At 50.2% G+C, this 115,343-nt stretch carries 81 protein-coding genes; 56 read left to right on the forward strand and 25 right to left on the reverse strand.

Annotated features, from left to right (window positions below; genetic code table 11):
• Nucleotides 1–15 precede the first annotated feature (15 nt).
• On the reverse strand, nucleotides 16–1,191 hold the full coding sequence (locus tag CDA54_RS14600; protein WP_099035770.1) for a hypothetical protein: 1,176 nt from the start codon (nucleotides 1,189–1,191) through the stop codon (nucleotides 16–18).
• Between the two features lie 188 nt (nucleotides 1,192–1,379).
• Here CDA54_RS14600 and CDA54_RS14605 point away from each other — a divergent pair, with 188 nt between their 5' ends.
• A complete protein-coding gene (locus tag CDA54_RS14605; RefSeq protein ID WP_099035771.1) occupies nucleotides 1,380–1,703 on the forward strand; it encodes a hypothetical protein in 324 nt (107 codons plus the stop codon).
• 313 nt (nucleotides 1,704–2,016) lie between these two features.
• On the opposite strand, the gene CDA54_RS14610 is transcribed toward CDA54_RS14605, so the two are convergent.
• The 6 genes from CDA54_RS14610 to CDA54_RS14635 form a co-directional block, all read right to left on the reverse strand.
• Nucleotides 2,017–2,391: a hypothetical protein gene (locus CDA54_RS14610; RefSeq protein ID WP_099035772.1), complete on the reverse strand. Its 375-nt coding sequence runs from the start codon at nucleotides 2,389–2,391 to the stop codon at nucleotides 2,017–2,019.
• Nucleotides 2,392–2,444: 53 nt separating this feature from the next.
• The gene (locus tag CDA54_RS14615; RefSeq protein ID WP_099035773.1) at nucleotides 2,445–5,552 is read right to left on the reverse strand and encodes an efflux RND transporter permease subunit; all 3,108 of its coding nucleotides are present in this window, start codon (nucleotides 5,550–5,552) and stop codon (nucleotides 2,445–2,447) included.
• An 8-nt stretch (nucleotides 5,553–5,560) separates the two neighbouring features.
• A complete protein-coding gene (locus CDA54_RS14620; protein ID WP_099035774.1) occupies nucleotides 5,561–6,673 on the reverse strand; it encodes an efflux RND transporter periplasmic adaptor subunit in 1,113 nt (370 codons plus the stop codon).
• The gene (locus CDA54_RS14625; protein ID WP_143452305.1) at nucleotides 6,670–7,299 is read right to left on the reverse strand and encodes a hypothetical protein; all 630 of its coding nucleotides are present in this window, start codon (nucleotides 7,297–7,299) and stop codon (nucleotides 6,670–6,672) included. The genes CDA54_RS14620 and CDA54_RS14625 overlap by 4 nt, the downstream gene beginning before the upstream one ends.
• A 46-nt stretch (nucleotides 7,300–7,345) precedes the next feature.
• The gene (locus CDA54_RS14630) at nucleotides 7,346–7,696 is read right to left on the reverse strand and encodes a hypothetical protein (protein ID WP_099035776.1); all 351 of its coding nucleotides are present in this window, start codon (nucleotides 7,694–7,696) and stop codon (nucleotides 7,346–7,348) included.
• A 556-nt stretch (nucleotides 7,697–8,252) separates the two neighbouring features.
• The gene (locus CDA54_RS14635) at nucleotides 8,253–9,680 is read right to left on the reverse strand and encodes an aminotransferase-like domain-containing protein (protein WP_099035777.1); all 1,428 of its coding nucleotides are present in this window, start codon (nucleotides 9,678–9,680) and stop codon (nucleotides 8,253–8,255) included.
• A gap of 120 nt (nucleotides 9,681–9,800) precedes the next feature.
• Here CDA54_RS14635 and ccoG point away from each other — a divergent pair, with 120 nt between their 5' ends.
• On the forward strand, nucleotides 9,801–11,204 hold the full coding sequence (gene ccoG, locus CDA54_RS14640) for a cytochrome c oxidase accessory protein CcoG (RefSeq protein WP_099035778.1): 1,404 nt from the start codon (nucleotides 9,801–9,803) through the stop codon (nucleotides 11,202–11,204).
• 4 nt (nucleotides 11,205–11,208) lie between these two features.
• On the opposite strand, the gene CDA54_RS14645 is transcribed toward ccoG, so the two are convergent.
• From CDA54_RS14645 to CDA54_RS14655, 3 genes are all read right to left on the reverse strand, one after another.
• The gene (locus tag CDA54_RS14645) at nucleotides 11,209–11,466 is read right to left on the reverse strand and encodes an ATP-binding cassette domain-containing protein (protein ID WP_099035779.1); all 258 of its coding nucleotides are present in this window, start codon (nucleotides 11,464–11,466) and stop codon (nucleotides 11,209–11,211) included.
• Nucleotides 11,467–11,625: 159 nt separating this feature from the next.
• Entirely contained in the window at nucleotides 11,626–12,228 is a 603-nt protein-coding gene (locus tag CDA54_RS14650) for a hypothetical protein (RefSeq protein WP_099035780.1), read from the reverse strand.
• A 5-nt stretch (nucleotides 12,229–12,233) separates the two neighbouring features.
• A complete protein-coding gene (locus CDA54_RS14655; protein WP_099035781.1) occupies nucleotides 12,234–13,127 on the reverse strand; it encodes a dihydrodipicolinate synthase family protein in 894 nt (297 codons plus the stop codon).
• Nucleotides 13,128–13,220: 93 nt separating this feature from the next.
• On the opposite strand from CDA54_RS14655, the gene CDA54_RS14660 reads away from it, so the two are divergent.
• The 6 genes from CDA54_RS14660 (at nucleotide 13,221) to CDA54_RS14685 (ending at nucleotide 25,036) form a co-directional block, all read left to right on the forward strand.
• Nucleotides 13,221–14,522, forward strand: a complete 1,302-nt coding sequence (locus tag CDA54_RS14660; RefSeq protein WP_099035782.1) for an aminotransferase class I/II-fold pyridoxal phosphate-dependent enzyme — start codon at nucleotides 13,221–13,223, stop codon at nucleotides 14,520–14,522.
• A gap of 133 nt (nucleotides 14,523–14,655) precedes the next feature.
• The gene (locus CDA54_RS14665; protein ID WP_099035783.1) at nucleotides 14,656–15,369 is read left to right on the forward strand and encodes a response regulator transcription factor; all 714 of its coding nucleotides are present in this window, start codon (nucleotides 14,656–14,658) and stop codon (nucleotides 15,367–15,369) included.
• Entirely contained in the window at nucleotides 15,366–16,721 is a 1,356-nt protein-coding gene (locus CDA54_RS14670; RefSeq protein ID WP_099035784.1) for a histidine kinase sensor domain-containing protein, read from the forward strand. The genes CDA54_RS14665 and CDA54_RS14670 overlap by 4 nt, the downstream gene beginning before the upstream one ends.
• 235 nt (nucleotides 16,722–16,956) lie before the next feature.
• On the forward strand, nucleotides 16,957–19,008 hold the full coding sequence (locus tag CDA54_RS14675; RefSeq protein WP_099035785.1) for a TonB-dependent receptor domain-containing protein: 2,052 nt from the start codon (nucleotides 16,957–16,959) through the stop codon (nucleotides 19,006–19,008).
• A 19-nt stretch (nucleotides 19,009–19,027) separates the two neighbouring features.
• Nucleotides 19,028–20,158: a PepSY-associated TM helix domain-containing protein gene (locus CDA54_RS14680; RefSeq protein ID WP_099035786.1), complete on the forward strand. Its 1,131-nt coding sequence runs from the start codon at nucleotides 19,028–19,030 to the stop codon at nucleotides 20,156–20,158.
• Between the two features lie 390 nt (nucleotides 20,159–20,548).
• Nucleotides 20,549–25,036: a PAS domain-containing protein gene (locus CDA54_RS14685; protein WP_099035787.1), complete on the forward strand. Its 4,488-nt coding sequence runs from the start codon at nucleotides 20,549–20,551 to the stop codon at nucleotides 25,034–25,036.
• Between the two features lie 67 nt (nucleotides 25,037–25,103).
• On the opposite strand, the gene CDA54_RS14690 is transcribed toward CDA54_RS14685, so the two are convergent.
• Together CDA54_RS14690 and CDA54_RS14695 are read right to left on the reverse strand one after the other, a co-directional pair.
• A complete protein-coding gene (locus tag CDA54_RS14690; protein WP_099035788.1) occupies nucleotides 25,104–26,834 on the reverse strand; it encodes a transglycosylase SLT domain-containing protein in 1,731 nt (576 codons plus the stop codon).
• Between the two features lie 12 nt (nucleotides 26,835–26,846).
• The gene (locus CDA54_RS14695; protein WP_143452307.1) at nucleotides 26,847–28,181 is read right to left on the reverse strand and encodes a hypothetical protein; all 1,335 of its coding nucleotides are present in this window, start codon (nucleotides 28,179–28,181) and stop codon (nucleotides 26,847–26,849) included.
• Nucleotides 28,182–29,093: 912 nt separating this feature from the next.
• Between CDA54_RS14695 and CDA54_RS14700 the strand changes: the two genes are divergently transcribed.
• From CDA54_RS14700 to CDA54_RS14725, 7 genes are all read left to right on the forward strand, one after another.
• Nucleotides 29,094–32,387 carry a TonB-dependent receptor gene (locus CDA54_RS14700; protein WP_099035790.1) on the forward strand — a complete coding sequence of 1,098 codons (3,294 nt, stop codon included), beginning with the start codon at nucleotides 29,094–29,096 and terminating at the stop codon, nucleotides 32,385–32,387.
• A gap of 133 nt (nucleotides 32,388–32,520) precedes the next feature.
• Nucleotides 32,521–34,038: a tryptophan halogenase family protein gene (locus CDA54_RS14705; RefSeq protein ID WP_099035848.1), complete on the forward strand. Its 1,518-nt coding sequence runs from the start codon at nucleotides 32,521–32,523 to the stop codon at nucleotides 34,036–34,038.
• 38 nt (nucleotides 34,039–34,076) lie between these two features.
• Nucleotides 34,077–35,093, forward strand: a complete 1,017-nt coding sequence (locus tag CDA54_RS14710) for a cupin-like domain-containing protein (RefSeq protein WP_099035791.1) — start codon at nucleotides 34,077–34,079, stop codon at nucleotides 35,091–35,093.
• Nucleotides 35,094–35,117: 24 nt separating this feature from the next.
• Nucleotides 35,118–36,623: a tryptophan halogenase family protein gene (locus CDA54_RS14715; protein WP_099035792.1), complete on the forward strand. Its 1,506-nt coding sequence runs from the start codon at nucleotides 35,118–35,120 to the stop codon at nucleotides 36,621–36,623.
• 122 nt (nucleotides 36,624–36,745) lie between these two features.
• Complete coding sequence (locus tag CDA54_RS19965) at nucleotides 36,746–36,871, forward strand: hypothetical protein (protein WP_268235309.1); 126 nt, start codon at nucleotides 36,746–36,748, stop codon at nucleotides 36,869–36,871.
• Nucleotides 36,872–36,939: 68 nt separating this feature from the next.
• Complete coding sequence (locus CDA54_RS14720) at nucleotides 36,940–37,599, forward strand: NADPH-dependent FMN reductase (protein ID WP_099035793.1); 660 nt, start codon at nucleotides 36,940–36,942, stop codon at nucleotides 37,597–37,599.
• A 517-nt stretch (nucleotides 37,600–38,116) separates the two neighbouring features.
• Nucleotides 38,117–41,065 carry a zinc-binding metallopeptidase family protein gene (locus tag CDA54_RS14725; RefSeq protein WP_099035794.1) on the forward strand — a complete coding sequence of 983 codons (2,949 nt, stop codon included), beginning with the start codon at nucleotides 38,117–38,119 and terminating at the stop codon, nucleotides 41,063–41,065.
• Between the two features lie 212 nt (nucleotides 41,066–41,277).
• On the opposite strand, the gene CDA54_RS14730 is transcribed toward CDA54_RS14725, so the two are convergent.
• The 3 genes from CDA54_RS14730 to CDA54_RS14740 are packed head-to-tail and all read right to left on the reverse strand — an operon-like array spanning nucleotide 41,278 to nucleotide 45,451.
• Entirely contained in the window at nucleotides 41,278–42,954 is a 1,677-nt protein-coding gene (locus CDA54_RS14730) for a class I adenylate-forming enzyme family protein (protein ID WP_099035795.1), read from the reverse strand.
• A 13-nt stretch (nucleotides 42,955–42,967) separates the two neighbouring features.
• The gene (locus CDA54_RS14735; protein ID WP_099035796.1) at nucleotides 42,968–44,485 is read right to left on the reverse strand and encodes a carotenoid oxygenase family protein; all 1,518 of its coding nucleotides are present in this window, start codon (nucleotides 44,483–44,485) and stop codon (nucleotides 42,968–42,970) included.
• Nucleotides 44,486–44,491: 6 nt separating this feature from the next.
• Nucleotides 44,492–45,451, reverse strand: coding sequence for an NAD(P)H-dependent flavin oxidoreductase (locus tag CDA54_RS14740; protein ID WP_099035797.1), 960 nt, complete (start codon nucleotides 45,449–45,451; stop codon nucleotides 44,492–44,494).
• Nucleotides 45,452–45,751: 300 nt separating this feature from the next.
• Between CDA54_RS14740 and paaN the strand changes: the two genes are divergently transcribed.
• Genes paaN through CDA54_RS14790 form a run of 10 tightly spaced genes read left to right on the forward strand, consistent with a single transcriptional unit; the run spans nucleotide 45,752 to nucleotide 56,840 of the window.
• Nucleotides 45,752–47,443: a phenylacetic acid degradation protein PaaN gene (gene paaN / locus CDA54_RS14745; protein WP_229748089.1), complete on the forward strand. Its 1,692-nt coding sequence runs from the start codon at nucleotides 45,752–45,754 to the stop codon at nucleotides 47,441–47,443.
• Nucleotides 47,440–48,687: a thiolase family protein gene (locus CDA54_RS14750; protein WP_099035799.1), complete on the forward strand. Its 1,248-nt coding sequence runs from the start codon at nucleotides 47,440–47,442 to the stop codon at nucleotides 48,685–48,687. The genes paaN and CDA54_RS14750 overlap by 4 nt, the downstream gene beginning before the upstream one ends.
• Nucleotides 48,681–50,222 (forward strand): class I adenylate-forming enzyme family protein, encoded by a 1,542-nt coding sequence (locus CDA54_RS14755; RefSeq protein ID WP_099035800.1) that lies wholly within the window; start codon nucleotides 48,681–48,683, stop codon nucleotides 50,220–50,222. Before CDA54_RS14750 ends, CDA54_RS14755 begins: the two co-directional genes overlap by 7 nt.
• On the forward strand, nucleotides 50,215–50,664 hold the full coding sequence (locus tag CDA54_RS14760) for a PaaI family thioesterase (RefSeq protein WP_099035801.1): 450 nt from the start codon (nucleotides 50,215–50,217) through the stop codon (nucleotides 50,662–50,664). Before CDA54_RS14755 ends, CDA54_RS14760 begins: the two co-directional genes overlap by 8 nt.
• Before the next feature lie 27 nt (nucleotides 50,665–50,691).
• Entirely contained in the window at nucleotides 50,692–51,918 is a 1,227-nt protein-coding gene (locus CDA54_RS14765; RefSeq protein ID WP_099035802.1) for an acetyl-CoA acetyltransferase, read from the forward strand.
• A gap of 1 nt (nucleotide 51,919) precedes the next feature.
• Nucleotides 51,920–53,122 (forward strand): acetyl-CoA C-acyltransferase, encoded by a 1,203-nt coding sequence (locus tag CDA54_RS14770; RefSeq protein ID WP_099035803.1) that lies wholly within the window; start codon nucleotides 51,920–51,922, stop codon nucleotides 53,120–53,122.
• A gap of 8 nt (nucleotides 53,123–53,130) precedes the next feature.
• Nucleotides 53,131–53,802, forward strand: a complete 672-nt coding sequence (locus CDA54_RS14775) for a histidine phosphatase family protein (RefSeq protein WP_099035804.1) — start codon at nucleotides 53,131–53,133, stop codon at nucleotides 53,800–53,802.
• A gap of 13 nt (nucleotides 53,803–53,815) precedes the next feature.
• On the forward strand, nucleotides 53,816–55,048 hold the full coding sequence (locus tag CDA54_RS14780; RefSeq protein ID WP_099035805.1) for an acyl-CoA dehydrogenase family protein: 1,233 nt from the start codon (nucleotides 53,816–53,818) through the stop codon (nucleotides 55,046–55,048).
• Entirely contained in the window at nucleotides 55,045–56,067 is a 1,023-nt protein-coding gene (locus CDA54_RS14785; protein WP_099035806.1) for a phosphotransferase family protein, read from the forward strand. The genes CDA54_RS14780 and CDA54_RS14785 overlap by 4 nt, the downstream gene beginning before the upstream one ends.
• On the forward strand, nucleotides 56,064–56,840 hold the full coding sequence (locus CDA54_RS14790; protein WP_099035807.1) for an SDR family NAD(P)-dependent oxidoreductase: 777 nt from the start codon (nucleotides 56,064–56,066) through the stop codon (nucleotides 56,838–56,840). Before CDA54_RS14785 ends, CDA54_RS14790 begins: the two co-directional genes overlap by 4 nt.
• A gap of 48 nt (nucleotides 56,841–56,888) precedes the next feature.
• On the opposite strand, the gene CDA54_RS14795 is transcribed toward CDA54_RS14790, so the two are convergent.
• From CDA54_RS14795 to CDA54_RS14815, 4 genes are all read right to left on the reverse strand, one after another.
• Nucleotides 56,889–57,827, reverse strand: coding sequence for a winged helix-turn-helix transcriptional regulator (locus tag CDA54_RS14795; RefSeq protein ID WP_099035808.1), 939 nt, complete (start codon nucleotides 57,825–57,827; stop codon nucleotides 56,889–56,891).
• A 546-nt stretch (nucleotides 57,828–58,373) separates the two neighbouring features.
• Entirely contained in the window at nucleotides 58,374–60,725 is a 2,352-nt protein-coding gene (locus tag CDA54_RS14800) for a TonB-dependent receptor (RefSeq protein ID WP_099035809.1), read from the reverse strand.
• Between the two features lie 977 nt (nucleotides 60,726–61,702).
• Nucleotides 61,703–63,271, reverse strand: coding sequence for an AMP-binding protein (locus CDA54_RS14810; RefSeq protein ID WP_099035811.1), 1,569 nt, complete (start codon nucleotides 63,269–63,271; stop codon nucleotides 61,703–61,705).
• A 70-nt stretch (nucleotides 63,272–63,341) separates the two neighbouring features.
• Nucleotides 63,342–65,135 carry an acyl-CoA dehydrogenase C-terminal domain-containing protein gene (locus tag CDA54_RS14815; RefSeq protein ID WP_099035812.1) on the reverse strand — a complete coding sequence of 598 codons (1,794 nt, stop codon included), beginning with the start codon at nucleotides 65,133–65,135 and terminating at the stop codon, nucleotides 63,342–63,344.
• 311 nt (nucleotides 65,136–65,446) lie between these two features.
• On the opposite strand from CDA54_RS14815, the gene CDA54_RS14820 reads away from it, so the two are divergent.
• From CDA54_RS14820 to CDA54_RS14885, 14 genes are all read left to right on the forward strand, one after another.
• Nucleotides 65,447–65,905 (forward strand): hypothetical protein, encoded by a 459-nt coding sequence (locus CDA54_RS14820; RefSeq protein WP_099035813.1) that lies wholly within the window; start codon nucleotides 65,447–65,449, stop codon nucleotides 65,903–65,905.
• 247 nt (nucleotides 65,906–66,152) lie between these two features.
• Complete coding sequence (ndhC, locus tag CDA54_RS14825; RefSeq protein WP_099035814.1) at nucleotides 66,153–66,554, forward strand: NADH-quinone oxidoreductase subunit A; 402 nt, start codon at nucleotides 66,153–66,155, stop codon at nucleotides 66,552–66,554.
• Nucleotides 66,539–67,180 carry a NuoB/complex I 20 kDa subunit family protein gene (locus CDA54_RS14830; RefSeq protein WP_099035815.1) on the forward strand — a complete coding sequence of 214 codons (642 nt, stop codon included), beginning with the start codon at nucleotides 66,539–66,541 and terminating at the stop codon, nucleotides 67,178–67,180. The genes ndhC and CDA54_RS14830 overlap by 16 nt, the downstream gene beginning before the upstream one ends.
• 1 nt (nucleotide 67,181) lies before the next feature.
• Complete coding sequence (gene nuoC, locus CDA54_RS14835) at nucleotides 67,182–68,936, forward strand: NADH-quinone oxidoreductase subunit C/D (protein WP_099035816.1); 1,755 nt, start codon at nucleotides 67,182–67,184, stop codon at nucleotides 68,934–68,936.
• On the forward strand, nucleotides 68,933–69,451 hold the full coding sequence (gene nuoE, locus CDA54_RS14840) for an NADH-quinone oxidoreductase subunit NuoE (RefSeq protein ID WP_099035817.1): 519 nt from the start codon (nucleotides 68,933–68,935) through the stop codon (nucleotides 69,449–69,451). The genes nuoC and nuoE overlap by 4 nt, the downstream gene beginning before the upstream one ends.
• Nucleotides 69,444–70,712, forward strand: a complete 1,269-nt coding sequence (nuoF, locus tag CDA54_RS14845; protein ID WP_099035818.1) for an NADH-quinone oxidoreductase subunit NuoF — start codon at nucleotides 69,444–69,446, stop codon at nucleotides 70,710–70,712. Before nuoE ends, nuoF begins: the two co-directional genes overlap by 8 nt.
• 50 nt (nucleotides 70,713–70,762) lie before the next feature.
• Nucleotides 70,763–73,525, forward strand: coding sequence for an NADH-quinone oxidoreductase subunit NuoG (gene nuoG / locus CDA54_RS14850; RefSeq protein ID WP_099035819.1), 2,763 nt, complete (start codon nucleotides 70,763–70,765; stop codon nucleotides 73,523–73,525).
• Nucleotides 73,525–74,478, forward strand: coding sequence for an NADH-quinone oxidoreductase subunit NuoH (gene nuoH, locus CDA54_RS14855; RefSeq protein WP_099035820.1), 954 nt, complete (start codon nucleotides 73,525–73,527; stop codon nucleotides 74,476–74,478). Before nuoG ends, nuoH begins: the two co-directional genes overlap by 1 nt.
• A gap of 4 nt (nucleotides 74,479–74,482) precedes the next feature.
• Nucleotides 74,483–74,998 carry an NADH-quinone oxidoreductase subunit NuoI gene (gene nuoI / locus CDA54_RS14860; protein ID WP_099035821.1) on the forward strand — a complete coding sequence of 172 codons (516 nt, stop codon included), beginning with the start codon at nucleotides 74,483–74,485 and terminating at the stop codon, nucleotides 74,996–74,998.
• Complete coding sequence (gene nuoJ, locus CDA54_RS14865; RefSeq protein WP_099035822.1) at nucleotides 74,995–75,507, forward strand: NADH-quinone oxidoreductase subunit J; 513 nt, start codon at nucleotides 74,995–74,997, stop codon at nucleotides 75,505–75,507. The genes nuoI and nuoJ overlap by 4 nt, the downstream gene beginning before the upstream one ends.
• Complete coding sequence (nuoK, locus tag CDA54_RS14870; RefSeq protein ID WP_099035823.1) at nucleotides 75,504–75,809, forward strand: NADH-quinone oxidoreductase subunit NuoK; 306 nt, start codon at nucleotides 75,504–75,506, stop codon at nucleotides 75,807–75,809. Before nuoJ ends, nuoK begins: the two co-directional genes overlap by 4 nt.
• Before the next feature lie 3 nt (nucleotides 75,810–75,812).
• Complete coding sequence (nuoL, locus tag CDA54_RS14875) at nucleotides 75,813–77,615, forward strand: NADH-quinone oxidoreductase subunit L (protein ID WP_099035824.1); 1,803 nt, start codon at nucleotides 75,813–75,815, stop codon at nucleotides 77,613–77,615.
• Nucleotides 77,609–79,066, forward strand: a complete 1,458-nt coding sequence (locus CDA54_RS14880) for a complex I subunit 4 family protein (protein WP_099035825.1) — start codon at nucleotides 77,609–77,611, stop codon at nucleotides 79,064–79,066. The genes nuoL and CDA54_RS14880 overlap by 7 nt, the downstream gene beginning before the upstream one ends.
• On the forward strand, nucleotides 79,063–80,496 hold the full coding sequence (locus tag CDA54_RS14885; protein ID WP_099035826.1) for an NADH-quinone oxidoreductase subunit N: 1,434 nt from the start codon (nucleotides 79,063–79,065) through the stop codon (nucleotides 80,494–80,496). Before CDA54_RS14880 ends, CDA54_RS14885 begins: the two co-directional genes overlap by 4 nt.
• A 268-nt stretch (nucleotides 80,497–80,764) precedes the next feature.
• Here CDA54_RS14885 and CDA54_RS19970 read toward each other — a convergent pair whose 3' ends face one another.
• Nucleotides 80,765–81,169 carry a methyl-accepting chemotaxis protein gene (locus CDA54_RS19970; RefSeq protein ID WP_099035827.1) on the reverse strand — a complete coding sequence of 135 codons (405 nt, stop codon included), beginning with the start codon at nucleotides 81,167–81,169 and terminating at the stop codon, nucleotides 80,765–80,767.
• Between the two features lie 63 nt (nucleotides 81,170–81,232).
• Entirely contained in the window at nucleotides 81,233–81,976 is a 744-nt protein-coding gene (locus tag CDA54_RS14895; RefSeq protein WP_099035828.1) for a FadR/GntR family transcriptional regulator, read from the reverse strand.
• 167 nt (nucleotides 81,977–82,143) lie between these two features.
• Here CDA54_RS14895 and CDA54_RS14900 point away from each other — a divergent pair, with 167 nt between their 5' ends.
• Genes CDA54_RS14900 through CDA54_RS14910 form a run of 3 tightly spaced genes read left to right on the forward strand, consistent with a single transcriptional unit; the run spans nucleotide 82,144 to nucleotide 85,617 of the window.
• The gene (locus CDA54_RS14900) at nucleotides 82,144–83,094 is read left to right on the forward strand and encodes a sugar kinase (protein WP_099035829.1); all 951 of its coding nucleotides are present in this window, start codon (nucleotides 82,144–82,146) and stop codon (nucleotides 83,092–83,094) included.
• A 33-nt stretch (nucleotides 83,095–83,127) separates the two neighbouring features.
• Nucleotides 83,128–84,375, forward strand: coding sequence for a DUF4861 family protein (locus CDA54_RS14905; RefSeq protein ID WP_099035830.1), 1,248 nt, complete (start codon nucleotides 83,128–83,130; stop codon nucleotides 84,373–84,375).
• A 12-nt stretch (nucleotides 84,376–84,387) separates the two neighbouring features.
• The gene (locus tag CDA54_RS14910; protein WP_099035831.1) at nucleotides 84,388–85,617 is read left to right on the forward strand and encodes a DUF2264 domain-containing protein; all 1,230 of its coding nucleotides are present in this window, start codon (nucleotides 84,388–84,390) and stop codon (nucleotides 85,615–85,617) included.
• Nucleotides 85,618–85,775: 158 nt separating this feature from the next.
• On the opposite strand, the gene CDA54_RS14915 is transcribed toward CDA54_RS14910, so the two are convergent.
• A complete protein-coding gene (locus CDA54_RS14915; protein WP_180237236.1) occupies nucleotides 85,776–88,874 on the reverse strand; it encodes a polysaccharide lyase family 8 super-sandwich domain-containing protein in 3,099 nt (1,032 codons plus the stop codon).
• Nucleotides 88,875–89,154: 280 nt separating this feature from the next.
• Between CDA54_RS14915 and CDA54_RS14920 the strand changes: the two genes are divergently transcribed.
• From CDA54_RS14920 to CDA54_RS14985, 14 genes are all read left to right on the forward strand, one after another.
• Nucleotides 89,155–90,453 carry a glycoside hydrolase family 88/105 protein gene (locus tag CDA54_RS14920; protein WP_099035833.1) on the forward strand — a complete coding sequence of 433 codons (1,299 nt, stop codon included), beginning with the start codon at nucleotides 89,155–89,157 and terminating at the stop codon, nucleotides 90,451–90,453.
• Nucleotides 90,446–93,589: a beta-galactosidase, LacZ type gene (gene lacZ, locus CDA54_RS14925; protein WP_099035834.1), complete on the forward strand. Its 3,144-nt coding sequence runs from the start codon at nucleotides 90,446–90,448 to the stop codon at nucleotides 93,587–93,589. The genes CDA54_RS14920 and lacZ overlap by 8 nt, the downstream gene beginning before the upstream one ends.
• Nucleotides 93,590–93,701: 112 nt before the next feature.
• Nucleotides 93,702–95,261, forward strand: a complete 1,560-nt coding sequence (locus tag CDA54_RS14930) for a sodium/sugar symporter (protein WP_099035835.1) — start codon at nucleotides 93,702–93,704, stop codon at nucleotides 95,259–95,261.
• 2 nt (nucleotides 95,262–95,263) lie between these two features.
• On the forward strand, nucleotides 95,264–96,304 hold the full coding sequence (locus tag CDA54_RS14935; protein WP_099035836.1) for a UDP-glucose--hexose-1-phosphate uridylyltransferase: 1,041 nt from the start codon (nucleotides 95,264–95,266) through the stop codon (nucleotides 96,302–96,304).
• A complete protein-coding gene (galK, locus tag CDA54_RS14940; RefSeq protein ID WP_229748088.1) occupies nucleotides 96,294–97,460 on the forward strand; it encodes a galactokinase in 1,167 nt (388 codons plus the stop codon). Before CDA54_RS14935 ends, galK begins: the two co-directional genes overlap by 11 nt.
• Before the next feature lie 98 nt (nucleotides 97,461–97,558).
• Nucleotides 97,559–98,332 (forward strand): 2-dehydro-3-deoxy-D-gluconate 5-dehydrogenase KduD, encoded by a 774-nt coding sequence (gene kduD, locus CDA54_RS14945; protein ID WP_373286079.1) that lies wholly within the window; start codon nucleotides 97,559–97,561, stop codon nucleotides 98,330–98,332.
• Nucleotides 98,333–98,351: 19 nt separating this feature from the next.
• Nucleotides 98,352–99,194 (forward strand): 5-dehydro-4-deoxy-D-glucuronate isomerase, encoded by an 843-nt coding sequence (gene kduI, locus CDA54_RS14950; protein ID WP_373286080.1) that lies wholly within the window; start codon nucleotides 98,352–98,354, stop codon nucleotides 99,192–99,194.
• A 41-nt stretch (nucleotides 99,195–99,235) separates the two neighbouring features.
• Nucleotides 99,236–100,219: a TRAP transporter substrate-binding protein gene (locus CDA54_RS14955; protein WP_099035839.1), complete on the forward strand. Its 984-nt coding sequence runs from the start codon at nucleotides 99,236–99,238 to the stop codon at nucleotides 100,217–100,219.
• A complete protein-coding gene (locus CDA54_RS14960; RefSeq protein WP_099035840.1) occupies nucleotides 100,216–100,692 on the forward strand; it encodes a TRAP transporter small permease in 477 nt (158 codons plus the stop codon). Before CDA54_RS14955 ends, CDA54_RS14960 begins: the two co-directional genes overlap by 4 nt.
• Nucleotides 100,692–101,996, forward strand: coding sequence for a TRAP transporter large permease (locus CDA54_RS14965; RefSeq protein WP_099035841.1), 1,305 nt, complete (start codon nucleotides 100,692–100,694; stop codon nucleotides 101,994–101,996). Before CDA54_RS14960 ends, CDA54_RS14965 begins: the two co-directional genes overlap by 1 nt.
• 14 nt (nucleotides 101,997–102,010) lie before the next feature.
• Complete coding sequence (locus CDA54_RS14970; RefSeq protein WP_099035842.1) at nucleotides 102,011–103,606, forward strand: glycoside hydrolase family 88 protein; 1,596 nt, start codon at nucleotides 102,011–102,013, stop codon at nucleotides 103,604–103,606.
• A gap of 233 nt (nucleotides 103,607–103,839) precedes the next feature.
• Nucleotides 103,840–106,590 carry a TonB-dependent receptor gene (locus tag CDA54_RS14975; RefSeq protein WP_180237237.1) on the forward strand — a complete coding sequence of 917 codons (2,751 nt, stop codon included), beginning with the start codon at nucleotides 103,840–103,842 and terminating at the stop codon, nucleotides 106,588–106,590.
• A 120-nt stretch (nucleotides 106,591–106,710) separates the two neighbouring features.
• Nucleotides 106,711–107,676 carry an aldose epimerase family protein gene (locus CDA54_RS14980; RefSeq protein WP_143452308.1) on the forward strand — a complete coding sequence of 322 codons (966 nt, stop codon included), beginning with the start codon at nucleotides 106,711–106,713 and terminating at the stop codon, nucleotides 107,674–107,676.
• Between the two features lie 560 nt (nucleotides 107,677–108,236).
• Nucleotides 108,237–109,670 (forward strand): lytic polysaccharide monooxygenase, encoded by a 1,434-nt coding sequence (locus tag CDA54_RS14985; RefSeq protein ID WP_099035845.1) that lies wholly within the window; start codon nucleotides 108,237–108,239, stop codon nucleotides 109,668–109,670.
• 310 nt (nucleotides 109,671–109,980) lie between these two features.
• Here the strand turns inward: CDA54_RS14985 and CDA54_RS14990 are convergent, their stop codons facing one another.
• The 3 genes from CDA54_RS14990 to CDA54_RS15000 all read right to left on the reverse strand — a co-directional run bounded on the left by CDA54_RS14990 (nucleotide 109,981) and on the right by CDA54_RS15000 (nucleotide 115,230).
• Nucleotides 109,981–110,703, reverse strand: coding sequence for a flavodoxin family protein (locus CDA54_RS14990; protein ID WP_229748087.1), 723 nt, complete (start codon nucleotides 110,701–110,703; stop codon nucleotides 109,981–109,983).
• Nucleotides 110,704–110,807: 104 nt separating this feature from the next.
• The gene (locus tag CDA54_RS14995; protein ID WP_099035851.1) at nucleotides 110,808–113,981 is read right to left on the reverse strand and encodes an efflux RND transporter permease subunit; all 3,174 of its coding nucleotides are present in this window, start codon (nucleotides 113,979–113,981) and stop codon (nucleotides 110,808–110,810) included.
• Between the two features lies 1 nt (nucleotide 113,982).
• On the reverse strand, nucleotides 113,983–115,230 hold the full coding sequence (locus tag CDA54_RS15000) for an efflux RND transporter periplasmic adaptor subunit (RefSeq protein ID WP_099035846.1): 1,248 nt from the start codon (nucleotides 115,228–115,230) through the stop codon (nucleotides 113,983–113,985).
• Between the last annotated feature and the right edge of the window lie 113 nt (nucleotides 115,231–115,343).

Genomic DNA, 115,343 nt, shown 5'->3' on the forward strand with positions numbered 1-115,343 from the left:
GTTGCACTTAGCGGCTTAAGTCATTTCTATGTCGACACACTGGAAATGATGCCAGGGCAAATGTGCTAAATGATTCTTAATGACAAATAGTTCCCAGACTTTAAATCTATTTTTAAAGCTATTATTCATAGCTTCTGAGTACGCTTTGTATAGTGTCGAAGGGTGTATCGTTATTTTCTGATACTTAGAAATCACGTCAGATGATACATGAGCAATAGTGCATTCTTCATATGTTACGCTGCCGTAAAGAGGCAGGCTTTTGCTTTCATCGAGAGATTTAATTTCCAGCATTTTTTGTGCACACAAAATGCTTAATATCTTTCTGAACTTGTATTCCTTGCCTTCGGCACTTTTAAATAGACCTAAACCAGGCCAAGATGAGATTCTATCTATCTTCGTGATATCTCCATCGTCGGTAACGCTTTTCTCGTAGAAGTTGGTTGGTTTATTTATGGAGGATATTATTTCTCGTCCTATACGCGTATCGAGAACTGTTGTGCTGATTGTAAGAATTCTATCTATAATTTTCTCATCAAGATCATCGATTTTAATTATATTTCTTAAGCTGTCCTTATCATGTTCCATTTTATGTACGGAGTATGATTTTAACTCTTCTTTCCAAACGTTAGATGCAATTTCTGTGAACTCTTCCTGGAGTAACAACCTTAGCAGCACTTCCTTGCCTCTATCTTCATTTGTAACCGGCTTTATTAACTTTGAGTCTATCCAATCACGATGTCTGGCATAGCGAAGGAAATCAAAAATTAGTGAAGGTTTTTTTATTGAGAAACACATTAAAGAAAGATCATAAAAAAATGCAGGACTTGTTAGTTTTAAATTGATTTTGCCTTTAACTTTTTCTGTAAGATCAAATAAATCGATATCTATACTATGTTTATACATCAGGCGTTTCATCATAACAGTGAAAGCCAAAGTAATTCCACGTTCTTCGATATGATTTTTTGTGCGACTGTATTTTTCAGGTGATGATTTGTTTTTTACTAAAAATGACTCTTTCGTTTTGCTCAGGAACCTTTTCCTCGCATCGCATTCTTCATACAGCTTTATCTGAAGGCAGCATAAAACGGTGTGCTCCAACTCACTCCTCGCAGACCCAATTACATCAACACCACTAAGTGACAGACTCACAGCAGCATTTATTTCCTCCAGAAACTGTCTGTAACTTCCCATTTCAGGTCCATACGCTCTCAGTCTGGCATGAGAAAGTCTCTCAAGTATGCGGTAGCTGGCTTTGGTGGAACTCTTTAGTCGTGGCATAAAAATAGTTGCTAGTAAGGGAGTCTTAAATTGTACATTACTAGCAAAATTATCTCGATCTAGTATTCGAGTACATTCACAACGTGAGAGATGGAGAAAGTATGAGTAAGGTTAATAAATCAAGACTGGTTGCCACATCAGGTACAGCTTTAACAGTGGCTTCTGCTACCAGCACAGGAGCCGCAGTTGTTGGTGGCTCTGGGGCTACAATCATGTCTGCTACCGCAGGCACAACCGGTGCCACTATTGCATCTATGGCTGGAGCTTCCGGCACTGCCGGGGCAGCTGCCATTTCTTCCGGTATGGCAACTGTTGGCTCTGTCGTTGGCGGCGGAATGGCAGCCGGCGCGGTTATCACAGCCGCTTTACCTTTAGCTGCGATGACAGTGGTAGGTTTCGGAATCTTTAAGTGGTTTGAGGATTAAGCTTGTACCTTCATCGGCCCGCTAAATCACGGGTCGATGAGGGTAAACCAGTAAATGCTGCGCTTCAGTTGTCTGATATCTATAAAAAGTGTCTTAAGGTATTGTGACGTCTTGGTATGCAGCGAACAAAATGAGAGTACTCCATTTAGAATCCGTCGGTGGCAACACTGTGCCGGTTAAGGTATTCAGGCCATCCATGGCCTTCACCCTTCGGGCCAGCTAAAGCTGTTGACGATTGTTCCGGACAATCGTGCTCCGGCCATTATTCGCGGCTTCCCTTACGCTCCTCCTTCGGGCCAATGCGGTGCGTGCATCAAAAGCTGTATCTGACGGTTACAGCATGATGGTCGCCGGACTGCACTCTGAGCAAAACTTTTGCGCCATCTTCAATGACGACCGGGGCGGTCATCTTGTTGCCGCCGGCTGGACTCAAGACGCTTTCTTCTTTTTTGCCAGCCCCTAAAACGATGACACTGCCTGTCAAATCATCAGTGGCAAAGGCTTCACCGTGATCTTTAATATACAGACTGACGCCGTCTGACTCTCTCACTAGCTCGAATACTAATTCATGTTCGACTTTTACCACGCCGCCGTGCTCAGGCTCTGTGCTACCATGGCTAAGCGCAACCGGGGACACTGCACTAAGGCTAAATGCAAGACCTAACGCTATCAATAATGACTTCTTCATCTCTGACTCTCCAACAATTCGGCAGACTTGTTAAGGCGCTGCCGCTAAACCTTTTATACCAACTCTTCTGACTTATACCGCTGCCAGGCAGCGGACGCCTTTTCGCCCCATGCCCGGTAGAGCAACGGGGTGAGTAAAATATCTAAAATGGTTGAACTGATCAGGCCGGAAAAAATAACCACTGCTACAGGATGAAGTATTTCTTTACCGGGCTCATCTGCTGCTAACAATATCGGGATAAGGGCAAAGGCAGTGACCATGGACGTCATCAAGACCGGCGAAAGTCGCTCCTGTGCACCGCGTACAATCAGTGCGGTATTGAAGTGTTCGCCTTCAAAGCGAAGCAGGTTGAGATAATGACTCACCTTCAGAATGCCATTGCGCGAGGCGATACCGGTCAACGTAATGAAACCCACCACGGATGCCACCGACAAAGGCGTGCCGGTAAGCCACATGGCGAACACTGCTCCCACCAGGGCCATCGGCAGACTGCACATGATTATGCTCGCGAGAACCCAGGACTGATAGCGCACGTACAGGACAAGATATATCAGTGAAAATGATGCTAAAGACAGCCAGACGAGGAGTTGCATTGCTTGCTCCTGCGCCAGAAATTGCCCCTCAATGGTGACAAACCCCTCCTGGTTAAGCTCGACGTTACTGGTTACCTCTCTGACTTGCCTGAGAAGCTCTGCAACATCTACATTTTCGCTGTTGGCGTAGATAACCAGTCGTCGACGCCCGTTTTCTCTTAAAACCTGGTTTGGCCCGTCATCGAGGCTGATATCTGCAACTGCCGACAGGGGTACATTACCTGCCGGTGTGGTGAGAAGTGCATTCGCCAGTGATGCAGGCGTGCGAGCCGCATCGTTTAATCGCAACACCAGCGCATAACGTTTTACGCCATCGATGATATCGACCACTTCTTCACCATCTGTAAGCATGGCTAAATGGCGGAGCGCCTGGCCAGGCGTCAGGCCAAACTGGGATAACTTGTCCTGCTTTAAGCGCACACTTAACTGCGGGATCAGTACCTGCTTTTCGACATTGACGTCGACGAGACCCGGAATGCTTTCCAGCTGTTTGCGGATCTTCTCAGCAGTGATACGTAAGCCATCGAGATTGTTACCAAACACTTTAATGGCAAGTTGCGCCCTTACGCCGGACAGTAAATGATCTAATCGGTGTGAAATAGGCTGTCCTACGGCCACCTGTGCAGGTAACACACTGAGTTTTCCCCGGACTTCTTCGACTACCGTTTCGCGGTCTCGGTCTGATGTTGCCAGGTCAACGTCAATTTCTGATGAGTACACCCCCTGTGCGTGTTCGTCCAACCGGGCTCGTCCAGTGCGGCGTCCTACTCCTGCAACCTCTGGCACTGACAGTAATAGCGTCTCAGCCAATCGCCCCATCTGATCAGATTCTTCCAACGAGGTGCCGGGTTGGAAAATAACGCCGATTACCAATGAGCCTTCATTAAACGATGGGAGGAATGCACGCGGAAACTGAGTTGTGATAAGCGCACTGAACAGAGCCACTATGGCGGCGAGCGAGAGTAAGGTCCGGCGTTTCGGAAGCGCCCAGTGAAGCCAGTTTGCCTGCCATCTTTTCAGCGCAGCAACCAGCCTGCTGTCATCTTTTTTCAGTAACTTCATGCCAGGTAACAGGTAGTAGCAAAGTACCGGTGTGACCGTCATCGAGACGAGCAACGACGACAGAATGGCCACGATATAGGCAACCCCTAATGGCGAGAAAAGCCGCCCTTCAATACCCGGTAGTGCAAATAAGGGAACGAATACCAGCACCACAATCATCGTTGCGTAAACAATCCCAGAGCGTACTTCAACGCTGGCTTTCCAGACCACGTTAAAGACCGAGTCAGGCGAAGACGCACGGGCATTTTGTTTAAGTCGTCGCAATATGTTTTCAACGTCTACGACAGAGTCATCAACCAACTCACCGATGGCGATTGCCAGTCCACCCAGGGTCATGACATTAATTGTCTGGCCCAGCAGCGTAAACACTACAATAGTAATGGTCAGAGAAAGCGGGATCGCTATCAGCGAAATCAGCGTGGTTCGTGCAGAAAGCAGAAACAGGAATAGTATAATCACCACCAGAATTGCACCGTCGCGCAATGCTTCTGTAACGTTATCCACTGACGTTTGAATGAAGTCAGCCTGACGAAACAGGACCTCTGGAGCAGCAATTCCTTCAGGTAGACCTGAGCGTAACTCATTCAGTGCGGATTCAATTTCCTCAGTAAGGTGCACAGTATCTGTGCCGGGTTGTTTTTGAATATTAACGATAACCGCTGGTTTACCGTTGTATCCACCGTCACCACGCTTAACCGCCGGCGCAAAAGTTACCCTGGCCACCTGCTCTAATTGCGTGGGTACGCCCGCATTCCAGTCAATCGCGAGCATCCGTAAATCATCAAGATCTAACGTCCGTCCCTGATGCCGAATCAGATACTCCCGGTTATTTAAATTAACAAATCCACCGCCCCGGTTTGTTGCAAAGTCTTCCAGAGCGCTTGTTAGCTGATTAACAGTGACATCAAGCGCCTGCATCTTATTGATGTCAGGGGCTACACGTACCTGACGAACCTCACCACCTATCGGGATAACCTGCGAGATGCCTGATATCGATAGTAATCGGGGCCGCAACACAAAGTCTGCGTACTCTCTGGCTCGCATGGGGCCTGTGCCAGACGCCTCTTCGAGCGGCAATGCGATAAGCATGATCTCGCCCATAATAGAAGATACCGGGCCCATTACCGGCGTAACATCAGAAGGTAGCTGTGCTGCGGCCTGGTCAAGCCGCTCTGCCACCAGCTGCCGGTTTCGATAAATATCCGTATCCCAGTCAAACTCAACGTACACTATCGACAAACCAATCCCTGATGTGGAGCGGATACGACTGACGCCGGTTACACCATTAAGAATATTTTCAAGCGGAAAGGTAACAAGCTGTTCAACTTCTTCCGGAGCCATTCCTCCGGCTTCCGTCAAGATAGTTACAACAGGTTTATTCAGGTCAGGAAACACATCCACTGGCAGGGATTTGCTCTGCCAAATGCCATACAGCATTGTCATTAAGGCGATAACCAGAACCAGCAGGCGATGACGTAAACTGCTGCGTACAAGAAAATTAAACATAGCAGCCTCTATCGAACCTGGTTAAGCAGCGATGCACCACTGATAACCACCCTGTTATCAGCTCCCAACCCTGCAGTTATTACAATGCTTTGTTCACCCAGCATCTGGTAACGCACAATTTGTGGCATAAAGCGCTCAGCAGACACTTTGATCCAAACGACCGGCAAGTTGGCACTGTTTTTAACCAGCGCCTCGGCGGGCAACACTAAGCCTTCTATGCTGCTATCAACAGGAGCAATGACGGTAACTGGCTGACCTAGCAGTAAAGGCTCGGTGGCAGAAGCCGCAGCCCGATGTTCAAAGTGAACGCTGGCCAAACCGCCTGCGATGCGCGGGGAGTAGCCGATGTAGCTTAGCTTCGCAGCGCTGTTTTCAAGTAATCTGGCCTGAGTCAGTGACGCCAGATGCGATAGGTTAGATATGCTGGCGTCAATCACTCGTAAGTCGGGGGCAATAATTTCGAAAAGGTCTGTTCCGGCCTCAATCCACTGTCCACTTCTGATATCGTTGTTGATGATCGTACCGCTAATTGGCGCTACCAGAGTTTCCGGCTTTTCCAGGCCCTGTTGCAGTGCCTGCTCCTGCTCGGTGAGGTTTTTAAGCCTCGTTTGTAATTGATCCAGCTCCTGCTTTGACGCCAGTTCACCCAGTGACTCTAAACGGTTCACGTCTCGCTGAGTTTGTGCAATTTGGTTACGGACTACTTGCAGTTCACTATTTTGTGAGGCCAGTTCATAGGCGGTATCCTGATAACGAACATAGCCAAGAACTTGTCCTGCTGACACCTTTTTACCACTCGGTAAAACGCCTGACTCCGGCGCTTCAAATCGACCATCACTGCTGGGCTGCACAACCGCGTGACCTTCCGGGTGCGGTCTGACCACACCAGACATTTTAATGGTCTCGGACACTATTGATTGTGTAACTATATTGGTAGTGATGCCTAACATTGCCTGGTCAGGCATAGGCATGATGACCGAGCCATCGGCCTGACGCCCTGACTGGCCAGCGACCTGTTTATCGTTGGTAATGTGTTCACCATTTGGACCATGTGCGCCTGGAGCTGCTGATGCAGTTTGGGTAATTAAAATGAACGTAGTAAGTATCCAAAGCAACCTCATTTCCTTCTCCCCTGCACAAAATGAGCTAACGCCAATCCAGCTGCAAAAAACACCAGCGCGATTGCCACGGTCGTCCAGGGAAATGCGTGATGATGCTCTTCTTCATGTCCATGCTGCGGTGCAGAAGCGGCTTCTGGTGTAAGTAATGTAGATGCCAGAAGATCCCCATGTTCCTCGGTAAGAATAGTGACCACTATTTCATGCTCACCTGGCTGGTTCAGTTTTGATACGAACGCCTCATCGCGGATTACATAGTACTGGTGATCATCGCTAAAGCCTGCTTGTACACTCAGCGTGTCCGATTCCAGCTCAATGGACGCATTTGCTACCGGTTTATTGGTTGAGAAATCATGCAGGTACAACCGGACCTTGTCAGAAAATACCTCACCGAGAAGCTCAAAGGACTCTGTGAAGCTTTCAAATTTTGGGTTCTCTGTTTGTTGAACCTGAGTGTCCACATCAAGATGCTCGCCATTCGGCCCGTGAGCGCCTGGCGCAGAAAACGCGAGAGCAGAGAAAGTAATACCAGTAGCGCATACTGCGCCTCTCAATAGCTGAGAAAGCCCCGAAAAAGGGAACTTTGACTTGAACATAGTGTTTAAACCCAGATTTAAATAAAACAACACCAATCCCGCTTATAAATACAAGCGGGAGAAAATAAGAAAACTGAGTTTATGCTTTTGGTGGGGGTGGTATTTCGTAGAGGAAAGGCGGATCCCAGGCACTATTCAGGCGCCCAATGGGAGAGCCCGGCTGCGGATCAGGAAACGTGCTTATCGGCAAGTCGAAAACAAAAACGGTAGACCCGTCGTGGGATGGATTACTATGCTCAAATGCATCGTCGCTATAGCTAATCTCATACTCTTCACTATCATGTTCAGCGTGGCTATGAGGTTGCCCCACTTCATGGAAAAACTGATGAGCAGATTCCTCAACCCCGTGACTCGCCTCTGCGGACGAGATAAAGCCCAACATTTGCGTTGTCATAAACAGGATTAATAAAATTACTTTCAACTTAGCCACGGTTGCTCTACCAGATTAATGCAATTGGAGACTACCACCCACGCATTCAATAGACAAGAAGGTGCACCTGTTTGAGCTTGCCTGACTATTACGCTGAAACACTAACTAACCTGCAAAAAGAATTCGCAAAGCCCCCTTAAAAGCCTGTAAGCGATTAACTTACAAAGCTTAAAATAAGTGCAAACAGTTTAAAGTCAGTCTGTGGCAACACTGTGCCGGTTAAGGTATTCAGCCCATCCATGGCCTTCACCCTTCGGCTGTTATTTGCGACGCTGTCGACGAGCAAACGCGAGTGCTGCTGACCCTAACAATGCCAGGCTCTTGATGCATCCAGCGAATCTTCTGTTCCAGTCCAGTAAATATAATTCTGAACGTTCTCGAAGGCTTCGTTTAGCCCTGTATCAGCATCTGTAAATGCGACGTTTTTAGAATTCCAGCCTGGCTGATGAAAACCGTTTCCATTATGGGTTTTAATGTTCAAAGAGCGTTGCAAATATCCTGGTACTATTGCAGTTCACTATGCCGTTGTGTATTTCTGCGATCGGGCAAAGTCTTTTTAAGTACCTTTAAATTTCGATTGGTGAACTAACTTACTCACTTTAGCGATCGCTTCTCGCCGGCCTTTTGTCATGGGATGGCAAAAACTTAGTCGCAAGAAGTGATCGAAGTCATTGTGCGATGAAAACAATGCGCCAGGCGTGAGCACCGTATTGGATTGCAGTGCCTGATGATAAAGGCGGAGTGAGTCCATCTGCCCGGGTAATTCTAACCACAGTGATAATCCTCCCAGCGGGTAGGTAAATCTACAGCTTGTGCCAAAGGTGGAGTCCAGTGTATTGGCCAGCTCATCTCGCTGAAGTTCAAGTTGAGCGATTCGATACTTAAGCCAGCGGGCGTAATCACCTGAAGCCATAAATTCTGCCAGTCCTGCCTGAACCGCCTGACTACCGGCCAGCTGAGTCACCAGTTTCAGACGCTGAATCTTTTTCTGCCAGCGAGCTCCTGCTATCCATCCGGTTCTGAGGTCCCTGGACAATGATTTTGAGAACGAGCTACACAGAATAACGCGGTTGGTTTTGTCGAAATACTTAATCGGCCTGGGGCGAAACTGAAAACCAAGATCGCCGTATATATCGTCTTCAATCACTGCGAAATCATGTTTATCAGCAATCGCAAGTAATTGTGACTTTGCATCATCAGGCATGCAGGCGCCGGTGGGAGTAGAAAATGCCGGCGTTACCACGCAGGCCGTCACATTGTACTCAGCCGCGACCTTCGCCAGCAGCTCAACGTCCAGTCCTGAGACGCTATGACAGGGCACTTCAATGGCATTTAACCCTAGCTCATCTAACAACTGGATAGCGCCATAAAAACCAGGTGATTCAATCACCACATTGTCACCTGGCTGGCATGTCGCCATCAGTGAAAGCAACAATGCGTGCTGACATCCGGCGGTAATACAGAGATCAGTCTCAGGAAGAGTCAAACCAAGTCTCGCGTAGTGCCGCGAAATTTGTTCCCTTAACTGTTCATGCCCCATCGGTTCGTCATAGTAAAGCGTCTTGCGTGAACTCTGGGTTCGCATTGCCCGATTGATGTGCCTGTAGAGCCTGCTCATGAGGTTGTGCTCCGGCACATTAGGCTCATCGGGCTTAATGTCAAAGGCGGCGCCCCTGGCAATCACTTCGCGGAGTAAATCCGGTATCGAGATGCTTGTTGGTTGAATGCTGCCAAATACCGGTGAGGGCGGTGGGGTGTAGTTTGGTACTCGTTTTACAATAAACCCACTTTTGGGCCTGGCCTCGACCAGTGACCTTCTTTCAAGTTGTTGCAACGCATTGATCACCGTATTTTTGGCGACCTGCAATTCAGTGACCCAATGTCGTATTGAGGGCAGCTTGTCTCCGGCTCTGTAGACACCACTTCTAATGTCTGCCTCTATTTTCTTTGCGATAACCTGATACTTCAGTGGTTGTTCATTCATTACGGATTCTGTACCCATTTATAAAATCATTTCTGTACCTGTACCCAGGCAGAGTAAAGCATAGACTTGTCACGTTCAAAACTTATCCGGTTCCGGCTGGAAATGCCTGTGAGAAGTGTAATGCAAGGTAAGCCAATTCAGATTCGTAATATCACTCCTGGTGGGGCAGTTGAAATTCACCCTACATCGCGGAAAAAGATTTATATTCGCTCAGTTATGGGAAAAATTGAGCGCTTGCGTAGGGGTACGGGGCTACTTTTTCTGAGTGTGTTTCTGCTATTGCCCTGGCTCAGTTACGCAGGGCAACAAGCTATTTTACTGGATTTTACTGCACAGCGATTTCACCTGTTCGGGATGACGATGTGGCCCCAGGATTTGACACTTTTAGCCTGGCTTTTCATTGTATCTGCTTTCGCCCTGTTCTTCGTTACAGCGCTCTGGGGGCGTGTGTGGTGTGGATTTATGTGCCCACAAACCGTGTTTACCTTTTTATTTGTATGGATTGAAGAAAAAGTCGAAGGCGCAAGAAATAAACGCATTCATCTCGACCATCAACCGTTTTCATTACAAAAGGTGCTTAAAAAATCAGTGAAGCACTCGCTCTGGCTGGTGATTGCAACTATCACTGCGTTGACATTTGTTGGCTATTTTACCCCAATCAAAACGCTGGTGGCCGACTTTGCCACCTTTGAGCTGGGGTTCTGGCCGTTGTTTTTTATCGTCTTTTTTACGCTGTGCACCTACGGCAACGCAGGTTGGATGCGCGAGACCATGTGTACGCATATGTGCCCTTACTCACGCTTTCAATCTTCAATGTTTGATAATGACACCGTGACCGTCACCTATGACAGAGCGCGGGGTGAAAGCAGAGGGCCACGCCCCAAAAAGTTATCTGCTGAGCAGGTTAAAACTATGGGGCTTGGCGATTGTATCGACTGTAACCTGTGTGTTCAGGTATGTCCGACCGGCATTGATATCAGAAACGGGTTGCAATATGAGTGCATTAATTGCGGTGCCTGCGTGGATGCCTGTAATGGCGTGATGGCTAAAATGGGTTACGAACCAGGCCTGATATCATTCACTTCAGCCAATGCATTGAAAGGAAAAGCGGCAGCCCTGCTGCGCCCTAAGGTTATCGGTTATTTTATCGTTTTGCTCTGCATGATTGCTGCACTGTCTTTCGAACTGATAACCAAAAAGCCGCTTGATATTGATGTTGTCCGCGACAGGGCAAACCTGTATCGCGAAACACTAAATGGCAGTATAGAAAATGTTTATACGCTGGTCATTATGAATAAAGAGCAACATGCTCAAAAGGTCAGTATCAGCACCGAGGGGCTGCCCAAACCAGTTTTTCACGGTAAGCTTTCGCTCACTATAGAGGGAGGCCAGATGGTACGTCATCCGATCACTATTGAACTCGATAGTCAGTCTATAGAACAGGCTGTCACACCTTTTTCAATTATTGTGACCAACGAGAGCGGTGATGCTGTAAACAGCGACTCAACATTTATATTCAGATAGAAACTCAACAACGTAAACGGGGCCACAAGCAGCCAGGTGCATACCAGCTCTGTGAATGACTAAACAAACCGCAGCAGAGTATCTCCCGTGCCAGCATTGACAGACTTGACTTACCCGACCCCGATGGACCGGTAATGGCGTAAGATTGACCCTGTTCAATATTCAGGCTCAGATCGCTGAACAAGTGGATCTGATGGTCGCGCTCAGTAAAGCACTGGCTGACATGGTTTAATTCAATTTGACTGGCAGGGGAGACCGACATATTCACACCTATTTATTGATAATCTTTGGGCAGGGTATGGGTAACGCCGTGAAACAGATGTGAAAAAGTCGCGCCCGGTTTTGTTACCAGATGCGCGGTTTAATCAGCTTTTGACAGCTCCATCCTGTCTGGCTGCCCTGGTATTACCTGAGGGGCTTGTTAGCGGGTATGAGCGGTGTAATAGGTGTGATGAACGCGTTTCCCAAGGGAAAAAATCACTATGCCTGATATGAGCGGTAGCGCCATGACCACACCAGTGGCAATCTGAATTGAGTAAGCCGATGTCAACACGGCAAGCAATAATGGCCCACAGGTTGTGCCAACTGCGTAGGTGGCCGTGTCCAAGCTTTGTGCTTTGCGTCTTGCAACATGATCTGCGCCGATCAGAGGGATAAGCTGCGTGCTGAGCCCACCCATTATAAAGGAACCGCAGGTGCCACAGAGCAGCAACAATAGTGTGACAAATACGGGCAAGTCAGCCCCGAAAGATATTATTGCTGCCTGAAAAGATGCTACAAAAATCAATGCGGCTGAGCCAATCAACCCGCAAGGGTTGGCGGCGTGTTCGAGCCAGCGGCCGTATAAAGGGCCAAGTAAGTGCGGCAATGTTAAACACGCTGCGAGGGCACCACTGAATGCACCGCCTGCTCCGTTATCCCGGGCGAGCAGAACAACAGCCACAATGGCCGCCCCGGTTGCAGAACGGGCTAATACAGCGGCAAAGATATAACGCCTGATGGTGGTGCTTAATGTGTTGTACATACCCGTTAATATAACGGCAATGTCTCTAACAGGCTCTTTAGTTCCTCGCGCGCTTTTTTCTGTAGCGGTTGCAAGGGTTTCGGCAGGCAGTCTGATTCGGTGTACCCGAGAATACCTGCCGCCGTTGCCATCACTCTTATGCCGCCGCCATAATTGCTGAACATTTCCCATAGCGGTTCTAAGGATGCATTGTGCTGCACAGAAAGCTCTGGTGTACCGGCATTAATGGTGCCGAGCATAGTCTGAACCGTTTTTGGAAACAGGCCGCCTAACACCGACAACCACAGGTCACATCCTGCAGCCATACCCGCCGCGCCGAATTTGTCACCACTTACACCAATGGCAACGGTTTCTGGTACCAGACTGCGTAATTGACGAAGATATGCATCGCCCTGGGCTGATCCAAATGGTGTGCCGGGGATCTTGATCGCCGCAACATTGGGTAATCGCGATATCTCATGATACAGCTCATCGTCGAAGGTAAACTGGGTAACACGAGGGTTTTCATATACGCACAGTGGTACAGAGAGTTCTGCTGTCACGCTTTCATAAAGAGAATACACCTCTGCCTGAGTCAGCGGATGATATGAAACCGGAGCCAGTAGTACAGCATCGGCACCAGCTTGCTGTGCGGTTTCAGCATGTTTTAGTACATCCTGCGTGCGTAACGCGCCGATTCCGACCATAACCGGTGTACCCTGTGCCACTGCGACTGTGTGTTGCAGAACATCTTTGCGCTCCTCTTGCGTTAAGTATGGGTACAGTCCGGTGGAGCCCATCGCACAGATTGAATCGACCTTTGCGGCAACAAGGTTGGCGATCAGGCGTTCGAAGGCGGTAAAGTCGACGCGTTCCTGATCAAACGGCGTCAGGGGAAATGCACAAAGGCCAGTAAACATTCGAAATCCTAGTTGTGTAGAATACGTTGGAAGCGATATGGGTGAATGAATTAGCATGACCCATGACTAAAAATATATTGTCATAGGACAAAGATGGTAGTCAATATTTCTGGTAATTCTGCGCAAAGTATTTTTGAATCGGTACGTGATCTGATAATGAGCGGTGCGCTGCAATCAGGTGATACATTACCCCCGGTTCGTGAGCTGGCAGAACAGCTTGGCGTGAACAGAAATACCGTTTCCGCGGCGTATCAGCGGCTGGCAAAAGCGGGTGTAGCGATAACCCGGGGGCGATTGGGTACGCGGATATGTGCGGCCCCCACATCCGGAGAGCAGGAAGGTACCAGCGCAACGAGTTTATATGATCTCGCTGATGGCAGCCCCAGGCGAGACTGGCTGCCCAATCTCAATCAAATTTCCAGCCAGACCCCGCTACATCAGTACATTTATGGTGAAGCGACAACCTTGCCCGAGGTTTATGAATACGCAAAGAGATGGTTTACGGGCATTTGCCCCAAAGGGTTCGATATTACCCTGAGTAATGGCGCCATTGATGCACTTGAGCGCCTCATGACTGCCCATTTAAGCATGGGCGACAAAGTGGTGGTCGAAGACCCCTGTTATATCAGTTCGGCCAATGCTATTCGTCTTGCGGGAATACAGGTGCTTGGCGCGCAGGTGGATGAGCAGGGAATGATGCCTGACGCCCTGCACGCTGCATTAGAAAAAGGTGCGCAGGCGGTATTGATCACACCAAGAGCACATAACCCTACCGGAGCAAGCCTGAGTGCAGAACGAGCCAGAGAACTGACAAAGGTGCTGGCAGACTATCCCGGTGTACTGGTGATGGTTGATGACCATTTTTGCTTGCTGGCGAAAGATGACTACCATTCCATAATTCCCGATGGCACCTATCACTGGGCGGTATTTCGTTCTGTCTCCAAGGGGCTGGGGCCGGATTTACGCATGGCATTTATTGCTGCTGATAAAAATACCGTAAAACGTATCAATACCCGTATGGCACCCGGTATGTCGTGGGTAAGCCGGGTGTTACAGTCGCTCGTTTATACCTGTCTGAGCTCTGACGAGGTAAACAGGCAACTGGCGGAGGTGAAACAGCGTTGCATTGATTTGAGAGCTTTGCTGATCAATGCCCTGGCAGACAATGGCATTGAGGTGACGACAACCAGTGACGGACTCAATGTCTGGATCCCCATACCCAATGAAAGCAAAGAAATCACCTATGAACTCTCACGTAAAGGCTGGCTGGTCAGGCCCGGGGCCTCATTTGATATTGATCAATCCTCTCAGGCGATACGGGTAAGCATTCAGAAAATCGACGCAGAAACGGTCAGTATGTTTGCAGCAGATTTGGCATCGATTGTTGTTCGGTGATGCACCCCTGGTGCAACAGCAATTTGTCGATGATCAACCAACGCCTGTTCTGAATCAATGGCCTCTGGATTGATTGCGTAACCACTTTAGGGTAGCTTTCAGCGACTGCCTTAGTCATGTGACATTATCTTGTATGGAAAACCTTGCTGCCGCGACAGACACCTCTGCTGAACCTGAAATTCTTATTGTTGAGGACGATCGGGCATTAAGCGACCAACTGGCAGAACTGCTCTCTGGCAGCGGGTATTCTGTCGACCAGTGTTTTGACGGTGATGAAGCCCTCAATCTGGCGGTGGCGAATAAGTACAGTATTATCCTGCTGGATATCATGTTGCCGGGACAAGATGGTTTGTCCCTGTTGCATATTCTCAGAAGCTGTAATGCTACCCCTGTCATTATTGTGTCTGCCAGACATGCCGAAGAAGAGCGTATCCGCGGCCTCAGTGCCGGGGCAGACGATTACCTGTCAAAGCCATTTAACTCTGAAGAGTTATTGCTGAGAATTGATGCGATTCTCCGTCGTACATTGAAAAATGACAACCACCCGCAAAGCCTGCAAATTCTCGATGGGTTAGCCACCGACAGCAAATTGCAAAAAGCAACAGTCAACGAGCGGGAACTCAGTTGCACCCCTATAGAGCTGGGCTTGCTGCACACTCTGATACAAAATCAGGGGCTGGTTCTGGCCAAACCCTTTTTATATCAGGCAGTACTGAACAAAACCTACAGCCAGTATGATCGCAGTCTGGATATGCATATGAGCCGGGTACGTAAAAAGCTTCACCAAGCCGGATGGGACGGCTCCAGACTGCAGACCGTGCACGGTAAAGGGTATTGTCTGCGATGAGCCGGCGGTTATTCTGGCGGCTTTGTCTGATTATCGGTACCGGCGTGGTGGCCATGTTCTATCTGATCAACCTGGCTATCTCGCAGATAGAATCCGACATGAGTATGTTAAGCGACGACAGTGTTGCTCAGTTGCATCACTGGCGGGATACCGCTGAATCACTCACCCGGGCGGGAAAACTTGAGGAGCTTGAAAACTGGTTATCGGCGTTGCAGCAAAAGGAACAAACCTGGGCGGCTGTCGCTGCGGCACAGGTCAGGCACATTGCCGGTAACAGGTCGCGGAGAAATGAATATACCGGCTACAATATGGGGCGCAGCGTTGAGTGGCAGGTACACCTGTACTTCGATAATAATCCGATAATGGAATTACCGTTTGCCGATGGTAAAACCAGTCTGCTGATTGAATTGCCAGAGCGGATGCGCCCAGGTTCATACTGGACCATTACCCGGATAACGCTACAGGTTCTGTTGCCTATGCTATTGCTGATCAGCTTATCGGTGGTGCTCTATCAGCATATTATGCATCCTTTGAAGCAACTGGATGCTGCCACCAGAGCATTCAGCAAAGGTAATTTTGATGTCAGGGTTAAGGAGCAACTTGGCACCCGAGACGATGAACTGGCGCAGTTATCAGAGACCTTTGATCGCATGGCTGATCATATTGGTGATCTGATCCTGCGCCAGCGTCAATTAATAACCGATCTTTCCCACGAATTGCGCACGCCACTCACACGGCTTGATATTGCCACAGAGAATCTTATTTCCGGTGCCAAAACCGATTCTGCCGCCCTTGAGCATAAACTGGCCCGGGTGCATCGTGAGTCTCGCCACATCAGACGGTTGGTTGACGACACGCTCACCCTTTCATGGCTTGATAATGAAACACCAGACTTGCGCAATGAGTCACTCGATCTGGTCGATTTGTTGCAGGTTGTTATTGATGACGCGGAGTTTGAATATCCAGATCGTGCTATACAAGCCGAATTACCTGAACATGCGATGATAGATAACAGCAATCATCGCGCTCTGGGTCAGGCGATTGAGAATGTTCTCAGGAATGCTCTGCGCTACACGCCACCAGGAGGCAGGGTAATTGTGCGCCTGTGCCTTGTTGATTCGGGGTACAGAATACAAATAACTGATGAGGGCCCTGGTGTACCTGACAAACATCTGCAGGCTATTTTCCGACCCTTTTTCCGGGTCGAAGCGTCCCGCCCGGCAGACACCGACGGTTTCGGCCTGGGGCTGGCTCTGGCGCAGCGTCAGCTGAGCTCAGTGTCAGCCGAAATCAGTGCGCAAAATGCCGGTTCCGGCGGCCTGGTGATGTCGATTTTTATTCCTCAGAGTTAGCCACATTCAGCGCTTAACGCTCCCCCGGGTATACCTAATACTGTTGATTGACACCCACGCCTCGACTGAGCTTTGCTCAGGTGACACGGATGTTCCTGTACAAATGTAAGATGCTCCGGTTCTGTTTGTACTGTGCGCCAGTCCTGCTGGTGCAAATGTAACAAATGTAAAAGTCCTACCCTTTGATATTAATATTAATGATAATGGTTCTTATTAAGTTTAAAGGGGCATTTTCATGAACAAGATTACACTCTTAGGCCTTTTTTGCGCCTCCTTCGCAACCACATCCATAACGCTGGCACAGGAAAGCAGTGAAACAAAAAAGATTGAAAAAATCGCAGTGGTTGGCGCTGCGACCAACCTGAATGTGACCGCAGAGGATATCGAACATGTTCAGGCCAATGATCTGGCTGACATCTTTCGCTATTCCCCCTCTGTCAGTGTCGGTGGTTCTGTGGGCGTGGCGCAGAAAATTTATGTTCGTGGACTGGAAGATTCCTTACTCAACGTCACGGTAGATGGGGCGCAGCAAACGTCTACTCTGTTTCACCATATTGGCCGCGTGACTATTGACCCTGATTTGCTTCAACAAATTGATGTTCAGGCCGGTGCCGGGGAAGCAACCAGCGGCCCCGGTGCAATTGGAGGGGCAATTCGCTTCAAAACCAAAGATGCCAACGACTTACTGGACGAAGGTGAGCGTTTCGGTGGCCGATTAAAAGCCAATTACTTCTCTAATGATGGTCATCGTCTGAGCGGCACGTTATACGGCAGGCTGAGCGATTCCTGGGGTGTTCTCGGGTATTACAGTGATATGCAGCGTGAAGATATGGAAGATGGCGGCGGTCAGACTGTTCGTGGTACCGCTGCAGATCAGAATATGCTGTTTATCAAGGCCAGCGGTGAAATCACCGAAAACCAGCATTTGTCACTGAGTGTCGAACAACGAGACGAAGAAGGGGCCTTTTCTGCCCGCCCCAACTGGATTGTACAGCCAGAGGACCCGCTCTATGACAGTGAAGCAGAGCGCTCCACTTACGTAGCTAACTATCAGTTTATCCAGGGGGCAATGGTCAATGTTGAAGCCACTGCCTATCAGACAGCCTCTTCGTTTCGCGGCGGCCGGTTCGACTGGCTGGCAGAAATTGACACGTACGGCTTCGATTTGCGCAATACCAGCGACTTTGCGGCACACCGGTTTATATACGGTGTCGATTATCGCAGCGATGAGGTCACCAGTGGTTATGCAGTATCGCAGCCGGAAGAAAACCACGCCGAGGAAGGCAGCGTACTGGGAGTGTATGTTCAGGGCCATAGCGACCTGACAGCGAATTTGCTGCTCAGCTATGGGGTAAGATTTGACGACTACCGTTATCAGCAAAAAATTCTGCTGGATGATTATTACGGCGATCCCATTACCGACAGCCCCGCTGAAATCGATGAAAGCGAAGTGAGTATTAACACCGGTCTGTCTTACAGGTTGACGGAATCCTGGACTCTGGGTCTGGGTTATGCAGAAGCGGCTAGAGGCAAGCAAATTGGCGATGGCTTCACAATTGACAGCTATCTTTGGGATGGTTCTGAGCACCCGGTGGTTTCGCCGCAACTTAAGCCGGAAACCGTGGCGAATATTGAAGCATCAGTTGAATACAGCTCAACAAAGCTGAATGCCAGAGCAGCGGTCTATCATTCGGAACTGGACAATGTGATCTTCGAGGGCGGAAATAACGACGCCATATTTAACAATATTGGCACCATAGAATCACAAGGGTTCGAGTTTGATATTGCCTATCGCTGGAAAGACTTCGACCTTTTCTTTGGTTTTTCCTCTGCAGACACAGAGCTTGACCCGAGTTCCGATCTCTACACACAGGATTTTGGCACTATCGACATTAACGGCTACGAATATAATGGCCTGGGTAACAGCCGTGGCGACACCTGGATAGCGGGTGTTGAGTATATTATCGACGTCAATGCCGAGGTAGGCTTTAATCTGACAAGAGTGAATTCACTGAGCATAGACAGCCTGCACAGCGATCTGGAACTTGGCTGGGTAGACGAACTGTACCGCCTGAATAAGCCTGGCTACACCACCGCTGATCTTTATGCACAGTGGCAGGCCAGCGACAACATTCGCCTGAATCTGGCGGTAACCAATCTGTTCGATAAACTGTACCGGGACCACTCCAGCGTAGGTGACTACAGTGGAGTGGCAGGATATGAGCTGGTGGTTGGGCCTTATGAAGCCGGCAGAGATATCAGATTATCACTGTCTTACGACTTCTGAGTAAGGCCCCGACGCAGCTATGCTCAGTAAGCTGAAAAGCCTGTTGTTCTGGAGCCATCTGGTGGCGGGGGTTGTTGCGGGTATTGCCCTGTTTTCTCTTGCCGCTACCGGTGTTCTGCTCACTTACGAGCGACAGATGGTCGAGTGGGCCGAGCGGCAGTATAGCGTTGCGCCACAACCAAACCGTTCAGGGATCACAACAGACGAGGTGGTCGCGGCATTACACAGGCTTGCCCCCGAAGAGCATCATATCTATGTGCGTTGGGTCAACAGAGAAGGGGCGGCGATTCCCGCCTGGGCGGGCAGTCAAAGCTTTCTTCTTGACCCCTACACGGGTGACGTTCTCAGAACCGGCGCCGGAGCTGTGGCAACAAGCTTCCGTTTTATCACTGACTTTCATCGCTGGTTTGCGCTGCAAGGCTCTGCAATCAGTGTCGGCAGAGCCATTACTGCTTATGCAAACCTCATATTGCTGTTTCTTATCCTCTCCGGATTGTATTTGTGGATACCGCGCCGTTTCAGCTGGTCAGTGTTAAAACGGCGCTTGCTGATCAGGCGCACCAGTAATACTCAGGCCCGCTATAAGAACTGGCATTTTGCCTTTGGTCTGTGGTCCGCCGTGCCACTTTTTGTTATCTCTGTAACCGCGACGATTTTCTATTTCCCTCAGGCAAATCAGGCATTGTATGGCATGTTTGGCGAATCGGTGCCCGAGCGCGAAGAACATGCTGAAGTCAATACACTGAGTTACCGGAACGGTTCACTTGAGCCATTGTATTTAAAGGCTCAGCGCCATGCCGAACAAAACGGGGCCTCAGACTGGTATTCCATGTGGCTGGAACTCGGTGAAGTAGAAGGCGAAGCCAGATTCTTTATTGACCGCAGCATTGGCCGCAGGCCCGAGTTTGCCTATTCACTTTATCTGGATATTGAACGTGCAGAAGTAGTGCGCGTGAAGCGCCAGACAGACTGGTCTGCTGGGGATCAGGCCTGGGATGTTGCAAGATACCTGCATAGCGGCGAATATTTTGGCGTGATCGGACAAACCATCGCCGGGCTGACATCGTTGCTGACCTGCATCCTGGTTTATTCGGGATTTGTCCTGGCCTGGAAACGCCTTGTTCCTGCTTCGAAAAAACGCTGTGAATGACGTTATAAAACGTGGTGCAGTATTCTCTGCGTCTGCCTGACGCTAACGGCGAATCGCTGGCAGGTATTCAGAACTTCTCGCCGCGTCAGGCAATTCCTGAATTTCACCAATAAGTCAGTGCGAATAACTCAGTTAGGTATATCCTGAACTACGTTTTTAGCCGTCGTGGTCTGCCTGTTCGTGTCGCAAGAGTTAGCATCTTAAGACACAACTTCTCAGGATCGGGCGAAATCGTCACACTCTGCTATGTTTTCAGTAGAGGACCCTGCTAATCCGTGAAACGTATAAAAAAGAACACGTTAATTGCACCCGCGACCCTTTATGAGTGCTCATTTACTTATATAGTGTGGCTTTCTTAAACTCGACTCAAATTGTCGGAACCGAATTGCTATGTCATACCCAGTCCCTGTCTCTTCATCTCTGATGGCAAAGTCATTGGTTGCTGTGCTGTTGTGCGTTTCCTCGTCTTCAGCCTGGGCGCTGTATAAGCCCCTGCAAACAATGAGTCCACTGGTTTTTAATGGATTAGTCTTCGCAGTGCTTATTCTTCTTCTGGGGCTGGCGATTTCACTTTTGGTTTTAAAGAGTCGGATTAAGGCAAGAGAACGCGCCTTGGTTGCGTCAGACAATGCTAAACAACAGGTTCAGGATCAGATTGATCGTTCAGCCAGTGGCATTGTTCAGCTTGATGATTCCGGGACTATTCTCTATGCCAACCCCATGGCAGCGTACTTTTTCGAAAAGAAAATCGAGCAGTTAGTCGGTACGCCTTTTGTTGAAGTCTGTCCGGAAGGTCTGGCTGATGACATCACAGAAGCGCTGGAGCGGGTAAAAGAGGTCCATATTCATTGTCAGTTAGGGCACTATTTACACCATGCAAGGATGCGTATAACACCGCAAAAAAAACCTATAGGTGATGTCACCACCTCTGTCGCAATAGATGATGTTCACGGCTACCAACAAAAAATTGATCAGCAAAAAGCCCTTAATCGCAATCGGGAACAGGCTATCGAGTATGCGGGCGTCGGCTTTGGTTCACTGAACTTTGATGACGACTCGCTGAAAGTAAATGCCGCACTTGGTAAGCTTTTAGAGCTGGACTCACAGAATGAGCTATCGATTGATGCCTTTAATCAATACGTTGATAGTGACGACAGCACAAAGTGGCAACACTGTCTGAAACAATTGAGAGACGGCCACGCTCAAACCTTCAAAGGGCAGTTGCAATTAAAAGACCGGTCTGTACCGGTAAAAATCGACGCGCAACCACACTGCACAGCTGACGATGAGGAGGTCACTTGTGCTTCACTGATTTTTACCAACCTTTCCAAAGTTGAGCAATTCAGACAGCAGGCAGAGCTTTCTCTGAAACAGATAAAAACCATAATGGGGGCAAGCCCGCTACCTGTTTATCTGCTGAATGCTAAGAAACAACTCATTGATTGCAATCAGGCATTTTGCACCCTGTTTAAGGTGCAGATGAATAGTATCAAAAATAAATCCATTGCAGAGATTGACGCGTTTGACGATGACTTTAAAACGATGCACTCCACTACGCAGGGTATTGGCGCCCGATGTAAATCCGCATCCATCAAACCCGGCAATGACCAGTCATTAGATATCAACCTGCATTTACTGTCTTACAAAATGAACAATGAGCATGCAGGTACCGTGGCGGTTATTGAAGACTTAACTCCGCTGAAGGCGTTACAACAGGAGGTGTCTTCTAATCTGGAGTCGCTGAACAGCCTGATTGAACAGTCGCCTTTGGGGATCGCTGTTTTTAACCATGAAGACAAGCTGACCAGGGTCAATTCAACACTCACCGATATACTTGGGAAAGACAAAGAAACACTACAAAAACAAACCTTTTATCAGCTATTCAATAACCCTGAACAGGCAGGCACTGCGGCAAGGCTGTTGCACCAGACCGGGCACATCACGAATTTTAGCGCCAGCCTGGTTCAGGCAGGTGAGCAAGCCTTACCTACCAGACTGGATGTGTCAAAACTAAAAGGTGGCGATACAAAATACGTGTGTTGGATTGCCGATGCACGCAATCAGCAATACCTCAGTGATCAACTGGAGCGCTTGATCACATACAGTAATATGCCTATCGGGCTGCTCGGTAATGACGGTTTTACCAAACTCAACCCGGCGGCCTGCGCATTCTTTGACGCGAAAAGTGAAGACGACTTATTAGGGTTGTCACCGGCAAGTGAGGTGTTGAATCCGACAGCGCAAAGCGCCGAAGAGATGGCTGCACATATGGCTCGGCTACAAGAGGACAAGAAAGTCACTGAGTTCTCCTGGGTACACCAACATAATGGCGATCCCTTGCCTTGCGAAGTCACCCTGGTGCCGTTGTTTTTTCAACAGGAACACATCGCCACGCTGTGTTTATGGGTGGACTTAAGAGCACTCGAAAAAGCCCATGAAGCCCGGCTGGAGGCCGTGAACATGCGTCAGGCAGCAGAGCGCGAAATCGCCGAAAAACAACAGTTGTTGCAAAACAGTCAGGATTTACTGGCCAGCAGGGCACGTTCTTTACACAACACACAGGAAAAACTGGAAGCGGCAGAAAATGATCTCGCTGCCAAAATGGATACCATTCAGGGATTGCAGCAAGCACATGAAGACATAAGTGGGCACTTACAAGCAGTACAGAATGACTACGAGAGAAATCTGCGGTTGCTGACACAAAGTCAGGAAGCGAATGCCGAACTTGAAGCCCAGCTGAAAGAATCGAGCGATAAAGTCAATCAACTGCAGAAACAACGCAACCAGATTGCAGATGCGCTGCAAAACAGTGAACGCAGTCACAAACAAGCACAGGAAAAACTCGCGGCCAGCGAACAGGCCAAGCAACTTCTCAAACAAGAGCAATCAAAACAGCAGGCATCGCTCGAGGCCTCTCAGCAACAGATTTATTCACTGAAGCACTCAATTGAGGACAAAGACAAGCAAATCCAGGATGTCAGCGGACAAATCAATAATCTTCAGTCTCAGCTTGTCAGTTCAGGGCAGACCAGTGAAAAACTTCGAGAGAGGCTGGCTAATCAACGTAAGGCGAGTGAAATCGCTGAGCAAAAACGCCGTGAACTCGAACTCACGTGCCAGTCAGTACAGGCAGAACTCGCCAATAAATCCAGCTATGTAGAACACCTTCAACACGAGATGCAAATGCTGGAACAAATGTCGCAACAGCAAAAAGGCGACATGGAAAAACAAACACAGCAACTGGAGCAGGAATTAGAAGCTAAACAGAGTCAACTCGACGCTACAGCGGAACAATTGAGCCAGGCTAAAAAACAGTCTGAGCAAGAAAAACAACACAGTGCTGCGCGTGAAGCGGAACTGGAGAAGCTCAAATCAGAGTTACAGGAAGTCGAGAAACGCCGTGCCGAACAACAACAGAAAATCGCCGAAGCCGACGAAAAATGGCAACAGCAGCAAGCCGTACTGCAAAATGAACTCAAAGCAAAACAGGAACAGCTGCAACAAATTACCGAGCAACTCAACAGTACGCAGCAACAAACCGATGAAGAGCGAGCACAGCAAACCGCATTAGTGGCGAAACTGGAGGCTGAGCTGCAAGATGTTGAGCAGCGCGCCGCCGCCCAGGTCGAAAAAATTGCTCAAAGCGACCAGCAATGGAAAGAGAAACAGCAGGCACTGGCAGATGAGCTTGCGGCCAAGAAAGCGCAACTGAATGAAACGCAACAACAACTCGACGAACATCAACGTCAGGTAGACACTGAGAAACTTGCCCGCAAGGCCCAGCAAGACAAACTGGCACAGCTGAAACAAGAAATGGCCGATGTTGAGTCACGGGCTGCCAAGCAGCGTGAAATGATGGAAGGCAGCGATGAGCAAAGGCGTCAGCACCATGCTGAAATAGAGAAACAGAAGCAGCAGCTGCAGAAGGCGTTAGAGCAGGCTGAAGCACAGAACCAGGATATGCAGTCGACCTTAGCCAGCAAGCTGGAGGCGCTCAAAGGAGCAGAATCAACCGTATCCAAAACCCAGTCTGATGAACAAAAACTGCAGACTGAGTTAAGCGCCGCCAGAGAACAGGCGGAGGATTTAAAAGCGCAGCTTACACGCCAGGAAGATCAGGAAAAACAACTCAAACAACAGGTGGCGGAACAGCAAAACAGCCTGCAGCAACGGGAAGACAGTATACAAGCGCTGCAGCAGGAGCAACAGCGTTTAACCGAAGCACTGCGCTCAGTAAAAGAAGAATATGCCCAAAGCAAAGCGTCGCTGAATGATCAGGACAGCAGTCAGCAGAAACTGACTGAACAATTGAAAACACTGGAAACAGAGTTGCAAAACAGTAAGCAGCAACTGAACGATAAAGAGAGTGCGCTGGAAGATGCACAGGAACTCATAGCCAGCCATGCAGACAAGCTGGCGGCGCAGGAGCATGCCTTGATTGATGCACAAAAAGAAGAATTAAAACATGCCAGCGCCCAACAGCCCCCGGCGGAAGAGACTCAAACACCAGAGTTCGCCAAACTGCCGATGCCCGATGAACCCGAGGTCTGGTTCGAGCTACTCCCTTATCTGCAGAATAAACAAGGGGTGACTTCACTGGCTACAGTGTTGCAGCAACTTATTGACGATGTACAAACCTGTATTGGTTCAATGGATAAAGCCCTGGAAGATGACGACGAACGGAATATACATTTAGCCGCCCACAAACTGAAAAACGTATTGGAAACCATTCCGTCTGCGCCACTGAATGATATGGCTAAGAAGCTGGAATATTTTTGTGAAAACCGCTTCACCGATAATATCGCCATCGGCTGGCCTGCGTTCAGGGGGCAGTTGATGTCTACGCTAAGAGTGATTTATTCGCACCTGCATGGGTAAAGTGATTGGTTTATACGGGGCACCGTAGTGATGGGTATTCACAGTAGCGCCTTTGATTTCTGTGCCGCTAATTGCCGTTCATCATGGTGTAAAAGGACAGGGGCGGATTCATCCCAGGTTGAGAAGCGAAATATCTGAAGCAATCGTTAAACCACATCACAAAGCGATCTGCATGTGTACCCATACCAACAGGGTACTGCCGCATTTTCCAACGATTTTTGCTTCCCCGGTTTTGATAAATACCGCCCGCGTTGTATGCGCAAGCTACCTTGGGCGGATCGAACTGAGTCATGGAGTATTGCTGTCTTATATAAGCTGCTCCGGCTCTTATGGAAACGTCCGGTCTTATAAGATGGGTGCGTGAGACAGCGTGACTGTCCAGCGCTTCTCTGGCTGTGGAGATAAGCGTCTGCATAAGCTCCACCGACACTCTGTGTGGTGTCTGACTATCCGAACGAAAGCCAGGCTCTTCACGGCTGACGTCAGGTTTTCCACCCGATTCGGTGCAGATGCAGGCAAGGATTAATTCATAAGGGACACCAAATTCTATGCTGGCCTGACGAATCAATGGATCGAATTGCGCGATAACGCCCGGCACGGTAATGAGCTCGCCGGGAGAACCTGTGACGGCACCGTTAACTTCCAGCCCTTGCGGTGTTAGCCGCCAGCTGACCGAATCAAAAATACCGTGACTGCGACGCAACACATCCAGTTGCACATTTATACCGGCATTTATCTGCTCACTTGCTGACTGTTCATCTGTATTGTCCGATTGAAGTGTTTCGGAGAGGTCATGGAGCAGTTTTATATTCAAGTGGTCAAAGACCGGCTTAATACGACAAAAGACACTGACTTGGTCACTGCCTGCCATGTGCAGACCTACGGCGAATTTGCTGGCATTGACGACGACAGCTCCACTGTCTCCGGGCCGCGTGTATGGCTGGCACAGCACCAGATTCCTGAAACCCGCAGTCAGTCTTTCACCACGGGGGCCCTGATAGGACAAACGCGTCTGAAAATCAGCATCGATTATTCGTCCGCGAGACAGCCCGGATGTTCTGCCTACCATCTGCACAAACCTGCCTTCGCGGATGATTCCGGTGATCCCCCTGAGTGGGCCAATACCGGGAATCGACGTAAGAAAATGAATATCAGGCTTAAGCCGGGCAACCGCAGCGTCTACCTCGTTGGGGATGCCATTGTCACTGAAATGGATAGGTACATCACGCTCAAAATGGGCAACACTGTCATCAACGTCACCGCCATCTTGTCTGGCTTGCTGCCAGATATCGTCGTTGAATTTTCTGGATAGAGGTTTCAGTACATGGTAATTGCTAAGAATAAAGTGCTGAACCGGATCATGTTTTGATCTGACCACCAGCCCGAGGGTGCCGGGGAATCGGCTGGTACTGGCCACGCTCAGGCCGGCATGAAGAGGGCGTTGTTTGTAAGCGTAGCGGGCAGACTGCAATTTGATTTCACCAATTTCGATGACATCTACCGGTACGGGCTCGTCACTGCCGAGCTGAATTTTACGTGGCGCAGGATTTTGCAGTGTTTCCAGTGGCCGCTTTTTGTCGACGTATACTTTAATGCAGGGCTCTGCGGTATCAACGTTAGCGGTAAATTTGGTACCAACTCCCACACCCTGCAACGAGCTGTCAGTTAACCAATCCGCGGCTGATAAACTAAGCTGTTCGGCCATTTCACGCTGTTCTTTGCCAAGACCTTTGGTCGCGGCCCCGTCAAACAGCGCCTGAGATAATTTCCTGAGGTGATTACGTGTGCGTAGTTTCATTGTTGATCGTCACTAACCACACTGACCGATACCCTGATGTTTTGCGCATATGGCTTCAACCGTCTGTTCGCCGATGAAGCCGGTGGGTTGCAGGCCCTCCTGTGTATTCTGAAACTGCATGATTTTCTCAACAGAGGTGTTTTGACCACTATCGAGTGGCGCCACCAATGCGTCAATATCCTGCTCTTCGAGGTTCGCTTTCTGATACTGATAATCCAATATGGCCTGGAGTGTAACGGGGGTGATGTCGTCTGCCAGATGGTCAAACACCGGACGTTCGAGCATTTCTATTACCCGCTCGCGCGTTTCGATGCCATAAAGGTTGTTGACAAAATCTGCTGGCAGGGATAACTCTTCCACAAGGGCTTGTTGCAAGGTTTCGGTGAGTGCCGGGTTTGTACAAAAGTCTGCTTCGCCAGCCAGCAACTCCTCGCTTTGGCACAAGGGTGATTGTGACCCACCATCTGCGCCGCCCTGTGTTTCCCCGTTGGCGGCATTTGAGACTACTGTACTGGATTTGGGGCTGACTGATACCATAAACTCCTGCACCCGCCCTGTAGTGTCTTTGACTTTTACGATGTGATTACCGGGCTTTGAATTGTTCAGCTTAATGGTCACTAATCCGCCGAAGGCGGGTGTTTGCTCGATCGTTAAATAGGTTTGGTTGGCGATGACTACATAGGTGCCGCTGCCACCGTTAACAGAAACCGATTGCGCGGCGGTCGAGCCCTCTGTAAAGCTCAGGGAGGTGGGATTGACAGAAATACCGGCACCGATATCTGAAGTGTCAATACCACACTCCTGCAAAGATAGGCTGGATGGCTTCGGTGTATAGCGGTCGAGCAGGTTGTGTAAATCAGATGTGGCCTGTTCAAGTTCGGTATTTTTCTGCGCTAAGTCATCCAGCCGCTTAAGTAAATCTTTGGCTAAATCTTTTTGCGACGCTCCAGCACCTTGCGTCTCTATACCTTCTCCTGCGCCTGTGGGTGATGCCCCTTCGGCAGGGGAAAAGGCAGCGAAGTATGATTTATTGTCTGTATACAGGTTACCCATACCAGACAGAATGCCCGGCAGGGCAGACAATGACTGTATGGTATTGCCAAGGGCTTCATTCACATGTGCATTAATATCTTTTACTGCAACGGTCAGGGTACCCGGGGCGGTGTCAAACTGCTGCATCAACTGGCCTGTCTTTTGTTGCACTAATCTGGCTTGCGTTAAAGAGGCCTGTACATTATTAACGTATGCCATTGCCATAATTTTTGCAGCGTCACCATCATTAACGCGAGCAGACGCAGCGCGGACATATTTAAGCGTATTTGATACTTCACCGTAAACCTTAGCCAAATTCTCGAGCTCCTGACTGATAGAGGTCTTATCTGAATCTGAGATGATAAATGGCTGAACACTGTAGGGCCGCCGCCATGTCTGCCGGAATGACCGGACAGAGAGTAACATTCTGGTCATTGACAAGTAATGCATCATCTACATAAGGATTGGTAAGAGAACAGGAAGCCAATGAGAAGCAAACACATGAAGCCAGAGCGACCCGGGCTAATGAGAATTTATGAGTTGGAGAGTGATTCGACTGCATAATAGTTAACGTCCTTATTCCTTGTCTGCATATCAGAGTAGTCAATTTCTGATAGATGTTAGAAATTTTTTCCATTTTTTTGCAACGGTTGATTCAGATAGGAGGATTTCACGTTAGCGATCTAAATTTGATAGTACTGCTATTGACTGATTTGTGTACGGTCGGGTGCGTGTTTTGTAATCAGGTGTTGGGCATATCTCACACTGCCATGAGGTGCGTTTTTTCTGAGTTATCGCCATCAATCTGCTATTCAGACTCAGAACTATAAGGTTTTATAATCTAAAAACACTGCCGGGAGATAAAAAAGTTGTTGATTTAATAACCACAGTAATGTTAAAAAATAACAAAGCATACGTTATCATTATGTTATTTAGTAACTCATGGCTCGCAACGAGGAGAGTAAGGCTCCGACAGTAGTGGTGTCGTGCGATAATTTTTAATGGATTAAGTGCGGTGAATAAATCCGTTTGTGTGCTCACTCTTCATGCGATTGATTTATATGAGTTTATTATCGCATGGACGGTGTGATATTGGCTCGAAATGACAGCGCTGTCACCGGAAGGGCGATAACTATTGAGAATACTGAAGCAAAGTATCAACAACAATAGAAAGCTGAAACTATGGTTATCACAATAACCAGAATAAAAAACACTGAGGGTTAAAACATGTCTAAAACATTTCAGAAAAAACGTCTGGTGACGGCAATTTCCGCCGCGATTACCTGTTCACTTTCTGCTTCGGTTTTTGCACAGGAGGTGGATACAGATGAGCCGGATTCAGCAGAACAGGTAGAGGTTGTAGAGGTAAAAGGCATGCGCAGCAGCCTGCTTAATGCACAGAACCTGAAACGTTACGCTGATACGGTGAAAGATCTGATTACAGCGTCAGATATCGGTGCCTTGCCTGATAAGTCTGTAACGGAGGCCTTGCAACGGGTTCCGGGGGTCACCATTGAACGTTTCGCATCTTCTGACGATCCAAAACATTATGCAGATGAAGGTACCGGTGTATTGGTGCGTGGATTGGATCGGGTGCGCAGTGAAATTAATGGCCGAGACGCGTTTAGTGCCAACCCCTATGGTGGACTGAGCTATGAAGACTTTCCTGCTGAATTATTAGGTGCCGTAGAGGTGGTAAAAAACCAGACTGCCGATCTTATCTCTGGCGGTATCGCAGGCACGGTTAACCTGATTACCCGCAAGCCTTTTGATTCCGACAAGCGTCTGGTCTCATTTAACGCAAAGGCACATTACGGTGACTTTCGTAAGGAAACCACACCTTCTTTCTCTGCGCTTTTTTCTGACAACTGGGATACGGATTCAGGCAAGTTCGGGTTGCTGATTGCGGCATCTCGCTCTGAATACAAAACCCGTGGTGACGGTGTTGGTCTGGGGAATTTCCATAGCCGTGGTCCCGTTGATACGTTCTCTTATGATGAGTGGGGTACACCGAGTCCCGGTGTGAAAGCGGGCCTGTATTCTAACCCTTGTATTCCTGATGCGTCAGATTGGCGTGCGTGTGATAATTTAGGTTTCGAAGACACCGTTCAGTATACAGATTCTGATGCGGCAGCTTATGTGCCTACGTTTGAAGGTACTGCCCTGACGGGGCAGGGCGAAGGTGATACCTGGTACACTCCGGCTGCCATTCACATGAGCACAGCTGAAAATGATCGTAAACGCAGGGGCTTTACCACTTCATTACAGTGGGCAAGTGATGATGACACCATCGTTGCGACTCTGGAGCACATTAGTTCAAAAGCATCACTGGAATACCGTGAGCGCCAGATTGGTCAGGCAACACAAGGCTTTAAAAGCGAGATGGCCTCGTCACATGACTGGGTTGACCGTGGAAGCGACTACCCACGTACTTTTGATGACAACGGCTTTCTAACCTCAGGTGTCGGTTTGGGTACCCACGCATCCGTACCCCTTATGTATCGTACCCGATGGAACTACAACGAAAACACCGTTGAAGATACCTCTTTCAACCTGCAGGTGAAGGCTACTGATCGCTTGAAACTAGAGCTGGATTATCAGCGAATAGATTCTGAAAAGGTCGTTCATAATTACGGTATGGCTGGCCAGACTCGCGGCGGTCATGTGGCAAACGTATCCCCTTATTTCCTTGACATGCGCGGTGCCCGCCCAACCATTGAGTATCTTAGCGACAACATCCTTACGCCGGGCTATGCGCCTGATGAGAATGGCGAGCCGATTATGACCGAGCCGAATTTGTTCCTGGCGTCGGGAATGGAACAGGAAGAGCGCAACACCGCTGAGTCTGATAGCTTTCAGTTTGACGCCACTTATAGTTTGGATGGCGTCTGGTCGGGTATCAGTGCGGGTGCATACCATTCAGATAAAGACCTGACCGTGCGGAATACCAATTACGAAGGCTGGTCTGCTATTGGCACGGCCTGGATTGATGAGGACCGCATTGCGGCCGCCGCAGTAAACCGGCCAGAACTTTTTGAGCGGGTTGATTTCTCAGATTTTTACAACGGTAATGTGCTGTTGGGGAATGTTGATAATTTCCTTTTCCCTGAGCTGAACCTGGTCAAAAACTATGCCGACTCATTACGTCAGGGTTGTCAAGAAGGATGGCACAATGCGACCAGCAGCGCTGCCAATGATGGTGAATGTACTGGTATCTACGTTCCTTATACCGACAAGCCTAATCGCGTTGAAGGCCCCTTTGCCGCTCATAACATCAGCTCTATCAACGAAAAACGCACCGAGTTCTACGTTCGTGGTGACTTTGATACCATTGATTGGGTTGTACCTGTAAAAGGTAACATTGGCCTACGTTACGTCAGCTACGATCTTGAATCTACCGGAGCGTTAGTGAATCCCCTGGCGTCAAATCGGGGGGAGGAAGGTACGTCGCGTAACGAAGTGATGCAACGTGACCATGCGGCGCTTTACGATATAGCCAATGGTGACGCGCTTCTGACTACGGTGAAAGGTACCGACTACAGCACTGTACTACCAAGCCTGAACCTGAATTTTGGGGTGGCCGACGATGTGGTTGTACGATTTGGTGCTTCCAAAGGGCTGTATTACCCAAGCTTGTTAGACACACGCAATCTCACCCTTATGAGCCTGGATTATACGCCTCGACTTGAAGACCCGTCCTTACCACTCAGTGAGGAGACTAACCCGGTTGTTGCACTTGATGATATGAACCTGACAGCACTGGCCAGTAATCCCTATTTGGAGCCCGAAGAGTCCATTAACTTAGATTTGACTACTGAGTGGTATTTCGCACCAGCCGGCTTTGTGAGTGTGGGGCTATTTCACAAAAAGCTGGATAATATTATCCGTAACCGACAATTTGATCTCAATGTTGAGTACGGCGGACGGGATTACGATGTATCTGCTTATGGTCCGGCGAATACGGGTTCTGGCACCATTAAAGGGGTTGAGTTCTCTTACTCTCAATTCTACGACATGCTGCCAGGAGCCTGGAGTGGGTTAGGTTTACAGTTCAACTTTACCTACATAAAGCAAAGTGATCTGGAAGATCCTAACGAAGTTGCAGAGGGTACGTTGGGCTTTAAAGAAGATGGCACGCGGGTAGCGGATAATCGTCACACGTTCCGGGTGTTTACCGGGTTGCCACTGCAGGGGTATTCGGATAAGAACATGAACATCATTGGCATGTATGAATACGAGGATGTTTCATTTCGTCTCGCTTATACCTGGCGTTCTGAATACCTGTTGACATTACGTGAGTCTGAAGAGTATGCACCGGCCTTCGCCGAGGCCTCAGGCATGATGGATGCGAGCTTTTACTACACCATTAATGACAATTGGAAAATCGGTATTGAAGGCAGCAACCTGCTGGATACTCAAACCGAGACGCAATATCAGATGAACCAGGAAGGCGTCAGAACGGATGCATTAAACTTCACAACTGACCGTCGATATGCGTTATCCGTTCGTGCTGTTTTCTGATAGCGAACAGTATTAAACGATGTATTATAAACTGCGCAGTGGCAACACTGCGCAGTTTGTTGCTTTTGGTCAGTAAAAAATGAATAGTTCGGCTGAGTACATGAATGATGGGTCATCTCAGCACGGTTTTACTATGCAAAACACATTAAAAACAATCTGTATTGTTGGCGGCGGAACAGCGGGCTGGATGGCCGCGACACTGCTTTCGACTGCCTTAAGGGGCAGTAAAATTCAGATTACTGTTATTGAGTCACCAGACATTGAAACCATTGGGGTGGGTGAGTCTACCGTACCCTCAATAATGGACTTTGTGCAGGCGTGTCAGATTAATCTTAAAGAATTTGTTCAGGCCACGTCAGCCAGCTTTAAATTAGGCATTCGGTTCGACGATTGGCTCACACCCGGAGAAAGCTATTTTCACCCCTTCGGCAGAGTGGGTAAGGATATCAATGGGTTTGATTTTTATCAGGCCTGGCTGAAGTCTCTGGCTGACGGGCAGGAAACACGGTGGGTTGATCATTCCCCAAGCGCCATTATGGCCGAGCACGAGCGCTTTATGTTGCGCCCCCATCATTCTCAGAACTGGGTGTTATCCAGCTATGCCCATGCCCTTCATCTGGATGCGGTTCAGGTTGCTCGTTATTTGCGCAGCCTTTGTCATCAGCGCGGGGTAATCAGAACCGAAGCGACCGTTAACAACGTCATCGTTGATGAAAAGGCATTTATCCGCAGCCTGGAGCTGGACAACGGCTCAACCGTGAACAGTGATTTTTTTATCGACTGCACGGGCTTCACCGGGCTTTTAATCGAAAAATCGTTGCAGGTGGGGTATCAGGACTGGTCAGATTATTTACCGTGCAATCGCGCCGTTACTGTTCAGACTGCCAGTGTGGGTCATCCGGTGCCTTATACGATTGCAACCGCTCGAGAGGCAGGCTGGAGCTGGAAGATCCCTTTGCAACATCGCACAGGCAATGGCTATGTTTTTTCCAGTCGGTTTTGCAGTGACGAAAAAGCGTTAGACACGCTGGTTAACAGCGTCAGTGGCCCAATGCTGAATGAACCCAGGATTATCCCTTTTGTCACCGGTAAGCGAAAAAAAATCTGGCACAATAACTGTTTAGCCTTAGGGCTTGCCGGCGGATTTTTAGAACCACTCGAATCTACCGCTATTCATCTGGTGTATAAAACCCTGGTCCATTTTATAAAACACTTTCCTGACAGAGACTTTGACGCTGACACGGAACAGGCTTTCAATCAGAAAATCGATGCCGACTACGAAGAAATACGAGACTTTATTATTCTGCACTACTGTACTGCGGGGCGCGGTGACAGTGAGTTCTGGCGCTGGTGTCAGACGATGCCGGTACCTGAATCACTCAGCGAAAAAATACGTTGGTTCCGGCTAAGGGGCCAGCTAGAGCATACCCCCGGGCAGTTTTTTACCCGTGATAGCTGGTGTTCAATATTGGAGGGGATGAACATACGCCCACAAAAGTATCATCCTTTATTGGATGCTTTTGATCGTCAGAGCTTAGCCAGTACACTCAATCAGAATGTGCAGAACATCCGCTCTACCGTAATGAAAATGCCGGGCCATCATGAGTATATTCGGGAACATTGCCCGGCCAACTCAGCCACTGAGAAATAATCTGCTTTGAGGAATCTTGATAAAAGTGTACAAAAAACATGACTGCTTATAGAGCTATCGCAGAATATTCGTCATTGAGTGCTCAGCAATTCTTTGAGCAGATTGTGCCTGCACAAAAGCCAATTGTGATACGTGGCTTTGCTCAAAGCTGGCCAGTGGTGGCCTCTGCAAAGAAAACGCCCGAAGATTTTGTCGCCTATCTGGGGCAGTTTTATAAGGGTAAAAAAGCCAGCATGGTGGTTGCGCCACCCTCCGCCAACAAGCGCTTTTATTACAATGATGATATGACCGGTATCAACTATTTAAGTGGCGAAGAGCGTGTCGACTTGTTTTTACTTCGTCTTCTGGAGCTCATCGACAGAGATGTTACTCCCGCCATTTCCATGCAAAACGCCCTGACCAGTGAGATTTTGCCGGGCCTTACCAATGAAAATCGCTCAGACTTCTTCAGCGAAGTGGAGCCACGTCTGTGGATTGGCAATGAGGGGATTGTCAGCGCTCATTATGATGGCTCTGATAATCTAGCCTGTGTTGTGGCGGGTCGCCGGCAATTTGTACTGTTCCCTCCGGAGCAAACCTGTAACTTATACCCTGGCCCACTCAACTTTACGCCCGCTGGTGCCCCCACGAGTCTGGTGGATTTTAACAACCCCGATTTTGAGCGTTATCCATTGTATAAGCATGCGCTGGCGCAGGCCTACAGTGTGGAGTTAGGGCCTGGTGATGCGATCTTTATTCCCATGCTGTGGTGGCACCATGTTGAATCGCTGGAAAAAGTGAACGCATTGATGAATTACTGGTGGACCGGATCGTCTGCCCCAGACGCTGTCTCTCCCAGCCCGATTGATAGCCTGAATCTGGCGCTGCTGGCCATGCGTGATATGACACCCAAACAACGCGATGCATGGCGTTGTTTGTTTGACCACTATCTTTTTAAACAAGGTGTTGACCCGGCTTCTTATATTCCGAAGCATCAGCATCATTTGTTAGGGGATCTTTCTCCTCAGTATATTGAGGGCGTCAAAGATTACTTTATTAAAAAATTACAAAAATAAAATGTCTTTAATGAGCAAATAACAATGTTAAATAACGACAGTAAACTCCAGAAAATATTGATTGTTGGTGGCGGAACAGCCGGGTGGATGGCGGCAAATCTGCTGGCCTGTAAGTGGGAAGACACTGAAATTTGCTTAGTTGAGTCGAAAGAAATCGGTATTATCGGTGTTGGCGAAGGCAGTACCCCACACCTGAAGTTCTTTTTTGATGCCATTGATGTCGCTGATTCACAGTGGATGCCCCACTGTAATGCCACCTACAAAAATGGCATTACCTTTGACAAATGGTCGGCCATTCCGGGCTTTGAATCCTATTTTCACCCCTTTGCAGCGCAAACAGACGATGTGTTTACCGTTCCTCTTTTCTTTAAAAACGTTCAGGCCCGAATGCAGGGGTACAACGTTGATGCCCATCCGGACAAGTACTTTCTGGAATCCTACTTATCAGAACATAATCTGGGCCCCTTGCCGGATGAATCTTTTCCCTTTGGTGTGGCATACGGATACCACTTCGACTCTGCCCTTTTAGGTCAGTTTTTAGCCGAGCATGCGCAAAAAAAAGGCGTTTCGAGAATCTATGCCAATGTCACCGACGTTATCGTCAGAAACGATGGAAACCTCAGCGGAGTCAGACTGGACGATGGCTCGCTGATAGAGGCAGACTTCTTCATAGATTGCTCGGGCTTTGACGCATTGCTGATGCAAAAGACCCTGAAGGTCGGCTTTAAAAGTTATAAGGAGAGTTTATTTAATGACGCGGCGGTGGTGATGCCAACGGCGATATCCGACGTGCTGCCGGCAGAAACCAAATCCACCGCACTGACCAACGGCTGGGCATGGAAGATTCCTTTGAGAAACCGATTTGGCAATGGTTATGTTTACAGCAGTGACTATATTGATTCGAATCAGGCTGAAACTGAACTCCGGGAACATCTGGGCTTGCTGGAAAGTGACACCGACGCACGGCATCTGAAAATGAAAGTCGGACGTGTTGAAAAACACTGGTACAAAAACTGCCTTGCAGTGGGGCTTTCTCAGGGGTTTATTGAGCCATTGGAAGCAACGGCTATTGCACTTTCATTTAATACCATTGCGCAGTTTATGCAGTATTTCCAGCAAGGTCAGTTTACCAACAAATATGAAAGTGAATTTAACCGGGATATTAATGGCCGGTTTGATGGCATCCGGGATTATGTTGTTTGCCACTATAAAGCGAACCAACGAACCGATAGCGATTACTGGCGGGACAATGCCGCAAATCCCAATATTTCAGATACCTTAAATAAGATTTTAACCCTATGGCAGAAAAGCCCGGATTTCGCCGGAGATATGGTTAAGTATAATCTGATAGGAGCCTACCAGCCCAAGTCATGGGCCTGTATGCTGGCAGGCTATGGTGTATTCCCCAAAGTAAATACCAATTCGTCAATTGATTATTCAGCGCATCAGCAGGAACTTGAAATGTTGAGGGATTTTATCCGGCGGTGCGGGTTAAACTTTAAACGCCACGGTGAACTGCTGACACCGTAACAGCATGCCTTAATATACAGTGGCTCAGGCAGGATCTGATACGTGTCTCTGAAAGGTTCAGAACGGACAGGTAGCCAGGCGAATTAGAGTTTGAGCACGATTTTACAGAAGAAACCTAACGCGTGGAAAGAATATATGAAGACTCAGGTCGACGGAGTGATTTTGAGTGGGGGATGATTAATGGCAAGTTATCGGCACTGCGTTGGGTGTTAGGTGACGAATGGGATATGCTGGACACCCAAAGTTAACAAAGCATTACAAAGGACAAGCCGGTGAGTGCGGCGTTATCTAACATTGCTATCAGATGGAGTTCCAAATGAAATTCTTGGTTTTCTTGGGTACCGTGCGCGATAGTGCGCCTCCGAAACCGGCACGCCTGGGTGTTCGGGTTACAGAAGCGGTTCTCGAATGCCTCAACAGTCAATATGCCGATCATGAGATAGAGTTGGTTGATGCTCTGGATTATCCAACAGAACCCGTCTTCAAGCCGCACTTCGCTTACCCACGAAGCAAGGCACCTTCGGCGCTTAATCAATTGGCAGAGAAGATAGAAAGTGCCGATGGATTCGTTATGGTCAGCCCCGAATATAATCATTCGATGAGTCCGGCGCTTGCCAACCTGTTGAACCACTTTGGCAGTTCCTTGTTCTCATACAAGCCAAGTGCGATCGTTACCTATTCAGCAGGGCAATGGGGCGGGATGCGTGCAGCGGTCGCAATGCGTACGTTTCTCTCAGAGCTGGGCTGCCTGCCAGTCTCTGCAATGATACATGTGCCAAAGGCACAGGAAATCTTTACGGGTGATGGTTCGGTGCAAGCCCAAGAGGATCAAGATTCCTGGTTCGAATATTTTGGTCGAACATTCAATCAATTGATTTGGTGGGCTCAGGCTGCGAAGGAATATCGAGCGCAGGTTGATCCGCATAATCTGGTGAGGGATTTTAAGACGGATCCATCCGAACGCAACGCACCTTAGTGTGACTGGCATAACAAGTGGCTGCACAGCGACCGATTGTCCGTCGCTCCAAACCTGCGTGTGAGCGGGGCGTTAATGCAAGGTATTAAGTTTGTGGGGATGGGTCAGAACCAAATTAAAATTCCGCTCCTGACACTCTTCCGACAGTCATACGTGATCAAACTGTATAACGAAAACTGCCAGACAGAGTGCGTCCCAATCCACTTAATGGCATCAGGCGTATCCCCGTAGTCCTGCAATCATTGTTTTGAAAATAATCTCGCTGAAATTACCTTATTTCAGCCCGGTTCCTTTTTTTGGCCAGTTATGTACAGCGTTTCTCGATGATCAGACGCAGTTGCTCTTAGTGGCCAGGCTGTGTATGTACTCCATTTTCCTGCTCCCGCACAGCGCAGGAATGCGTTCAGATTCGTCATTCCGGCAGGTGCTGTATCACTTCCGGTGGCGCAAGTTTGATTCCCCGCCGGGGTATGACTATGGTCAATAGTTCCCATTGCAGTAAACAGGAGTTATTGCCATGCTGGTATTCGGTCATCAACCTGAAACATTACCTGTTCGTGTACAACAGGACGCCACCACCGGTTTGCCGCTGTTAAGCGAGCGAGACGCCATTATGCAGGTGGTTCTGGCTTATCTGGCTTTGCCCTATTCGGTGGTCGCCTATGGTTGCGGTAAAAAGACGAGCCTGCTTATTGACCAGTTTATAGGTATGGGGATCCCCCCCTATGCTATCTCCCGTGGTCTGGTGTTGGAATACGATATGTCACCCAAGGCGCTGGCAGAGCCGGATTATCGAAATCGCCCCCACGCTATAACCCTCTCCAATCCCCTGCATCAGTTGGGTAAAACCAGTGACCCTGTGCTGAGGAAGTTGCTTCAGCAGAATTGCCAACAGGTAGAACTGCTGGAAGATGACAGCATAAAAGTGGGGCGATTTGTGCTGCGTAATGAACAAAAAGTCCAGTTGGGTATTACCCGTTCACATGTCTTCGCGCGCCTGAGGTTTTGGGATGAGGACAACACCAGCGTTGTGGAGCAGGTCATTGACCCCGGACTAAATGCGGCCGAGGGCTTTGGGGTGGAAAAAATTCGCGATTATCTGCACGCACCTGAAGGGCTGATCTTCGACGCACCTTTGTTAGCCAACTTCCGCCTGGATGAAAAATACCTGACTAAAGGCCACAGGGAAGCGCTGGAATCGATTCTGGGCGATGAGGAACTTGCGAGTCTTAGCCTTGAAAAGCATGCGCAGTTGATAAAAAAACTGACCGGGGCTGCAACGGATTCACTGGGTGACCCGCTAACCTGGACCTACGCCAATAATCTGCCCGCGAAGGAGGAATACTCAGAAGTCGATAAGGAACACTTCCAGCAGCAGAAATACTATACCGGCCGCGGCGACAAGCTGGCAGATGGGATTAAGCGGTTGTGTCTGGCCAGAGAGCAGCGCGGTGGCAATGCCCCGGCTATTCTTGCCGAACTTCGCGAAATCATAGAAAACAGCAATGCCCGCCGCATTGCCAGAAAAGACGCCCGCTGGTCCATCAGACAACTGGTGCCACTGGCGGACGCGGCCACGGTGTTCGTTTATTATCATTCGTTGAAAAAACTGGTGGACTGTCTGGAGCAGGGAGACAGTCCGCTGGATTATCTGCACAGTGCACAAAGCCTGCAGGACATGCGCGGCATTGGCGCCAGGTTACGCAGGCGTATTGACTGGCTGGGCCGTGTATCCCGTGAAGAAGACAGCCGTATTGATGCTCGTGCGCTTACCCCCGGATTTACACGCGCCACACTGGAAACCATCCGGCAAATGAATGTGGCAGGGCTGTGCGCGTTTATCGACAAGGTCGGCAATATTCATGGCCTGTTATTGAGTGACGAGCAACAACACGCCTTACATCGCCAGGACATCGCACTTGCGGATATCTGTCGCCGTTCTGTCTGCCATGGCTCTCATATTGATACGGTTAATGACGCCGGTAAGTTTGACGGGCGACTCGGGGTACTGTCGGGATTAGAAACCCTGCATGTACTGACTGACCTTAAACGCTATTTTGATATTGACTGGCAGGGCGAGGGGGGATTTTGTTCCCATATGACCGCCTTTATCGGCGAGGAGATGACCTTTACCGGTGAAGGTGTGTCTATGCCTGGTAGTGCCGCTGTGGCTGCCCAGGCTACGCCTGAAGCTATTCATAAAATGCGTAATCAGGAGGGCGATCAGTGGGGTGAGTGCCTGCAACGCATGCTGGCAGAGCTGAAGCAGGCGCAGGCTGACGGTCATATTCAGTTGTTCAACCGGCTCGACAAAGCATCAGATGATGCACTGCTCGATGCCTGCAGTGAGCCTCATCTGTTTTACAGCCCTCATAGTTATGAGCGGCATATTGAACAGGGGCCGCTGCTCGACAGAGCCAATGTGCCGATTGTACAGGTAGGCACCATCATGGGTATCTACCAGGAAGATTTCACCTTTAAAGGAGAGCTTGCCGAAGCCGCCGCACTGGAGTTGAACCGGCAATTGCGGGTGCTGACAGAACAGCAAAGATTCAGCGATGTCAGAATTACGGTAGGGATCTTACAAGGCCAGGGTGAGCCAGACAGCCTCGAAAACGTGTATCCGGCGCTTCGCTGGACCCTCAATGGCGAGATGAATCACGCCGGCGCTACGCCGACCCCGGATCGCCGCGACCCCGGGGTAGCGGCGGCCAGATTGGTCAGGGAGTTTCTTGACTGGCATGACAAAGTCATTCTCCCGGATGAGCGCTTTGCCGGTGTCAAACCAGTGGTGGGGAATATTCGCCTGACACCAGGCTGCAACCGCAATGTGATTCCGGGTTCGGCCAGTATCACCACAGCGCTGACCTGCGATGATCGTCCGGTGCGCGGCCTGATTGATGAGCTAACCAGAGAAGATCTGGCCCAGACCCTGGAAGGCTATGTAATAGGTACGCTGGCCAGGCAAGTGGCGGGCGGCGGAGAAGGAATACGTCTTTGCCGGGTAGATCCGGTGAGCTATGTAAGTACTTACAACCAGACTGTTATGAGTATTGACCTGCGCTCCGATGAACAACAGATTACCGGGCAATTCCGGGCCGAAATCGACAATATACTTGCCGATATTTGTCAGCGTTATGGGGTCAGTGTTAACGGGGAACAGCAACAGAAGTTACCGCCTTCTGTCCTGTCGGAATCCGGGCAGGCCCTGCTGATGGAACGCAGTTATGGGGGCAGCCATAATCCGCGGGAGACAGAATTACTCAGTGACATCGTAAGGGGTTCTCTGTTGCAGATTCAGATCACCCGCCAGGTTCTTGCCCGGACAGAGTCCGACAACCTCAATCTTTTCCAGCTGGTGGAACAAAGCATTCCGCAGGAGTGGCGTAACAGTATGGATAAATTTATCAGCGGTGCGCTGCACGACACCTGCAATATTGCCGCTCGCGCCAGGCAACACGACTAAAGGTGATTGGCGGGGCAAAACACAGAGAAGGGATACCATTGTCTTCGGGCAGTGTGCCGGAACCGGCATCAGAATCTCGCTTTGCCGTTGCTCTGTGTTTGACTTCTATTCAGACAACGCCGGCAAGCGACTTTCGGTATTAGTGTAATCGTTCATTAATACCAAAAAGTCGCCATAAAACCGGATGCGTATATATCCGTTTTCGATGCCCTTTATTGTGGCTGTTTCAGGGAATCAGCCAGTTTGTGTCTCTCCACTTTACCAAGCGGGTTGCGAGGAATCGCCTCCAGAGTAATGAGCTTCTCCGGAAGCTTGAAGTGGGCGATCTTGCTTTGTTTAAGAAAACTGACAAGTTCTTCGAGGGTTAACTGTTTTCCGGGAAGGGGGACAATAAACGCCGCAACGCGTTCTCCCATAATATCACAAGGGTAAGGTGCCACAGCGGCTTCTGAAATATGCTGATGCGCGCTGATGAGCGTGTCCAGCTCTGCCGGAGATATGTTGACACCCCCCCGGATAATCAGGTCTTTGCAGCGTCCCCTGAAGTGATAAAAAGCCTGATCATATTGACTGATTTCAAACAGATCGCCGGTACGGTAATAGCCATCCGGTGTGAATGCCGCTTGTGTAAGTTCATCCGCCCCGTAGTATCCGTCGAAAACACTGGGCCCTTTGATCTGCAACTCTCCCTGAATTCCCGGTTGCTCAATGATTTCTCCGCTACCCTGATCAACTAAGCGAGTAAGCAGGAACTTATGGGCTTTAGGAAAGAGTTGCGCGCGCTTCTCACTTGATGTTGTTTCATTGGGCCCGCAAAGCAGGCAGACCCCTTCGTTTGAGCCAAAGTGGTTAACGATTTCGATGCCAAAACGCTGCTTGAATCCTTCAACCATCCAGGTGTCCAGGGGAGCAGAGCCCGAGCCGATGGCCCGGATACCTGAGAAATCACACTGTGCCAGTAACGCTTCATTTTTGAGAATGTTATTCAGCAAGGCGGGTGGAGCCAGCGTATAGCTGATGTTTTCAGAAACGATCTGATGCAGAAAAATCGGTAAATCCAACGGGTGATGCAAAACCAGCTTGCCACCACTGTATAACCAACTGAGAAACAGTCCGCCAATTGAGGCCATATTAATAAAAGGGAAAGGATTCAGAAGGGCTTCGCCGTCCTCAATCTGATTTCCCTCATAGGTTGCCAGGCCCACTGTTAACCATTGGTTGTGTGAGCGTGGGATCCCTTTGGGGTCGCCTTCCGTTCCCGATGTCCAGCAAATAGTAAACACCTGGTCTGCGGATATCTCAATGCGTTCAAGGTATGCCTGCAGTGGCTCAAAGCTATCTGCCTGCTGCATCAGAGCGGTAAGGTTGGTTCCCTTTTCTGAATCGCCAAAGGTAAACAATTCTGGCGATGACTTGAGTTGAGCAGCCACAGATTTCAGGGCATCAACAATATGCGCGGTGAAGTCCTGTTGTTTAAACTGCGAAATGGTAATTAGGGCCTTTGGCTCTAATACTTTGAGGATCCGCTGTAGCTCGTATTCCTGATATTGCATCGGGATCGGGCTGACGATGGCGCCTAGTTTCGATGCCGCCAGGTATACCAGGACTAGTTCCACAATGTTTGGCATCTGAACTAACAGAATATCATCTTTGCCAATACCATTTTTGAGCATGGAAAGGGCGAGCTTGTCTACCTCAACGATTAACTCGGCATAACGCAGTCGCAGAGGTGTCATGCCGGTTAGCTCCTCCTTGTTGGGAGGATCTACCAGTGCGATCTGGTCACTTTTCGATATGGCCGTGTTGTGCAGCAGATCGTGAAGTTTCCGGTCGCCCCAGATCCCCTGTTCGCGATAACGCGTAATATCTGCACTTGCTGTTGTTATCATAGCTACCCCCTTATCAGAGATTGAGATCTTCACCACGCGCCCAGTTGGCATGAAAACCATACGGTACACGGTGAGGGAGTTTTATTTTACAAACAGGACCCTGGGTGATGTCTTTGGCATCGAAAATCAGGCAGTAAGATGTCCAGTCATTGGTGTCAGTGACAAAATTGACCAGATAACCATCGTCTTCGGCATCGGCCCGTGTGGCTGAGCGTTTCGGACAAAACGGTGTTTCGCTGCCAAATACGCCAGAACCGTAGTCGTAGCGGTCATACTGACCTGTTTCGATGTCATATTTGAGCAATGCGCCGAAGGCCAGTGTGCCAACATCATCCTTATCCCGTTGCATGATGTACTGGTTGTAACTGAAACGACTTTTATAGCCAAGAAAGAGCGGATTAGAACAACAGAATTCGGAATTCAGTGTATCCAGGTCCCCTTCAATAACTTCGCCTGTTTTAAGGTTGAACTTCCAGAAGTACATATTGGCTTCTAAGCGCATGTAAGCCAGCATATGTGAGAGGTTGCCTTCTGAAGGATCTGCTTCAGGCATAGGGTTGGTTGAGCGACAGCCAATCTGAACAACCCAGTCGCCTTCCTCCCAACAATTTACCGTGTGCAGAATATAACAAGGTTCACACTCGAACCATTTTACCTCGCTGCCTTTGCCATACCTGGGTTGCACGCCGAACCGGGTCGGCACGTCAGTATGAAACGTCATGACCCGTTTTTTGGTTTTCTTAAGCAACTCAATATCATGGTAAAACGGGCAATCATGCAGAATCACATGGTTAGGTGTGACACCGATATCATGGGGCAACCTCGGGCCGGGTAAAACAATATCCTGCTGATGAATGACATTACCGTTCTTGTCTGCAATGCCATAACTCATGTAGGGGTATTCATCGAAATAGTCAAAGAAGATGAGCTCATCTTTTTCCCAGTCGACTTTAGAATGTGCCGACAGCGCTCGCTTCAACTGGCCATTTAAGTCTTCCCGGCCAACGGTTTCCAGCGTTTTGCTATCCAGTTTGTAGGGGGTGCCGGCATTATACCAAAGTGACATGATGTGGTCGTTAAAGTACATGACATCAGTATTGGATGTATCTTTGATCGGAAATCCCGGCAGACTGAAGTCAAAAGGCCCCATAACACCAGGCCAGATAGCGGCACCAGCCTGTTGTTCTTTCAAAAAGGCTTCGGTTTTTATCCAGCGATTGCAGTAACGGGCTTTGCCTTGCTTAAAATACATGGCATATAACATGCCGTCACCGTCAAAAGGATGGTAATTGAAACGGGGTTTATGAACCGGGTTAGAGCCGTTGCGCAAATAGGCACCATAAAGGTCTTCAGGAATGGCACCACTGACAATTTCTAACTCATCCGTGTCGGTTTCAATGGTGGTTGGCGCGTAGACACCATGCAAATAGGGATTATCAATGTCTTTTGTCCATTCGGGAGCATCCGGTGGTACGCGCCCATCGCGGGAAAACCGTATTGTATTGCGTTCGGTAATTTCTAGTTTAGTCATGGTCTGTTACTCCCTGCCTGAGGACTGAAGAATCTGTGTCAGGTTGTCAGTAGCACTGGCATATTCCTGAGTGAGTGTGTCGACAATGCTGGAAACATCAGAGACTGATTGTGATGCGGATACACCTTGTCCTGCCGCCCAGATGTCTTTCCAGCGTTTGTTATCAGCACCATTGCTGGCGAAGTCGATGTTGCCTTTTTGTGTCATGTTGTCGGGATCCATTCCGGCGTTGATCAGTGATTGGCGCAACCAGTTGGCCTTAACACCGGTGATAGCGTCAGAGGTCACAATATCGTCCGAGGTTGCATCAACGATCATTTGCTTATATTCATCCACGCACAGTGCTTCTTCGGTTGGAATAAAGCGGGTCCCCAGATAAGCCACGTCGGCGCCAATGGCCTGAGCGGCAAGTACATTCTGGCCGGTACTGATGCCTCCACCCAGAACAATGATACCGTCCCACCACTGGCGTACTTCATTGACAAATACAAACGGAGACAGATATCCGGTATGCCCGCCTGCGCCGGCTGATATCAGCACCAGCCCATCCACTCCAGCCGATGCCGCTTTTTTTGCATAGGTAGTGTTGACAACGTCTGCCAGCACAATGCCGCCATAGTCGTGGATCGCTTCAACCACATTCTTGGGGCTGCCTAAGGCGGTGATAACAATGGGCGGCTTATACTTGAGAATAACCTGCAGATCCGCTTCAAGACGTGGGTAGGAAGGATGCACAATCAGGTTAACGGCCCATGGCGCAGGATTGTCAGCCGCGCGCAATTGTTCCGTAATTGTGGCCATCCACTCATCCAGTATCTCGGGTGTGCGGGCATTAGGGGTAGGGAAGCTTCCCACCACACCGGCTTTACAGGCATTGATTACCATCTCGGGGCCGGAAATCAGAAACATTGGCGCCTGGATAGCCGGTATTTTTAACCGCGAAAGCAGCTTTTTTGCGTGAGTCATAACACCTTCTCTTATTGATTTAGTGCACAGCAATCCGGACAGGAACAGTTTGCGCACAATTTGTTTACATTTATGATTCAATAGAAAGACCTATAATGCAAGTAATAGTTTTATAAAGCCTTGCAAAGGAGTGTGTAAGCGGTATGTGGGATCGCGAAGGTACAATGCCGGAGCCAGAAAGTCGCACTGATAACTGTGAGCAAAATGTAAATATAAGGATAAATGAAAGTCTTGCGCTGCAAGTTAGCCCCTGATATTGTGAATGTAACTTTCAATATAGTACCTACTGTGGAGTGGAATGTGTCAAAGACAACTAACCTGGATTGGTTTACAACACATCGATCAACGCTGAACAAAGCCATTGATGCCTGTAACAATCGATATGCCTGGACGGCATATATCGAATCTCCTAGCAGCAAAATCCACGGTAAAGAGCCTCCTGCACAAGGTAAGGCGCGTTTCGAAGCGATGCTCAACAGGGACTTTTCCCTGACCATGCCAGGCGAGATTGGCAGAGTCGGTGAAGAGGTATCTCCCTATACCAGAGAGCCACTGGGGATAAGCTACCCGCAGATCGATGTGCAGGCCCTTTATCAGGCTATGGGCAAAGGCAAAGAAGCCTGGGCCGATGCGCCTCTGGATATCCGTTTTGGGGTTTGCCTTGAGATCTTGCACCGTTGTTCTCAACAACTATTTGAAAATGCACATGCAACGATGCATACCTCAGGGCAGAGCTTTATCATGGCATTTGCCGGCAGTGGCGCTAATGCCCTGGACAGAGGACTGGAAGCGCTGGCGTATGCCTACAAAGCAATGCAGGACGTTCCTGCCAGCGCCACATGGCAGAGGCGTTTTGGCTCTGAACCCGAGGTATGCCTGGAAAAACAATATAAGCCGATGCCGGTTGGCATAGGGGCGGTAATCTGTTGTGCAACCTTTCCTTTGTGGAATGGTTATCCGGCGTTAATGGCAAGCCTGGCAACAGGTAATCCTGTAGTGATGAAAGCACATCCCAATGCCACCCTGCCGGTGGCGATGTTGGTAAAAACCTGCAGAGAAGTGCTGACAGAAGCAGGGTTTGATCCGAATCTGGTAACGCTGGCAGCAGATACGCGCAAAGAGCCAGTGGCCAAAGCATTATTAGCCCATGATGATACTGCAATCGTTGATTTCACCGGTAGCCCCACCTTTGGTCACTGGATTGAGCAGCATTGTGCTCACCTGCAGGTTTACACTGAAACCGCAGGTTGTAATTCTGTGGTTATTGAATCAACGCACAATTTGTCGGCCATGGCTACGGCCATCGCACAGTCTTTGTGTCAGGCGTCGGCACAGATGTGCACCAGTGTGCAGAATATTCATATTCCGGCATCCGGTATTGTCGCTGAAGGCCGCCAGATAAGTTTTGATGAAGTGGCCGGGGCAATCGTTGAGGCTGTCAATCAGTTGCTGGCCAAGCCTGAGCAGGCGGCTTTTCTATGTGGCACGCTGGTTAACGATGACATTTCCGCTACCATTGCCCGATTGCGTGAAGAAGGCGCTAAGGCGGGTCGTGTGCTGCGCGATTCCACGCCTTATTCACATCCGGAGTTTAGTCAGGCCCGTACTGCCACGCCCCTTATTCTTGAAGTCAGTCAGCAGGATAAAGCGCTGTATTCTCAGGAACTCTTCGGGCCAATATCTTTTATTATCAAAGGTCGCAGTAGCGAGGATTGCCTTGATGCTGCCAGTGCTGATGCGGCGCAATATGGTGCTATTACGTCTCATGTTTATTCCACGGATGATGATTTTATCCAGCGCGCGCAGAAGAGCTTTAATCGCTCTGGTGCCTCCCTGGCCTGCAATCTGATCAACATGCCGATTAATTTTGCCGCAGCCTACAGTGACTTTCATGTTACCGGCCTGAATCCTGCTGGCACCGCCTGTCTGACGGATCTTGCGTTTGTCACCCGCCGGTTCCGCATTGTCCAGAACAAGGTCATGCAGGCATGACAGGTGTGGCCATTATTGGTACTGGCATGACCGCACTGGGTAAATTCCCGGATTGTTCAGTGAAATCACTAACAGAACAGGCCGTCAACAGCGCCTTAAAAGATGCCGGCTTAGATATCAGGTCTGTTCAGGCAGCCTGGTTTTCCAATTCCAGGCAAGGGCTGTTTGAAGGTCAGAATGGTATTCGCGGGCAGTGTGCACTGAGACCTTTAGGGCTTGGGCCTGTTCCGGTTACCAATGTGGAAAACGCCTGTGCCTCGGGTTCTACTGCGCTGTTTAATGCGGTCTCGCATATTGCTGCGGGATTCTGTGATATTGCGTTGGTGGTGGGGGCCGAGAAAATGTACTTCCCTGAGGATCGCGACATGATGTTCAGGGCGTTTCTGGGCGGTACCGATATTCACCGGCTTGATGAATTCGACAACAAGGTGAGTGGCTGGGCGAGCGATCTGGTTCCCACCCAGTTCAGGGATCAATCTGAGGTTCAGCGAAGCTTCTTTATGGACAGCTATGCCGGTCAGGCAAGGCTGCACATGCAGGCGTTTGGCACCACATGCCGTCAACTGGCAGCAGTAGCCGCAAAAAACCACTGGCATTCCACTATGAATCCACTGGCACAGTATCAGCAGGATATGAGTGTCGAAGAGGTTCTGTCCAGCCGGGTCATCAGCTGGCCACTGACGCTGCCAATGTGTGCACCTGTTTCAGATGGGGCCGCAGCGATGGTGATCTGCTCGGAAAAGATGGCTAAGTCTCTTTATCCCAGCAGCGCCATCGGCATCCGCGGAATCAGCCTGATGACCGGGCTGTCACGGGCGGACTCCGATTTCAGTCAGCATATAGGCCGGCTTGCAGCCCTGGATGTGTATGAGAAAGCCGCAATCGGACCTGAGGATATTGATGTGGCCGAAGTACATGATGCAACTGCTTACTCGGAAATACAGCAGATTGAAAACCTGGGACTTTGTCCAATCGGTGAAGGTGGCGCCTTTAGTGAAGCAGGGCACACCCGGCTTGGCGGCAATATTCCTGTCAACACATCAGGTGGGCTGATCTCTAAAGGCCATCCGGTGGGCGCCACAGGGCTTATGCAACTGCATGAACTGGTGACGCAATTGCGACAACAGGCGGGAAATAGGCAGGTGGAACATGCCCGAATCGGCGTGGCAGAAAATGGCGGGGGCTTTTACGAAAATGAGGAAGCCACAACTGTGGTGACCGTACTGGAGAAATACTCATGTTAGCTGACTCGCCAAGATTGCCTTTGCCGATTGATTATCTCTATAAAGGCTTGGCTATAGATGCTGATGCACCGGCGGCCACTGATCGTTGGCAAACGGTGAGCTACCGGGAACTGGTATATCGCGTGGAGGCGCTGGCGACGGCGCTGACACAGCGGTATTCAAAAGGTACCCGTATTGCACTGTGTGCAGAGAATCATATTGATCATCTGACCGCGTATCTGGCTATTCTGGCCTCAGGTGCTGTGTGGATACCTATCAATCCCAAAAACGGGGCACAGTTAAATCAGCAGTTATTGCAGCAGTCCTGCCCGGCCTTAGTCATATCAGATAACGTAAGTCGTGCAACGCTGCCAAAAGACACTGCGATCCCCATCATGTCAGTCTCCGATGCCGATAATACTGATGACTGCGTACGCACACTGATTGAAAAACATTACAAAATGCCCTTTACAGCAGTAAGGCCTGATCCTCAGGACATTATGGCAATTAAGTTTACCGGCGGTACTACCGGCACTCCCAAAGGGGTTATGCAAACGCACCATAATGTGTCAGCGGTCGTTGCGTCCCTGCAACAGCTTTATGATTTTAATCAACAGGATTGCAATCTCGCCGTCGCACCGCTTACCCACGGTGGTTCACATTATATTTTGCCTGTTCTGGCTACCGGGGGCCGTCATATTCTGCTTGATAAACCCGACGTCAGCAGCATCCTGGCCGCCTTTGAAGCCTCTGTGAGTATTTGTTTTATGCCGCCGACGCTGATTTACAAACTCCTTGATACTCCGGGAGTCAGCAAGGCGAGTTTTCCCTATCTGCGCCATTTGACCTATGGCGCGGCACCGATGCCGGTATCCCGTATTCGCCAGGTCAGGGCTGTGATCGGAGAACGGCTCTCGACCTTGTATGGTCAGACAGAAGCGCCGATGACGATTACCGCACTGAGCTGTGAAGATATGTCAGATCCCGATTTACAACTGTCGGTGGGAAAACCTTGTCGCTTTAGTCAGGTCGCCATTATTTCCGCAGACAATACGCTGCTTGGTCCTATGGCTGAGGGCGAGATTGCCGTACGCGGAGACATTGTCATGGCTGGATATTACCAGCAGCCTGAAGCCACATTCCAGGCTTTCTGCAAAGACTGGTTGCTCACCGGAGACCTCGGCTATGTGGATGAAAACGGATATTTGTTTATCAAGGGGCGCTCTAAAGAAGTGATTATTTCCGGGGGCTTCAACGTCTATCCGGCTGAAGTTGAAGCGGCTTTGTGTGCGCAGGACAGCATTGTCGAAGCCGCTGTATTCGGGCTTCCCGACCCATACTGGGGAGAGCAGATCGCCGCTGCGGTGGTACTGAGCAAACCGGAAATCACCAATGAAAGTGAACTGAAAGCTCTATTAAAAGAGCTTCTCGGACCGGTGAAAACCCCCAAAGCCATTTATTTTATCGACAAACTTCCCCGCAACCCCGTGGGCAAGGTGGTGCGCCGGGAAGTACAGCAATTAATCTCTCAAAAATACGAGCAACCACATGCGTGAAACTAATCTCAATACGCAATACCAGAACATGTCCGGAATACAGCGCCTGCAACTTTTTGCGCAGGACGGTACACGGGGCGGAATGGATAAAAACCTCGGTTATGGATTCCTCAGCATTCAGCCGGGCGAGGTGCAACTGAGCTATACGCCTAAAGAGCAACACATGAATCTGATTGGTTCACTTCACGGCGGCATTCTCGCATCACTGCTGGATGCGGCGATGGGGTGTTCTGTACTGACGCTACTGGATGATCAGGAGCGTTACACCATGATTGATCTGAACACCAAATTTGTAAAAGCCATCATGGATTTTGACCAGCAGCTTACGGTCATCGGTGAAGTGGACCATGCCGGACGCCGCACCTTTGCTACCAGTGGAAGAATACTGGACAGCCAGGGGCGTCTGATAGCCAAAGCCATGGCAAATGCCATCAGAATCTAGTCATTCTATTCAGCGGAGTAATTTTTCATGTCTAACGTTTATGTACTGGGTGGCTCACAGACTGACTTTGCCATTAATTGGGCGAGGCAAGAGAAAGACATCTATTCGCTGTTCGGGCACAGCCTGAATCAGGCACTTGATGACACGTCCATTGACCCCGCTGATATTGATGTTGCCCACGTCGGAAATTTCATTTCCTGCCTGTTTACCGGTCAGGCTCATCTGGGAGGGTTTTTTGGTCATGTCCATCCAGCGTTAAACAATGTTCCCGGTTCTCGTCATGAGGCTGCCTGTGCATCCGGTTCTATGGCGCTACTGGCGGCAATGCGAGATATCGAGTCGGGCCATTATCAGCTTTCCTGTGTTATGGGGATTGAGCTCATGCGTAACGTTGACGGTGCCACAGGCGCTGAATATCTCGGAGCGGCGGCCTGGCGAGGTAAAGAAACCCAGGGTTGTCAGTATCCCTGGCCGCGGATGTTTGCTGATCTGTTTGAGCAATATCAGCAACGGTACGGTACGGATATCGGTTATCTCAGACGTATCGCGGAAATTAATTTTGCCAACGCTAAACATAACCCAAACGCGCAGACCCGAAACTGGGCATTTAAACCCGAAAGTTTCAGCGCTGATGATCAGGCCAACCCGATTATTGAAACCCCGCTACGCAAACAAGACTGTGGACAGATTACCGATGGCGCTGCCGTTGTGTTTCTGGCCAGTGAGCAATATGCCAGAGAGTACGCTAAGCGCCAGGGTATCGCCTTTGAAAATCTGCCGCGGATAAAAGGGTGGGGGCATCGCTGCGCGCCGATGCTGTTGGAACACAAGCTGCAGCAGAGCAAGGGTTGTGAACTGATTTTTCCTCACGTGCGGGCCACCTTTGCGGATGCCCTCAGTCGTGCCGGATTGGCTGACATACACAGTCTTGATGGTTTGGAAGTGCATGACTGCTTCTCGATGACAGAATACATGCTGATTGACCATTTAGGTCTGACCGCCCCGGGTGAGTCCTGGAAGGCGATAGAAGACGGCACCATTGAAAGAAGCGGCGCGTTACCCATTAACCCCAGTGGCGGTCTGATTGGCCTCGGTCACCCGGTAGGTGCTACAGGCGTGCGCATGATGCTGGATGCGTACAAGCAGGTAAGTGCGACGGCGGCAGACTATCAGATAGATGGGGCGAAAAATTTCGGAATATTTAATCTCGGTGGTAGCACCACCACATGTGCAAGTTTTATTTTAGGAGTCTGATATGACCCAAGCCTATATATTCGATGCCATCAGAACACCCAGAACCAAGGCGCGTGATGAAGGTGAGCTGCATGATTTAACCCCTTATGACCTGCTCAACAGCCTTTACAAGGCGTTGGAACAGCGTACCCGGCTTGATCCTGAACAGGTTGGAGATGTGATCCTGGGCTGTGCTACACAGGCAGGAGAGCAAGCGGCGAATATCGCCAAAACCTCCACGCTTTATGCCGGCTGGCCGGGCCGGGTGCCGGGGATCACTATTAATCGTTATTGCTCCTCAGGTATCGATGCCATAAACATGGCTGCAATGAAGGTCATCTGCGGGATGGATCAGCTTGTTGTAGCCGGTGGCGTCGAGATGATGTCGAGGGTAGCAATGCTATCGGACAATCCGGCTCCGTTTATTGATGCAAAACTGGCGGTCAGAATGGGTATGTTTATGATGGGCAACGGCGCCGATCTGATCGCTTCTTTATATGGCTACAGCCGGGAGGAGGTGGATGCCGTAGCGCTGCTGAGTCAGCAACGAGCGGCCTGTGCCAGAAAACACGGATATTTTAAATCCATTATCCCTGTTACCAACCCAGTAAAGGGCTGTGAAGTAAGTCAGGACCAGCTTATCCGGGAATCCACCAGTGCAGAATCGCTGGCGAAAATGTCTGCCGCCTTCGCTGAGCTGGGTGCCAAAGGGGTTGACCAGCTTATGCTTAAGGATTTCACGCAGCTACAGGAAATTTCACATGTACACACAGCCGCTAACTCACCGGCGATGGCCGACGGTGCGGCAATTCTGCTGATCGGTTCACAGGCTGCAGCAGAACGTCTGAGTCAGGCGCCCCGGGCGAGAATTGTCGCCATGAAGAATGTCAATGATGACACCCGAATGGTGGTCGGTGGCTGTGTTGCGGCTACCCAGGCATTAATGTCAGAGCAGGGGCTGACAAGCAATGATATCGACTTGTTTGAGATCCATGAGGCCTTTGGTGCAACGATACTGCGCTGTAAGCAAGAGCTGGGTATTGATGACAGCAAGCTCAATGTTAATGGCGGTTGTATTGCCCTTGGCCATCCTCTGGGGGCCACGGGTGCGATGATGGCTGGAACCTTGCTGGATGAACTGGAGAGGCGCAACCTTAAAACCGGTATTGTTGCGGCGAGCGGAGCCGCTGGCACGGGAACCGCACTGATGATAGAACGGGTTTAGGTTGCCACATGTCTGTTATTACCCTGGTTCGTCATGGGCAAGCCTCATTTGGCTGTAAGAATTACGATCAGCTCAGTGCCCTGGGCAAACAACAATCTGTCTGGCTTGGTGAACACTGGCAGCAGCTGGACCGTCGGTTCGATCATGTGATTACCGGCAATATGCACCGCCACCATCAGACCGCCAGCGGCATCTTACAGGGGCTGGCTGATGATGCGCTGCCCGAACCTCTCGAAGGCCTGAATGAATACAATTTTGAAGGCCTGCTGACGCCCTTAAAACAGCAACACCCTGGCGATTGGATTGACACAGGACGGCCACGCAAAGATTACTATTACAACATGAAACACGCCCTTGATTACTGGGCCAGAGGAACGATTGAGGATGACGGTACGGACAGCTGGTCGAGCTTCAATCAACGGGTGACGGACAGCTTTCACCGGATTTGTGACGGCGAGCACAAGAAACCGCTTATTGTCAGCTCTGGCGGTGTCATCGCAACCATCATTTCGGCGCTTCTCGGCCTCAGGCCAGCGCAGGCCATAGAGCTGTCTCTGCAAATTAAAAACACCGCAGTGAGTACGTTTTTGTATAACGGCAAGGATTTCTCGCTGACCAGTTTCAATGATCTCAGTCACTTACTCAGTCCAGACAAGCAATCCCATATTACCTATTCCTGAAAGGCCAATGATAATGAACAATTTCAGTGACAAGTCCCTCTCTTTGCAGGCCAGACTGCAACGTTTTATGGAGCAGTACATCTATCCAAATGAGCAGCTGCACGCGCATCAACTGGCGAGCGCAGAGAATCGTTTCGGTGTCTTGCCCATAGTTAAAGAGCTTAAAGCAAAAGCCAGAGCAGCAGGACTCTGGAACCTGTTTATCCCCGAGAAACATGCCGGCTACAGTGATGTGGGAGGGCTGAGTAACTATGATTATGCGCCTCTGGTAGAAATTATGGGGCGCGTAACCTGGGCTTCTGAGGTTTTCAATTGCAATGCACCTGATACCGGCAATATGGAAGTGCTGATGAAGTATGGTAATGAAGACCAGAAACGGCGTTGGCTGACACCTCTGTTAGAAGGCGAAATTCGCTCTTCCTATGCCATGACCGAGCCTCAGGTTGCCTCCAGTGATGCCACCAACATTGAGCTGAGTATAAAAACCGAACAGGATCATCTGGTTTTAAATGGGCGTAAATGGTTTATCACCGGTGCCATGTATGAGTTAACCAAGCTGTTTATCGTCATGGGCAAGAGTGCCCCTGATCATCCCGACATCCATCAACAGCAAACCCAGGTATTGGTACCCAAAGACACGCCGGGCGTTCGCATTGTCAGGCCGCTGTCGACGCTGGGCTATGACGATGCGCCCATTGGCCATGCGGAGCTGCTTTTTGAAGATGTCAGAGTGCCGCTGGAGAATATTCTCCTGGGTGAGGGCAGAGGGTTTGAAATTGCTCAGGGCAGGCTGGGGCCGGGGCGAATCCATCATTGTATGCGCCTGATTGGTCTGGCCCAAAGAGCTCTGGAACAAAGTTGTCAGCGAGCAACCCAGCGCACGACCTTTGGTATTCAGTTCAGTCACAACCAGTCTGTAAGGGAAGACATTGCAAAATCCTTTGCAGAAATTCAGATGATGCGCCAACTGGTGCTGCAATGCAGTGCCAGAATGGATGAAGTCGGGCCTCAGGCAGCCCGGGACCTGATCGCAGCATGCAAGATCAGTGTTCCGCTGATGACACAGACCATTCTTGATCGCTGCATGCAACTGCATGGTGCAGGCGGGTTAACCGCAGACTACTTTATGGCCGAAGCCTTTAATTATGCACGCTGGTGTCGCCAGGCAGACGGCCCGGATCAGGTGCATCAGATGGCGTTGGGCAAGCAGGTTATCAAGGCTTACAGTCAGGCAGGTGAGCAATGAGTGACATTAATCTTTCATCACTTTCCACATACCTGTGTAGTCATGTGGAAGGTTTCGGGAGGCTGTTATCGGTACAAAAGTTTGCTGGCGGGCAGTCTAACCCAACCTATCTCGTTGATACGGACAAACAACAGTATGTATTGAGACGAAAACCTTTCGGCAAACTTCTCAAGTCGGCCCATGCCATAGACAGAGAGTTCAGGGTTATGCAGGCGCTGCGCAATACCGATGTGCCGGTAGCCAGAGCTGTACATTTCTGTGCAGACGAGAAAATCATTGGCAGCGCATTTTATCTGATGGAATACATTGAAGGCCGGGTGATGTGGGACCCTGCTCTTCCCGACATCGGGCCTGAGCAACGCAGCGAAGTCTATGAGGAAATGCTCAGGGTGATGACAACGCTGCATCGCGTCGATGTGGAAAAGGCAGGCCTGAGTGACTTTGGCCGCCCGGGAAACTACTACCAGCGGCAAATTAACCGTTGGAGTGAGCAATACAAAGCCTCGGCGTCTGAGCCTGACCATCAATTCGAAAAGCTAATGGGCTGGCTGTCGGTGAATATGCCTGAGGATGATGGCCAAATCGCCCTGGTACATGGTGATTTCAGACTCGACAACATGATGTTCGCTACGGATAGTCAGAATGTTCTGGCTTTGATGGACTGGGAGCTCTCTACACTGGGCCATCCCTATGCAGATCTGGCTTACCAATGTATGCAATTGCGCATGCCACATAACTCGGTGATGCCCGGGCTGGGGGGCTTAGACCGGGCCGATTTGCAGATACCTACTGAGCGTGAATATGTTGCCCGGTATTGCGAATTGATGGGTATCGACAGTCTGCCAAACTGGAATTTCTACCTGGCTTTCAGCTTCTTTCGTCTTATTGCGATTTTACTTGGGGTGAAACAACGCGCCATGCAGGGCAGCGCATCCAGCGATAAAGCCATGGAAATGGCAACCCTGATAGAACCTCTGACTGAACTGGCTCTGGAAATATGTAGTGAGGAGAAACCATGAAACATCCTGAATCGTTACTCTCGCTCAAGGGCCAGGTGGCTTTGATAACGGGGGCCTCAAGTGGGCTTGGAGCCCATTTTGCCGAGGTGCTGGCGCAGGCTGGTGCCGCTGTTGTACTGACGGCCAGACGCAAAGAAAAGCTTAATCAGCTGTGCACAAAATTGACGGACTCGGGCTACAAGGCGCTGGCCATTGCGATGGATGTGACGGATGCAGGCAGTATTCAGGCCGCGCTGGAGCAGACCGATGAACTGTTGGGGCCGGTTACGGTGTTGGTTAACAATGCCGGCGTTGCCGATCCAAAACGGTTTCACAAAGTCGATCAGGCCAGTTGGGATTACACCATGAATACCAATCTCAATGGCGCCTGGAACGTGGCGAGCCAGGTGTCTAACCGTATGCTGGAGCTTAAGGTATCGGGTAGCATCGTCAATATTGCATCGATACTGGGTATCCGGGTGGGATTCGGTGACAGTGCCTATGCCATATCAAAAGCAGGGCTCATTCAAATGACAAAAGCGATGGCCCTTGAGCTCGGCAGAAAGGGGATCAGGGTTAACGCTTTATGCCCGGGGTATTTTAAAACAGAGATCAATCAGGGCTATTTCGATTCAGCCAAAGGCCAACAGTACCTGGCCGGTATATTACCGCAGCGTCTGGGTAAGGCCCATGAGCTGGATATTCCACTATTGATGCTGTGCAGTGATGCAGGTTCTTTTATCAATGGTATTGCACTGCCGGTCGATGGCGGCCATTTAGTCGGCTCTCTTTAAGCGGACTGAGTAATCGGGCCATTGCCGCTGGCCAGCCTGTGTTGCCAGCTAATCTAAGTCAAATCTGACTTTGCCGATCTGCGGTTGTTTGCCGCAGACGCCGCAAACCACATCAATTTCCAGATCATGACCACAGCTTTTGTGAACCAACTTATAGGGATGCGCAAGTGGCGGCATAACGTCCAGTACCCACTGACGTAACGTCATGGTCTGTGGATACAAAGACTTTCCCTTCTCAGTCAACAGATATTCCATCCGTGACGGATTAACCTGATATTCCCGACGTGAAAATATTTTCATATCTACCAATATTTTCAGACGATCAGCGAGAATATTGGTGGCGATGCCCAAGTTGTTGAGGAAATCATCGTAGCGGGTCAGGCCGACAAATGACCCCGCCAGTACTAACGTCGTCCACCTGTCACCGATGATATCTACAACATGAGCCAGAGAGGTATCGATATCGCCGGACACTTTTGCCCGCGTCCGTCGCTGGCCGCCCCAACTTTCCGGTAAGCTTTTGGGGTCTGAGGTATCGGCTACATCTGCCACTTTCACGCGTTCAACATCGTCAAAATGCAACGGTTTACGGCAATGACGACATACGCACTGAGGATTAAGCGGGTGAGCGTTTCCCCCCTGGTGTACAAGCATTGTTGGCAATGCGTTATCACCCGGTGCCCATTCAGACTCCCATTGCCATAACATCAATGCCCAGGGGTAAAGTGACAAACCTTTTTCAGTCAGTCGGTATTCGTACCTCGGAGGCCGGTTTTGATACTGTTTTTTGTGCAGGAACCCCTCAGCCATCAGGAATTCGAGCCGGTTGGAGAGTGTTCCACGCATTATTCCGCTGTGGGTTCTGAATTCGTTAAACCGATGTCTGCCAAGGAAAACATCACGCATAATCAGAACAGTCCAGCGATCGCCGAGTAAACTGAGACCTCTGGCCACTGGGTTCGTCGCTATCTTACTAATTACGTTCACGAATTCTTATTCCTTCGTTTTATCTTTGCACCGTTTAGCAAGGGCGTGTTAGTTAACGTTATTATACTTTGACTCAACAACTAGTTTGCCCTGAACGGTCAGAATGGGTTGTCCCGGGCAAAGCCACTTTAGCCGGTCATACCCTTACAACACAATATCTTATCATCTTATGAGAAAGCTTTAGCCGCCAGAAAAAGCTCTTCCACGCATCTTGTCAGCTTACAAAATTTCAGCTCGCACCGGTAAGCTCTTTATTGGTATAGCTAAGAGGAATGAGGGTATAAATTATACCATTTGTATGTCTGTTAGCGTTAAAAAAGCGGCTTACGGGTCATCAGCCCAATCCACAGAACTGGAACGGGTCGTTGGCGAGTTATGGGTTATTGCGCTATTCCAATCTTGAGGGTTGCTGCCAGCGAATCATGCTATGTCGGCGCCGGAAGATAAAAGTCTGACTGTTATGGGTGTGCCTGAGATCCCATATACTACTCCAGGGCTTAGCCATGCCGCCCAAAAGAGGGCGACATGCTAAATACTGCAATAAAGTTAAAAGTTGTATGTCAGCTCAACGGCGACACTTCGTGGGCGCTCGTAAATACCGTAGTACGCTACGCCGGTACCGCCGGTTAATGTGGTTGAAAAGGGCAGCGAGTTTGACAGGGTCATTACTCTCTCGTCAGTAATGTTGTTGGCAATAAGTGCCACCTGCCATCGATCGTCGTAGTCAGCTAATGCTACACGCAGGCCCCACTTAGTGAAACTATCCTGGACGGTATTGGGGTCAAGGGTGACTCCGGCATTGTATTCGTCACTGTATTCCATGTTGACACCGTAAGTGATATAGCCCCAGTCGCTGACGTCCTGTTCATACTGCAACCTGATATTACCGGTAAGCTCTGGCGTGTAAATAGCGCGCTCACCAGAGAGATTACACAAGCCGTCGACGCTTGAACTTGGAACCTGATCAGGTAAAACAAGCGCAGGGGCACATTGTGCAACATCGAAATCGAGATACTCAAAGTCCAGATAGGCTACGGACCCGCTGAGTACCAGAGACTCAGCGAGCAGCCAGCGGCCATCTAATTCTATTCCTTTGATTTCTGCTTCGGCGGCATTTTGCACATTGAAACCGACAATTCCATCAAATTGTGTTACCTGAAGATCATCGTATTGGGTAAAGAAGGCTGCGGCGTTTAATTCAATCACGCCAAAACTGAACTTGCCCCCCAGCTCATAGCTGGTTGCCTGTTCGTCTTCAAATTCAAATGAACCGGGATTGACCGGATGATCAGGGTAACTGTTTGATCTGATATCAAAGCCACCACCTTTACTTCCGCGGGTATAGGATGCGTACAGCATGGTGTCATCGTCAACGGTGTACTGAAGGTTAAGGAGTGGATCAAGCTGAGACTCGTTGCGCTTGCCTTCTAACTCATGAGCATAGATTTTTATCCCGCCCATCATGGTTTCAAAGCCCGCCTGGGGTCCGAAAGCCGGTGAGCCAGGAAATAAAGCGTTTGCAGGAATACCGCTGGTATTCTCGCCCAACAGGTTAAGTATCCGGTGCGCGTTTTTTTCTTCCTTGCTATACCTGGCGCCGGCGGTAAGAGACAGCGCGTCGCTAAGTTGCCAGTTGAACTGTGTAAATGCTGAAAACACCTGTGAATCTTGTGAAAAGTCCCGATCCCAACTGCCGTTAACTACCGGGGCAAACGCCGGACTCGCGGCAAATGTACTGCCAAACAGCACGTTGTCGTAGGTCGTCAGTTCACTATCCTGTAAGTAAATACCCGCGATATAATTGAAATCCTGGTCACTGGGCGAAGCGATTCTGAGCTCCTGACTCCATTGCTTAAATCGCTCTCCCTGATTAGAACCGTTGAATAAATCCAGCCCTGTATAATCCACATCAATAAGTTCATCAGTGTCATATTTCAGGTAAGCGGTGGTAGAGGTGAAGCTATAGTCATTGTAGTCGTACTCCACCTTCACCATGATGTTGTCTACCTGATTGTCGCTCGCCTGGCCGTTGCTTTGGCTTTTGTAGTCTTCTTCTGTTTCTACATAAAGGGGGCCATTGAAAATGGCCGGGTAGCTTCCAACGGGTGAGTGGTTTTCAATCGCCCGGCCGAGCGTATCAAACGTAGAACTCTCTGCTTTTAACAGGATATTCAGGTCGTCATAGTCCCACTCCAGCAAGCCTCTGAGATAAAGCTGCTCGACGTTAGGTTCCATGCGGTCCAGCGTAGTGTTCTCGATCCAGCCATCCATTTCCCGATACGAGGCAACAAATCGCCCTTTCACATTATCAGACAATGGTCCTGAAATGATCCCTATGGTTTTCGTTTCTTCCTGCTCAAACTCATATAACGTGGAAATTGATGCCTCAAAGTAATCGGTCGGGCGGGCTGAGGTTAAACTGATTGCGCCTGCGATGGCGTTCTTACCGAATAATGTAGGCTGTGGCCCGCGTAATACCTCGACGCGTTCTAAATCAACCAGGGGTAACTGAATAAGTTGATCGCGACCGTAGTACACTTCATCAACGTACATGGCAACCGATTGCTCAAAGCCCTTGTTACCGCCAGAAGATATACCCCGGACACCAATCTGATTAGTAATACCCGATTTTGTAATGGTCAGGTTCGGCACTGAGCCCGATACATCTGACAGGGTATTCATATTAGAATTCTTTAAAACATCTCCGGAAATTGCGTTAATCGATATCGGCACATCCTGTAAGCCCTGGGTGCGTTTTTGTGCTGTGACCTCTATCACTTCCAACGCTAACTCTGAATCTGACCCGGTCTCTTCTTGTGCTGTCAGGTTAAAACTATGCCCCAACAGTATTGCTGAGATACAAATGGCAACAGGCGTCTTTTTATAGTTATTTCGCATTGGCTACTCCTAAAGGCTCTGTACTAAGATGTGCGTTCCGATACCACTCAATAGAGTCTAATAACGCAAGTGATTAGACAATATACTCGTGGGTTTTTTAATGCAAGCATTAATGTTAACAATTTGTTTACTCTGCTTTTACGTTCAAAACTCTGTGCGGTTGAGGTGCGAATGGCTCAGTTGCTGACTAACTGAGTTCAGGGGCGCTCCCAAAGCACACAATGCGTGCAGGACTATGCCTGCATAGCGTGCTAACTTTGAGAATGACTGAATTAGGTAAATGGTGCGAGGTGTCATCCGCTGGAAGAATACGTCAGCTGTATCAGAGGACGGCAGGTCGTGTTCATTCGATCTATACTCCTCTGCGATATCGTGAGCCACCACTTCCTGCGATAAGTCTTCATTCAGCGGCTTGCGCTTCGGGTTATAGCAACTGTAGGTGAGGGTTTCCTGTTCTTGCTTTTCAACCCCGGGTTTTAATTTTTAGTGCTTTAAGAGGTAAAGGGAATGACGTTAAAGTTGATAGCCATTTTAATGGTTCTTGCTCCTTCGTTATTGATTTTGCTGATAGTAAAGGTTGCTAAGATAACAGGTGTCTATTTTTTTCTGGCAGTTTTTATACTCAGTTACTTGTTTATGTATCCAGTGGAGTTAATTTACTGCTACTTCGTGGGAGGCTGTGAGCCGCATCATTTGAATGCACTTGGTAAAAAAATATATTACATATTAGTGGTGATCACGACATTAATAGGGCAATTAGTAGTTCAAAAGTATCTAAAAAAGAACAAAGTGTAGTGATTTTTCCGAAAACGCAGTGCTAGCTCAAACAGAATCAACTAAAGGTCAGTTTTTGGCTTGCTACTGACGGTCAGATATAGGTGCCCTCCCATGCAAAAAGTGTCAGAGCCTGTATGAGTCAGAGCACCTGAAATGTGTTAGTCCACTTCAGGTGTTCAATTTATATAGGTGAAGGGGTATTAATCTGTTTTAAGCATGCGTTTTAATATTTTACCCACAGGTGACTTTGGCAGTTCATCAACCACCTTGATGGTTTTGGGGATTTTATATGCCGCCAGATGTTCCCGGCAGTGTTTAAGAATGGCTTCAGTAGTAACTATGTCGTCTTTGAGTACCACAAAGAGTTGCACTGTTTCACCTGAATCCTCAGTTTTTCCACCTGTAACAGCGCACTCCTGCACGCCATTTATGCGGTTAACGACCTGTTCGATCTCGGCTGGATAAACATTAAATCCGGATACAATAATGACATCTTTTATGCGATCAACAATATACACAAAGCCGTCTTCATCTATTCTGGCGATATCTCCAGTGGCCAGCCAGCCATCTTTGAGTGCCGAGTTCGTGGCTTCGGGGTTGTGCCAATACCCCTGCATTATCTGATCGCCTTTGAGATGCAATTCGCCTTTCTCTCCCACCTTAAGCTCCTGCCCAGAGTCTCCGACAATCTTAAGCTTAATACCGCCTATCGGTTTACCTACTGAACCCTCTCGTCGGCATTGTTCACCGCTGTTTAAGATGACGCCGGCCGAGGATTCGGTTAATCCGTAACCCTCATTAATTTCGCAAGCTGTCAGCGCATGCCAACGTTTAGCAATATCAACATCAAGCGCCATACCGCCAGACAAGGTGAATTTTAATGCTGAGAAATCCAGTTTCCGGAATCCCTGGTCCTGACACAGTGCACTGAACAATGTGTTGATACCTACAAAAAGCGTGAATCGGGTGTTTTCTAAGGCGCTGGTAAATGAGTTTATATCTCTGGGATCACTGATCAGAATACTGGTGACACCATAGGCTACACCCAGCACGATATGTGCGACGAACGCGTACACATGGTAAAGCGGTAACGGCGCTACAAATGTCTCATTGCCGGGCTCAAAAATGCCCGTGGCATTCCAGAAACCCCGGGCAGCGCTGATAAGGTTGTGATGGCTCAGTATCGCACCTTTAGACAGTCCTGTAGTACCACCGGTGTATTGCAATAGCGCCATATCGCCCGGCTCAGCCACGACAGGCTGGAAATGACATTGGCTGCCTTGTTCCAGGGCATCATGATAATCCACCGCGCTGATATTCAGACGTTCAAGGGCTGGTGGCAGGTTGTTCAGGTAAACAAGCGTTGAAATGTCCGTCTCACTGAGCAAAGACGAAACCAGTTCAATGGAGGAGCTCAGCAAAATTAGCGCTTTAGCGCCCGAGTCTTTATACAAATGGGCGAGTTCAGTTTTTGTGTACAGCGGGTTGACGTTAACCACCACTAAACCGGCACGCAGCGCACCCCAGGTCAACACAGGATAAGCGATACAATTAGGTAACTGAATGGCGATTCGATCACCTGGCCTGAGATCAGTATTGGTTTGCAGGTAAGCCGCAAACTGCCTCGAACCTTGCTCAAGTTCCAGGTATGTGATGCTTTGTGTTGCGCATTTAAACGCCACTTTATGTTTAAACTCGTTACAGCCTTTATCAAAGATCGCTTGTAGTGTGTCGGTTGCAGATACCGTTGCGCTGTCAGTTGTTTTCATGATTGCCTCAAAGATTATTAACGTCCCGGGTCAAACGTCAGCGATGAAAGAGCATCGCCGACAGTAAGTTTCAGAATTGTTCAGGGGTAATTTCCATTAAACTGGCTGCGCCCGACTGAATGGTTTGCTTCAATGTGGCGGTGCGAGGTAATAGTCGCTGGAAGAAAAAGCGGGCAGTGCTGATTTTACTGAAGTAGAGATCTCTGTCCTCAGCTCCCGTCTCCAGCTTATCCATTGATACCTGCGCCATTCTGGCCCAGAAGTAAGCAAGGATCGTGTAACCGGAGAACATCAGAAAGTCCACCGATGCCGCGCCAATCTCTTCCGGATCTCTGGCGGCAGACTGGCCAATAGATGTAGCTAATTCAAGCCATTGCGTTGTTGTCTCATGCAACGGTTGGGTAAACTCCTGCATTGGCTGGTTAGCTTGCTGAGACTGGCAAAACTCAAAAATAATGTTGCTGAAATTGGTCAGTAATGCACCTTTAGAGCCTAAGACTTTTCTGCCAATAAGATCCAGTGCCTGTATCCCTGTGGTGCCTTCATATAAGGTCGAAATTCGGCTATCCCGTTGATTTTGCTCCATGCCCCATTCTCTTATATAGCCGTGCCCACCGAATATTTGCACGCCATGATGGGCAGCTTCACATCCCAGCTCGGTCATAAAGCCTTTACAGACAGGCGTAAGCAATGCCAGCAACTGCTTAGCTTGTTCCCGTGACGCTTCTGTTTTCGCGTGTTCAGACAGGTCTAATTGCTGGGCTACGTAATAAGCGAACGCACGGAAACCCTCAGCGAAAGACTTAATGGTTAACAGCATGCGACGCACATCAGGATGAACGATAATCGGATCTGCCGGACCATCAGGATTTTTCGCCCCACTGAGAGAGCGCATCGCCAACCTTTCCTGTGCATAGGGAACCGCGCCCTGATAGGCAACTTCTGCATGCACTAACCCCTGTAGTGCCGTAGTCAGACGCGCAGAGTTCATGAATGTGAACATCGCCTGCAGACCCTTATTGGGCTTACCGATGAGGTACCCGGTGGCACCGTCAAAATTCATTACGCAGGTTACAAAGCCATGTATGCCCATTTTGTGCTCTATAGAGCCACAACTTACGTTGTTTTTACCTCCCAGACTCTGGTCGTCATTCACCAGCAATTTGGGAACCACAAAAAGCGAGATCCCGGCGCTGCCCGCAGGAGCGTCAGGTAAACGGGCGAGCACGATGTGAACAATATTTTCTGCCATATCGTGCTCTCCACAGGAAATAAATATCTTGGTTCCCGTTAAGCGATATTCATTGCCACAAACGGGTATCGCTTTGGTTTTAAGCTGGCCCAAATCAGAGCCACAATGGGACTCCGTTAAGCACATTGTTCCTGTCCATTGACCACTGACTAAGTTCGGTAAGAATCTCTCCTTCAGCTCGTTACTGCCATGGTTCAATAAGGTCTTAATCGCCCCTTCTCTTAACCCCGGATAACCTGACCATGCCGGGCAGCTACTGCTGATAAGTTCAGTCAGTACAATATTCATGGACTCGGGCAGACCTTGTCCGCCGTATGACTCCGGCATCGCCAAAGCAGGCCAGCCACCTTCACAATATTGCTGGTAGGCTTGTTTATATCCCGGAGGTGTGGTGACGCCCTCTGCACTCCAGACACAACCGGCTTGATCGCCGACGGCATTCAGTGGCGAAATCACATTTTCTGAGAACTTTGCTGCTTCTTCGATGATCGCGGTCTGAACCTCATCGTCGACTTCGGTAACGCTATCCAGTTGTTTGTAATGCTCTGAAAAGCCGAGTAAATCGTCCATGACAAATCGTATATCCCGAAGCGGGGCTTTGTAGGCGGGCATGTTTTTATCTCCGTTACATCTGCAAAGTGAAAGAGGATGAACAGGCTATGCTGTGAGTACTCATTCAGATTATGGTGGGTTTGTTAATGAAAGTAACATTAATACAGCAAGGTATCATAAAGCAAGTTAGAGTTTTTGGTGTGCATTGCAGTAGTGGTGTGGAATGGATTGCCGGCGTTATTTGTGACCGTACACATAATGTCACGGTGCATTATATTCACCCATTTTTACCGATCATTAGTGCGATGTTTGGAGAAGTCCGGATCACTGCCTATATTTAAACGATGTTTTCGATGAAGGGAGCACAAGTCATGAGTAACTTCTCCGATGTGCGTGAAATGCTGATGCATAACAAAGGATTACATTTGAGAACGGCACAGTTTTACAGGGGCTTGGCTGACCAGAACAGTGACACCCGGACAACCATGTTGCTGAATACCTTGTGTAAGCACGAAGTGGGGCTTGCAGAGGAGCTTAAGCGGTATATGGAACAAGCCCCCGATAAAGTTCTCAACACCTATATCCAATACGACAGGCGTAAAGACAGCGACAGTCTGTTTGATATCCATTTTGATCCGGCCAGCTGTGAACAATCCGATGTCGAAAAACTGGCCAGTAAAGTGGATGACTATTTTTGCGAACTCTACGAGGAGCTGGCGCAAGCGGCGGATGTTCAGCCTGTCAGTGAGATGTTCGATAACCTGTATGAACATCTGGTGGAAGAAAAGAAGAGACTGTCGAAAGACCTTTCTTCATTATCTGATATCTGACTCACCACTGGGGTTAAATTGCTCTCCCTCAGCACTCAGCGACCGCAAGCCTTGCCAATTTTTGATCTGCAACAATTTGTTTTTAAGGGTTTTTCTTTGACGATCCAGGAATTATGGTCAATCCTTACATGAGTCCCTGAAGGGGTAGCAGTGGTAGATATCTCCAGGGTAAATCAATCATAACCCGCTGATGCAGGGCAGAAAGTATCACGTGACTTGCGTCAGTTCTGTCAGAACGGAGATTGACATGCAGCAGGCACTGGCCGAGCTCTGGCCGATAATAATCTATTTTGTCTCAACGATGGCTCTGCTGACCGGCGTCATGCTGCTTTCTTCTGTATCAGGCCCGAGAAGCCGCGGGCATTCCACCGAACTGCCTTACGAGTCCGGGATTCTTTCCTACGGTGGTGCCAGGGTCAGATTCGGTAATCACTTTTTTCTGTATGCGATTTTTTTCGTTATTTTCGATCTCGAAACCCTGTTTCTGTTTGCCTGGGCTATTGCCTTTGAACAGGTGGGTCTGGCCGGGTTTATCGAAGCGGGCATTTTTATTCTGATTCTGATGATTGCGCTGTTGTACCTGTGGCGGGTCGGCGCATTGGATGTCATTACAGCCAAGACCAGGGAGCAAAAATGGACTGGACACTGAGTGATCCGAACAAGTTAAGCCGCCAGATACCCAGTGCCGAGGTGGAGGTGCGTGAACAGGTTAAGCGGTCGGTCATGTTTTCTAGTCTGAATAAGATGATTAACTGGGGCCGAAAGAATTCTATCTGGCCGATGAACTTCGGTCTTTCCTGTTGTTATGTGGAAATGGCTACGGCTCTGACCAGTCGCCATGATATCGCACGTTTCGGTGCGGAGGTGATCCGTGCCACTCCCAGAGAGGCCGATCTGCTGGTGATATCCGGCACGGTGTTCAGGAAGATGGCACCCGTGGTCAAACACCTCTACGACCAGTTACTGGAACCCAAATGGGTTATCTCTATGGGGTCCTGCTCCAATTCCGGTGGGATGTATGACATTTACTCTGTGGTTCAGGGGGTAGACAAATTCCTGCCGGTGGATGTCTATGTACCAGGATGCCCGCCCCGACCAGAAGCGCTGATGGAAGGACTATTACTATTGCAATCCGCCATTGGCAAAGAGGAGCGACCGTTGTCCTGGATGGTAGGAGATCAGGGCGTCAGCCAGGTAGAAAAGCCCAGTCAACGGGATCTTAAGCATGCTGCCCGGGTCACTGCCACCGATCTGACACCTCCGGACAGAGTCTGATATGAGTATTGCCCGTAGCTTTTCTATACGCGAAGAACTCAGTACAGTCATACCCGATCTCAATCTGATTGATGAGCAGTGTGTTGACGGTATTGATACCTTCTGGGTACCCAGAACCCGCTTATTGCTGGTTGCCGAAGCGCTGCGTTTCAGTCTGAAAAAGCCGTTTAGCTTTTTGTATGATCTCACCGCAATAGATGAAACCCGGCGCGAGTCGGGTGCTAAGCAGGTGATGCAGGATTTTACCCTGGTTTACCTGCTGCGCTCTTATGATCGCAATAAAGACGTCAGGCTCAAGGTGGCGCTGGCTGAACAGGACAAGAAAGCCCCGTCAGTCTGCAAAGTGTGGCCCAATGCGAACTGGTATGAACGGGAAGTCTGGGATTTGTTTGGTATTGAGTTTCAGGGCCATCCCTGTCTGCGTCGCATTATGATGCCCACTTCCTGGCAGGGGCACCCCTTGTGCAAAGAACATCCGGCTCGTGCTACCGAGATGGGCAAGTATAGCCTGCCAGACGATATACGTGATTTTGAACAGGAAGCACTGCGTTTTGATCCCAAGGCCTGGGGGCTTGAGCCCACGGGCCGGGATGAGGAGTTTATGTGGCTGAACCTTGGCCCTAACCATCCTAGTGTGCACGGCGTGTTTCGCATTATGCTGCAACTGGAAGGTGAGCAGATCGTTCAGGCCATTCCTGATATTGGTTATCACCATCGCGGCGCTGAGAAAATGGCTGAACGCCAGAGCTGGCATTCTTATATTCCCTATACAGACAGGATCGACTACCTGGGTGGGGTAATGAATAACCTGCCATATCTGATGGCGGTGGAAAAACTGGCTGGCATTGAGGTTCCTGAACGGGCCAGAGTCATTCGCGTGATGATGTGCGAGATCTTCCGTATCCTCAGTCACCTGTTGTTCTACGGCACCTTTGCCCAGGATATTGGTGCCTTGTCGCCAATCTTCTATATGTTTGTCGATCGGGAGAAACTGTTCACCATCGTCGAAGCCATTACCGGCGCCCGTATGCACCCTAGCTGGTTTCGGATCGGTGGTGTCAGCAGCGATTTACCCCGCGGTTGGGACAGACTGATTCTGGACTGGCTGGATGAAATGCCCAAACGACTGCACGACTACGACAAAATGGTCATGGATAACGCTCTGGTGAAGCAACGCACCGTCGGCATTGGTCGTTATGATACGGCTACGGCTATTGAATGGGGTGTCACGGGCCCGGGTTTGCGGGCAACCGGGTTTGACTGGGACCTGCGTAAACAGCGTCCCTACAGTGGTTATGAGAATTTCGATTTCGACGTGCCGGTGGCCGAAAACGGCGACAGTTACGACCGGTGCAAGGTCAGGGTGGAAGAGATCCGTCAGAGTATGCGGATTATTCGCCAGTGCGTCGACAACATGCCGTCCGGCCCTTATAAGGCGGAGCATTCGCTGACCACTCCGCCGGTTAAGGACAGAACCATGCAGGACATTGACACCCTTATCCCGCATTTTCTTGGTGTTAGCTGGGGGCCGGTGATCCCTCCCGGTGAAGCGATGGCAGAGGTAGAAGCCACCAAGGGCAGCAACGCGTATTACCTGATCAGCGATGGCAGTACCAACAGCTATCGTACCCATATTCGTACGCCCTCATTTCCTCATTTACAGATGATTCCGGTAATGGCCAGAGGCCAGATGATTTCCGACCTGATTGCCACGCTGGGGAGCATCGACTTTGTGATGGCGGATGTAGACAGATGAAAATAGCCATCAGAACGTTCAGCTATCAGGATCACCTTAATGAGGCAGAAATACAGGCCATTGAAAAGGCCTGTGCTGATTACGAACAGCGTCCGGCAGCGGCCATTGAGGCACTGCAGATAGTGCAAAAACAGCGCGGTTGGGTGGATGATCCGTGTTTGCAGGCTGTGGCTGAATTATTAGGGATGTCAGATGCCGAACTGGAAGGTATTGCCACATTCTACAATCATATTTATCGCCGGCCGGTGGGACGTCATGTGTTGCATTTGTGCAATAGTATCAGCTGTTGGCTGAGTGATGTGGATGAGCTGGCTGATCACCTCAGAGGAAGACTGCAAGTTGAGTTTGGGCAGACCAGCGCCGATGGAGGCATCACGCTTTTGCCTAACGTTTGTCTGGGGTGTTGTGACAAGGCACCGGCCATGATGCTTGATGGAGAACTGATTGAAAACCTCAGTAAGGAGAAACTGGATCAGATCCTGAGCAAATTGCATCAGGGAGGTGAGAATGGATAAGCCACTTACTGCCACTTTGAATATTGAACAGCCTTTGGATCTGGATCAGTACAGAAATAAAGGGGGTTATCAGGGTTTTGCCAGGGCACTGGATCTCACACCTGAGGAGGTACAGCAGCAGGTAAAAGAGGCCAACCTGCGGGGCCGCGGCGGTGCAGGCTTTCCGACCGGTATGAAGTGGGGGTTTGTGCCCATGGGAGAGGATAGCCCGGGTCGCAAATATCTGGTTTGCAATGCCGATGAGATGGAGCCCGGTACGTTCAAGGACCGATGGTTGATGGAAGGTGCACCACATTTGCTGGTTGAGGGAATGATGATTGCAGCGTACGCCATTAGCGCATCTGTAGCCTATCTGTTTCTGCGCGGTGAATACCGGCTGTGCGCCACACGGTTGGAAAAGGCTATCCGGGAAGCGGAACAGGCGGGTCTGCTGGGTGAAAACATCCAGGGAAGTGGGTACTCACTAAATTTGCATCTTCATACCAGCGCTGGCCGCTATATCTGCGGAGAGGAAACAGCACTGCTCAACGCGCTGGAGGGCAAACGAGCCCATCCCCGTGCCAAACCTCCTTTCCCACAGGTTGTCGGTCTGTTCGGTCAGCCCACAGTGGTTAACAATGCTGAGACCCTGTGCAATATACCAGGGATCCTGCGCCAAGGGCCAGCCTGGTACCAGGACCTGGGCCGTGGCGAAGATGCCGGCACAAAGATTTACGGAATCAGCGGCCGGGTCAAAAACCCGGGTTTATGGGAGTTGCCTATGGGGGCGCCCGCAAAAGAGATTTTCGACCTGGCGGGGGGGATGCAGCATGGCCTCAAACTACGGGGCTGGCTTCCCGGTGGCGCCTCAACGGATTTTTTACTGCCCGAGCATCTGGACACGCCTATGGAATACGATGCCATTGCCGAAGCGGGAAGCCGTCTGGGTACGGGGGGCATTATTGCTCTGGATGACAAACACTGCCCGGTGGGTATGGTGTTGAATCTGATCCGCTTTTTCGCTCAGGAGTCCTGTGGGTGGTGTACTCCCTGCCGGGATGGTCTTCCCTGGGCATCGGAGATCCTCAATCGAATCGAATCGGGACGCGGATCACAGGAGGATCTGGATGAACTGCAGAGACTTTGTGATTTTATGTGGATGGGCAAGACTTTCTGCGCTCTGGCACCCGGTGCAGTAGAGCCTATGAGCAGCGCGATGAAGTACTTTGCCGATGATTTTCAGCAACATATCGATAAGGGATGTTGCCCTTATCGGCATTAATCAGATCAGTGAAGATGACTGATACAGGTGCAAATAAAACAGGTAGAGGAATGATAAAGATATTTATCGACGGTCAGGATTACAAGGTCATCGAGGGGCAGAATCTGCTGCAGGCCTGTCTGTCACTAAAGCTGAATCTGCCTTATTTCTGTTGGCATCCGTCTATGGGCTCGGTGGGAGCCTGTCGTCAGTGTGCGGTGACCCGGTACGAGGATGAGGATGATCGACAGGGGAAAATTATTATCGCCTGTATGACGCCGGTAGAAGAGGGAATGCGGGTGTCAGTCAAACAGTCACAGGAATCAGAATTCCGCGAGCAGATCATCGCTGCGATGATGACGCACCATCCCCACGACTGTCCTGTTTGTGCCGAAGGCGGAGAATGTCACCTGCAGGATATGACGGTGATGACAGGACATTACGCCAGGCAATTCAAAGGCCGTAAAACCAGCTTCAACAACCAGTACCTTGGCCCGCTGCTCAAACATGAGATGAATCGCTGCATTACCTGCTACAGATGTGTGCGTTTCTATCGGGATTATGCCGGTGGAGAAGACCTTTCTGCGCAGGCGTCGAAGAACCATGTGTATTTTGGCCGTCAGACCGATGGGGTGTTGCAGAGCGAGTTTGCTGGCAATCTGGCAGAGGTCTGCCCTACCGGTGTTTTTACCGACAAGCCTTTTGGCAATCATTACAGCCGTAAGTGGGACATGCAGGCAGCACCGTCTGTCTGCCAGCATTGTTCGGTAGGCTGCAATACCAGTTTGTCAGAGCGCTACGGTTCGGTGCGACGGGTAACCAATCGCTTCAATGCACATCTCAACGGTTATTTTCTGTGTGATCGCGGCCGTTACGGTTTTGATTTTGTCAACAGCCCACAGCGCTGCCAGCAAATTCGCAGCAGTAACAAACCGGCGCAGTGGCAGGATGATTCACTGCAGCGGGTGCTCAGTGCACCAGGACGCTGGATCGGAATTGGCAGCAGCCAGGCCAGTCTGGAAGACAACTTCGCCCTGCAGCAGTTGGTGGGCAAAGATAATTTTTGTCCGGATCTGGATGACAAGCAACAGTCCCTGATGCAACTCCATGGTGAAATACTTCAGCAATACCCGATGGCCAGTCTGGCTGAGATTGAGCGGGCTGATGCGGTGCTGATCCTGGGGGAGGACATCAACTGCAGTGCACCGCGCATGGCCCTGGCTATTCGCCAGGCTTTGCTCAATAAGGCCCGCGACAAAGTCGAAACGCTCAACGTCCCCGGGTGGCAGGATGCCGCAGTACGTAACGTACTGCCCGATAATCCGGTACCACTGATCTGGTTCGGTTATGGCGAGAGCGAGCTTCAGAGCAGCGCACAGTTGCAGTTATTATGTGACGACCACCAAGCGGCCAGGCAGGGCTTTGCACTGGCCGGATTGTTGTGTGGTCACAACGTCGGCGTTGAGGTCAGTGAGGCACAGCAGCAGACTCGCCAGGCGGCCGGGATATTGCAAAAGGCCAGTCGACCGCTATTGATCGGCGGCTGGTCTGCCGGCAATCCTGCTTTACTGGCCGCTCTGGCTAATCTGCGTAAGGCGCTGGGAGAGAAAGCGAGCATGGCGATTGCCGCCCCGGAGCACAACAGTCTGGGTTTGTCTGTGTTAATGCAAAAGGGCCATCTGAGCGCAGCTTCGCTGGAACAGAGCATAGATCGCGAACCGGTCAATCTGCTGGTACTGGACTATAAATCACAAAGCTGGCGAACCCGTATGGCTTCTCTGATGGAAAAAGCAAAACAGACCGTACGGCTGGGTTTGCTCGGTAATGAATCTGCAGAGGAGGCACTTTTGCCGGTGGCGGCATTCAGCGAGTGCAGTGGCTCGGCAGTAAACTATCAGGGTCGGGTACAATACTGGCAGCCAGCCAGCAAGGCATCAGGCGACTGTCTTCCCGGATGGCAATGGCTGGTGCATCTGGCAAAAATCCAGCAGAAGTCGCTGGCTGAGGTGGAAGATCTGGGTCAGCTGCGTCAACGACTGATGGCTGATTATCCACAGCTTGAAGGTGCCTGGGAGAATGATCCCCGTCAGCAGGCGATAGCTCAACAACCACCAAGATACAGCGGTCGCACGGCCATGCTGGCTAACCAGACAGTCCATGAGCCTAAACCCTATGCTGAACCTCAGGCTCCTTATCGCCAGAGTATGGAAGGTGGTGAACCACGCCACTCTGAAACCCATGCCCAGCCTTATAGCTGGTGGCCCGGATGGAACTCCAATCAATCCATGCATAAGTTTCAGCAGGAATACCGGGGGCCGGAACTGGAACAACAACATTCCACTGTGGCCTTTGCACACTTCCAGAGTCCTGGCTGGTTCAAGTGGCGCAATCAGTGGTCAGGTTCAAAACACCGTGGCTATCGGCTGTTGTTCCTTGGCCAGGTCTTCGGCAGCGACGGCCTGAGTCTGGAGGCTCCTGCCATAGCAGAGCTGTGTGAACGGGCACAGTTGTGGATGAGACAGGATCAGGCTGATGGACTGGGTTTAAAGCCTGGTCAATGGGTGCAATGTGATGGCTTGCCATTGTGGCTTCAGGTAGGCATCAGCAAACAGGTTCCCCAAAACTGCCTGTTGGCCTATGTACCGGCGGATGAAGCGTTACCCTTTAAAGTGTGTGAGCATTTTGATGTTGCCGATTTGCCACAGGCTGAGGCTCTGGAAAAACAATACCGTAGCCACCTTGATGATCTTAAGACTAACATGCAGATGCGTCAGGCCAGGTTGTTACATCAGGATGAGTTCATTCCTATCCGTTTTGTGGAGGGGGTGAACTGATGTGGGATATGGAGCTGCTGCTGAAGATAACGCTGTTGGTATCCACCTTGTTGCCCACAGCCGCCTTGCTAGTATGGCTTGAACGACGCCTGCTGGGTTTCTGGCAGGAGCGTTGCGGCCCGAACCGGGTGGGCCCCTTCGGGATACTGCAATCACTGGCTGATCTAATCAAGATCCTGTTTAAGCATGACTGGATCCCTCCTTTTGCCGATAAGCCGCTGTTTGTGCTGGCCCCTCTGATTGGCGCGCTGGCGGTGATGATGAGCTTTGTGGTTGTGCCACTGTCGCCCGGCTGGATGATTTCTGACAGTCACATTGGTCTGTTGTTCTTCCTGGCGATGACTTCGCTGGCGGTCTATGGGGTGCTGTTAGCAGGTTGGTCATCCAACAATAAATATGCCCTGCTCGGTGGTATGCGCGCAGCGGCGCAAACCATTTGTTATGAAGTGTTTATGGGCGTTTCGCTGCTTGGTGTGGTGATTCTGGCCGGTAGTTTCAGGCTCAGTGACATCGTCCAGGCCCAGCAGGGGTTGTGGTTTGTCATCCCTCAGTTTGTCGGCTTTGTGATCTTCATCATCGCCGGGATAGCGGAGAGCCATCGTCTGCCTTTCGATTTGCCGGAAGCCGAGACCGAGCTGACGGGTGGTTTTCACACCGAATATTCGGGTATCAAGTTTGCGCTGTTTTTCCTCGGCGAATACCTGGGCATCATGTTGATCTCAATGATGGCCACAACCCTGTTTCTTGGTGGCTGGCTGGGGCCCTGGCTACCCCCGTTGGTATGGTTTCTGCTCAAAACACTTTTGCTTATCTGTTTCTTTATTCTGCTGCGGGCTTCTTTACCAAGGCCCAGGTATGACCAGTTGCTGGCCTTTGGCTGGAAATGGCTGTTGCCATTGGCTCTGGTGAATCTGCTGGTGACCGCAGCCATCAAACTGACAGGAGGGACCTGAAACGATGTGGAGTCAACTGGTTACCATCTGGCGTGTTTTCAGACACCTTTTTGCGGCCCGGGACACAGTCCGGTATCCGGAGCAAAAGCCCTATTTGTCTCCGCGCTACCGCGGCCGTATTGTTCTTACCCGGGATCCCGATGGTGATGAACGCTGCGTGGCGTGCAACCTTTGTGCGGTGGCCTGTCCGGTAGATTGTATCTCTTTGCAGAAGACCGAAGACGACGACGGTCGCTGGCGACCGGCATTTTTTCGGATCAATTTCTCCCGCTGCATTATGTGTGGTTTATGTGAAGAGGCCTGCCCTACTTACGCTATACAGCTGACTCCGGATGTAGAAATGAGCGAATACGATCGCAACAGTCTGGTTTATGAAAAAGAGCATCTGACCATCGATGGGCAGGGTAAATATCCGGGTTACAGTTTTTATCGCAAGGCCGGTATCAGTATCAAAGGTAAGGCCAAGGGCGAGGCTGATCAGGAAGAGAAACCCGTCGATGTAAGGAATCTGTTGCCATGATTATACAGTGGCTGTTTTACGCCAGCGCTACCATCGCTGTAGTGGCGAGCCTGTTGGTGATCACCAGCAAAAATGCGGTACACGCCATTCTATATCTGGTGGTCAGTCTGCTGGCGCTGTCTCTATGCTTCTATCTGTTGGGTGCGCCTTTTGCAGCCGCCTTGCAGATTATCGTCTATGCCGGCGCCATTATGGTGTTGTTTGTTTTTGCTGTGATGCTGTTCAATATCAGCGATGAAGATGTCAGGCGTGAAGCGCAGTGGCTCAGCTGGCAAGCCTGGGTGGGCCCCACTGTGTTGGCGTTGTTGTTACTGGCCCAATGGGTATTGTTCATTCAGCTGGCACCTGCCTCAGCCATGACAGAAACCATCATGGTGGAAGCCCGGGCAGTGGGTGCCACGTTGTTCGGCCCCTATCTGTTGGCGGTGGAAATCGCCTCCTTTCTGCTTTTAGCCGGCTTGGTGGGTGGGTTCCATCTGGCTAAAAAACTACCGGAGGACAACCAATGACCGTACCTCTGGAACATGGATTGGTGCTGGTGGTGTTGCTCTGGTGCATCGGTCTTCTGGGGCTGCTGACCCGCAAAAACACATTGTTTATGTTGATGTCCCTGGAGATTATGCTCAATGCCGGGGCGTTGGCTTTTATCCTGGCAGGCAGCATCTGGCAGCAGCCTGATGGTCAGGTCATGTATATTCTGATCCTGGCCATTGCCGCGGCTGAGGTGGGTATCGGTCTGGCGCTGCTGATCCGGCTACGCCAGCATATCCGGGATCTGAACATTGATCGTCTCAGCGAGTTGGAGGGGTAGGTCGTGCTCGAATGGCTTTATCTTATCCCCCTGTTACCACTGATATCCGCTCTGCTGCTGGTGGCGTTGTATGCAATATTGCCAAGGCTTATTGTCATATTATTGGGGGTGGGCTGTTTAACGCTGGCAGCACTGTTAACGGCTCTGGTGGGGTGGGAATTCTATCAGGCAGGTGCAGAGCCCGTCCGGGTGTTGCTGTTCAACTGGCTGCCACTGACTACTGCCCCCATTAATGTCAGCCTGTATCTTGACCAACTGTCGATGTTAATGATGGCGGTGGTAACCGGTGTGGGGTGGCCGATTCACTGGTACGCCGCATCCTATATGGCCAGAGACAAAGATGTACAACGCTTTTTTGTGTACATGAACCTGTTCGTATTTGCCATGCTGATGTTGGTGCTGAGTGACAACCTGGTGCTGTTGTATCTGGGCTGGGAGGGGGTTGGTCTGTGCAGTTTTCTGCTAATTGGTTTCTGGCAGAAGCAGGCGGAAAATGTAAAAGCGGCCAAAAAGGCCTTTGTGGTGACCCGGGTTGGCGACACGGCGCTGATGATTGCGCTGCTGATGCTGTTTGCCGAGTTTGGCAGCCTGTCAATTCCGGCCATCCTGCACAGTGATCTCAGCATAAACGAAAATACGCTTTGGTGGATCGGCCTGCTACTGCTTGGCGGAGCCGTTGGCAAGTCGGCGCAGTTACCCCTGCAAACCTGGTTGCCGGATGCCATGGCGGGGCCCACGCCTGTAAGTGCCCTGATCCATGCCGCTACCATGGTCACTGCAGGAGTCTATCTGGTTGCCAGGATGCATCCGCTTTTTGAACCCCAGATACTGACCCTCATTGCCTGGGTTGGAGCCCTGACACTGGTTCTGGCAGGTCTGTCCGCTCTGGTGCAGACCGATATAAAAAGGGTGCTGGCCTATTCCACCATGAGCCAGATTGGCTATATGTTTCTGGGGCTGGGAGCTATGGCTTATGACAGTGCGATTTTCCATCTGATGACCCATGCGTTCTTCAAAGCACTGCTGTTTCTGACTGCCGGCACCATTATCCTCAAGCTTCATCATCAACAGGACATGCGTAAAATGGGAGGCATATTCAGGAAGCTGCCGCTGACCAGTGCATTTCTGTTGATTGGGTTACTGGCGCTGGTGGGTATGCCGGGTACTGCCGGGTTTTTCTCCAAAGAAGCGATCCTGGCTGCCACCTGGCAGGCGGATACAGCGGGGCCGTTATTGTGGTGCATTGCCCTGTTTGGTGTATTGCTGACCAGCCTGTACAGCTTCCGGCTGCTGTTTATGGTGTGTCTGGGGCAGCCAAACCATTCTTATCAGCCACAGGAATATTCTGCTGCCAGTCAGTGGGTATTGCCTCTGTGGGTACTGGCACTGCTGTCACTGGCAGGAGGTTGGATTGCTCCGGATTTTGGCCGCGTGTTTACAGCCGGCCAGGCGGGACATCTTGCCTGGTATCTGCAATGGCTGCCAGTGGCGGTAACGCTATTGGGGCTGTTACTGGTCTGGTGTCAATTTTCACGGTCTGGCGGTGCTATTCCACATCGCCTGCATCAATGGCTGCAAGACGGGCTGGGATTCGACTGGCTATATAACAAATTACTGGTGCAACCTCTGGGCTGTGTCGCCCGGGTGAACAAGGCCGATATACTGGAAAGCCCCTACCGTTTTGTTGCCTGGTTGAACCTGTCCATTAACCAGCTGCTGGTATTGACGCAGAATGGACGAGTGCGCTGGTATCTTTACGCGACACTGGCCGGGTGCTTTGTCATGTTGGGGGGACTGCTATGGTAGCCTTGAGTAGTCTGATCTGGTGCCCTGTGCTATTGGGCATTCTGAGCTGGCTGGCAGAACGGCGTCTGCGCGGTGCCGGGAATTGGGTCACTCTGGGCGCTCTGGTGCTGCTGTTGTTTGTCAGCTTCTATCTTGGGGCAATGGGCGACAGTTTTGTCAGCCTGAGCTGGTTTAGCCGGTTCAATATTCACTTTACGCTTTTCTATGACGGACTGGCACAGCTGATGGTGGTGATGACCCTGTTGCTGGCTATGCTCGCGTTACTGGTTTCCTGGCGGGAAATCGACCGGCGCCACGGCTTTTTTCATTTTAATCTGATGTTCAGTGTGGCTGGTATCAATGGCGTGTTTCTGGCTGCTGATCTGTTCCTGTTTTTCCTCTGCTGGGAAGCCATGCTGCTTCCCATGACGGCGCTGATTCTCATCTGGGGGCACGAAAACCGCCGCTATGCCGCCATCAAGTTCTTTATTTTCACCCAGGTCAGTGGCTTGCTGATGCTGCTATCCATTATTGCACTGGCACTGTTTCATCAACACAGTCAGGGAAGTCTGAGTTTCAGCCTCAATGAGCTGCAATATCTTGATCTGCCGATCGATGTTCAGTTCTGGCTGATGCTGGGCTTTTTCATTGCCTTTGCGGTTAAGTTGCCATCAGTACCCTTTCATACCTGGCTCCCTGATGCTCATACGCAGGCGCCGACAGCAGGCAGTGTATTACTGGCGGGGATATTGCTCAAAACCGGCGCGTATGGATTAATTCGGGTGCTATTACCCCTGTTCCCAGAGGCGGCAATGAGCTTTGCGCCGGTGGCGGTGACTCTGGGGGTGATCAGCATTGTGTACGGGGCGCTTATGGCATTCAGTCAGACAGACTTCAAACGTCTGGTGGCGTATTCGAGTATCAGCCATATGGGCTTTATTCTGCTGGCTCTGTTCAGCTGGCAGGCCATCGCTTTGCAGGGGGCCGTGCTGGTCATGGTGGCTCATGGGATCAGCAGCGCAGGCCTGTTCTGTGTTGCAGGTATGCTGCAACACAGATTGCAAAGCCGTGAGCTGGGCGAGATGGGCGGCCTTTGGGCCAGTGCTCCACGTATGGCCACTGTGACTCTGGTTTTTGTGATGGCTGGGATCGGTCTGCCAGGGCTTGCCAACTTCAATGGCGAATTTTTATCGTTGCTCGGCAGTTTTGCCGTTTACCCACTGCACGCCGTAGCGGCGACACTGGCTATTGTCGGCTCGGCGCTATATGGCCTGCGTCTTTTTCAACGTACATTTCAGGGCCCGGTGCATACCGAGGTGGAGGATTTGCAAGGCCGGGAGCTGCTGTTCTGCGGGTTACTGGTGCTGGCGCTGGTATATTTTGGCGTGCAGCCTCATCTTATTCTCGAGGCCAGTGCCGCAAGCCTCGACAAGCTGTCAGCTCTGGCCAGCTTCAGTGAGGTGCGTCCATGAGCATGCATGAACTTTGGTTGCTCTCGCCTATTATTCTGCTGGGTATCGGCATTCTGGTATTGATGCTGCAGACTTCCTGGAAGCGCAATGCCAATCTGGCCCGCGGGCTGGCTTTGATGACTTTGCTCATCACCCTGGTTGCCCATTTGTTTTTCTATCCCGATCACAGCCAGACACTGACCCTGCTGTTTGAACATGAGCCAGTGGGTGGCTTCTTTTCTCTGTTACTGCTGCTTGCCAGCCTGTCTGTGGCATTTTTGCAGGGGCCGTACAGTGGTGGGCAGAGTCGTGAGGTCAGCGAAGAGTTTTATCTGTTGTTGTTGTTGTCCACTCTGGGGGCCATGTTGCTGGTAATGGCAAGGCATGTGGCAGGGGTGTTGATTTCCATCGAACTGATGAGCCTGGCCATGCTCGCCATGCTGGCCTACAACCGACAGCGTCGGGATTCTCTGGAAGGGGCTATCAAGTACCTGTTGTTATCTGGTGCCGCTACCAGCCTGATGTTGCTCGGTTTTGGCATTCTCTATGCTGTGACAGGCCACCTGCTACTGGCCGAGATGCTGGCTGTGGATCCCGGCTTGCCGGGTAAGGCGGGTTTGATACTGGTGGTAGCGGCCCTGGCGTTTAAACTTTCGTTGGTACCCTTGCACTTCTGGACGCCGGACGTGTACCAGGGGGCGCCGCTGAATTCCACACTACTACTGACGACGCTGTCTAAAGCGGCGGTGTTTGCCTTACTGCTCAAGCTGATGCTGATGGTGCCACAGGGTCTGGCCGGGGATTTGACTCTGATATTAAGCTGGATGGCGATTGCCAGCATGTTGACAGGCAACTGGCTGGCCCTGCAACAGAATAACCTTAAACGACTTATGGCGTATTCCGCTATTGCACATATGGGCTATGTGCTGGTGGCGGCGATTATTGCCATGGGGCAGGATGATGATCTGGTACTGGAAACCGCCGCTTATTATATGCTGGCCTACCTGATTGCCTCCATTCTGGTTTTCAGTGTGTTGGCCAACCTGTCTCAACTTGATGCGGAAAAAGATGTGGACAGGACAGACGAGATCCGCGGTCTGTTCTGGCAACATCCTTGGCTGGCAGTGACTCTTGTACTGGCATTTCTGTCATTGGCTGGCATGCCAATAACAATCGGCTTTATCGGCAAGTTTTATCTGCTGACACTGGCAGTGGGTCTGTCGGCCTGGTGGCTGGTCGGGGCCATGCTGGTTGGCAGTGCCGTGGGTCTCTATTATTACCTGCGGGTTATTTTCGTATTGTTTGACAAAACAGACCGGTCGCTACCCACTGCGAAATCTTTCTACCTGAGTAAAATCTGGCTGGGTCTGATTGCTATCAGCTTGCTGACCCTGGGAGTGCTGCCTGGCTTACTGGGTGATCAGCTTGGTGGTCTATTGTTTGCGGGTTGACGCTCTCAGTGATCGTGGTTTACCTCTCGGGTGATTTACCAATTACGATCGGTCTGAACAGCACCATAAACCTTAATCCAATGCGCTTCGACAAACACCGGCGGTAGCACTGGTGCAGATCGGTGTGGCTGTTAAACATGATAAAATTCCAGCTCCCGATGACAAAACACAGTGCTTTGCTGTTATTCGTTGTTGTAGCAGCGAACAGCATGGCAAAGCATACCGCACAGGATCGCCCATAATCATGGTATGTTCTGAATATCGGGCATCAGGCGTCTTTTTTCAGTTTACTCATTTCACTAGCCAGCTTATTAACCAGCTCCTGGTTTTTATTCACGACCTGATTAATTTCGTCTGCCGAGCTGCTAGCTTTAGAGGCGAGGCTGCGCACTTCGTCGGCAACAACAGAAAAGCCTCTGCCTGCTTCTCCCGCTCTTGCAGCCTCAATGGCGGCGTTGAGTGCCAGTAAGTTGGTTTGATCGGCGATTGCGTTGATGCTGGAGACCATTTCGGAAATACTGCTGCCAGAACTAACCAGCCCTTGCATCACGGACTCTGTTTTACTTACCACCTGGCGACGGTCGCTGACATCGTTTGCATACATGATAATTTTCTGTGGATTCCCTTCAAGATCCTTAATCGTGGCAAAAATGCAGAAGACCATTCTTAGCATTACCGCTACGCGATAATGCGTATTAAGGCCGTTAAAAGAATGATCAATCTAAATGGGCGCAGCTTATTTGGCGATCACTTTCCTGGCCAGAGCTCTGTGGTTCTTAAGGCTGTTACCCAGGTGCTGGCGTACTGCTTCTCTGGCACTTTCTTCGTTTTTGTCCTCAATGGCCTGGGCCAGGCGCCGGTGTTCTTCATGTAACTGTTGCAGGTATTCGGGCTTATTTGCGGTATTGTCGTATTTGCTGATGAGATCGCGGGAAGGAATGGCTCCCGAGCCGATATATTTGATAAAACGGGAAAAGTAGGGATTGCCTGATGCATCAGCAACCGCTAAATGAAGAGCCAGATCTTCTTTTACTGCGTCCTCACCCTGATTTTTCTTAGTCTCAAAATCTTCGATGCACTGCCATATTCGTTTCATTTGAGTTTTCTTACGATTGCGCGCCGCCATAGCTGACATTTCCAGTTCTACCGCCATACGAAGTTCGAGTATTTGAATGGCGTCCTCTATCGAAGCGAATTCATTGGTTTCTATTTCAAATGGGCGACTGGTAACCCCATCGGCAACAAAAACGCCAATCCCTTGTCGGCTGATAATCAGTTTTTCCGCTTTTAACGCTGCTACCGCTTCTCTGACAACACTGCGACTTACCCCAGCCTGCTCTTCAATTTCCCTGGCTGTTGGTAGTTTTGTCCCAGGAGGCAGATTGCCATCGAGAATTTTCTGTCGAAGTGAATTGGTCAGGTCGATAGACAGGCTACGTGAACCCTGTAATTGCGAAATACTGAAAATTGCGTTTTCCATAATATAACTTTCTCTGTCATCTGATCTGATGATAATACTATAGCTGAACTATCTTCAGCACAATACAACGGGTTATTTGATTACAAAACTGCTCTGTTAACGTATTTGATATTACCGAAATTTAAAGGTAATGTCATATGTTGTATGAAGACATATGAGTGATAATAATGAAGGTGCTTGTGGTTGGAGAATGTATGGCTGAGTTTCGTCAGAACAGCTCGGGTGTCTGGCAACAAGCCTTTGCTGGCGATGTATTCAATACTGCGGTGTATCTGAAGCGTTTATCGGCTGAAACCGGGGTGGCCTTTGCTTCAACAACCGGTAAAGACATGCTTAGCCAACAGTTACGTCAGTATTGCGAGCGGGTATCCTTGGATATTCGTTGGCTGAAGTCCCATGAAAGTCGTTCGTGCGGTTTGTATTTTATTCAGACTGATGAGCAGGGTGAGCGACAGTTTTCTTATTATCGTGAACGCTCGGCGGCGCGGACACTGGTTCAGCAATTCACTGCGGCCGATTGGTGTGCGATCAGTGAGCAAACAGATTGGGTGTTTTATTCCGCCATTACCCTGAGCATTTTGTCTGCAGAGGATCGGAAGAGGTTTATTGAGCATTTGATGCGGCTGCGTCGCCAGGGGGTCAAACTGGCATTTGATACCAACTATAGAGCATCCCTTTGGGAGAGCTGTGATTCGGCCAGAACCTGGGTGTATTGCGCGATAGATAACAGTGATTTGGTTTTTGCTGGAACAGAAGATATGGCCGGAATACTGAACTGCCCGGCAATAACCGCAAAACAGCTGGCCAATGAGTTGGCGGAGTTGTCAGTTCCTGAGCTGGTGCTCAAAGCTGGCAAAGAAGAGGTTGGTCTGCTTGTTGACGGTGACTACCTCACCTTTGCGGTTGAACCGGTCAGCAAGGTTGTGGATACCACCGCAGCAGGGGATTCGTTTAACGCCGGATATCTCGCGGCTCTGTTGAATGGACAGCCCCTGTCTGAGCGCGTGCAATGGGCTAAAACACTGGCAGCACAAGTCATTCAGTATCCCGGTGCCATCATTCCTGAGTCCGCAATGCCCACAATGGTACCCAACAAATCCGATCACCAGCATGGTTAACAGATTAATAGTAATGTCCCAGGAGAAAGAATTATGACGTGGCAATTTATTCGCCAGACCGGTTATTTGGCTGTCTTAATAGTTAGTGTGATGTTGGTGGGATGCAAGCCCTCAGCCGAGACAGGCCCTAAAGTCAGCATTACCAATCCCTCCTCCTTTGACCGGCAGGATGAGGTGATCAGCGTCTCTTTAACCTCATTGGGCCAGGAAGGAAATGCGCTGATCCACAGCGAAGTGATGCTGGACAACGGGCAAACAAGCATACCCGGACAATGGCTGGATACAGATAAAGACACTCAGCCCGATACTCTGTTGTTCAGTGTATCCGTGCCCGCTCAGAGTGAGGTGAGTTATCAGTTAGTGCCTGCGCAAGAGACCAGGCTGAGTAAGCGCACTTATGCCGAACTCGGAGTGCGCCAGAATGCGCAATGGCAGGAAGGTCGTATGACAGGTGGCAGCTTTGAGCCAGCTCAAACCATGACGCTGCCGGATACCCATGAAATTGGCGATGGTTTATTTAAGTATGAAGGTCCGGGCTGGGAGTCTGACAAGGTGGCCTATCGGCTTTATTTTGATCAGCGCAATATCCTCGATATTTTCGGTAAGCGCCGTGCTGAAATTACTCTGGAGCAGGTTGGGCAGGTAGGCGCGCCGTCTTATCATGAGCTGCAAGACTGGGGGATGGACGTTCTGAAGACGGGGCCGTCTATCGGTCTGGGTAGTGTGGCGGTCTATGAAGATGGTCAGACGAGACGCATTGATAATAGTGAAAAGATGCAGGTAAGTATCGCTCACAATAGTCCCCTGTACAGTGAAGTTCACGTTGCTCACAGCGGCTTTGTCAGCAATGAGGGAGAGGCTGATATCGACACTCGCTATAGTATTGCTGCCGGCACTGCCCTGACTAAAGTCACGGTTTCCGTTGAGGGCGAGGCTCCCCCTCTGGTTACCGGTATTGTCAAACACCAGCAAACATTAATGCGATCGAATTCGCAACAAAAAGACGGCTGGCATTATGTCGCCACCTTTGGTCCTCAGAGTTACATCAATGATGCACTGGGTATGGCAATTTTTTATCGGGCTGAGGATCTTCAGCACCTTGGCGAAGATCAACATAATCACCTTGTGGTAATGAAGCCATCATCCAAACCTTTGCAATATTACTTTGCTGGTTACTGGCAGCAGGGGCCGGATGGTATCTCAGATCAGGCGCAGTTTAAGGCTGAGCTGGAGCGAACGCTCATACGCCTCAATCAACCACTACAACTACAGATTGATTAAAAAGGAAAGATTATGAAGGGTATCCAACGACTTTTTCAGGTCCTTATGCTCAGCATCGTTGTTGCTGTTCCGGCAGTCGCTGCATCGTCTGATCGTCAGTTATGGGTAGATCATTTGACTGTACTGGCCGATCCGGTATTGCGTAATCTGGCCAATGAAACTCTGAATAGCTCAATACCTGATAAACAAGGAGAATTTGAGCCAGAGTATGGGCGGCGTATCCAGTATGCACCGCTGGAGTCACTGGGGCGGTTGATGGCTGGGTTAGCACCCTGGCTGGAACTGGGTCCTGACAATTCTGAAGAAGGTCAGTTAAGAGCGGAATATATTGATCTCGCACGCCGGGCTATTGCCAATGGTGTGAATCCGGCGTCACCCGATTATCTGAACTTTGACAATGGCCATCAGCCGTTAGTCGACGTGGCTTACTTAGCCCAGGCATTCATTCGTGCACCGCAACAGCTTTGGTATGGGTTGCCTGAGTCTGTGCAGAACAATGTGCTGGCAGCGTTTGAAAAGACCCGCAAAATTACGGATACCCCATACAGTAATTGGTTGATGTTCCCGGCCACACTGGAAGCGTTTTATCTGAAGTTTGGTTACGAGGCCAACCTGCCACGGATTGAATTTGCTTTACACAAGCATAAAGACTGGTATGTGGGCGATGGCGTCTACTCCGACGGTGAACCCTACCACTGGGATTACTATAACTCCTATGTTATTCAGCCCATGCTGGTGGATGTACACCAGATCCTGAAACACAAAACCACTCATCGCCTGAATGCCCTCCATGACAAGGTGATGGCACGTTCACAGCGTTATGCCGCTATTTTAGAGAGACAAATCTCGCCACAGGGGACTTATCCTATTGTGGGCCGTTCTGCGATTTATCGCTTTGGTGCGTTTCAGACTTTGGCACAAATGGCGCTGATGGAGCGTCTGCCTGGTGAACTCAGTGAAGGTCAGGTACGCTCCGCCATGACAGCAGTGATGAAGAGATTACTGGATGAGAGCAGTTATGACGATGAGGGTTGGTTGAAAATTGGCGTGATAGGCGAACAACCTGGGCTGGCTGAACCTTATATCTCTACCGGTAGTCTGTATATGGCGTCGCTTGGCTTTCTGCCACTGGGGTTACCGGCTGAACATTCGTTCTGGACCAGCCCAGCGGAAGACTGGACAGCGAAAAAAGTGTGGGGCGGTAACAGTGACGTGCAACGGGACAAATCCTTAAAGGACTAAACCCGGACGGGTTATAGAAATAACAAAGCCTCCATATGCGGAGGCTTTTTTATTGCTTGTCAATGCCGTGGATTAATAACACTCACACAGTGTGATTAAACCTGACATAGCCACAAAAAGCCCCGGGCAAGCCGGGGCCGGCATGGCCAACAGTAAGTTCAGAGACTGATCACAATCTGTGGCTGATTGTTATCTTCCTTGCTGTCAATGGCGGTATATATCTCGCTATCGCTGCCCTCGATAACAAAACTGAGATGCTTGTCGCCTGCCAGCTCAGCATTGACAAAATCGGTAATATCCACTGTTATCCACTGGTTGTTACCGGTTACGGCGGGCTGCGCAAAGAGCCAGCCACTAGCCGGGGCCGTATTCCAGCTCAGGCTTTGTTCGTCCCAGTCATCGCCGGTTTTATACAGATTCAGGGTTGTGGTGGCATCGGTATTGCGCACATGCAGTTTAAGCTCGGCCTGACTGACACTATCAGTGCTGATGTCGCTGAGATCCCACTGCAGTAATGCCTTGCGATTAAACCCGCTGCTGCTTGGTTTTACCGCCATATATGACCAGCTTCCGTAATTGTCATTGGCATAACTGCCATCCCGAATCATGGCATCATCGCCAGGGAGCAATGCCATTGGCGTGACCCGCAGGCGCGGCGCATTCAGGTGCTCTTTACTGTCAATGGCCGTATAGGCTTCAGCACTGCCTCCTTCAATAATAAAACTCGCTTTCTGGTCGGAGGCAAGTTCATTATTAATGTAGCTGGTCAGATCCAGTGTCAGCCACTGATCGTCACCGCTTATGCCGGGTTGTGCCAATAGTGCCCCTTTGTTCGGTGCTGTGTTGTGAGTCAGTGACAATTCGTCCCAGTTGTCATCGCTTGCATAGAGCTTAATAGTTGTAGCGTCACTGTTGCGAACATGCAGTTTGAGGTTGGCAGACTGGACGGGTATGTTTGCCAGTTGACTCAGATCCCACTGTAAAAAACCCGTGCGCTGAAAACCACTACCGCTGTCTTTTATTACAATATAGGAACGATCACCATAGTTGCTGTCGGCGTAACTGCCATCCCGGGTATAAGTATCGTGAGCCGACAAGATAGCTGGCGTAGCCGCACAATCTCCGACAGTTCCATCAAATGTCACTGGCTGACTGCGGCCCAGTTCGGCGGCACTGCCCGGCATGGTGACCGGGGTTTTTTGCGTCAGTCCACTGGTGTCGGTCCAACACACATTAATATCCATGCCGCCACTGCCCGGGGTCGCGATCATTATTGTCGGGGTGGCAAGGCTCTGGTCAATCAATACAACACTGGAATGGGTCACGCTGATTGTTTCACCGCCCGGCAGTGTCAGGCTGCCTGGCTGATAAAAGACGACGCCCGTTGTCTGAGTGTTCTGGTGGTAAACCGCTTGCTGGGTTTCGTTGTTTACCAGAATGTCGATACCTGGTGACTGGGCAGCACTTTGAGTCTCGCTAAGTGAGGCGTTCGGCAGGATGATATAGGCATAGTCATCCGCTACCGGTTGACTGCCATGAGCAATCGCAAGCTTAAAAACATCTTTACTTATAGTCGTATCAGACTTGCTGTCATTGATCTGTTTCCAGCTGCCACTTTGTGACTGCAAACTGACTGCACCTGACCAGTCGCCGGGGAACAGGTAACCGATATTGTTGTGATGTATCCAGCCAGCGTTGGTCAGAGAGTGGGCCCCGGTGCTGAGCACGCTGCCATCCACGGTAACACTGCCATCAAGCAGATTTTGTTCTACGGTGGTAAATACATTATTAGCGTGAGAGGAAGTAATGTCGCTGCCCAAAGCGACCATGGCATCGTCGAAATGGAACCAGGCTTTATTGGCCCGGGTGGCGAGAATATCCAGCTTCATAACACTGATCCCCGCGTCATCATTAGTTACGCCACCAACGAATGTTGTGTTTTGTAATGATGATTCGCCCCATGTTCGACTGGGGCCTTCATAAGCAGGGCCTGTGACTCCGGGGAGCTGAGTCCAGTCCCATACGGGGAAAATATCCCGATATTCCTGGCCGCTTTGATACAAAAATGTGTTGCCCAGGCCAAGCCAGAAACCGAGTAAGTTTTCACCATTACCGGTCTCACTGGAACGCACCCGGTTTGAGCTCATGTGTACGGTAAACAGGTAGTCGGGACGAGCATTGATGCCATAGTCGGAGCGCCAGTAATGCTTATGCTGATTCAGACCCGAAGGCGATCCGTTAACATGATCGCGGAAATCCTGAGTTTCATCGGCACGGGAGGGTACCAATGCCTCGGTATAGCCGATACGCTTGAGCAAGGTGTCATTGCTTAGTACCGCGGGGCCGGGGCGGGAGATAGAACGCCCCCCTGTGCTGTAATCCATGCGACCATGGCGGGTCATCCAGCGGTCACCCTCCAGAAAATAGTCGGTGATAATATCGACTTTGGTCTGAGGGTAGGCCCACTGTAAATCGCGTACCTGATACGCCCAGTAAAGAGAGCTGCCGAGCAGCACTTTCCCGTAGGAACCGTTATGCAGCAGAGGCCCGTGTTGATGATAGGAATTATCTGGCTGGATGCCCTCTCCTGTCGTCTGCACAATGCTGTCGCCAATGCCGTCAATGCCGGCTTGCACCCTGTTGCCGTCATTGTCCAGCAAGCCTCCATAAATCACTGATTGTGATATGTCTGTGCGGTTCGCACCTGTCATTGACGGCGCAGTCGGGAAATCACTGAGAATATTGGTTTTTTGATACGGCTGGAGTTGTGATTCGAGTATCAGCCCTATAGGGCCGAGGTATTTCTGTTTGCCGATATCTCCCCACCACCAGTTGTCGCTGACCGGATTAACCTGGTACCAGTAATCAATGCCATCTGACAGCTGAGACAGTTTTGCTGGTGTTGGCGCCTGGTAGTAGTCGGCGGCCATTGCTCTCAGTCTTGCCAGGTGTTCAGAAGGCGCCCATTCCGAGCGTGAAGTATCCGTATAGTCGATATCACTCCAGCTGCCATTGGACTGCTGACTGGTGTAATAGCCTGAAGCCAGAACGCTGATAGTGGTGCTGTCCTTTTCTGCCCGCTGTTGTTCATTACTGATAAAGTCAGGTATCAGGCGGTCCTTAAGTGTTGCAATTTCGCTACTTTGAGCCGCTGACTGATGGCTGTGAATCAGCACAAAAGTAAACAGCACAGATAACAAAACCGGCTTTAAGTTGAGCCATATCCGTGCGCCTGGCTCGAATTTTGTGTTTATCATATTTCGCTCCGTTGTTTTTTGGGGGAGCAATAGGGCGTCCAGCGATATTGTTCCGCAAGAATAGAAGAGCTTCCATTTTTTAAGAAGCCCTTTAATTGTTAACATGAGGTTAAAATTCATTCAACTTAATATCACATGTATGAAGACTTATATCTTGTAAGGTATTGAATAAAAAGTATATTAATTAAATTACTTCAAATAAATTATGTATAGGTATTGTTACTGGCGTGTTTTTTAAATATAGTTGTATGAAGACTGACAAGTAGTTTTAAGGATTATTATGAGCAATGCCACATCCGGGTTTCTTTTTGTATGTCGTAAAATTGGTGCCGCAGGCATCATCAGTCTTCTGATGGTAGGCGGGTGTCATTCCTCTCCTGCTCAGTCAACAAATTTAAATCAGGCAAAACTGATCGAGACCATGGAGACAGTCTCAGACTGGCAGTGGCAGCAGTTCGATGCTAGTTCAAATCAGTTTACCGGCTATGATGAGTCCGCGCATATGTCCCCGACTTCCGGTGACAGCCATCCTCAGGGCTGGGTGTATGCCGCTTTTTATGTGGGTATGGCTCGCTATGCCCGCTTAGCCGAGGAGTCAGGGAATGACGAGCACCTTCAGCGTTTAAAACGCATCGCCAAACACAGTCGTTATCTTTTTGCTCCCCGTATCTACAATGCTGATGACTATGCCATCGGCCAGCTGTATCTGGATTTGTATGAAAAATACCAGGATCCGGCCATGATCACGCCATTGCGGGTTATTTTTGATCAGATACTGAATTCTCCGCCTACAGTGGATCTTCGTTTCGAGCGCGTCACGCAGAAATCTCAGTTTACCGGCGAATTGATGGCTGATTACTTTGATGGCCGGGGCTTTAGTTACGCGCCCTGCAAAAATCGCTGGTGTTGGGCCGATGCGCTCTTTATGGGGCCGCCGGTGTGGTTTCATCTGGCTAATGTGACCGGAGATGAGCGCTATCGCGACTTTGCCAATCAGGAATTCTGGGAAACGGTAGATTTGCTCTGGGATGAAGAGGATCACCTGTTTTTCCGCGACACCCGCTTTTTCGACAAGCGCGAGCCAAACGGTGAGAAAGTCATCTGGGCGCGGGGCGTGGGTTGGGTGGCCGCAGGCCTGGCAAGAATATTGGAACAATTACCGACAGACTATCCTGAGCGGCCCCGTTATGAAGCGATCTTTCAAAAACTGATGGCACGGCTGGCCGGTGCTCAGCAGCCTGATGGATTCTGGCGTCCTTCGGTACTGGCGCCAGAGACTCAGCCCTACAAAGAAACCAGTGGCACGGCGCTTATCGCCTTTGCTTTTGCCTCGGGTATCAATCAGGGCGTGCTCAACAAAGACACTTATATGCCGGTTGCGCTGTCGGCCTGGCAGGCCTTGACCGGAGCGATTCAGCCAGACGGTAAGCTGGGCTGGGTACAACAGATTGCAGCCTCGCCCGACTCGGTGGATGAAAACGACTCGCAGATCTATGCCGTAGGCGCGTTTCTGTTGACCGGTACCGAGCTGTATCAATTGCTGGAAGAAAATAAAGCGGGGAAGCGCGCCCATGATTAAGTTTTTTCAATATGCACTAACCAGTATCCTTATCGCTTCAGCGCCTACCTTTGCAGGAGAGGGGCCAAATCCGGCCCACTGGCAGGATCAAAACCTTATTCAGCTGAATAAGCTCGAACCGCGCGCCAGTTTTTTCCCCTTTGCCAATGAAACGGATGCACAACAAGCGCCCGAACAGGCCGTTAATTACCAGAGTCTGAATGGTCGCTGGCAGTTTAAATGGCTGGAAAAACCGTCACTGACGGCGACGCTGGAGCAGCAGGGTACGCCCTTCTATGCCAGCGGTTATGACGATTCTCAGTGGGACAGTATTGAGGTGCCATCCAACTGGGAAGTAGAGGGCTATGGCGTTCCCATTTATCTGAATATTCCTTTGCCTTTTGAGAAAAAACCGCCGTTTATTCAGGAGCATGACAACCCTGTAGGTTTGTATCGCAGGGGATTTAAGCTGGATGAAGACTGGCGCAATGAAGAAGTGTTTTTACACTTTGGTGCGGTTAAGTCAGCGTTCTATGTCTGGGTAAATGGCCAGCGTGTTGGTTATAGTCAGGGCAGCAAGACCCCGGCTGAATTTCATATCACCCCTTACCTTAAGTCGGGCGATAACCAGATTACGTTACAGGTACTGCGCTGGAGTGATGGCAGTTATCTCGAAGATCAGGATTTCTGGCGTTTATCGGGCATTACCCGGGATGTTTACCTGTACGCCACACCGCAGCAGCGTATACAGGACTACTTTGCCAGAGGGGGGCTGACCAATAATTACACTGATGGCCAGTTAGCCTTGTCAGTAAGCATACAAAATCTTAGTGAAAATAAGGCCAATGGGCAGCTTCAGGCACGGCTGTTGGATCAGCAAGGCAAAGCTCTATGGCAGTCATCTCAGAACTACGATGCCGCAAAGGGTAAACAGAATTTCGAGTTTGATGCCGAAGTAGCCGATGTGCTTGCCTGGAGCGCTGAAACGCCGAATCTCTATCAACTGGAACTGCGATTACACAATGCGCAGGGGCAGCTGCAGCAACTGGTCAAGCGGGATCTGGGCTTTCGTGAGGTGAAAGTGGAGAACGGGCAGTTACTGGTCAACGGCAAAGCGGTGCTGATCAAGGGTGTCAATCGTCATGAGCACGACCCGGATAGCGGGCAGGTGGTCAGTCGTGAGAGCATGCTTAAGGACATTCAGCTGTTTAAACAATTCAACATCAATGCTGTGCGCCTGGCCCATTACCCTAATGATCCCTATTTTTACGAGTTGTGTGATCGCTACGGTATTTATGTCATCGATGAGGCCAATATCGAGTCCCATGCCTTTTACTATGGCCTGGATCGCGGCGAAAGCCTGGGTAACAACCCTGCCTGGAAAAAAGCCCACCTGGCTCGAATCGAAGCCATGGTGGAAAGGGACAAGAATCACCCCTCGGTGATCGTCTGGTCACTGGGCAATGAAGGCGGCAACGGTTACAACTTCTTTCATGCCTATGACTGGGTGGATGCCCGGGACCCCACCCGACCTATCCAGTATGAGCGTGCCATCAATCAATGGAATACGGACATGTATGTGCCTCAGTATCCGAAGCCAGAGGATCTGAAAGCATTTGCCGAGAGCAATGACGGCCGACCCATGATCATGAGCGAGTATGCCCATGCCATGGGTAACAGTGTGGGCAATTTCCGCGACTTCTGGGTTTATATTCGTCAGTACCCCATGTTGCAGGGCGGCTATATCTGGGATTGGGTCGATCAGGGGTTGCGTAAGACCAATGATAAGGGCCAATCCTTCTTCGCCTACGGTGGTGATTATGGCCCGCCGGGAACACCCTCCGACGGCAACTTCCTGCTCAATGGTCTGGTGAATCCGGATCGCCAGCCTCACCCGTCATTGTATGAGGTCAAAAAGGTTCATCAGAATATTCAATTTACTGCTAAGGATTTGGAAGAGGGTGAGATTGAGCTGTTTAATGAGTACTTCTTTAAGGATCTCAGCGACTATCAGTTGCTGTGGCAGGTAGAAGCCGATGGCAAGGTGATTGAATCCGGCCGTATCGGGGAGCTGGAGCTGGGACCACAACAAACGAAAACCTTTGAGCTGGACTATGACATTGAGGATAAGGATCACCGTGAGTGGTTCTTAAACCTGAGTGTGACGACAAAGCGCCAGTTACCCTTGCTTGAGCCGGGGTATGAAATGGCAAAAGAACAGTTCAGGCTACCGGTCAGGCAGCAAACTGAGCCACAGTCAGTCGACAACGACTTGCCGGAACTTAAACTCTATGACACGGAGCGGGTTGCGACAGTGGTCGGGCAGGATTTTGAGTTGCGTTTCTCCAAACTGAAGGGACAACTGGCTGGCTGGCGTTCTCAGGGTCGGGAACTGCTTAAACAGGCTCCACAGATCAACTTTTGGCGTGCGCCCAATGACAATGACTTTGGTGCCGGTTTACAGAACAAACTTCGTGTATGGAAGCTGGCCTCGGAGCATCAGACTCTGAATGCCGCCACTCTCGAGCGTTACGATAATGGCGATATTGGCTTTAAAACCCGCTTCGATGTGCCGGATGTTCAAGGGCAGGTCGCCATTGATTACCGCGTGAACCGGGCTGGTGAAATTCAGGTGGACTATGCCCTGACGCTGGGCATGGACGAGATACCCATGATCCCCAGAGTGGGTCTCAATCTGGAATTGTTTAAGGATTTTGACCAACTCCGGTTTTACGGTCGTGGCCCCCATGAGAATTATCAGGATCGTCATTACAGCGCCCATATAGGTCTGTATCAAAGCACCGTGGCTGAACAATATCATCCCTATATACGCCCACAGGAAAGCGGTTATAAAACCGGAGTTCGCTGGGCAAAACTGGTTAATAAGCAGGGCCAGGGGATAGCGATCGAGGGTCAACCGACCTTTGATTTCAGTGCTCTGCATTATCGTATTGCAGATTTAGATCCCGGAAGGGCTCGCCAGAATTATCATTCCGGCGAGCTGGAGCCCAGGGAGCTGATCAGTGTGAATATTGACTTCGGCCAGATGGGAGTCGGTGGCGTGGACAGCTGGCAGACACCGGTGTTAGCCCCTTACACACTGAGCCAGAAGCAGTACCAGTACAGCTTCAGCCTGAAAAGTGTTCAACCGGACTAGTTAATCTCCCTGACTTTGCCCCACCTGGGTGGGGCATTTTTTTAACTTGTTTTAAGTTATCAGATGAGATGATGTCTTTTAACTAAACTGTCATGATACGGAGCAACAAAACATGCAATTAACGGTGCTGGATATCAGTGTTTTTTGCGTCTACGTGATGGGGCTGATTGGCCTTGCCTGGTGGGTGTCACGGGAAAAAGCAGGGCATGATAAAGATACTAATGACTACTTTCTGGCCGGTAAATCTCTGCCGTGGTGGGCCATTGGTGCATCCTTAATTGCCGCCAACATTTCCGCGGAACAGATCATAGGCATGTCAGGCTCGGGTTACCAGATCGGTCTGGCCATCGCCTCTTATGAATGGATGGCAGCAATTACACTGATCATCGTCGCCAAGTACTTCTTACCTATTTTCCTGAAACGGCGCATTTATACCATGCCCCAGTTTCTCGAGCAGCGCTTTGATCACAGAGTCAGAACCCTGATGGCTATCTTCTGGCTGGGTGTATATGTGTTCGTTAATTTGACGGCCATTCTGTGGTTAGGCTCGCTGGCTATTTATACCATCACGGGGATCAATATGGTTGCCGCCATGCTCTTCCTGGCGCTTTTTTCCGTGGCCTACTCTCTCTATGGCGGCCTCAAAGCGGTAGCGCTGACTGACATTATTCAGGTGGTATTGCTGGTGGCCGGAGGCCTGTTCCTGACCTACACCGCGCTGAATCTTATTGGCGACGGGCAGGGTGCGCTGACAGGATTTACTGTGCTGACCAATCAGGTGCCGGCAAAGTTTGACATGATTTTATCCCAGGACAGCCCTCACTATGCTGACTTGCCGGGTCTGTCGGTATTGGTTGGCGGTCTGTGGGTAATGAACCTGTCGTACTGGGGCTTCAATCAATACATTATTCAGCGCGCTCTGGGCGCCCGCAGTCTGAAAGAGGGCCAAAAAGGTATTGTCTTTGCCGCGTTTTTAAAAGTTCTGATGCCGGTGATTGTGGTTTTGCCTGGCGTAGCGGCGGTGCTGTTGGTACCCGGGCTGGATCGCGCCGATCAGGCCTATCCCCAACTGATGACCCTGATGCCGGAGGGTTTAAAGGGACTGGTTTTTGCCGCTTTAGTGGCCGCCATCGTCTCGTCGGTAGCGTCTATGAGCAACAGTATCGCCACCATTTTTACCATGGACATCTATCAGCACCGGGTGCCGGGCTGTTCACAACATCATTATGTGAAGGTGGGGCGTATTGTCAGTCTTATCGGACTAACCCTGGCGCTGCTGACAGCGAAGCCGTTACTGGGGCAATTTGACCAGGCCTTTCAGTATATTCAGGAGTTCACGGGTTTCTTTACCCCCGGTATTGTCGTGTTGTTTTTGTTGGGCATGTTCTGGCCGCGCGCCACCGCCAACGGCGCGCTAGCTGCAGCGCTGGGGTCCGCATTGATGTCTCTGGTGTTAAAGCTGGTTTGGCCAGCCTTACCTTTTATGGACAGAGTGGGACTGGTGTTTGTGCTTTGCCTGATTACAGGTGTACTGGTTTCACTGAGAAACAAAACGCAGAACACTGATCTCAATGTTTCACACCCTGTCAGTTTTCACACCGGATCTGGTTTCAATCTCAGCGCTGTAGCGGTGTGCGTGCTCGTGGCGGCCTTTTATCTTACGTGGTGGTAATTATGAAGAATTTCGAGTTTCCTCACCGGCGGCGAAATCCACTGAGCGGTGAATGGGTGTTAGTGTCGCCTCATCGAAACAACCGGCCCTGGAAGGGGGCGGTAGAACATCATTCAGACCCTGATTTACCCTCTTTTAAGCAGGACTGTCCGCTCTGCCCCAAAGTGGAAAGAGCCAATGGCGAGGCGAACCCGGACTACGCCAATACTTTTGTATTTAACAATGATTTTGCGGCCTTGCTGCCTGACTCCGAGGAAATCACCAGCGCAGAAGACGATTTGATGCAGGCCGAATCAGCACAAGGCTGCGCCAGGGTTGTTTGTTTCTCTCCAAGGCACGATAAAACTCTGCCGGAGCTGACATTGCATGAGTTAACCCAGGTGGTTTCCACCTGGAAGAGTCAGTATCAGGAGCTGAGTCAGGATTATGCCTGTGTGCAGATTTTCGAGAATAAGGGTGAAATGATGGGATGCTCGCAGCCGCATCCGCACGGGCAGATATGGGCCCATCATCATCTTTCCACTGAAGTTGAGCGGGAGGATGTGCATCAGGCCGGATATTACCTGCAACACGGGCGCCCTCTGTTAGCCGACTACATTGAGCGGGAGCTTGATCAGCAGAGCAGGATTGTTGAGCAAAATGAAAACTGGCTGGCGGTTGTGCCGTTCTGGGCCGCCTGGCCTTTTGAGATATTACTGGTGGCCCGTGCTGAAGTCGCCGACTTTACCCAGCTCAATCAGGTACAAGAGCGTGACCTGGCAGCGATTCTGAAAAATATCACCACGCGCTATGACAACCTTTTCCGTTGTCGTTTTCCCTATTCTATGGGGTGGCACAACGCGCCTGCGACCGGTCAGGACAATCGTCACTGGCGATTGCATGCACATTTTTATCCTCCGCTATTACGTTCGGCCACCATTAAAAAGCACATGGTGGGGTATGAAATGCTGGCTGAGAGTCAGCGCGATCTGAGTGCGGAGAAGGCCGCAGAGTTACTCCGTCAGGTTTCTCTGACCCATTATAAGGAAAAGCATGATGAATGAAGCCGGCGTAGAAAAAACGTTTTTTAATCATTATCACTGTTCTGCTCAGTGCATCACCAGTGCCCCGGGGCGCGTCAATCTCATCGGTGAATTTACCGACTTTAATGGTGGCTTTGTTTATCCGGTAGCGCTGCAATTTCGCACCTATGTGGCGTACAGGCTCAGAGCCGACGATGAGGTTCGTGTTGTTTCACACAATTACCCTGATGAATCAGATCAGTTTCGCGTTGACGAGGTGCTTTCGTCAGGAGGTTGCCAGTGGGGCAATTATGTGCGGGCGGTGTTTGCCATCTTTCAGCGTAAAGGATATGCCTTACGTGGGATGGATTTGGCCATCGCCAGCAACGTGCCCCAGGGAGCAGGATTGTCGTCGTCGGCCGCGTTAGAAGTTGCGCTTGCCGGGGCGATCAATGAGGCGTTGTCATGTGGGCTCACGCCAGAACAGCTGGCGCTGATCAGCCAGCAGGCTGAAAATGACTTTATGGATTGCCAATGCGGGATTATGGATCAGTTGGTGTCGGCAACAGGCAGAGCAGGTCAGGCGATTCTCATCGATTGTGCGGATCTCAGTACCGGTTTCGCGCCCCTCCCAGAACAGCTTGCCTTGTTGGTTATCAATTCCAATGTCCCCCGTAAGCTGGTGGATAGTGCTTACAACCAAAGGCGTCAGGATTGTGAAGAAGCAGCACGCATTATCGGACTGAATTCACTGCGAGATGCCACTTTGTCCATACTGCAACAGTACAGGTCGTCATTGACAGATAACCAGTTTGCCCGGGCCAGGCATGTGATCAGTGAAAATCATCGAGTGATTGATTTCCATAGTGCTCTCAAAGATGGCGATATTCAGCAAATGAGTGAATTGATGCGAGCGTCTCATCAATCTTTACGTCAGGATTTTGAAGTGACAGTGCCTGCAACAGACGGCTTAGTGTCTATTTGTGACGATCTGCTTGGCAATACCGGTGCCGCGCGTATGACCGGCGGCGGCTTTGGAGGCGCAATCGTCTGTTTGTGCCCGCATCAGCGAGTGGATGAGCTTTGTCAGCGCATCGGGCGAGCCTATCCGGAACAGTTTGGTTTACAGGCTGATATCTACATGGCGCAAGCGGGCAACGGATTACAGGTGAAATCCTTAGACGTGATGTCAGTATAAATCGGTAATAGGTTCTTGACACAAATTTAACAGATGTTATGTTGTATGAAGACATACAACATAAGTCATATTAGACTAACAGGTAATGAGGCTTAAGCATGATGAGCCAGATAGAGAATACATTTTCTTTAGCAGGTAAGACGGCGCTGGTCACCGGGGCCAGCCGTGGATTGGGGCAGGCCATGGCAATTGGTCTGGCCAAAGCAGGCGCAATAGTGATTTGCTCCAGCTCTAAACAAGGCGGTTGCAATGCAACCCGAGGCGCAATCACTGAAATCAATGGCCAGAGCCATGAATTAGTGGCTGATTTAAGTCAGCCTGAACAGGTCTGCGCAATGGCTGAGAAGGCTTTGGGTATAACCGGTCAGGTCGATGTGCTTATCAATAATGGCGGCACCATCGCACGCAGCCCGGCAGTGGACTATCCCTTTGAAGACTGGAAACAGGTGATGGATGTGAATATCGATGCGCCTTTTCTGCTGAGTCAGATTATCGGTAAAAGAATGGTCGAACGCGGCCAGGGCAAGATTATTAATATTGCCTCCATGCTGTCTTATACCGGTGGTATTACGGTGCCTGCCTATGCAGCCAGCAAGCACGCCATTGTAGGCCTGACAAAGGCGCTGGCGAACGAATGGGCGAGTGCCAATGTGCAGGTGAATGCGATTGCTCCGGGGTATTTCCGCACTGACAATACAGCCGCCTTGCAGGCTGATCAGGAGCGTAATAAGGAAATTGAAAAGCGCATCCCGGCCGGGCGCTGGGGGGAACCGGAGCAGCTAAGCGGTGCGGCCGTATTTTTAGCCTCCCGGGGTAGTGACTATATCAATGGCCATGTATTAGCTGTCGATGGCGGCTGGCTGGCACGCTAGAATCAATCAGGAGACCATCATCATGGTAGATTATGAAGTAATGTATGCGGTCGGGCATAATGAGTTTAAGAGCTTTGGTACAGAGCAGATTCGTGAGAACTTTCTGCTCTCCGAGTTGTTTGTTGAAGACAGAATTAAACTGGTTTACACCCATTATGACCGCTTTATCGTCGGCGCGGCGGTACCGGTAAAAGGGGTGTTAGAGCTGGAGAGTATTGACCCCCTGAAAGCCCCCTATTTTCTTGCCCGCAGGGAACTGGGTATGATCAATGTCGGTGGTGCGGGCCGTGTAACAGTGGATGGTCAGATATATGAAATCGGGCACAAAGAAGCACTCTATGTCGGTGCGGGTAACGAAAAAGTGTCGTTTGAGAGCGCCGATGAAACCCATCCTGCACAGTTTTATCTGAACTCTGCTCCGGCCCATGCGCAGTATCCGGTAAAAAAGGTTGGCCGTGATCAGGCTAAGGTGTTGGAACTGGGCTCGAAAGAGACGTGTAATGAGCGGGTTATTAATCAGATGATTATCAATGGTGTGGTGGAAACCTGCCAACTGCAGATGGGGATGACATGCCTGCAGCCGGGCAGTATCTGGAATACCATGCCCGTGCATCAGCATGATCGCCGCATGGAGACCTATCTGTATATTGATGTCCCGGAAGATCAGGCGGTCTGCCACTTTATGGGGGAGCCCAAAGAAACCCGCCATATCTGGATGGCCAACAAACAAGCTGTGGTTTCTCCTTCCTGGTCCATCCATAGTGGTGCCGGTACCGCCAACTATACCTTTATCTGGGGCATGGCGGGAGAAAACCTGGATTATGATGATATGGACAAATACGGCCCTGCAGAGATACGTTAACCGTTCGTTAATATTCTAATGCCAGATCCGGGGAAACAACCATGTATCGACTGAAGCCATTTTTATTCGGCATTGTCTTGCTGGCCTTAGTGGCCTGTGACGCACAGGATACCCCCCGGATAATAAGGGTGGGACATACTCTGGATACCAGTCACTCTGTTCATCTGGCGCTGGAGCATATGGCCGGGCAACTGGCAGACTACTCTGACGGGAAGATGCAGATCAAGCTGTACCCCAATGGTCAGCTTGGTTCAGAACGGGCCATGGTGGAGCTGTTACAGATCGGCAGTCTTTCAATGACCAAAGTGTCGGCGGCTTCACTGGAAGGCTTTGTGCCACAGATGAAAGTCTTTGGTGTGCCTTATTTGTTCCGCTCAGACCAGCACAGGTGGCAGGTACTTGAATCATCAATTGGCCAGGATATTCTGAACGCAACCCGCTCAGCCAGATTTACCGGCATGGCCTATATGGATGCCGGCAGCCGCAGTTTCTATATGACCCAGGACCCGGTTAACCGTCCGGCTGATGTTAAAGGCAAGAAGATAAGGGTAATGAATAGTCCCATGGCGGTGCAACTTATCGATGCCATGCAAGGGGCGGCAACACCGCTGGGTTGGGGGGAGCTGTATGCCGCGCTGCAGCAGGGTGTGGTTGATGGGGCAGAAAATAATCCGCCGAGTTATTACTCTTCCAGGCACTATGAAATAGCCGGGTATTACACCCTCAACGAGCATGCCTCCATTCCTGATGTCATCATTGCCAGCAATCATGTGCTTAATAGTCTGTCGAAACAGGAAAATGAATGGTTGCGGCGGGCTATGAAGGACGCAGTTAATAAACAGCGGCAGCTCTGGAACGAAGCGGAACAGCAGGCCCTGATGAAACTGGCGCGGGCGGGAGTCAGTATCAGTCGGCCAGATAAAACCCCCTTTTATCAGGCCGTAGAGCCCTTGCATCAGCAACTGAGTGAGACAAACCTCGGCCCTCTTATTAAGCGCATAAAGGCCATGAGAGGTGAGGAATGATACCGCTGTTAGTATGGCTGGATAAAGCTTTAAGCCGGTTACTGGTAATGCTGGTGGCGGCGATTGTGATCTGTGTCTGCTGGCAGGTGCTGTCACGTTACGTTACCCATACACCCAGTGCTTACACGGAGGAAATTGCCCGGTTTTTGCTGATATGGTCAGGTATTCTGGGGGCGGCCTATGCTTATCGGACCGGAGCACATTTAGGACTGGATCTGCTGGTTAATCAGTTCTCAACGCTTTGGCGCCGGCGCATAGAAATGTTGGTTCATATACTGGTGCTGATGTTTTCGCTGTTAGTGATGGTGGTTGGCGGCATTTGTTTAATGGCACTGGCCATCGATCCCGGTCAGTATTCTTCAGCAATGGAAATCAACATGGCCTGGGTCTATGCCGTCCTGCCATTATCGGGCAGTTTGATGGCGGTTTATGCGCTGGCGGCATTATTTACCCCGTTTGAGGAGGATCAGTAATGGAATATAGTGGCTTAATACTGCTTGGTGTTTTTTTGCTGTTACTGGTTCTGCATGTACCTATTTCTTTCAGCATAGGTCTGGCGACGCTGGTAACCATGTTACTGAGCATTGATTTTATGCCCGCGCTGACAACGCTGGCCCAGCGGATGGTCGACGGGCTGAACAGTTTTGCCCTGTTGGCGATTCCGTTTTTCGTATTATCCGGCGTGATTATGGGGCGCGGTGGCATTGCCAGGCGACTGATTGACTTTGCCATGGCATATATCGGCATGCTGCCAGGCGGGCTGGCCCTGGTCAATGTGGCGGCCTGTACCTTGTTTGGCGGGATTTCGGGCTCTGCTGTGGCCACCACCAGTGCCATAGGCAGCTTTATGATCCCGGAAATGGAGAAAAAAGGTTACGACCGGCATTTTGCCACTGCTGTGACCACTGCCTCAGCAACAACAGGTATGGTGATACCGCCAAGTAATATTCTGATTATCTTTGCCATTGCCAGTGGCGGCGTATCCATCTCGGCCCTTTTCGTGGCCGGATATTTACCCGGGATTCTGGTGTCTCTGGCGCTGATGACAGTTTGTGCCATTTTCGCTAAAACCAGAGGGTATCCAGTAATTGCTGCTTTACCCATATCAGAGGTGGTCAAGCGAACCTGGTCTGCCTTACCGGCTTTGGTCCTCATTGTACTGGTGATGGGCGGGATCATTTCCGGTATCTTCACCGCTACCGAGGCGGGGGCGATAGCCGTAGTTTATTCCCTGATCCTGGCGATGGGCGTGTACCGGCAAATCGGTCGACAGGAATTATCTTCGGTATTGCTTAAAACCGCAGAAGTCACATCAATCGTGATGATGTTGATTGCGGTGTCTTCGGCGATGTCATGGATTCTGGCCTATGAGAATATTCCTGAGGTCATCACACAAGTGCTGCTGGGGATCAGTGACAATCCGATTATTATCCTGTTGATTATTAATCTGATGTTGTTGTTTGTCGGCGCATTTATGGACATGACCCCGGCGGTGCTGATTTTCACCCCTATTCTGCTACCCGTGGCTGAAAGCCTGGGGATGACCCCATTGCACTTTGGCATCATGCTGGTAATGAACCTGTCAATTGGCCTGTGTTCTCCTCCTGTCGGTTCGGTGTTGTTTGTGGGGTGCTCTGTAGGTAAAACCAGTATTGCTAAAGTGATTCCCCCTTTGCTGCCACTCTATGCGGCGATGTTCTTTGTGTTAATGATAGTTACCTACGTTCCTGGTGTGAGCGAATGGTTGCCGACAATGGCCGGATTGTATAATCAGTAAAATCGGAGTTATCCGTGATCAAGTTTGGTATCGGTGCGGTGGTGAGTCTGTTGGTGATTGTCGGTTCCTGTAAAGCAGACAGCTTTAGCAGTGCACAGGCAAAAGCGAATCTTGACTTTGCTCTGAGTCAATATGTGAAGATGATGGAGCAGGTGGAGAACAAAAAGCACCTGAAGCTACCTGAAATCTGCCGGCAGGCGCTCAGTCTCTGTACGCCCAGAGCATTGCATCAGAGCGAGATACAGATAGAAGTGCCTGGTAAGTGGACCAATGGTTTCTATCCTGGTGTATTCTGGAAGCTGCTGTCTGTCGGTAGTGAATTGTCCGGGATGGATGAGACCCTTGAACAGCAGCTGTTCAGTCATGCGGTGGCCCACCAACAGCGTCTCTACCCGGAAGCATGGCGTACAGATACTCATGACCTGGGCTTTATTGTATACGACTCTTTTGCTGAAGCGCTGGCTTATAAAGACTTACCTGAGCTGCTCAGACATCGATATCGCAAGGCACTGCAACAGGCCAGCGCATCTTTGTATCAGCGCTATATGGCAGACTATGGCGTGATCCGATCCTGGGATTGGCCGTCCGCGATCAAATTTCCTGTGCAGAGTGAACAAGGCATTAAACAGCAGGCTTTTGAGCTGGCCAGACCCTGGCAGATGCCAGTTATCATCGACAATATGATGAATCTGGAACTGCTGTTGAACAGCTCCGAAAGGGAACACCAGCAGGCGGCAATGAGTCATGGCCTGCAGACTCTGGATAACCATTATTATACAACAACATCCTCCGGAGAGGCGCTCACGCTTGCCTACCATCTTTATGATTATGCGCTCAAAATGCCGGGCAACTGGCAGGGGCTGGGCAATCACAGTATCTGGTCGCGCGGTCAGGGCTGGTCATTGTATGGCTTCGCAACCTTGCTGGAACAGCAACCGTCATCGACACTGAGCGACCAGCAGCATGCTTTATTTCTCCGACATACGCAGAAATTAGTTGATACCCTGGATGTGCTGTTGTCACAACAGCCGGTGCCGGACTGGGATTTGATTGCTGCGCAGAAGGATGCGGCGGATTATGTGACTGATAGCAAAGGACTGGCTTATTCACCCATGCAGGACCTCTGCCCCGATCAGGTGGATAAAACGATTCTTCCATATAGGGGCTACCGGCCATTCAGGCTTGATACGGCATTGCTCAAAGACTCAGCAAAAAAGCAAATAATGGGCCTGAACTCCTCAGCAGGCGAGCCGTTACGTGCAAAAGAGGGTTTTTATCCCTGTGGTCGTGATACAACTGAGCGTAACACCGGGCAAATACCGAAAGACAGTTCCGCTGCCGCTGTTCTGGCATCGGCCCTTTACCGTCTGGCTCTGAATCCGGCCTGGCCTGAAAAACAAAGGGTGGTTGTATTGGCAGATGCCATTATGAGCGAACTAACAAGCAACTATCTCAGTCAGCAGAATACCGCCTCAGCGGCGTATCATCGCGGATTCGTGCTTACCTCTGCAACCGGTAATATGCCGGCAGCCAGCGAGATCGACACAGGTATTATCTACGCTGATTTCTATTTTATTGAAGCTAATCAGCTTAAACTGAATCTGCAATGACCCTTTTTTATGTGCGGTAAACCATTCCCGCACATCCCTTCTGAAGCGCAGTTTTCCTGCGCTGGCACTATTCTACTGCGTGGTTATGTCAATCTTGTTAAAAAAACTTTACTACTATGTTGATCATCTTATTTTATGCTTGTAAGATGTATGAAGACTGATAAACGAAGTGTGAGCTATTTGAATGCGGTAGGTAGCTCGACAACATGAAAGAGCACAACAAAGGTATAGTTATGAAATTCAGAGTTAGTATCGTAACAGCTGCCGTTGCAGCATCATTGAGCATGGGTGCTCAGGCAAATGAGCAGGAAAAAGAAATGGAGGTTATTCAGGTTTCCGGAATAAAAGGTAGCCTTGTAAAGTCCATGAACAACAAGCGCTTTGCTTACAATGTTGTGGACACCATTTCCGCGGAAGACATTGGCAAATTCCCCGACTCAAATCTTGCAGAATCCCTTCAGCGTATCACCGGGGTATCAATTGACCGCAGCGGTGGTGAAGGTCGCTTTGTCAGTATTCGGGGCATGGGTCCGGATTTCAGTTCAGTCACCCTTAATGGTCGTGAAGTGGCGAGTGAAAGCCAGAGTCGCGCTTTCGGATTTGATACTCTAGCATCAGAGCTGGTCAGCAACATCGATGTGAATAAGACCTCAACCGCTGAAATGCTCGAGGGGGGGATCGGTGGCAGTATTGATATCCGTACCGCTCAGCCTTTTGACTTTGATGGCTTCTATGCTGCCGGCAGTGTAGAGGGCGTTCGTGAGCAGAATCGTGGAGAGGTAACACCGCAGGGCTCATTTCTGGTTACAGACCGTTTTATGGATGATCGGCTGGGTTTATTAGCCTCATTTACCTATCAGAACCGGGAAGCGCAAAGTTTTGAGGTCAATAACGATGGTATGATTCAGCGTGACATTGAACTCTATGCACACCGTCGTGATGTCGGGCCTGATGATGGATGGCGCAAAGTTATCGGTGTGGCAGAAGGATTGTACTCCCATCAGGCCATAGGCCGGGGGGTTACTCAGGAAGATCGTCAGCGAGTGGGTGGAAATGTAGCGGTTCAGTTCCAGGCAACAGATGACTTGATTCTGTCGGGGGACTACCTGTACTCCAAACTGGACGTCGACAGTGTGAATAATCAGGCCTACAACTGGTTCTGGGCAACCCACTCCATGGATGATGTTGACGGGAACAATACGGTATTACGTCAAACCCATGCCGATGGGTACTCTGGCTATGCGCACCTGCGTTTTGAGAAACATCGTCCCTCAACAACCGAAGTACTGGGCCTGAATGCCGACTGGATTATCAGTGACAGACTGAGCCTGGAAGCTGATTTTGCCTGGTCGGAAGCTGAAAACAATAATCGGGGGTTAGATTCGCGTCAGACGCTGGAGGCACTTAACCAGCCAGGAATAATCCTGGACTATACCTCTGGCCAGGTTCCTTCGCTGATTCATGTGGAGCCTGAAACAACATTGCCGGTGAATGCGGATCTGTCCGATTTGCAGATGCGTCATATGGAGCGCAACGGTGATTATACCAAAGCTGAGAACAACCAGATCAGATTCGACTTTTCTTATCTGGTGGATGGTCAGTATTTTCATAAAGTGGATTTCGGTGCCCACTACCTTTCTAAATCCAAACAGAATGTTTCATATCAGACACCTGCCGAACTGATTAAAATGTATCAGAACAGTGGTGTGCGCCCGGTCGCGACAAGTGCCCATGCCACGGTAAGAGATTACGGCAATGTATTTCCCGCCAACGATCTTTCTGCTCAGTTCTTTGAACTGAATGAATCCGCAATGTGGAATTTGGCCAATGATCCGGCATCACTGGCGATGCTTTCCCAGGATCCGGAGGTTAAGCAGGCTCTGCTGGCTTTGCACAATTCCAACGGCGGCTTTACGGCTCGCGCTACTAACGACGCATATGAGATAGAGGAAGATGTCACTTCATTCTATGCCGACACCTATTTTAATGGTGATATTAGCGACATGACGTGGAGCGTTGTGGCGGGATTGCGCTACTCTAAAACTGAGCAGACATCCAACGGGACGATGCAAACGATAGTGGGTCTGGATAAGCCGGTCGAGATGTCGGTTAACCTGGTGCCCCGTTATGAAGGTTTCCAGGCGGTTGCGATAGACAACGATTACGACAACTGGTTACCTTCCCTCAGCGCCAATTTGAATATCACAGATGAACTTATTCTTCGTGCCGGCGCCTCCAAGACCATTACACGACCTACATTGACGGATCTTGCACCGGCATTAAGTATTAATTCAACCACTACGGATTTGCGCACCGCTAAGGGCAGCAACCCTATGCTGAGTCCGTTCGAGTCGACCAACTTCGATTTGTCGCTGGAGTATTACTATGATGAGGCCAGCATGGCGTCAGTTGCATACTTCAGAAAGTCGGTGGATAACTTCATTGTCCGCACCAATAGCATCGAAAACTTTGATTTGGAGTTCGGTGAGCAGTGGTCTGATTTTGATGTAAACCGACCCGTAAACGGTGAGAGTGCAACTGTAGACGGTATCGAGGCCAACTGGATCCATACCCTGGAAAACGGATTCGGTGTACAGATCAACGCCACGTTTGTAGACAGTAATGCTGAACTGGACAATAGCAATCCGGATCAGGTGTTTGCTCTTGAAGGGCTGAGCGATACGGCTAATGCAGTCGTCTTCTACGAGAAAGGACCTTACCAGTTGCGTATTGCCTATAACCTGCGCGGAGAGTTTCTGGAGACGCAAATCAATCCTTATGCCGGTGAGCCGATTTATGTGGATGATTATGAGCAGATAGATATCAGTGGTAGTTATGAAATAAACGAGAACATGAGCGTTTATTTCGAGGGTATCAATATCACGGAGTCCACCGTAGATAAACACGGACGTTTCGATAACCACTTTATCTATTATGGTGACTATGGCGCTCGTTATGCACTGGGAGTGCGTGCCAGTTTTTAAAAACTGACGAGTTTTGGTTAGTTTTAGCGGTCGGGTGCCCTCTCAGACCGCTTTTTTGTTTCCGGACGGCAGAAATTGCTCTCTCCTGTCCTGATCTTGTCATTTTTTATTTGTGTACTCATGAAGATCAATGAAATTGTGAACAATAACGGCATGCGGTGTCGGTTAAGTAGTTTTGGCGCGCGCGTACTTTCTGTTGAAGTACCGTTCGCCAAATATAATAAACAGATGATACTCGGTTATAGTCACGCCAAGAGTTACCAGCAGGACCCTTATTACATAGGAGCAACAATAGGCAGGGTTGCTAATCGTATTGGCAAGGGACAATTTCACTTAAACGGAAAAAACTACCAGGTCTGCCAGAATGAGGGGGAGCATTGCCTGCACGGCGGTTCATCAGGGCTTTCAGAGCGTGAGTGGCGAATTGAAAAGGTATCAACCTCAGAGGTGATTTACAGCTATTGCTCACCTTCATTGGAAAATGGTTTCCCGGGGCAGGCTGATCTGCAGGTGAGATATCACCTGACAGCCAACAATGAGATTTGCATATCCTTTATCGGTAACGTATCGCAACCAACGCCACTGAGCCTCACTAACCATAGCTACTTTACGTTGGGAGAAGGGTCTGTATCTGATCTGAGCCTTCATCTTTCTGACCATCGCTATATGGTGTCTGATGAGGACAATGTAGCGACAGGAGAGATAGCGTCACTCAGGCAAAGCTGCCCTTCTATCAGTGCCGCTAACCTGCTCAGGCTCTCAACGAATACCCCTTTGGATCATTGTATCTTGCTGTCCAATAAAACACCTGATGGCCAACGTCGAGTAGCCTGGGGAGCAACATTGGAAGCGCCAGGAAACAACGTCCGGATGCAACTGTATACCGATCAACCGGCATTGCAGGTTTATACTTCATCAGCTCTGGGGCCACCATTCCTGCCTTCTTCGGCGGTGTGTCTTGAAGCGCAAGGAGTGGTAAATAGTATTAATCTGAAAAACGTTGAGACAAATATCGTCACTCCGACACAACCCTACTGTAAACGCATTGTCTATAAATTTAGTCCGCAAGATGAATTAACGGGATAAAGGATTCTGCTGTCACCATATGCTGACCCGGATCGATAATGTGAGCCTTGCCATCGGTCGTATATCCAGCAAAGCCCAACTGACATCCCAGTCGCTTAATGCCATGCTGGCAGGCGAAAATACTCTTGTGTTGCGGGGTAATGGATTGCTTAGAAGTTAGCTTGTTTCAGCAAGTTATATCAATCAGTGCAATAGCTGTTCACCCGGCAAGACTAAAATACTCCCTGGCCGCGCATGTTCATGAAGGTCTTATCTGACGGGTTACCGACTCCAGACGCAGAACAATCAAGCCAGTTAGAATAGGCACTTGAGCTAAGTTTGTCGGCCAGTTCTGCTGCCCATTGCTGTTCACCTGACCTCTTCCCAGAGACTGATTCAATATCAGAACCCGCTTTATAAATAATCCATTCGAATAAGCTATATCAATATAATTAGTCAAATGTTTATACAAATGCTTAACTTATTTTTTACATATCGGAAAACGCGATGTGCCGCTGGCCGTTCGTTTTGGCTGCCAGCTTAATCCGACGAGACATCGTCATACACAACAGGAGAAAACAATGAATTTAAAATGCCTAAGTTCCCCCGCGCTGCTGGCGGTTGCCGGGGTTAGTCTGGTGACCTTCAGCAATCAGCTGTCTGCCCATGGTTATATGCAGGTACCTAAAGCCAGGCAGGTATTTTGTGATGAGCAAGGGGGATACTGGTGGCCTCAGGATGGTTCACGTATTCCCAATCTGGCGTGCCGGGCTGCGTTTCTGGACTCCGGTACCTATCAGTTTGTTCAGGCCATAGAGTTTTCGGTCAATGTTGCCGACTATCTGAATCAGGCTGCGGTGGAAGCCGCCGTACCTGACGGTAGCCTGTGCAGTGCTGGAGACCCACAAAAGCAGGGCATCAATTTACCGTCGCCACACTGGCAGCGCAGTCAGGTGACGCCAAATGCGAACGATGAAATCAATGTGCGCTTTTATGCCAGCACGCCGCATAACCCCAGTTTCTGGAAGTTCTATCTGAGTAAACCCGGCTTTGACGGCAGCACACAAGCGCTGAGCTGGTCAGATCTTGAGCATGTTCAGGACCAGGGCAACGTCAATGTGGTACTGGCGCCCGATGGTAACCGTTATTACGACATGACCGTGAACATACCGGCTAACCGCAGCGGTGACGCCATACTCTACACTCGCTGGCAGCGTGAGGATGTGGTCGGAGAGGGCTTTTACAATTGCAGCGATATTGAAATTGTCAGGGATACCACGCCACCGGATGACTGGTATTCAGCGGGCTACTTTGTTCGTCAGGGACAGGATGCCAGCCCCGGAGACACAGTATGGTTCCGGTTGTTTGATGGCAATGGCCAGGAGCTGATCAACGAGTTAGTGCCGGTGACCTCAGCCAATGCTCAGAGCTGGCAGGCTGATCTGGCAGCCAAACTCAATAGCGACTATCCGGTGGACATTCAGGTCGGGGTTGAGGATGCCAATGGGAATATTCAGTTTGATAGTACCAATCTGCTCAGCAATGAAGTGTTTACTGCGCAGGCATCGCATAGTTTTAACCTCAGTATTCAGCCGCCGGTTGGCAATACCGCACCGGTCGTTCACGCACCGTCGAGCCTGCAGGTACCAGAAGGTGAGAGTATTGCGGTAAATGTACATGCCTATGATGATCAGCAGGATCCCCTGACCTTCAGTTGGCAGGTTCCGGCGCCCCTGAGTTACAGCGGCTCTGGCGCGAATATTACGCTCAGCGCAGATCAAGTGAGTGAGGATACCAATGTCACCGTAACCGTATCGGTGTCAGACGGACAGCTGACCACCACTGCTAATATTGATGTTCAGGTGCAAAACGATGACAGCAGTGTGCCCGCCTGGGACGCCGGTACAGTGTACGTCGGAGGTGATCTGGTCAGTTATCAGGGTAACGTCTACCGGGCCAAATGGTGGACCTTAGGTCAACAACCCGACCAGGCTGATGTCTGGGAAGCACAATAAAAGGAGGCTCGCCGGCGATCCTGCCGGCGAATTCACAAGGGAGTGCAATACCAGGCCAGCCATTAAATGGGTGCCCGGGCAGCATAGTATGAATAGTTTCATCGAGGAAGGGTGCCAATTCACGGGAAACGTCAACCCGCCTTACTCCAGCTCTGTACCCGCACAACCCGGTAACATTGTCATCTTCTTGCTTTATTGACTGGTGGGCTTGTTATAATGCTTAACCAAATCAGACAGTGTTTTATCATTGGCATCCATTGGTTCTGCAACGGTGGTTGAGCTGGTGACCTAATCGTCCTGAGCTCTCGGGTCAGGGAACAGATACCTTTTGGCCTCTATGGGATACCAGAGTCGCTACCCGCCTACCCAGATATTCTGCAGTTGCCAGATCCTCAGGATGGGCTTTCCCGTCCGGTGCGTGGGCGGTGACACCAAACTGGCAACCAAGCCGGTTAACCCTGCGCTCCCCAAAACCCTGAGGGGCATCCAGCCCTACCCATAACATCCCATGCTGGCTGGCGAGAATACTGATATATTGCAGTGTCATGGACTGATCGCCATTGAGGTTGCTGCCACAGGTAAATCCGGCGGCAAGCTTACCCGCCCATTGTTGTTCACTCCACAGCTCGCTGGTGGCATCGGCAAACGCCTTAAACTGTGCTGCTACCCCACCCATATAGGTTGGTGAGCCGAAGATGAGCCCGTCACATTGGCGCAGTCGTTCTATCAGCTTACTATTTATGAAACGGCCATTGACGATATCACAACCCTGTATTGCATGGCTGAGGACGGGCTTGTCATTGTTTAGGCGAACACCCTGACTGACGGCCTGAGCCAAAGCGTGAGTGACGCCGGTCTGAATAGCACCATAACCCGGAACCGGATGCACTTCGGTAAATTCCGACAGCAGCTCCCGCTGTAGATCGGTGTCACTGTTAAACATGTTTTGTGTGGCGTTAAGGTTTTGCTCGTAATTGGTGACCCCGACCTTGTCATGATAAAACTCCAGATCCTGACTCAGCATGGCTTTCATGACATTCAGAGCCGGGCCAGAGGGGACTTTAACAGCAGGTCAGACAGAGGAATAAAAACACAGGCAATCACAATGATTGCCCGTCTTTTCAGCGCGAACTGGCCTTATTTATACGCGATTTGCTGTTGTGCATCGAGCCTGCGTGCCTCTTTTGCGGCACGACGATGCCTCAGCAGATGATAGAATACCGGCGTCAGCAGCAGGCCGAACAGGGTGACGCCAATCATGCCGGAAAACACGGCCACACCCATTGCCTGACGCATCTCGCTGCCAGCCCCGTCAGAAAACACCATGGGTACCACACCCATTATAAAAGCGATGGATGTCATCAGAATGGGGCGAAGGCGCAGACGGCTCGCTTCCTTAATCGCCGCCAGGGTGCTCATACCCTTATCCTCAAGCTCTTTGGCAAACTCAACGATCAGAATCGCGTTTTTGGTTGCCAGGGCCACCAATACGATAAAGCCTATCTGGGTGAAGATATTATTGTCTCCGCCGTAGATAATGACGCCGGTCATGGCACTCAATAGTGTCATCGGGACAATCAATATGATTGCCAGCGGCAGGGTCAGGCTTTCATACTGGGCTGCCAGCACCAGGAACACCAGCAGCACCACCAATGGGAATACCAGCAAGGCAGCATTGCCGGCCAGGATTTGCTGATACGTTAGCTCAGTCCACTCATAACTCATTCCCAGGGGCAGCGTTTCATCCAGAATTTTTTCGATAGCGGCTCTGGCCTGGCCAGAACTGAACCCCGGTGCCGGTGCACCATTAACCTCGGCGGTTGGGTAAGAGTTATAGTGCATGACCCGGTCCGGCCCTGCTGAGTGCTCTACACTCAGGAAGGAACCCAGTGGGATCATTTCTCCCTGATTATTGCGAACCTTGAGCTGGGTAATCTGTTCCGGGTTCTGGCGGAAACGCTCATCGGCCTGAACATTGACCTGGTAGGTACGGCCAAACTGATTAAAGTCATTCACATAGACCGAACCCAGGTAGGCCTGCATAGTCTGGAACAGGCTGTTCATATCCACACCCTGACTCATGGCTTTGGTGCGGTCCAGATCCACATCCAGCTGAGGCACATTAACCTGGAAGCTGGAGAAGTTTCCCGTGAGTTCCGGCGCCGCCCAGGCTTTGCCAATGACATCCTGAGTGACCCGATATAATTCCTCGTAGCCCAGGTTCCCCCTATCCTGAATCTGCAGCCGGAATCCACCAATAGTGCCTAACCCCTGCACAGGCGGCGGCGGGAAAATCGCCACAAAGGCATCCTGAATCGCACCAAATTGCTGATTGAGTTGCCCGGCGATAGCCCCGGCCGACAGTTCAGGGCTCTGGCGTTGATCAAAGGATTTGAGACGCACAAACACAATGCCGCTGCTGGGGCTGTTGGTAAAGCCGTTGATATTCAGACCCGGAAAGGCCACCGCATGTTCTACGCCCGGATGATCGAGCATAATATCCGACATCTGGCGGATAACGGCCTCTGTTCTGTCTAAAGAACTGGCATCGGGGAGCTGAGCAAAAGACACCAGGTACTCTTTGTCCTGTGTGGGAACATATCCGGTCGGTGTACTGGAAAACTGTTGATAAGCCAGTGCCATCAGGCCTGCATATAACACCAGAATAATACTACTCATACGCACCAGTTTACCCACGCCATGGGTATAGCCCCGTGCCCCGCGATCAAACAGTCGGTTGAACGGTTTGAACAGCCAGTTACCGAACACCTTGTCCATAAACCGGGTGAGCCGGTCTTTGGGGGCATGATCGCTCTTTAACAACAGGGCTGACAGAGCCGGACTCAGAGTCAATGAGTTGAACGCTGAAATTACCGTTGAAATCGTGATAGTGAGTGCAAACTGCTTGTAGAACTGACCGGTCAGACCCGACATAAAGGCTGTGGGGATAAATACCGCCGCTAATACCAGGGTGGTGGCAACGATGGGGCCGGTGACTTCACGCATGGCCTGTTTGGTCGCGTCTACCGGCGACAGACCGTCGTGAATATTGCGCTCCACATTTTCCACTACCACGATGGCGTCATCCACAACAATACCAATGGCCAGTACCAGCCCAAACAGAGACAGGGCATTCAGTGAAAACCCGAGCAGATGCATAACGGCAAATGTTCCCACCAGTGATACAGGTACGGCCACTAACGGAATGACCGAGGCGCGCCATGTCTGTAAGAACAGTACAACAACCAGCACCACGAGAAGGAGAGCTTCGAACAACGTATTGATGACGGCTTTGATGGAGCCACGCACAAACACAGTTGGATCATAGACAATGGAATAGTCCACACCCTGCGGAAAAACCTGCTTCAGTTGTGCCATTGTGGCGCGTACCTGGTCAGAAATCTCAATTGCATTGGAGCCCGGCGCCTGAAATACAGGCAGCGCCACAGCAGGCTGGTTATCAAGTAACGAGCGCAGGGCATAGGAATTAGATCCCAGCTCTACTCTGCCCACATCCCGGATACGTGAGATCTCGCCGTTGCTGCCAACCTTAATGATGATATCGGCGAATTCCTGCTCGTTCGCCAGTCGTCCTTTGACGTTAATCAACAATTGAAAGTCACTGTCGCCAATAGGTTGGGCGCCCAGGCTGCCGGCAGCGGCTTGTTGATTCTGGGCACGAATGGCACCGACAATATCACCCGGATTAAGTCCCAGAGCGGCCACCTTCTGCGGATCAAGCCACACACGCATACTGTATTCACCGGCACCAAATACCCTGACATTGCCAACCCCTTCAATACGCGCCAGCTCGTCCTTTACATATTGATCCGCGTAATTTGACAGATACAGCATGTCGTAGCGATTATCCGGAGAGATCAGGTGCACTACCATGGTCAGGTCCGGAGATGATTTTTCAGTCACCACGCCCAGGCGTTGTACTTCCTGAGGCAACCTCGGCAGGGCCCGGTTGACCCGGTTCTGCACCAGTGTCGTTGCCTCATCAGGATCGGTACCGATAGCGAAGGTGATTGTCAGAGTCATGCGTCCGTCAGAGGTGGCCTGAGACGACATATACAGCATGTCATCAACACCATTAATGGCCTGCTCCAGCGGAGTGGCCACCGTTTCAGCGATCACTTTCGGATTGGCACCCGGATAGTTAGCGGTGACCACTACGGTTGGTGGTACCACCTGAGGGTATTCGGTAATCGGCAGTTTCCATACGGCTAACGCGCCCGCGATGAAAATCAGTAACGACAGAACACCGGCAAAGATAGGGCGCTGAATGAAAAATTGAGAGAAGTTCATATCACCCCCCAATGACCGCATCAGGGAGCGCATTTTTCCTGGCAAGCTCCTTAAGATCTGACTGTTTGTCCAGCTTTTGCTGCATGGCCTGCAGTTTGTCCAGTGTTTCATCATTGGTCATATTGACGAACTCTGGTCTCACCGGTGAGCCAGGCCGTACACGTTGCAAGCCATTGACCACAATCTTGTCAGTGGCACTGAGACCGGATCTGATGATGCGCAGTCCCGCGATCTTTTCACCTAACTCCACCGCACGATACTGAACCTTATCTGACTCATCCAATACCAGCACAAACTTATTATTCAGATCCGTGCCGATGGCGCGATCGTCCACCAGTATGCCGTTGTAACTGGCGCTGCCTGTCATTTTGATACGCGCAAACAGGCCGGGCAGTAAACGTCCTTCCTGATTATTCAATACAGCACGCGCGCGAATGGTGCCGGTGGCGGGGTTCACCTGGTTGTCCATAAAATCCAGCTTACCCGCATGGGGGTATTCCGTATCGTTGGCCAGCCCTACATATACGGGAAAGGCCGCATCTCTGATAGCCGGCCGGCTGCCTTCTTCTGCCAGTTTCAGATAATTGAGATAGGTTTGTTCGTCGGCATCGAAGTAGGCATAAATCTTTTTCGTTGACACTATTGTTGTCAGCAGGCTTTGCCCGGCACTAACGTAGTTGCCCTGGGTGATCAGCGCACGCGATACTCTACCGGAAATAGGCGCCGTTACCCTGGTATACCCCCGATTGAGCCGGGCAACGTCCAGTGCCGCGCTGACCGAGCGGATACGCGCTTCGGCTTGCTGGAGCTGAGCGCGTCGGGTATCGAGCACTTCCTGAGAAATCGCTGCCTGACCAGACAGCTTCTGTGCGCGTTGGTATTCTGTTTCGGCCAGGCTTAGCTGACTCTGAGCTTGTTCCAGCTGTGCCTGCAGGCGCCTGACTTCGGCTTTAAAAGGCTTGTTGTCAATCAGAAAAAGCGGCTGGCCAGCCTCAACCAGAGCGCCTTCTTCGAAAGCGACCAGATCAATATAGCCGGAAACCCGCGGGCGCAGCTCTACCGTTTGCGGTGCTTCAAGTCTGCCTGTGAATTCATCCCATTCCGTGATGCGCTCACTGACCACCGATGCCACTGACACCTGAGGAGCAGGCATCTGTTGTTGCTCAGTCTGATGATCTGACCCACAAGCTACCAGCAGGATCAGGGATCCAAGCAAGATTCCAATTTGCAGATGATAACGTAGTGACATGTAAGGCTCCTGAATTTCGGTTTACGATGCGGGGAGTATGTATGCGCGAAACAAATAATAAAAATTATAAGTTTGCATGAGTAACATCATTTAAAGTTATGTATGATGTTCTA

The sequence above is a fragment of the Lacimicrobium alkaliphilum genome (assembly GCF_002591895.1).
Classification (GTDB): Bacteria; Pseudomonadota; Gammaproteobacteria; order Enterobacterales; family Alteromonadaceae; genus Lacimicrobium; species Lacimicrobium alkaliphilum.

What these genes read in the sequence shown, in the direction of transcription:
- ccoG (WP_099035778.1), top strand. Translation starts at nt 9,801, where the DNA reads ATGCAAGGTAAGCCAATTCAGATTCGTAATATCACTCCTGGTGGGGCA.
- CDA54_RS14775 (WP_099035804.1), top strand. Translation starts at nt 53,131, where the DNA reads ATGTCTGTTATTACCCTGGTTCGTCATGGGCAAGCCTCATTTGGCTGT.
- CDA54_RS14985 (WP_099035845.1), top strand. Translation starts at nt 108,237, where the DNA reads ATGAATTTAAAATGCCTAAGTTCCCCCGCGCTGCTGGCGGTTGCCGGG.
- CDA54_RS14815 (WP_099035812.1), bottom strand. Translation starts at nt 65,135, where the DNA reads ATGCCCGCCTACAAAGCCCCGCTTCGGGATATACGATTTGTCATGGAC.
- CDA54_RS14765 (WP_099035802.1), top strand. Translation starts at nt 50,692, where the DNA reads ATGTCTAACGTTTATGTACTGGGTGGCTCACAGACTGACTTTGCCATT.
- CDA54_RS14780 (WP_099035805.1), top strand. Translation starts at nt 53,816, where the DNA reads ATGAACAATTTCAGTGACAAGTCCCTCTCTTTGCAGGCCAGACTGCAA.
- nuoC (WP_099035816.1), top strand. Translation starts at nt 67,182, where the DNA reads ATGAGTATTGCCCGTAGCTTTTCTATACGCGAAGAACTCAGTACAGTC.
- CDA54_RS14770 (WP_099035803.1), top strand. Translation starts at nt 51,920, where the DNA reads ATGACCCAAGCCTATATATTCGATGCCATCAGAACACCCAGAACCAAG.
- CDA54_RS19970 (WP_099035827.1), bottom strand. Translation starts at nt 81,169, where the DNA reads ATGCTAAGAATGGTCTTCTGCATTTTTGCCACGATTAAGGATCTTGAA.
- CDA54_RS14715 (WP_099035792.1), top strand. Translation starts at nt 35,118, where the DNA reads ATGTTAAATAACGACAGTAAACTCCAGAAAATATTGATTGTTGGTGGC.
- CDA54_RS14725 (WP_099035794.1), top strand. Translation starts at nt 38,117, where the DNA reads ATGCTGGTATTCGGTCATCAACCTGAAACATTACCTGTTCGTGTACAA.
- CDA54_RS14610 (WP_099035772.1), bottom strand. Translation starts at nt 2,391, where the DNA reads ATGAAGAAGTCATTATTGATAGCGTTAGGTCTTGCATTTAGCCTTAGT.
- CDA54_RS14910 (WP_099035831.1), top strand. Translation starts at nt 84,388, where the DNA reads ATGAAGGGTATCCAACGACTTTTTCAGGTCCTTATGCTCAGCATCGTT.
- ndhC (WP_099035814.1), top strand. Translation starts at nt 66,153, where the DNA reads ATGCAGCAGGCACTGGCCGAGCTCTGGCCGATAATAATCTATTTTGTC.
- CDA54_RS14675 (WP_099035785.1), top strand. Translation starts at nt 16,957, where the DNA reads ATGAACAAGATTACACTCTTAGGCCTTTTTTGCGCCTCCTTCGCAACC.
- nuoJ (WP_099035822.1), top strand. Translation starts at nt 74,995, where the DNA reads ATGATTATACAGTGGCTGTTTTACGCCAGCGCTACCATCGCTGTAGTG.
- CDA54_RS14930 (WP_099035835.1), top strand. Translation starts at nt 93,702, where the DNA reads ATGCAATTAACGGTGCTGGATATCAGTGTTTTTTGCGTCTACGTGATG.
- CDA54_RS15000 (WP_099035846.1), bottom strand. Translation starts at nt 115,230, where the DNA reads ATGTCACTACGTTATCATCTGCAAATTGGAATCTTGCTTGGATCCCTG.
- CDA54_RS14915 (WP_180237236.1), bottom strand. Translation starts at nt 88,874, where the DNA reads ATGATAAACACAAAATTCGAGCCAGGCGCACGGATATGGCTCAACTTA.
- CDA54_RS14895 (WP_099035828.1), bottom strand. Translation starts at nt 81,976, where the DNA reads ATGGAAAACGCAATTTTCAGTATTTCGCAATTACAGGGTTCACGTAGC.
- CDA54_RS14620 (WP_099035774.1), bottom strand. Translation starts at nt 6,673, where the DNA reads ATGAGGTTGCTTTGGATACTTACTACGTTCATTTTAATTACCCAAACT.
- CDA54_RS14760 (WP_099035801.1), top strand. Translation starts at nt 50,215, where the DNA reads ATGCGTGAAACTAATCTCAATACGCAATACCAGAACATGTCCGGAATA.
- CDA54_RS14735 (WP_099035796.1), bottom strand. Translation starts at nt 44,485, where the DNA reads ATGACTAAACTAGAAATTACCGAACGCAATACAATACGGTTTTCCCGC.
- CDA54_RS14720 (WP_099035793.1), top strand. Translation starts at nt 36,940, where the DNA reads ATGAAATTCTTGGTTTTCTTGGGTACCGTGCGCGATAGTGCGCCTCCG.
- CDA54_RS14680 (WP_099035786.1), top strand. Translation starts at nt 19,028, where the DNA reads ATGCTCAGTAAGCTGAAAAGCCTGTTGTTCTGGAGCCATCTGGTGGCG.
- CDA54_RS14660 (WP_099035782.1), top strand. Translation starts at nt 13,221, where the DNA reads ATGGTAGTCAATATTTCTGGTAATTCTGCGCAAAGTATTTTTGAATCG.
- CDA54_RS14965 (WP_099035841.1), top strand. Translation starts at nt 100,692, where the DNA reads ATGGAATATAGTGGCTTAATACTGCTTGGTGTTTTTTTGCTGTTACTG.
- nuoK (WP_099035823.1), top strand. Translation starts at nt 75,504, where the DNA reads ATGACCGTACCTCTGGAACATGGATTGGTGCTGGTGGTGTTGCTCTGG.
- CDA54_RS14670 (WP_099035784.1), top strand. Translation starts at nt 15,366, where the DNA reads ATGAGCCGGCGGTTATTCTGGCGGCTTTGTCTGATTATCGGTACCGGC.
- CDA54_RS14820 (WP_099035813.1), top strand. Translation starts at nt 65,447, where the DNA reads ATGAGTAACTTCTCCGATGTGCGTGAAATGCTGATGCATAACAAAGGA.
- CDA54_RS14700 (WP_099035790.1), top strand. Translation starts at nt 29,094, where the DNA reads ATGTCTAAAACATTTCAGAAAAAACGTCTGGTGACGGCAATTTCCGCC.
- CDA54_RS14885 (WP_099035826.1), top strand. Translation starts at nt 79,063, where the DNA reads ATGAGCATGCATGAACTTTGGTTGCTCTCGCCTATTATTCTGCTGGGT.
- CDA54_RS14685 (WP_099035787.1), top strand. Translation starts at nt 20,549, where the DNA reads ATGTCATACCCAGTCCCTGTCTCTTCATCTCTGATGGCAAAGTCATTG.
- CDA54_RS14830 (WP_099035815.1), top strand. Translation starts at nt 66,539, where the DNA reads ATGGACTGGACACTGAGTGATCCGAACAAGTTAAGCCGCCAGATACCC.
- CDA54_RS14955 (WP_099035839.1), top strand. Translation starts at nt 99,236, where the DNA reads ATGTATCGACTGAAGCCATTTTTATTCGGCATTGTCTTGCTGGCCTTA.
- CDA54_RS14730 (WP_099035795.1), bottom strand. Translation starts at nt 42,954, where the DNA reads ATGATAACAACAGCAAGTGCAGATATTACGCGTTATCGCGAACAGGGG.
- nuoF (WP_099035818.1), top strand. Translation starts at nt 69,444, where the DNA reads ATGGATAAGCCACTTACTGCCACTTTGAATATTGAACAGCCTTTGGAT.
- nuoG (WP_099035819.1), top strand. Translation starts at nt 70,763, where the DNA reads ATGATAAAGATATTTATCGACGGTCAGGATTACAAGGTCATCGAGGGG.
- CDA54_RS14800 (WP_099035809.1), bottom strand. Translation starts at nt 60,725, where the DNA reads ATGCGAAATAACTATAAAAAGACGCCTGTTGCCATTTGTATCTCAGCA.
- CDA54_RS14705 (WP_099035848.1), top strand. Translation starts at nt 32,521, where the DNA reads ATGCAAAACACATTAAAAACAATCTGTATTGTTGGCGGCGGAACAGCG.
- CDA54_RS14750 (WP_099035799.1), top strand. Translation starts at nt 47,440, where the DNA reads ATGACAGGTGTGGCCATTATTGGTACTGGCATGACCGCACTGGGTAAA.
- CDA54_RS14920 (WP_099035833.1), top strand. Translation starts at nt 89,155, where the DNA reads ATGAGCAATGCCACATCCGGGTTTCTTTTTGTATGTCGTAAAATTGGT.
- CDA54_RS14600 (WP_099035770.1), bottom strand. Translation starts at nt 1,191, where the DNA reads ATGGGAAGTTACAGACAGTTTCTGGAGGAAATAAATGCTGCTGTGAGT.
- CDA54_RS14655 (WP_099035781.1), bottom strand. Translation starts at nt 13,127, where the DNA reads ATGTTTACTGGCCTTTGTGCATTTCCCCTGACGCCGTTTGATCAGGAA.
- galK (WP_229748088.1), top strand. Translation starts at nt 96,294, where the DNA reads ATGATGAATGAAGCCGGCGTAGAAAAAACGTTTTTTAATCATTATCAC.
- CDA54_RS14740 (WP_099035797.1), bottom strand. Translation starts at nt 45,451, where the DNA reads ATGACTCACGCAAAAAAGCTGCTTTCGCGGTTAAAAATACCGGCTATC.
- nuoE (WP_099035817.1), top strand. Translation starts at nt 68,933, where the DNA reads ATGAAAATAGCCATCAGAACGTTCAGCTATCAGGATCACCTTAATGAG.
- CDA54_RS14905 (WP_099035830.1), top strand. Translation starts at nt 83,128, where the DNA reads ATGACGTGGCAATTTATTCGCCAGACCGGTTATTTGGCTGTCTTAATA.
- CDA54_RS14960 (WP_099035840.1), top strand. Translation starts at nt 100,216, where the DNA reads ATGATACCGCTGTTAGTATGGCTGGATAAAGCTTTAAGCCGGTTACTG.
- CDA54_RS14880 (WP_099035825.1), top strand. Translation starts at nt 77,609, where the DNA reads ATGGTAGCCTTGAGTAGTCTGATCTGGTGCCCTGTGCTATTGGGCATT.
- CDA54_RS14755 (WP_099035800.1), top strand. Translation starts at nt 48,681, where the DNA reads ATGTTAGCTGACTCGCCAAGATTGCCTTTGCCGATTGATTATCTCTAT.
- nuoI (WP_099035821.1), top strand. Translation starts at nt 74,483, where the DNA reads ATGTGGAGTCAACTGGTTACCATCTGGCGTGTTTTCAGACACCTTTTT.
- CDA54_RS14785 (WP_099035806.1), top strand. Translation starts at nt 55,045, where the DNA reads ATGAGTGACATTAATCTTTCATCACTTTCCACATACCTGTGTAGTCAT.
- CDA54_RS14635 (WP_099035777.1), bottom strand. Translation starts at nt 9,680, where the DNA reads ATGAATGAACAACCACTGAAGTATCAGGTTATCGCAAAGAAAATAGAG.
- CDA54_RS14980 (WP_143452308.1), top strand. Translation starts at nt 106,711, where the DNA reads ATGAAGATCAATGAAATTGTGAACAATAACGGCATGCGGTGTCGGTTA.
- CDA54_RS14790 (WP_099035807.1), top strand. Translation starts at nt 56,064, where the DNA reads ATGAAACATCCTGAATCGTTACTCTCGCTCAAGGGCCAGGTGGCTTTG.
- CDA54_RS14975 (WP_180237237.1), top strand. Translation starts at nt 103,840, where the DNA reads ATGAAATTCAGAGTTAGTATCGTAACAGCTGCCGTTGCAGCATCATTG.
- CDA54_RS14665 (WP_099035783.1), top strand. Translation starts at nt 14,656, where the DNA reads ATGGAAAACCTTGCTGCCGCGACAGACACCTCTGCTGAACCTGAAATT.
- CDA54_RS14645 (WP_099035779.1), bottom strand. Translation starts at nt 11,466, where the DNA reads ATGTCGGTCTCCCCTGCCAGTCAAATTGAATTAAACCATGTCAGCCAG.
- CDA54_RS14710 (WP_099035791.1), top strand. Translation starts at nt 34,077, where the DNA reads ATGACTGCTTATAGAGCTATCGCAGAATATTCGTCATTGAGTGCTCAG.
- CDA54_RS14690 (WP_099035788.1), bottom strand. Translation starts at nt 26,834, where the DNA reads ATGAAACTACGCACACGTAATCACCTCAGGAAATTATCTCAGGCGCTG.
- nuoH (WP_099035820.1), top strand. Translation starts at nt 73,525, where the DNA reads ATGTGGGATATGGAGCTGCTGCTGAAGATAACGCTGTTGGTATCCACC.
- CDA54_RS14605 (WP_099035771.1), top strand. Translation starts at nt 1,380, where the DNA reads ATGAGTAAGGTTAATAAATCAAGACTGGTTGCCACATCAGGTACAGCT.
- CDA54_RS14900 (WP_099035829.1), top strand. Translation starts at nt 82,144, where the DNA reads ATGAAGGTGCTTGTGGTTGGAGAATGTATGGCTGAGTTTCGTCAGAAC.
- CDA54_RS14810 (WP_099035811.1), bottom strand. Translation starts at nt 63,271, where the DNA reads ATGAAAACAACTGACAGCGCAACGGTATCTGCAACCGACACACTACAA.
- CDA54_RS14650 (WP_099035780.1), bottom strand. Translation starts at nt 12,228, where the DNA reads ATGTACAACACATTAAGCACCACCATCAGGCGTTATATCTTTGCCGCT.
- CDA54_RS14935 (WP_099035836.1), top strand. Translation starts at nt 95,264, where the DNA reads ATGAAGAATTTCGAGTTTCCTCACCGGCGGCGAAATCCACTGAGCGGT.
- CDA54_RS14990 (WP_229748087.1), bottom strand. Translation starts at nt 110,703, where the DNA reads ATGAAAGCCATGCTGAGTCAGGATCTGGAGTTTTATCATGACAAGGTC.
- CDA54_RS14995 (WP_099035851.1), bottom strand. Translation starts at nt 113,981, where the DNA reads ATGAACTTCTCTCAATTTTTCATTCAGCGCCCTATCTTTGCCGGTGTT.
- lacZ (WP_099035834.1), top strand. Translation starts at nt 90,446, where the DNA reads ATGATTAAGTTTTTTCAATATGCACTAACCAGTATCCTTATCGCTTCA.
- kduD (WP_373286079.1), top strand. Translation starts at nt 97,559, where the DNA reads ATGATGAGCCAGATAGAGAATACATTTTCTTTAGCAGGTAAGACGGCG.
- CDA54_RS14615 (WP_099035773.1), bottom strand. Translation starts at nt 5,552, where the DNA reads ATGTTTAATTTTCTTGTACGCAGCAGTTTACGTCATCGCCTGCTGGTT.